Origin of the sequence: Streptomyces griseus subsp. griseus (genome assembly GCF_003610995.1) — a bacterium.
Classification (GTDB): domain Bacteria; phylum Actinomycetota; class Actinomycetes; order Streptomycetales; family Streptomycetaceae; genus Streptomyces.
This window is the reverse complement of sequence record NZ_CP032543.1, coordinates 7,046,420-7,161,115: the sequence shown is the minus strand read 5'-3', so window position 1 is coordinate 7,161,115 and position 114,696 is coordinate 7,046,420. Positions and strand designations below refer to the sequence as shown.

96 protein-coding genes and 9 pseudogenes (1 of these 105 running past the window's edge) are annotated in these 114,696 nt (G+C 73.0%); 60 read left to right on the top strand and 45 right to left on the bottom strand.

The genetic code is table 11. From position 1 onward, the window contains the following. The 14 genes and pseudogenes from D6270_RS32035 to D6270_RS31970 form a co-directional block, all read left to right on the top strand. Positions 1-307, top strand: partial view of a GntR family transcriptional regulator gene (locus D6270_RS32035; protein ID WP_109162227.1) — the 3' portion only. The gene continues 824 nt to the left of window position 1, outside the view; the window shows 307 of its 1,131 coding nt (coding positions 825-1,131); its start codon lies beyond the left edge, outside the window; it ends in the stop codon at positions 305-307. Between the two features lie 149 nt (positions 308-456). Beyond that, a complete protein-coding gene (locus D6270_RS32030; RefSeq protein ID WP_109162228.1) occupies positions 457-1,479 on the top strand; it encodes a Gfo/Idh/MocA family protein in 1,023 nt (340 codons plus the stop codon). Next, complete coding sequence (locus D6270_RS32025; RefSeq protein ID WP_109162229.1) at positions 1,476-2,252, top strand: sugar phosphate isomerase/epimerase family protein; 777 nt, start codon at positions 1,476-1,478, stop codon at positions 2,250-2,252. The genes D6270_RS32030 and D6270_RS32025 overlap by 4 nt, the downstream gene beginning before the upstream one ends. A gap of 184 nt (positions 2,253-2,436) precedes the next feature. Then, complete coding sequence (locus tag D6270_RS32020; RefSeq protein WP_109162230.1) at positions 2,437-3,747, top strand: ABC transporter substrate-binding protein; 1,311 nt, start codon at positions 2,437-2,439, stop codon at positions 3,745-3,747. Then, positions 3,744-4,718: a carbohydrate ABC transporter permease gene (locus D6270_RS32015; RefSeq protein WP_109162231.1), complete on the top strand. Its 975-nt coding sequence runs from the start codon at positions 3,744-3,746 to the stop codon at positions 4,716-4,718. The genes D6270_RS32020 and D6270_RS32015 overlap by 4 nt, the downstream gene beginning before the upstream one ends. Then, positions 4,715-5,641: a carbohydrate ABC transporter permease gene (locus D6270_RS32010; protein WP_109162232.1), complete on the top strand. Its 927-nt coding sequence runs from the start codon at positions 4,715-4,717 to the stop codon at positions 5,639-5,641. The genes D6270_RS32015 and D6270_RS32010 overlap by 4 nt, the downstream gene beginning before the upstream one ends. A gap of 138 nt (positions 5,642-5,779) precedes the next feature. Then, a complete protein-coding gene (yhfZ, locus tag D6270_RS32005; RefSeq protein WP_030809088.1) occupies positions 5,780-6,718 on the top strand; it encodes a GntR family transcriptional regulator YhfZ in 939 nt (312 codons plus the stop codon). A gap of 107 nt (positions 6,719-6,825) precedes the next feature. Then, positions 6,826-7,211, top strand: a pseudogene (locus D6270_RS32000) (PRD domain-containing protein). Positions 7,212-7,280: 69 nt separating this feature from the next. Continuing rightward, positions 7,281-7,637 carry a DUF2620 domain-containing protein gene (locus D6270_RS31995; RefSeq protein WP_109162234.1) on the top strand — a complete coding sequence of 119 codons (357 nt, stop codon included), beginning with the start codon at positions 7,281-7,283 and terminating at the stop codon, positions 7,635-7,637. Between the two features lie 41 nt (positions 7,638-7,678). After that, positions 7,679-9,013 carry a YhfT family protein gene (locus tag D6270_RS31990; RefSeq protein ID WP_109162235.1) on the top strand — a complete coding sequence of 445 codons (1,335 nt, stop codon included), beginning with the start codon at positions 7,679-7,681 and terminating at the stop codon, positions 9,011-9,013. A 36-nt stretch (positions 9,014-9,049) separates the two neighbouring features. Beyond that, positions 9,050-10,006: a phosphotriesterase family protein gene (locus D6270_RS31985; RefSeq protein WP_109162236.1), complete on the top strand. Its 957-nt coding sequence runs from the start codon at positions 9,050-9,052 to the stop codon at positions 10,004-10,006. A gap of 1 nt (position 10,007) precedes the next feature. After that, positions 10,008-11,126 carry an aminotransferase class V-fold PLP-dependent enzyme gene (locus tag D6270_RS31980; RefSeq protein WP_109162237.1) on the top strand — a complete coding sequence of 373 codons (1,119 nt, stop codon included), beginning with the start codon at positions 10,008-10,010 and terminating at the stop codon, positions 11,124-11,126. Between the two features lie 2 nt (positions 11,127-11,128). Further along, the gene (locus tag D6270_RS31975; protein ID WP_109162238.1) at positions 11,129-12,292 is read left to right on the top strand and encodes an alanine racemase; all 1,164 of its coding nucleotides are present in this window, start codon (positions 11,129-11,131) and stop codon (positions 12,290-12,292) included. Between the two features lie 10 nt (positions 12,293-12,302). Then, positions 12,303-13,555, top strand: a pseudogene (locus D6270_RS31970) (phosphopentomutase). A gap of 49 nt (positions 13,556-13,604) precedes the next feature. On the opposite strand, the gene D6270_RS33550 reads toward D6270_RS31970, so the two are convergent. From D6270_RS33550 to D6270_RS31955, 3 genes are all read right to left on the bottom strand, one after another. Then, a complete protein-coding gene (locus D6270_RS33550) occupies positions 13,605-13,964 on the bottom strand; it encodes a DUF4232 domain-containing protein (protein ID WP_264081552.1) in 360 nt (119 codons plus the stop codon). A 335-nt stretch (positions 13,965-14,299) separates the two neighbouring features. After that, on the bottom strand, positions 14,300-15,718 hold the full coding sequence (locus D6270_RS31960; RefSeq protein ID WP_109162241.1) for a hypothetical protein: 1,419 nt from the start codon (positions 15,716-15,718) through the stop codon (positions 14,300-14,302). 111 nt (positions 15,719-15,829) lie between these two features. Next, complete coding sequence (locus D6270_RS31955) at positions 15,830-16,873, bottom strand: LacI family DNA-binding transcriptional regulator (RefSeq protein WP_109162242.1); 1,044 nt, start codon at positions 16,871-16,873, stop codon at positions 15,830-15,832. Positions 16,874-17,103: 230 nt separating this feature from the next. Here D6270_RS31955 and D6270_RS31950 point away from each other — a divergent pair, with 230 nt between their 5' ends. The 11 genes from D6270_RS31950 to D6270_RS31900 all read left to right on the top strand — a co-directional run bounded on the left by D6270_RS31950 (position 17,104) and on the right by D6270_RS31900 (position 28,702). Beyond that, positions 17,104-18,249, top strand: a complete 1,146-nt coding sequence (locus tag D6270_RS31950) for a Gfo/Idh/MocA family protein (RefSeq protein WP_109162243.1) — start codon at positions 17,104-17,106, stop codon at positions 18,247-18,249. Beyond that, positions 18,246-19,169 (top strand): DUF6807 domain-containing protein, encoded by a 924-nt coding sequence (locus D6270_RS31945; RefSeq protein WP_109162244.1) that lies wholly within the window; start codon positions 18,246-18,248, stop codon positions 19,167-19,169. The genes D6270_RS31950 and D6270_RS31945 overlap by 4 nt, the downstream gene beginning before the upstream one ends. Next, positions 19,163-19,894, top strand: a complete 732-nt coding sequence (locus D6270_RS31940) for a cupin domain-containing protein (protein ID WP_391040378.1) — start codon at positions 19,163-19,165, stop codon at positions 19,892-19,894. Before D6270_RS31945 ends, D6270_RS31940 begins: the two co-directional genes overlap by 7 nt. Positions 19,895-20,000: 106 nt before the next feature. Further along, the gene (locus tag D6270_RS31935; protein ID WP_109162245.1) at positions 20,001-21,338 is read left to right on the top strand and encodes an ABC transporter substrate-binding protein; all 1,338 of its coding nucleotides are present in this window, start codon (positions 20,001-20,003) and stop codon (positions 21,336-21,338) included. Next, positions 21,335-22,309 carry a carbohydrate ABC transporter permease gene (locus tag D6270_RS31930; protein WP_109162246.1) on the top strand — a complete coding sequence of 325 codons (975 nt, stop codon included), beginning with the start codon at positions 21,335-21,337 and terminating at the stop codon, positions 22,307-22,309. Before D6270_RS31935 ends, D6270_RS31930 begins: the two co-directional genes overlap by 4 nt. Further along, positions 22,306-23,142 (top strand): carbohydrate ABC transporter permease, encoded by an 837-nt coding sequence (locus D6270_RS31925; RefSeq protein ID WP_109162247.1) that lies wholly within the window; start codon positions 22,306-22,308, stop codon positions 23,140-23,142. The genes D6270_RS31930 and D6270_RS31925 overlap by 4 nt, the downstream gene beginning before the upstream one ends. Before the next feature lie 5 nt (positions 23,143-23,147). Continuing rightward, positions 23,148-23,756 carry a hypothetical protein gene (locus D6270_RS31920; protein WP_225977011.1) on the top strand — a complete coding sequence of 203 codons (609 nt, stop codon included), beginning with the start codon at positions 23,148-23,150 and terminating at the stop codon, positions 23,754-23,756. A gap of 73 nt (positions 23,757-23,829) precedes the next feature. Then, positions 23,830-25,629: a glycoside hydrolase family 2 TIM barrel-domain containing protein gene (locus D6270_RS31915; RefSeq protein ID WP_109162249.1), complete on the top strand. Its 1,800-nt coding sequence runs from the start codon at positions 23,830-23,832 to the stop codon at positions 25,627-25,629. A gap of 159 nt (positions 25,630-25,788) precedes the next feature. Beyond that, a complete protein-coding gene (locus D6270_RS31910; protein WP_109162250.1) occupies positions 25,789-26,796 on the top strand; it encodes an ArsR/SmtB family transcription factor in 1,008 nt (335 codons plus the stop codon). A gap of 133 nt (positions 26,797-26,929) precedes the next feature. Beyond that, on the top strand, positions 26,930-27,643 hold the full coding sequence (locus D6270_RS31905) for a C39 family peptidase (RefSeq protein WP_109162251.1): 714 nt from the start codon (positions 26,930-26,932) through the stop codon (positions 27,641-27,643). A gap of 69 nt (positions 27,644-27,712) precedes the next feature. Next, a complete protein-coding gene (locus D6270_RS31900) occupies positions 27,713-28,702 on the top strand; it encodes an alpha/beta hydrolase (protein ID WP_204117176.1) in 990 nt (329 codons plus the stop codon). Positions 28,703-28,786: 84 nt separating this feature from the next. On the opposite strand, the gene D6270_RS31895 is transcribed toward D6270_RS31900, so the two are convergent. The 5 genes from D6270_RS31895 to D6270_RS31875 form a co-directional block, all read right to left on the bottom strand. After that, on the bottom strand, positions 28,787-29,929 hold the full coding sequence (locus D6270_RS31895; protein ID WP_109162253.1) for an acyl-CoA dehydrogenase family protein: 1,143 nt from the start codon (positions 29,927-29,929) through the stop codon (positions 28,787-28,789). Further along, entirely contained in the window at positions 29,926-31,116 is a 1,191-nt protein-coding gene (locus tag D6270_RS31890) for an acyl-CoA dehydrogenase family protein (protein ID WP_109162254.1), read from the bottom strand. The genes D6270_RS31895 and D6270_RS31890 overlap by 4 nt, the downstream gene beginning before the upstream one ends. Then, positions 31,113-32,090, bottom strand: coding sequence for an NADPH:quinone oxidoreductase family protein (locus D6270_RS31885; RefSeq protein ID WP_109162255.1), 978 nt, complete (start codon positions 32,088-32,090; stop codon positions 31,113-31,115). The genes D6270_RS31890 and D6270_RS31885 overlap by 4 nt, the downstream gene beginning before the upstream one ends. 141 nt (positions 32,091-32,231) lie before the next feature. Then, a complete protein-coding gene (locus tag D6270_RS31880) occupies positions 32,232-32,831 on the bottom strand; it encodes a helix-turn-helix domain-containing protein (RefSeq protein WP_109162256.1) in 600 nt (199 codons plus the stop codon). 69 nt (positions 32,832-32,900) lie between these two features. After that, entirely contained in the window at positions 32,901-33,635 is a 735-nt protein-coding gene (locus tag D6270_RS31875; RefSeq protein WP_109162257.1) for a PIG-L deacetylase family protein, read from the bottom strand. Between the two features lie 175 nt (positions 33,636-33,810). Between D6270_RS31875 and D6270_RS31870 the strand changes: the two genes are divergently transcribed. Next, entirely contained in the window at positions 33,811-34,383 is a 573-nt protein-coding gene (locus D6270_RS31870; RefSeq protein WP_109162258.1) for a rhodanese-like domain-containing protein, read from the top strand. 18 nt (positions 34,384-34,401) lie between these two features. Here D6270_RS31870 and D6270_RS31865 read toward each other — a convergent pair. Beyond that, positions 34,402-35,696, bottom strand: a pseudogene (locus tag D6270_RS31865) (alpha/beta fold hydrolase). Positions 35,697-35,823: 127 nt separating this feature from the next. Between D6270_RS31865 and D6270_RS31860 the strand changes: the two are divergent. Next, a complete protein-coding gene (locus D6270_RS31860; RefSeq protein WP_109162260.1) occupies positions 35,824-36,987 on the top strand; it encodes a betaine/proline/choline family ABC transporter ATP-binding protein in 1,164 nt (387 codons plus the stop codon). A gap of 49 nt (positions 36,988-37,036) precedes the next feature. Here the strand turns inward: D6270_RS31860 and D6270_RS32635 are convergent, their stop codons facing one another. Continuing rightward, the gene (locus tag D6270_RS32635; protein WP_158650562.1) at positions 37,037-37,240 is read right to left on the bottom strand and encodes a hypothetical protein; all 204 of its coding nucleotides are present in this window, start codon (positions 37,238-37,240) and stop codon (positions 37,037-37,039) included. A gap of 47 nt (positions 37,241-37,287) precedes the next feature. Here D6270_RS32635 and D6270_RS31855 point away from each other — a divergent pair. After that, positions 37,288-37,861 (top strand): annotated as a pseudogene (locus tag D6270_RS31855) (hemerythrin domain-containing protein); the annotation flags it as partial. A 4-nt stretch (positions 37,862-37,865) separates the two neighbouring features. Here D6270_RS31855 and D6270_RS31850 read toward each other — a convergent pair. The 8 genes from D6270_RS31850 to urtA form a co-directional block, all read right to left on the bottom strand. Further along, positions 37,866-38,816, bottom strand: a complete 951-nt coding sequence (locus tag D6270_RS31850; protein ID WP_109162261.1) for an ABC transporter substrate-binding protein — start codon at positions 38,814-38,816, stop codon at positions 37,866-37,868. Further along, complete coding sequence (locus D6270_RS31845) at positions 38,813-39,484, bottom strand: ABC transporter permease (RefSeq protein ID WP_109162262.1); 672 nt, start codon at positions 39,482-39,484, stop codon at positions 38,813-38,815. Before D6270_RS31845 ends, D6270_RS31850 begins: the two co-directional genes overlap by 4 nt. Continuing rightward, positions 39,481-40,164: an ABC transporter permease gene (locus D6270_RS31840; RefSeq protein ID WP_109162263.1), complete on the bottom strand. Its 684-nt coding sequence runs from the start codon at positions 40,162-40,164 to the stop codon at positions 39,481-39,483. The genes D6270_RS31845 and D6270_RS31840 overlap by 4 nt, the downstream gene beginning before the upstream one ends. A gap of 148 nt (positions 40,165-40,312) precedes the next feature. After that, a complete protein-coding gene (gene urtE / locus D6270_RS31835; RefSeq protein WP_109167189.1) occupies positions 40,313-41,011 on the bottom strand; it encodes an urea ABC transporter ATP-binding subunit UrtE in 699 nt (232 codons plus the stop codon). A gap of 5 nt (positions 41,012-41,016) precedes the next feature. Continuing rightward, a complete protein-coding gene (gene urtD, locus D6270_RS31830) occupies positions 41,017-41,802 on the bottom strand; it encodes an urea ABC transporter ATP-binding protein UrtD (RefSeq protein WP_109162264.1) in 786 nt (261 codons plus the stop codon). Beyond that, positions 41,799-42,944 carry an urea ABC transporter permease subunit UrtC gene (gene urtC, locus D6270_RS31825; protein ID WP_109162265.1) on the bottom strand — a complete coding sequence of 382 codons (1,146 nt, stop codon included), beginning with the start codon at positions 42,942-42,944 and terminating at the stop codon, positions 41,799-41,801. Before urtC ends, urtD begins: the two co-directional genes overlap by 4 nt. Continuing rightward, on the bottom strand, positions 42,941-43,825 hold the full coding sequence (gene urtB / locus D6270_RS31820) for an urea ABC transporter permease subunit UrtB (protein WP_109162266.1): 885 nt from the start codon (positions 43,823-43,825) through the stop codon (positions 42,941-42,943). Before urtB ends, urtC begins: the two co-directional genes overlap by 4 nt. Further along, positions 43,822-45,069, bottom strand: coding sequence for an urea ABC transporter substrate-binding protein (urtA, locus tag D6270_RS31815; RefSeq protein WP_109162267.1), 1,248 nt, complete (start codon positions 45,067-45,069; stop codon positions 43,822-43,824). The genes urtB and urtA overlap by 4 nt, the downstream gene beginning before the upstream one ends. Before the next feature lie 435 nt (positions 45,070-45,504). Here urtA and D6270_RS31810 point away from each other — a divergent pair, with 435 nt between their 5' ends. Further along, the gene (locus D6270_RS31810; protein WP_109162268.1) at positions 45,505-45,981 is read left to right on the top strand and encodes a MarR family winged helix-turn-helix transcriptional regulator; all 477 of its coding nucleotides are present in this window, start codon (positions 45,505-45,507) and stop codon (positions 45,979-45,981) included. On the opposite strand, the gene D6270_RS31805 is transcribed toward D6270_RS31810, so the two are convergent. Next, a complete protein-coding gene (locus D6270_RS31805) occupies positions 45,938-47,056 on the bottom strand; it encodes a substrate-binding domain-containing protein (protein ID WP_109162269.1) in 1,119 nt (372 codons plus the stop codon). The genes D6270_RS31810 and D6270_RS31805 overlap by 44 nt on opposite strands. A gap of 183 nt (positions 47,057-47,239) precedes the next feature. Here D6270_RS31805 and D6270_RS31800 point away from each other — a divergent pair, with 183 nt between their 5' ends. From D6270_RS31800 to D6270_RS31745, 12 genes and pseudogenes are all read left to right on the top strand, one after another. Beyond that, on the top strand, positions 47,240-47,605 hold the full coding sequence (locus D6270_RS31800; protein WP_109162270.1) for a VOC family protein: 366 nt from the start codon (positions 47,240-47,242) through the stop codon (positions 47,603-47,605). Positions 47,606-47,838: 233 nt separating this feature from the next. After that, positions 47,839-48,894: pseudogene (locus D6270_RS31795) on the top strand (hypothetical protein); the annotation flags it as partial. Between the two features lie 383 nt (positions 48,895-49,277). Further along, complete coding sequence (locus D6270_RS31790; protein ID WP_109162271.1) at positions 49,278-50,327, top strand: polyprenyl synthetase family protein; 1,050 nt, start codon at positions 49,278-49,280, stop codon at positions 50,325-50,327. Positions 50,328-50,749: 422 nt separating this feature from the next. Further along, complete coding sequence (locus D6270_RS31785) at positions 50,750-51,925, top strand: glycosyltransferase family 4 protein (RefSeq protein ID WP_391040390.1); 1,176 nt, start codon at positions 50,750-50,752, stop codon at positions 51,923-51,925. Then, positions 51,922-53,403 (top strand): sugar transferase, encoded by a 1,482-nt coding sequence (locus D6270_RS31780; RefSeq protein ID WP_109162272.1) that lies wholly within the window; start codon positions 51,922-51,924, stop codon positions 53,401-53,403. Before D6270_RS31785 ends, D6270_RS31780 begins: the two co-directional genes overlap by 4 nt. A 2-nt stretch (positions 53,404-53,405) precedes the next feature. Continuing rightward, complete coding sequence (locus D6270_RS31775) at positions 53,406-54,758, top strand: O-antigen ligase family protein (RefSeq protein ID WP_109162273.1); 1,353 nt, start codon at positions 53,406-53,408, stop codon at positions 54,756-54,758. Continuing rightward, entirely contained in the window at positions 54,755-56,608 is a 1,854-nt protein-coding gene (murJ, locus tag D6270_RS31770) for a murein biosynthesis integral membrane protein MurJ (protein ID WP_391040393.1), read from the top strand. The genes D6270_RS31775 and murJ overlap by 4 nt, the downstream gene beginning before the upstream one ends. Then, positions 56,598-57,410: a polysaccharide deacetylase family protein gene (locus D6270_RS31765; RefSeq protein ID WP_109162274.1), complete on the top strand. Its 813-nt coding sequence runs from the start codon at positions 56,598-56,600 to the stop codon at positions 57,408-57,410. The genes murJ and D6270_RS31765 overlap by 11 nt, the downstream gene beginning before the upstream one ends. Then, positions 57,407-58,543 (top strand): glycosyltransferase, encoded by a 1,137-nt coding sequence (locus D6270_RS31760; RefSeq protein ID WP_109162275.1) that lies wholly within the window; start codon positions 57,407-57,409, stop codon positions 58,541-58,543. Before D6270_RS31765 ends, D6270_RS31760 begins: the two co-directional genes overlap by 4 nt. Beyond that, complete coding sequence (locus tag D6270_RS31755; RefSeq protein WP_109162276.1) at positions 58,540-59,238, top strand: YveK family protein; 699 nt, start codon at positions 58,540-58,542, stop codon at positions 59,236-59,238. Before D6270_RS31760 ends, D6270_RS31755 begins: the two co-directional genes overlap by 4 nt. Then, complete coding sequence (locus D6270_RS31750) at positions 59,235-60,383, top strand: GNAT family N-acetyltransferase (RefSeq protein ID WP_109162277.1); 1,149 nt, start codon at positions 59,235-59,237, stop codon at positions 60,381-60,383. Before D6270_RS31755 ends, D6270_RS31750 begins: the two co-directional genes overlap by 4 nt. A gap of 139 nt (positions 60,384-60,522) precedes the next feature. Further along, complete coding sequence (locus D6270_RS31745; RefSeq protein WP_109162278.1) at positions 60,523-60,804, top strand: chaplin; 282 nt, start codon at positions 60,523-60,525, stop codon at positions 60,802-60,804. 71 nt (positions 60,805-60,875) lie between these two features. On the opposite strand, the gene D6270_RS31740 is transcribed toward D6270_RS31745, so the two are convergent. Both D6270_RS31740 and D6270_RS31735 read right to left on the bottom strand, forming a co-directional pair. Then, positions 60,876-61,739 carry a tyrosinase family protein gene (locus D6270_RS31740; protein ID WP_109162279.1) on the bottom strand — a complete coding sequence of 288 codons (864 nt, stop codon included), beginning with the start codon at positions 61,737-61,739 and terminating at the stop codon, positions 60,876-60,878. Positions 61,740-61,848: 109 nt separating this feature from the next. Further along, the gene (locus D6270_RS31735; RefSeq protein ID WP_109162280.1) at positions 61,849-62,316 is read right to left on the bottom strand and encodes a tyrosinase family oxidase copper chaperone; all 468 of its coding nucleotides are present in this window, start codon (positions 62,314-62,316) and stop codon (positions 61,849-61,851) included. Positions 62,317-62,531: 215 nt separating this feature from the next. Between D6270_RS31735 and D6270_RS31730 the strand changes: the two genes are divergently transcribed. From D6270_RS31730 to D6270_RS31720, 3 genes and pseudogenes are all read left to right on the top strand, one after another. Then, the gene (locus D6270_RS31730; protein WP_109162281.1) at positions 62,532-63,812 is read left to right on the top strand and encodes a cytochrome P450; all 1,281 of its coding nucleotides are present in this window, start codon (positions 62,532-62,534) and stop codon (positions 63,810-63,812) included. A 123-nt stretch (positions 63,813-63,935) separates the two neighbouring features. Next, on the top strand, positions 63,936-65,183 hold the full coding sequence (locus D6270_RS31725; RefSeq protein WP_109162282.1) for a glycoside hydrolase family 26 protein: 1,248 nt from the start codon (positions 63,936-63,938) through the stop codon (positions 65,181-65,183). A gap of 240 nt (positions 65,184-65,423) precedes the next feature. Next, positions 65,424-67,927: pseudogene (locus tag D6270_RS31720) on the top strand (SpoIIE family protein phosphatase). Here the strand turns inward: D6270_RS31720 and D6270_RS31715 are convergent. From D6270_RS31715 to D6270_RS31670, 11 genes and pseudogenes are all read right to left on the bottom strand, one after another. Then, positions 67,866-69,773 (bottom strand): ABC transporter ATP-binding protein, encoded by a 1,908-nt coding sequence (locus D6270_RS31715; RefSeq protein ID WP_225977094.1) that lies wholly within the window; start codon positions 69,771-69,773, stop codon positions 67,866-67,868. The pseudogene D6270_RS31720 and the gene D6270_RS31715 sit on opposite strands and share 62 nt — an antisense overlap. After that, positions 69,770-71,507: pseudogene (locus D6270_RS33875) on the bottom strand (ABC transporter ATP-binding protein/permease). The gene D6270_RS31715 and the pseudogene D6270_RS33875 overlap by 4 nt, the downstream one beginning before the upstream one ends. Next, a complete protein-coding gene (locus D6270_RS31705; protein WP_109162284.1) occupies positions 71,504-72,862 on the bottom strand; it encodes a nitroreductase family protein in 1,359 nt (452 codons plus the stop codon). Before D6270_RS31705 ends, D6270_RS33875 begins: the two are co-directional and overlap by 4 nt. Positions 72,863-72,876: 14 nt before the next feature. Further along, positions 72,877-74,244, bottom strand: coding sequence for a YcaO-like family protein (locus tag D6270_RS31700; RefSeq protein ID WP_204117024.1), 1,368 nt, complete (start codon positions 74,242-74,244; stop codon positions 72,877-72,879). Then, positions 74,241-75,764: a CocE/NonD family hydrolase gene (locus tag D6270_RS31695; RefSeq protein ID WP_109167194.1), complete on the bottom strand. Its 1,524-nt coding sequence runs from the start codon at positions 75,762-75,764 to the stop codon at positions 74,241-74,243. Before D6270_RS31695 ends, D6270_RS31700 begins: the two co-directional genes overlap by 4 nt. A gap of 62 nt (positions 75,765-75,826) precedes the next feature. Further along, positions 75,827-76,687 (bottom strand): hypothetical protein, encoded by an 861-nt coding sequence (locus D6270_RS31690; RefSeq protein WP_109162286.1) that lies wholly within the window; start codon positions 76,685-76,687, stop codon positions 75,827-75,829. Between the two features lie 127 nt (positions 76,688-76,814). Beyond that, complete coding sequence (gene amiA / locus D6270_RS33750; protein WP_015613003.1) at positions 76,815-76,949, bottom strand: streptamidine family RiPP; 135 nt, start codon at positions 76,947-76,949, stop codon at positions 76,815-76,817. Between the two features lie 67 nt (positions 76,950-77,016). Beyond that, the gene (locus tag D6270_RS31685) at positions 77,017-77,925 is read right to left on the bottom strand and encodes an ABC transporter ATP-binding protein (protein WP_225977010.1); all 909 of its coding nucleotides are present in this window, start codon (positions 77,923-77,925) and stop codon (positions 77,017-77,019) included. A gap of 17 nt (positions 77,926-77,942) precedes the next feature. Then, complete coding sequence (locus tag D6270_RS31680) at positions 77,943-79,001, bottom strand: FecCD family ABC transporter permease (protein ID WP_109162288.1); 1,059 nt, start codon at positions 78,999-79,001, stop codon at positions 77,943-77,945. Continuing rightward, complete coding sequence (locus D6270_RS31675) at positions 78,998-80,068, bottom strand: FecCD family ABC transporter permease (protein ID WP_225977009.1); 1,071 nt, start codon at positions 80,066-80,068, stop codon at positions 78,998-79,000. Before D6270_RS31675 ends, D6270_RS31680 begins: the two co-directional genes overlap by 4 nt. 71 nt (positions 80,069-80,139) lie before the next feature. Beyond that, a complete protein-coding gene (locus tag D6270_RS31670; protein WP_109162289.1) occupies positions 80,140-81,120 on the bottom strand; it encodes an ABC transporter substrate-binding protein in 981 nt (326 codons plus the stop codon). A 174-nt stretch (positions 81,121-81,294) separates the two neighbouring features. On the opposite strand from D6270_RS31670, the gene D6270_RS31665 reads away from it, so the two are divergent. Both D6270_RS31665 and rpmF read left to right on the top strand, forming a co-directional pair. Continuing rightward, positions 81,295-82,560: a hypothetical protein gene (locus D6270_RS31665; RefSeq protein WP_109162290.1), complete on the top strand. Its 1,266-nt coding sequence runs from the start codon at positions 81,295-81,297 to the stop codon at positions 82,558-82,560. Between the two features lie 120 nt (positions 82,561-82,680). Beyond that, entirely contained in the window at positions 82,681-82,851 is a 171-nt protein-coding gene (rpmF, locus tag D6270_RS31660) for a 50S ribosomal protein L32 (RefSeq protein ID WP_109162291.1), read from the top strand. Between the two features lie 83 nt (positions 82,852-82,934). On the opposite strand, the gene rpsN is transcribed toward rpmF, so the two are convergent. Then, positions 82,935-83,240 (bottom strand): 30S ribosomal protein S14, encoded by a 306-nt coding sequence (gene rpsN / locus D6270_RS31655; protein ID WP_109162292.1) that lies wholly within the window; start codon positions 83,238-83,240, stop codon positions 82,935-82,937. Beyond that, positions 83,240-83,476, bottom strand: coding sequence for a 50S ribosomal protein L28 (gene rpmB, locus D6270_RS31650; RefSeq protein WP_109162293.1), 237 nt, complete (start codon positions 83,474-83,476; stop codon positions 83,240-83,242). Before rpmB ends, rpsN begins: the two co-directional genes overlap by 1 nt. Before the next feature lie 69 nt (positions 83,477-83,545). On the opposite strand from rpmB, the gene rpmG reads away from it, so the two are divergent. The 5 genes from rpmG to D6270_RS31625 all read left to right on the top strand — a co-directional run bounded on the left by rpmG (position 83,546) and on the right by D6270_RS31625 (position 87,177). Continuing rightward, a complete protein-coding gene (gene rpmG / locus D6270_RS31645; protein WP_003964410.1) occupies positions 83,546-83,710 on the top strand; it encodes a 50S ribosomal protein L33 in 165 nt (54 codons plus the stop codon). 52 nt (positions 83,711-83,762) lie between these two features. Beyond that, positions 83,763-84,017 carry a type B 50S ribosomal protein L31 gene (locus tag D6270_RS31640; protein WP_109162294.1) on the top strand — a complete coding sequence of 85 codons (255 nt, stop codon included), beginning with the start codon at positions 83,763-83,765 and terminating at the stop codon, positions 84,015-84,017. Beyond that, entirely contained in the window at positions 84,014-85,171 is a 1,158-nt protein-coding gene (locus D6270_RS31635; RefSeq protein WP_109162295.1) for a CobW family GTP-binding protein, read from the top strand. Before D6270_RS31640 ends, D6270_RS31635 begins: the two co-directional genes overlap by 4 nt. A 47-nt stretch (positions 85,172-85,218) precedes the next feature. Beyond that, entirely contained in the window at positions 85,219-85,461 is a 243-nt protein-coding gene (gene rpsR, locus D6270_RS31630) for a 30S ribosomal protein S18 (protein ID WP_109162296.1), read from the top strand. Between the two features lie 78 nt (positions 85,462-85,539). Continuing rightward, positions 85,540-87,177, top strand: coding sequence for an MFS transporter (locus D6270_RS31625; protein WP_109162297.1), 1,638 nt, complete (start codon positions 85,540-85,542; stop codon positions 87,175-87,177). On the opposite strand, the gene D6270_RS31620 is transcribed toward D6270_RS31625, so the two are convergent. Next, positions 87,165-87,608, bottom strand: coding sequence for a subtilase-type protease inhibitor (locus D6270_RS31620; RefSeq protein ID WP_109162298.1), 444 nt, complete (start codon positions 87,606-87,608; stop codon positions 87,165-87,167). The two genes, D6270_RS31625 and D6270_RS31620, sit on opposite strands and share 13 nt — an antisense overlap. 403 nt (positions 87,609-88,011) lie before the next feature. Between D6270_RS31620 and D6270_RS31615 the strand changes: the two genes are divergently transcribed. Genes D6270_RS31615 through D6270_RS31605 form a run of 3 tightly spaced genes read left to right on the top strand, consistent with a single transcriptional unit; the run spans position 88,012 to position 92,056 of the window. Beyond that, on the top strand, positions 88,012-88,944 hold the full coding sequence (locus D6270_RS31615) for an ABC transporter ATP-binding protein (protein ID WP_204117025.1): 933 nt from the start codon (positions 88,012-88,014) through the stop codon (positions 88,942-88,944). Then, on the top strand, positions 88,941-89,915 hold the full coding sequence (locus D6270_RS31610) for an iron-siderophore ABC transporter substrate-binding protein (protein WP_109162300.1): 975 nt from the start codon (positions 88,941-88,943) through the stop codon (positions 89,913-89,915). Before D6270_RS31615 ends, D6270_RS31610 begins: the two co-directional genes overlap by 4 nt. Positions 89,916-89,917: 2 nt before the next feature. After that, positions 89,918-92,056, top strand: coding sequence for an iron ABC transporter permease (locus tag D6270_RS31605; RefSeq protein ID WP_109162301.1), 2,139 nt, complete (start codon positions 89,918-89,920; stop codon positions 92,054-92,056). Between the two features lie 54 nt (positions 92,057-92,110). Here the strand turns inward: D6270_RS31605 and D6270_RS31600 are convergent, their stop codons facing one another. Genes D6270_RS31600 through rhaI form a run of 4 tightly spaced genes read right to left on the bottom strand, consistent with a single transcriptional unit; the run spans position 92,111 to position 100,072 of the window. Beyond that, positions 92,111-95,314, bottom strand: a complete 3,204-nt coding sequence (locus D6270_RS31600) for an alpha-L-rhamnosidase (protein ID WP_109162302.1) — start codon at positions 95,312-95,314, stop codon at positions 92,111-92,113. Positions 95,315-95,360: 46 nt separating this feature from the next. Further along, positions 95,361-96,824, bottom strand: coding sequence for a rhamnulokinase (locus tag D6270_RS31595; RefSeq protein ID WP_109162303.1), 1,464 nt, complete (start codon positions 96,822-96,824; stop codon positions 95,361-95,363). Further along, positions 96,821-98,860, bottom strand: a complete 2,040-nt coding sequence (locus tag D6270_RS31590) for a bifunctional aldolase/short-chain dehydrogenase (protein ID WP_109162304.1) — start codon at positions 98,858-98,860, stop codon at positions 96,821-96,823. Before D6270_RS31590 ends, D6270_RS31595 begins: the two co-directional genes overlap by 4 nt. Positions 98,861-98,911: 51 nt before the next feature. Continuing rightward, on the bottom strand, positions 98,912-100,072 hold the full coding sequence (gene rhaI / locus D6270_RS31585) for an L-rhamnose isomerase (protein ID WP_109162305.1): 1,161 nt from the start codon (positions 100,070-100,072) through the stop codon (positions 98,912-98,914). A 294-nt stretch (positions 100,073-100,366) separates the two neighbouring features. Here rhaI and D6270_RS31580 point away from each other — a divergent pair, with 294 nt between their 5' ends. Genes D6270_RS31580 through D6270_RS31560 form a run of 5 tightly spaced genes read left to right on the top strand, consistent with a single transcriptional unit; the run spans position 100,367 to position 106,105 of the window. After that, complete coding sequence (locus tag D6270_RS31580) at positions 100,367-101,884, top strand: sugar ABC transporter ATP-binding protein (RefSeq protein ID WP_109162306.1); 1,518 nt, start codon at positions 100,367-100,369, stop codon at positions 101,882-101,884. Continuing rightward, complete coding sequence (locus tag D6270_RS31575; RefSeq protein WP_109162307.1) at positions 101,881-102,921, top strand: ABC transporter permease; 1,041 nt, start codon at positions 101,881-101,883, stop codon at positions 102,919-102,921. The genes D6270_RS31580 and D6270_RS31575 overlap by 4 nt, the downstream gene beginning before the upstream one ends. Beyond that, positions 102,914-103,912: an ABC transporter permease gene (locus tag D6270_RS31570; RefSeq protein WP_109162308.1), complete on the top strand. Its 999-nt coding sequence runs from the start codon at positions 102,914-102,916 to the stop codon at positions 103,910-103,912. Before D6270_RS31575 ends, D6270_RS31570 begins: the two co-directional genes overlap by 8 nt. Positions 103,913-103,944: 32 nt before the next feature. After that, entirely contained in the window at positions 103,945-105,027 is a 1,083-nt protein-coding gene (rhaS, locus tag D6270_RS31565) for a rhamnose ABC transporter substrate-binding protein (RefSeq protein WP_109162309.1), read from the top strand. Positions 105,028-105,079: 52 nt separating this feature from the next. Further along, positions 105,080-106,105: a LacI family DNA-binding transcriptional regulator gene (locus D6270_RS31560; protein ID WP_109162310.1), complete on the top strand. Its 1,026-nt coding sequence runs from the start codon at positions 105,080-105,082 to the stop codon at positions 106,103-106,105. Between the two features lie 4 nt (positions 106,106-106,109). Here D6270_RS31560 and D6270_RS31555 read toward each other — a convergent pair whose 3' ends face one another. The 6 genes and pseudogenes from D6270_RS31555 to D6270_RS31530 all read right to left on the bottom strand — a co-directional run bounded on the left by D6270_RS31555 (position 106,110) and on the right by D6270_RS31530 (position 112,884). Further along, positions 106,110-107,282, bottom strand: a complete 1,173-nt coding sequence (locus tag D6270_RS31555) for an MFS transporter (RefSeq protein ID WP_109162311.1) — start codon at positions 107,280-107,282, stop codon at positions 106,110-106,112. Between the two features lie 112 nt (positions 107,283-107,394). Beyond that, positions 107,395-107,574 (bottom strand): annotated as a pseudogene (locus D6270_RS34095) (DUF4440 domain-containing protein); the annotation flags it as partial. Positions 107,575-107,793: 219 nt separating this feature from the next. Further along, positions 107,794-109,410: an adenosine deaminase family protein gene (locus tag D6270_RS31545; RefSeq protein WP_109162313.1), complete on the bottom strand. Its 1,617-nt coding sequence runs from the start codon at positions 109,408-109,410 to the stop codon at positions 107,794-107,796. A gap of 112 nt (positions 109,411-109,522) precedes the next feature. Next, positions 109,523-109,879 (bottom strand): FAD-dependent oxidoreductase, encoded by a 357-nt coding sequence (locus tag D6270_RS31540; RefSeq protein WP_109162314.1) that lies wholly within the window; start codon positions 109,877-109,879, stop codon positions 109,523-109,525. 96 nt (positions 109,880-109,975) lie between these two features. After that, positions 109,976-111,073 (bottom strand): annotated as a pseudogene (locus D6270_RS31535) (NtaA/DmoA family FMN-dependent monooxygenase); the annotation flags it as partial. 158 nt (positions 111,074-111,231) lie between these two features. Continuing rightward, positions 111,232-112,884 (bottom strand): alpha/beta hydrolase, encoded by a 1,653-nt coding sequence (locus tag D6270_RS31530; protein ID WP_109162315.1) that lies wholly within the window; start codon positions 112,882-112,884, stop codon positions 111,232-111,234. A 1,165-nt stretch (positions 112,885-114,049) separates the two neighbouring features. On the opposite strand from D6270_RS31530, the gene D6270_RS31515 reads away from it, so the two are divergent. Beyond that, complete coding sequence (locus tag D6270_RS31515; RefSeq protein ID WP_382776223.1) at positions 114,050-114,451, top strand: winged helix-turn-helix domain-containing protein; 402 nt, start codon at positions 114,050-114,052, stop codon at positions 114,449-114,451. Positions 114,452-114,696 lie beyond the last annotated feature (245 nt).

Sequence of the window (114,696 nt, the reverse complement as noted above, 5' to 3'; positions counted from 1 at the left end):
GGACGCGGGCATCACCGCGGTGTTCTGCCACGGCGACCGGGACGCCGCCGCCCTGGTGGTGGCGGCACGGCGGCACGGCCTGTCCGTTCCGGGCGCGTTCGCGGTCGTCGCGTACGACGACGAGGTGGCGGAGGTCGGCGACCTGCCGCTGACCGCGGTCTCCCCGCCGAAGGAGGAGGTCGGGGCGCTCGCCGCCCAACTGCTCCTGAGCCGCATGGAATCCGGTCCTGGTGCCGTTTCCCATCAGGTCCGCATCCAGCCGCGGCTGGTCGTCCGTGCCTCCTGCGGCGCCGCACCGGACCGCTGACCCGCCGCGGTCGTCCGACGGGGCCGCGCCCACCGGCCCCGCACCTCGGCCCACGGCCACGCGCCGGACGAGTCGGCCCCTGCCCCGATCCACGACGGCCCGCCGCCGACACCCCCTCACTTCCGTATCCAGCGACCCCAGGAGAACACATGCCCCCCGAACCGCCCACCGGCCGGTTCCGTATCGGCGTACTCGGCGCGGGAGGCGTCGGCGCGGCCCATGTGCACGCCGCCGCCGGAGCCCAGGGCTACGAGATAGCCGCGATCTGCGACACGCACCGCCCCACGGCCCAGGCGCTCGCCGAGGCGGCGGCGGTCCCCGTCTACGGCGACCACCGGACCATGTTCGCCGAAGCCGCCCTGGACGCCGTGGTGATCGCGGCTCCGCACGCTCTGCACGCGCCGATGACCGTCGAGGCCGCGCGCGCCGGACTGCACGTGCTGGTGGAGAAGCCGATGGCCACCACCTCCGAGGACTGCGCGCTGATGGAGCGGGCGTGCGCGGAGGCCGGCACGCTGCTGGCGGTGGCCCATGTGATCCACTTCCACCCGGTGGTGCGCGAGGCCCGCTCGCTCATCGCCTCCGGCCGCTACGGCGAGCCGCTGCTCATCACCCACCGGCGCTCCTCGCACTACGAACCCGGTTCCCGGCCGCCCTGGTTCTTCGACCGGGCGGTGGCCGGCGGCGGGATCGTCCTCAACGTCGGCACCCACGGTCTCGACCGCATCCAGCTGTTCGCCGACTCCACCGTGCGCCGGGTCAGCGGCGTGGTGCGCGGCCGGCCCGGCCTGGAGGTGGAGACCGACGCCCTGGCCCTGGTCGAACTCGACAACGGCATCAACGCCAGCGTCGCGCTCACCAGCAGGGGCATGCCCTACTTCGACGAGACCGAGGTCGTCCTCGACGAGGCGACCCTCCGGATCTCCGCGACCGAGGGGTTGTTCGTCCTCCGCGACGGGCAGGCCACCTGCCTCCTCAAGGCCGAACCCGGCCATCAGCGGCAGGCTTTCAAGGACCAGCTGGACGGCTTCGTGGCGGCGGCGCGCGGAGGGTCCGGTGCGTATGTCGACGGCGCTTACGGCCGCAGCGTCGTCGCCGCCGCGCTCGCGGTGTACGCCTCCGCCGAGCTGGGGCAGCGGGTCGATGTGCCCGCGGCGCGGGTGGCTCCGTGAACCGGCGGGCGTTCAGCACCCTGGGCGCTCCCGGCGCGGACCTGGACGAGGTCGTACGCCTCGCCCGCACCGGCCGTTGCCAGGGTGTCGAACTACGGTGCGCGGTGGGCCAGTTGGTGTACCCGGACATGCCCGCCACGGAGGCCGGACGGCTCGGCGCCGCGCTGCGCCGGGCGGGACTGGCCGTACCGGTCCTCGCCTCGTACGTCCAGGTCGCAGCCGACGACAGCGGTGTCGTCGAGCGGCTGGCCCGGCACATCGATCTCGCGGCCAGGCTCGGCGCCGCCCAGGTGCGGGTCTTCGGCGGCGGCGCGGACCGGGCGGACGGGCGGCGGGAGCAGGCGGTGCGCCATCTGGCCCGGGCCGCGCCGCTCGCCGAGGCGGCCGGGGTCGGCCTGGCGCTGGAGACCCACGACACGTTCCTGACCGGTGCCGAGGTGGCCGCCGTTCTCGAAGCCGTCGGCTCGCCCCATGCCGGCGCGGTGTGGGACGCGGTCAATCCGTGGCGAGCCGGCGAAAGCCCGGAGCGCACCGCCGCGCTGCTGGGGCCCTGGCTCCGTCACGTACAGCTCAAGGACGTTGCCTCTCCCACGGATCTGCGCCCGGTGCCGCCCGGCCACGGCGTACTGCCGCTGCCCTCGGTCCTGGCACAGCTCGGGCGCCTCGGGTACGGAGGGTGGATCAGCCTGGAGTGGGAGCGCGCCTGGTACCCGGACGCGCCTCCGCTCGCCGACGCGCTGCCCGCGTTCCACCGCGTCCTCGACGCCGGCTGAGCCCGCCGCCGACTTCCTACGTCCACGCCTGGACGCCCCGTCACCCTCCGGGATCTCCGTACGACCGCGTACGAACGTCTCTCCTTCTTCCCGGTGCCCCTCCCCTTTCCTTGCTCTCCCCTGAAACGAGGCTCCCCCATGCGTCACCTCTGTCCCGCCATCACTCCCGTACCGGCTGCCTGCCATGGCTAGGCCGGGGATCAGCAGACGCCGGGCGCTGTCGGCCGGGCTGTGGACCGCCCTGGCGGGTGTCACCGCCACCGCGTGCGCCGACGGTGCGCCGGACGATGCCGACGGGCCGCTGACCCTCTGGTCGGCGCTGCGCGGCACGGACACCCTGGTCGCCGCCTGGAACGAACTGCACCCGGACGACCCCGTCGACTTCTCGCCGATGACCTCGGGGCTCGCCGGTGGCAACGCCAAGTTGTCGAACGCCGCACGCGCCGGGAACGCACCGGACATCGTCACGCTCGTCGACGCCGACCTGCCGTCCTTCGCCATCGACGGCGTCTGCGCGGACCTGACGGACTTCGTCACGCCCCGGCTGCGCGAGCGGCTCGGGCCGCAGGCGTGGACCAACGGGGTGCTGGGCGGACGGACGTACGGCATTCCGGTGGACCTCGGCCCGATGCTGTTCGCCTACCGCGAGGACATCCTGACCCGGCACCGTATGGAACCACCCACGACCTGGGAGGAGTTCGGGGATGCGGCCGGCCGGCTGAAGCGGGACGCCGGTGTCGACCTGACGACCTTCCACCCCAACGCGTACAACGTGCTGGCCGGACACACCATGCAGAGCGGCGGGCAGTGGTTCGCCATCGAGAACGACGCCTGGGTGCTCGACTTCCTCGGCGGGCCCACCCGGCGCGTCGCGGAGTTCTGGCAGGGCCTGGTCGACGAGAAGCTGCTCATGTTCGCGCCCGGCTCCAGCCAGCAGTGGCTGTCCGCCCTGGCCCGGGGGCAGGTCGCCTCGCACCTGGTCGGACCGTGGGGGCTCGCCGCTCTCGTGCGCTCCGTGCCCGGCACCTCCGGGCGCTGGCGGGTGGCCCCGCTCCCCCGCTGGGAGGGCGGTGAGGACGTGGTGGGGACGGACGGCGTCTCCGTGCACGCCATCACCGCGGGCAGCCGCAGGAAGCGCAGGGCGATGCGGTTCCTGGAGTGGATGACCACCTCGCCGGAGGCCATCACCGCCCGGCTCTCCGGCGGCAGGTCCAGCATCCTGCCCGCCGACGCGGGTCTGGTGGCGAACGCCTCCCGCGAGTTCGACACCGCGTTCTACGGCGGCCAGGACGTCTACCGGCTCGTCGCGGACCAGGCGCGGCTGCTGCGTACCGGCTGGACCTGGGGGCCGCGCATGCAGGCCACCGCGACCTCGCTGCACCAGGGGCTGGCCCGGCTGGAGTACGGCACCACCATCACCGAGGCGCTCCGCACCGCCCAGTCCGAGACGCTGCCGGACATGCGCAGCCTGGGCCTTTCCGTGAGGCAGGCATGACGACCACGACTCCCCCTTCCCCTTCACCTTCCCCGGTGACCACCACGTCCTCGCCACGGACACGCCGTCCGCAGCGGCTGGCCGTCGGTGCCCTGCTCGGACCGTTCGGCGTCCTGCTGTTCGGCGTCTTCGTCGTCCCGACGCTCTACGCGGTCTACCTGAGCTTCTTCTCGACCTCGCACAGCGGTCTGGGCTTCGGCACGGCACAGACCTCGTTCGCCGGTCTGCGCAACTACGCCGCCGTCCTCTCCGACCCCAGCTTCGTCCGGGGCGTAGGGGTCACCCTCGTGTACGCGCTGGTGTTCATCCCGCTGGTCCTGGTGGGAGCGCTGGCGCTGGCGCTGCTGTTCGACTCGGGGCTGATCCGGGCCCGGCAGCTCACCCAGACGCTGCTGTTCGTCCCGCACGCGGTGCCGGGCATCATCGCCACGGTCATCTGGCTCTACCTCTACACACCGGGCATCTCCCCCGTCCTGGACGCGCTCAAGGGTGTCGACATCACGATCGACTTCCTCGGCCTCTCCATGATCATTCCCTCGCTGGTCAACATCGCTCTGTGGAGCGGTCTCGGCTACACCGCGGTCATCTTCTTCGCCGCGTTGCGGGCCATCCCCCGCGAGCTGATCGAAGCCGCGGCCGTGGACGGTGCGGGACCGGTGCGCACGGCGCTAACCATCAAGGTGCCGCTGGTGCGCGCCACGCTCTCGACGGTGGCCATCTTCACGACCATCGGCGCGCTCCAGCTCTTCACCGAGCCGATGCTGCTGGCGAAGGCGACTCCGCTGATCAGCCCGCGCTACACGCCCAACATGTACATCTTCGACGCCGCGTTCACCCGCAACAACTACGGGCTGGCCTCGGCCGCTTCCGTGCTCCTGCTGATCGTCTGCTGCGCACTCTCCTTCGCCGTCACACGCGGCTCCACACGGCGGACGACACGAGTCACCTCATCGAGAAAGGCCCGCCCGTGAGTACGCCGGTCCGCACGATCCCTCCGGCGCCGCACGCGCCGGCCGCCCCTTCGCCCGACGCCCGCCCCGCCCCGCGCCCGGTGCGGAAGGGCCGCTGGTACGGCAGGACGGCGGCCAACCTCGTGGTCGGGCTGAGCGCGCTCTACGCGCTGCTGCCGCTGCTGTGGCTGCTCGCGGCCTCCACGGTGGACTCGGAGGCGCTGTTCGCCTCGGACTTCTTCTCCCTGTCGAACTTCGCGCTGTTCGACAACATCGAGGCGCTGCTGGCCCAGGACGACGGGGCGTATCTGCGCTGGTACGGCAACAGCCTGCTGTACGCCGTCGGCGGCGCGGCCGTCGGCGCGCTGATCAGCACGGCGGCGGGCTATGTCTTCGACAAGTTCGAGTTCGCCGGGAAGCGGGCGCTGTTCGCGCTGATCCTGGTCTCCGTGATGGTCCCCGCGACGGTCCTGGCGCTGCCGATGTATCTGCTGGCCTCCGATCTGGGGCTGGCCAACACCGTGTGGTCGGTGCTGATCCCGGTCCTGTTCAACCCCTTCGGCGTGTATCTGGCGCGGATGTTCTCCGCCTCGTACGTTCCCGGCGAGGTGCTGGAGGCGGCGCGGATGGACGGGGCGGGCGAGCTGCGCAGCTTCCTCTCCGTGGGGCTGCGGATGATCGCCCCGGGGTACGTCACGATCTTCCTCTTCCAGCTCACGGCGATCTGGAACAACTTCTTCCTGCCGCTGGTCATGCTCTCCGACGAGTCGCTCTACCCCCTGAGCCTGGGGCTCTACAGCTGGAACGCCGCCGCACCGATCAACCCGGACTACTACCCCCTGATGGTGATCGGTTCGCTGCTGGCGCTGCTGCCGCTGGTGATCGCGTTCCTGCTGCTCCAGCGGTACTGGCGGTCCGGTCTGACGGCGGGCAGCGTGAAGTAGCGGCGGTGCGCGACCGTCCCCCGGCGTCCGTGGCGCCCGGCCCGAAAGGGTGCGGGCGCCATGCCGTACGCAGGGAGGCCGGGCTCCCGGTTCCGCAGGGCCTTGTCAGTATCCAGAATCCTGTTTACTGTTCGAGGCGTGGACGACTTCGACTCCCGCTTCCTCACCCGCAACGGCCTGGCCGCCCGGCAGCTGGCCGTCCTGCTGCTCAACCACGAGCCGGACACCCGCCTGCCCCGCGTACGGGACTTCGCGGAGGAGCTGGGATGCGGCAACGGCACCGTCCAGGCCGCGCTCCAGCTGCTGGAGGAGTCGGGAGCGATCACCACCACCGCCCGGGGCCACCTGGGCACGTTCCTCGTCCGCTCGGACCGGGCGGTCCTGTGGCGGCTGTCCGGACTGGGCACGCTGCTCGCGGCGATGCCGCTGCCGTACTCCCGCCGCTACGAGGGGCTGGCCACCGGTCTGCGCGGAGCGTTCGAGCAGGCCGGGGCACCGTTCGCCGTCACCTTCATGCGCGGCGCCGGAGCCCGGACCGCGGCGCTGCTGGAGGGGAAGGTGGATCTGGTGGTGCTGTCGCGGTTCGCCGCCGACCAGCTGATCGCCGAGCACCCGGTGGAGCTGGTGGCCGACCTCGGTCCCGCCACCTACGTCGGCGCGCACGGGATGCTGGTGCGGCACGGCGTCGACCTGGAGACACCGGGTCTGCGGGTGGCGGTCGACCACACGTCGGAAGACCTGCGCATGCTGGTGGAGCGCGTGTTCGCCGGGCGGCGCGACATCGAGTGGCGTGAGGTCTCGTACATGCAACTGCACGACCTCTTCGCCCGCCACGAGGTGGACGCGACCGTGTGGAACCTGGACGAGGCCCGCGAGCGGCTGGGCATCGGGGTCGACGTCCTCCCCCTGGGGGACGAGGTCACCCGCGAGCTGGCCCTGCGGAACTCCAGCGCGGCGGTGATCGGCCGGAAGGACGGCGCGAAGGCGCTCGACGCGGTGCGCGAGGCGCTCGATCTTTCGGTGGTGACGCGGATGCAGAGTGAGGTGTTGCGGGGCGAACGCACGCCCTCGTACTGACCGGGAGGCCGGTACGGGGCCCAGGCCCGGTGAGCCCCCGAACCGGCGGGAGTGTCGCACGGCCTGAAAATACAGAATCCTGGTTATTGTTTATTAGGAGGATCACCATGGACGAAGCGCTCGCTCTACGGCTTCGCCTCTTCCGTGAGGGCGGCCAGGCCGCCCCGAGGTCATCGACTTCGTGGCCGCCGAGCTGACCGCGCTGGAGGACGAGGGAAGGACCGTCACCGAGGCCACGGCCGGCATGCTCACCAGCCATCTCACGATGGCGCTCGGCCGTCTCCTGCGCGGGGAGCCGATCGAGGAGTTCTCCACCGACGAGCAGGTCGCGGCCGAGCTGGCGGGCCATCCCGAGGCCGTCGCACGGGCCCGGGCGATCTCCGCGCGGGCCGAGCAGGCCCTGGGGCCCGCGCTCCCCGAGTCGGAGATCAACTTCCTCGGCCTGCATCTGGCCGCCCTGGCACAGAAGTCGTCCGCCGCTCCCGGCACCTGACCCGCCCGACCGCCCCCGCGCACCCTCGTACGCGGCAGTCCGCCGCACAGCACAGAGAGAAGGACAGCAATGACGAAGATCCTCACCGGCGGAGTCGGCAAGGTCGAGGTCACCCGGGCCATCGACGCGCTCGGGATCGACTCGCTCGATGTCGCCGCCTCCAGCGACATCGACGCCGCGATGAAGTTCCGGGCGGGCCAGGCCGACTACTACCTCGGCACCTGCCACACCGGTGCCGGCGCCTCCCTGGGCGTCCTCGTCGGCCTCATGGGCAGCGCCGTCTGCCACACCTTCGGCCGTGGCGTCCCGGACGCCGCGGAGATCGACGCCCTGCTCGCCGACGGCAAGAAGGTCTTCGGCTTCTCGATGGACCAGATCGACACCATCGCCCCCCTCATGGCCCGCGCCATCGCGGACCACGGCTGACCCGGCGCCGGATCGCCGTACCGGGCACCAAGGAGTGACTCGTGAGCACCACCCTCGCCGCAGGCAGCGGCTTCGACTTCACGCTCGCCCAGCAGCTGACCGTCATAGCCCTCTGTGCGCTGACCGCCTTCATCGCGCACATGGCCCTGGCCGTCTTCAACGATGGGGTCCGCCCCTTCCTGCTGGACTTCATCCAGGGGCGCACCACCCGCAGCGCGACGACCGCCGTGTCCTTCGGTCTCTCCGCCGGGTTCATCTTCGGCCTCGGTGCCCCGATGGCCCTCTCCACCGGGGTGCTGAACCCCTGGCTGCTCTTCCTCCCCACCGACATCCTCGGCCTGCTGTCACCGAAGAAGTGGCTCGCGCCGATCCTCGGCGGGGCCTGGGGCGCGGTGGTCGTCTTCGGTCTGAACGGCGCCAACAACATCGCGCACGACCTGCCGGTCGACTTCCTGACCGCGATGCAGCAGATGTCCACGCCGATCCTCTTCCTCTTCACGCTGTTCCCGGTCCTGGCCATCACCAAGCAGTTCGGCAGGCTGCGGGGCGCCGTGGCGGGCGTGGTCGAGGTGGCCCTGGTCGTCCTGACGATGAAGCTCTGGCCGAACATGTTCGCCGGGGCGCTGGCCATGGCCGTCGGCGTGCTCATGCTCATCGGCCTCGCGGTCGCCAAGGACCTCCGGCAGCGCCGGGCGGACCGGGCGGCCGGGGTGGTCGAGGAGGTCCCGGCGGACGATCCGATGGCGTCGCTCTTCAGCGCCAGCGCGGCCCGGCTGCGGCGCTACCTGCCACTGTTCATGGTGCTCGGCGCCGGGGTCTGCGTCCTCGCCCAGATGCATGTGTTCGGCGGCGGTGAGGCGACGAGCTTCCTGATCGCCAAGGGGCAGTACGCCGAGGCCGCCCAGGTCGACTTCTACCGGGTGTTCGGCTTCATCCCGCTGATCGCGACGACCGCGCTGGCCTCGGGTGCGTACGGCATCGCCGGTTTCACGCTGGTGTACCCGATCGGCTACCTGATGCCGAACCCGTTCCTGGCCGCCGTCGTGGGTGCGCTCGTCTTCGCCGTCGAGGTGCTGGCCCTCTCCTGGATCGGCAAGGTGCTCGGCAAGCTGCCCAGTGTGCGGGACTCCTCGGAGCATCTGCGCAGCGCCATCGGCGACACCCTCCAGCTGGCGATCCTCTTCGGTTCGCTGATGGCGGCGAACGCCATGGGCGGCGGGCTCGGCATCCTCATCGTCGGCGGGCTGTACCTGTTCAACGAGGCGATGGGGCGGCCCGTCGTGAAGATGGCGGCGGCCCCCGCGGCGGTCATCGTCGGTGGCGTCGTCCTCAACCTCCTTTACTGGCTCGACCTGTTCACCCCGGTCAAGGGCTGACCCGCCCACCGGCACGTACCGGAGAAGGAACCCGCCATGAACCACCCCCCGCCCCGCACCCTGCGCACCGTCACCGGAGAGCTCGCCGCCGACGCGGTACGCGGCCCCGTCCTCCCCCACGAGCACCTCGTCCTGGACCTCGACCGGCAGGGGGACGGGGCGGCCGTCCTGGACGCGGCACACCACGCGGCGGCCGTGACCGGCGAACTGAGCGGCCTGCGGCAGCGGTTCGGGCTCTCCCTGGTCGTCGAGCTGACCTGCCGGGGCATGGGCCGCGACGTCCGGGCGCTGGCCAGGATCTCCCGGGAGGCGGGCGTGCCCGTCGTCGCCGCGACCGGCTGGTACTACGAGCCTTTCCACACCCCGGAGATCGACACGGCCGACGTGGACCGGCTCGCCGCCGTCCTCGTACGGGAGATCGAGGACGGCATCGGCGCCACCGGCATCCGCCCCGGTGTCCTCGGCGAGATCGGCAGCCACGGCGACCTACCGTCGCCTGCCGAGGCCAAGGTGCTGCGGGCCGCCGGGCGGGCCGCGCTGGCCACCGGGCTGCCGTTGGCCACCCACGCCCAGCTGGGCCGGGGCGGTCTCGCCCAGCTGGATCTGCTCATGGCGGAGGGCCTGCCCGCCGAGCGGATCTGCGTCGGCCACCAGGATCTGCTGGACGATCCCGGGGTGCACCGGGAGCTGGCCGAGCGGGGCGCGTACGTCGCCTTCGACACGGTCGGCAAGGAGTCCTACCAGAGCGACGCGACCCGGTTGCGGCTGCTGTCGGCCCTGGTGGAGGCGGGCCACGGCGACCGGGCCCTGCTCAGCTGCGACATCTCGCGCCACGGCTATCTGCGCGGCGAGGGCGGCCAGGGCTACGGGCACCTCTTCGAGGACTTCCTGCCCGCTCTCCGGGCGGCGGGCGCGGACGACGAGCTCATCGACCTGCTGACCCGCCGCAACCCGCTGCGCTTCCTGACCGGCGCCGACGTGGAGGAGAACTGACGTGGAACCCCCTGTACTGCCCGAGACCTTCCCGCTGGCGACGGTCGGCCTGGAGGACGCGGTCGCCCGGCAGTTCCGGCTGCTGGAGGCCACCGCCGCGCACTTCGAGGGCGATCAGCTCTTCTCGGCCGACGCGGGGGTCGTCCCCGGGCTCGGCAGACCGCGCACCACGGCCCGGGTGGAGGCCGTGCTCGCGGACTTCTTCGGTGCCGAGGACGCCGCCTTCGTCCAGGGCGCGGGGACCGGCGCGATCCGGGCCGCGCTCACGGGGGCGGTCCGGCCGGGCGAGGAGCTGCTGATCCACCGGGCCCCGGTGTACCGCAGTACGGAGGTCACCCTGCGCGGTCTCGGCGTACGGACGGTGGAGGCCGACTTCAACGACCTGGAGGCGCTGCGGGAGGCACTGGCCTCGGGCCGGTTCCGGTGGGCCTACGTCCAGCACACCCGGCAGCGGCTGGGTGACTCCTACGACCCGGCCGAGGTGATCGCCGCCTGCCGGGCGGCCGGTGTGCGCACGGTGGTGGACGACAACTACGCCGTGCTGCGCACCCCGGCGGCCGGTGTCGAGATGGGCGCCGACGCGTCGTGCTTCTCCCTGTTCAAGCTGCACGGGCCCGAGGGGGTCGGCCTCGTCACCGGCGCCCGTGACCTGGTCGCCCGGGTCCGCGGCGACAACTACTCCGGTGGCGGGCAGGTGCAGGGCCATCAGGCGCTGGACGCCCTGCGCGCGCTCACCCATGTCCCCGTGGTGTGGGCCGTCCAATCCCGGGTGGGCGCCGAGGTCGCCGAACGGCTGGCGGCCGGGGAGGTGGAGGGTGTCGCGCAGGTGCGGATCGCCAACGCGCAGGACCGCTGCCTGCTGGTCCGGCTGGACCGGCCCGTCGCCACGCGGCTCCCGGCCGTGGCCGCGCGGTTCGGCGCCGCGCCCTACCCGGTCGGCTCCAACTCCCGCTATGAGATCGCTCCGCTCTTCTACCGGATGTCCAGCTCCACCCTGGACGACGCCCCGGAGCTGGCCGACCGGACCGTACGCGTCAATCCGATGCGGGCCGGCGCGGATCTCGTGATCGACATCCTGCGCCGCTCGCTCGCCGCCCTGAACGAACCGAAGGACCGCTGACCGTGTTTCTGGACACCGTGCTCCACCGCAACCCCGGGCTCGTCGACGCCGCCGCCGGCCTGCACGACCGGGGGGACATCCCGCCGGACACCTACGTCATGGACCTCGACGCCGTCGAGGAGAACGCGGCGCTGCTCGCCGGGGAGGCCGAACGCGTCGGTGTGGGGCTCTGGTTCGTCGTCAAGCAGCTGGGCCGCAACCCCGAACTCATCCGGGCCGTCGCCCGCCACATCCCCCGCGCCGCCGCCATCGACGTCGGCGAGGCCCGGACCCTGCGCAGCGCGGGGGCGCTCCTCGGCAACGTCGGCCACCTCAGCCAGATCCCTCGGCGCGCGCTGCCCGGGATACTGGCGCACCGCCCCGACCACGTCACGGTCTTCGACCTGGCCAACGCGCATGCTGTGGCGGACGCGGCCCGCGCGGCGGGGCGGAGGCAGGACGTCCTGATCCGGATCGAGGGCGCCGAAGGCACCGTCTACCCCGGTCAGGAGGGCGGCGTACCGCTGGAGCACCTGGACGCCTTCGCGGAGGCCGCCGAGGCCCTGGACTCCGTCCGGATCGCGGGTGTCACCGCCTTCCCGTGCGTCCTGTGCGACCCGGCCACGGGTCTGCCCACGGCCACCCCCACCTTCGACCTGCTGGTCAAGGGCCGCGAGGTGCTGGCCGCCCGAGGCCACCGCGACCTGGTGCTGAGCGCCCCCAGCGCCACATCGGCCGCCTCCCTCCCGCTGCTGGCCGAACGGGGGGCCACGCATGGCGAACCGGGCCATGCCCTCACCGGCACCACGCCGCTGCACGCCCTCGACCCGACGCAGCCCGAGAAGTCCGCCTACGTCTACGTCACGGAGGTCGCCCACACCCTCGACGACGGCCGCCCCGCGCTGTTCGGCGGCGGCTTCTACGCCCGTTCCCACATCCGCAGCGCCCTCCTCCCCCGGTCCGGCGCCCGCCTCGGCGTACAGGACGCGCCCGCCCGGAACATCGACTACTACCGGCTGCTCGACGCGCCCGCCGCAGGCACGGACGTCCGTGCCGGCGACACCGCGCTGCTCGCCTTCCGCACCCAGATCTTCGTCACCCGCTCGACCGTCGCCGTCGTCTCCGGCCTCTCCTCCGGCACCCCCCGGCTGAGCGGCCTCTACGACGCCCAGGGCCGAGCCCTGTAAGGAGCACCTCATGGCCAGGACCGTCATCGTCGTCATCGACGGATTCGGCATCGGCGCCATGCCCGACGCGGGCGCGCAGCGCCCGGGCGACCTCGCCGCCGACACCTGCGGGCATGTTCTCGACCACGCGCGCACCGCCCTGGGCCGCCCACTGCGGCTGCCGGTGCTGGGGGCGCTGGGCCTGGGCCTGGTCCACCCCCACCCGGACCTGGACCGGCGCACCCGGCTGCCGGTGGCGGCGGGCCGCGCCGCACTCGGCTACCCGGGCGCGGACACCTTCGCCGGGCACCAGACCATGATGGGGGCCGACTTCAGCCGGGTCTCCGTCGCCCGCCTGGCCGACCACCTGGACGAGGTCGCCGGTGCGCTCGCGGCGGCCGGGCACCGGACGGAGCGGCTGGACGGCCGGCCCCTGCTGCTGGTCGACGGGACGGTCCTCGTGCACGACAACCTGGAGGCCGATCCCGGGATCAACTGGAACGCCTCGGGCTCGCTGGAGGACCTTCCCTTCGAGGGGGACACCGGGATCCTCGCCATCGCCCGCACCGTACGCGCGGTCGCGCCGGTCGCCCGGGTGATCGCGGTCGGCGGACACGCGGACGGGCCGCTCCCCGGCTTCGTCCGGCCCGGCGAGGGCGGGACGGTCGGCCTGGACACCCCGGCCACCGGCTTCTACCGCAACGGCGGGCTGCGCGTCCGGCATCTGGGCGCCCCGCTGGACCACACCCGCCAGCTGCCCGAACTGGCGGCGGGCGCCGGGATCCCGGTCACCCTGGTCGGGAAGGCGGCCGACATCCTGGTGTGCGAGGCGGCGGCCCGCCGCCCGGCCGTCGCCACGTCGGAGGTCCTGGACCACACCCTGGAGGCCGTACGCGCCGACGGCGACGCCCTGGTCGTCGCGAACGTGCAGGAAACCGATCTGGCGGGCCACCAGCAGGACGCCACCCGGTACGCGCGGCTCCTGGAACAGGTCGACGCGGGGCTCGCCGGGCTCGTGGCACTGCTCGCCGCTTCCGGTGACCGGCTGATCGTCACCGGGGACCACGGCAACGACCCGACGATCGGCCACGCCCACCACACCCGGGAGTACGTGCCGGTGCTCATCCACCGTCCCGGCGAGGACGGCATCGAACTGCTGCCGGACGCGGACACGCTCGCCGATGTGGGCGCCACCGCCGCCCGGTCGCTGGGCCTGGCCCCGAACAGCTGGCGACCGGCACCCCGCTGCACACCGGCAGGCGGACACCCGTCCTGCGTCCGTAGCGGCGGGTGTGACGCGGGGGCCACGCCCGCCGGTGAAGGGGGCCCAGGCTCAGGGCGCCTCGGCGGCGAACGGCCCCACGGTGAAGGTGTCGCCGCAGACCTGGAGCGCGGCGGGGGCCTCGGCGCTCAGGGCCGCCGTGTTGTCCGGCGGATACACCTTGATCTTCGCGGGCTTCTTCCAGCAGTCGCCGTCGGTGACGTCCTTCCCCGGCGTCTTGACCACCGCGTGCACGGCCTTGCCCGGCGCGACCTCGAGGAGGCCGCCGCCGCTCCGGTCCTGGGAGCGCTCGGCCGGTTCGCCGATGGGTGCGCCGGAGGCGTCGGTGAGGGAGAGCCCGGCGTACCCCTTCAGCGTGCAGGGGCCCTCACCGGTGTTGGTCAGCGTCAGATCGAAGTACTTGCTGTTCATCTCCTGGCCGGAGGCCGAGATGGCCGCCTTCAGCATGTCGGTGGTGCAGTCGCCGCCCCTGCCCCGCGTCGCGGTCTCCTCGCCACCGGGGTCGGCGGTGCCGGAGCCGTCCGGCTGTTCCGTGGCGTCCGGGGCGGTGGAGGACGCGGCCTGCGGAGCGGTTCGCTCCGCCGAAGCCGGTTCCGTGGCCGTGCCCTCCTTCTCCGCCCCGCAGGCCGACAGGCTCAGCGCTCCCACAGCGGCCAGCGCGAGGAGAGCGGACGGACGGCGGACTTGGTACTTTCCCCATACACTCATACCTTCCGGCTGTCCGCTCCGGCCGCTGTCATGCACTTCTAGGCGAAACGCAGCCTGTTCTTCGTGGTGTTGCGCGCCACGAAGAGGGTGAGGAAGGCCTGCCCGGCCATGGCGCCGATGCGGTGTTCGCGGCCGTAGTAGGTGTTCTCGCCCGAGGCCCCGTAGGTGCGCCCGTCGGTGAAGCGGGCCATCAGGCTCAGCTGCTCCTCGTTGTGCAGCCGCTCCCAGGTGGCGGCGGCCGGATCGATACCGGTGTCCTGCCCTGTCAGGGAGACCAGCAGGTCGAAGTTGCCGAAGTAGAACGGGAAGTGCGTGCCCCAGTCGTTGCCCTCCGGGTAGTGGATCCGGCCGGAGCCCGGCTGGTAGATGGTCCTCACCGTGCCGTCCGGGGCGGTGAAGGGCTTGTCGACCAGGGCGGAGTAGACGCGGGTGATGTTGTGCAGCGCGGCGCGGGGCGCGCTGCGGTCGGCGAGGCCGTACACGAAGCCCTCGTAGAGGCTCTGGTCGAAGGCGACCATGTAGAGCGGGTGCAGGATGTTGTGGTTGTCGAGGGTGCCGTCGTCGGCGATGTTGGTGCCGCGCAGCCAGCTGGAGAGCCTGATGCCGTTGACGGTCGTGGTGCCGGTGAGGTCGGCGGGGCAGGCGGCGGCCGCCAGCAGCAGTTCGAGGTTGCGGCGCCTCCACGCGGCGGCGCGCGGGTGGCCGGGCATCATCACCTCGGCGAGGGAGAGGACGGCGGCGCTCCAGTTGTCCTCCTCCGCCTTGCTGTCCCCCGGGGTGACCACGGTGCCGTCGCGCCGCTTCTCGTACAGCTGGTGACCGCTCGTGCCGACCAGGAACAGGTCGTTGCCGGTGGTGAGCCGGTCCGCCTCCCAGGCGGTCATCGCGGCGATGTCACTCCGCGCCTTGTCGTCCAGCTCAGCCCAGAAGAGCCAGCCGGCGAGCGCCGTGTAGTACGCCCAGAGCGCCGTCTGCCAGCCGTTGCCCCAGCGGGTGGCCGGGGTGGTGTTGTTGGCCAGGTGGCGGGCGGCGAGCGTGCGGATGAGGTTGCGGGTGCGGATGGTGGCGTTGGCGGCGGAGAGCGTGGCCGGGTCGTAGACGCCGGTGACGAGGGCGGTGGTGGTGGCGACGGCGGCCATCGCGGGCAGCCGGATCGCGCGCTCGTCGGTGCCCTTGAGGTCGATGTAGCCGTCCGGGAGGTACGTGCGGTAGGTGGACGCGTACCACGGGCCTATGAGGTAGCGGGAGCTGCCGGCCAGGATCGTCCTGACGCGCCGCCCCGCCGCGTCCTGGGCGGGGTAGGAGCCGAGCCGCTTCCAGTCGACCGGTACGACGTCTCCCCCGGCGGCCGCGTCCCGGGCACGCGCGGTGGCGGGCAGCCCGAGTGCGGCAGAGGCGCCGAGGGCGAACGAGGTGGTGAGGATCGCGCGGCGGGTCGGGCGGTGCGGAGAGGTCATGCGGCGCTCCCGTGGGGTGAGATGCGGATGATGTTCCGTACTGGGCCGGTGTCGTACCGGGTCTGGCCCTACCCGGTACGCGGTGGATCGACGCGCGCCTCCCGCCTCTCCCTACGAGGGCAGCGGGCGCCGCACGCCGTCCGTGGACTCGCGCACCGCCAGCCGGTGCGGTGCCGTGCGGACCTCGTAGGGAATCGGGTCCTCGGAGCCGATGCGGGTGACCAGGCAGCTCACCGCCATCGCGGCGATGGACGCCTGGTCGGGCACGACGGAGGTGAGTGAGGGGGTGCTGTAGAGCCCTTCGGCCGAACCGTCGACCCCGGCCACCGCCACATCGCCCGGGATGTCCAGCCCTGCTTCGTACAGCGCTCGTTGGGCCCCGACGGCGAGCATGTCGCTGAAGCAGAAGACGGCGTCGGGGCGCACCCCGTCGGGCAGTCCGAGCAGGGTGCGCATCGCCGCCAGGCCGTTCGGGCGGTCGAACTCCCCCACCTGGGCCGCGAGTCGGGGGTCATACCTCAACCCCGCCTCATACAGGGCCTGCTGGAATCCCGTCAACCGCTGACGACTGGTCGCGGAACCCTGTTCGTCGACGCCGATGGCACCGATGCGGGTGCGGCCCAGCGAGGCCAGGTGCGCGGTGACCTCTCGCGCGGCGGCGACGTTGTCGATGAGCACGTGGTCGGCGACGACGTGCTCACCGCCGTAGCTCCGCTCACCGAGCAGGACGAGGGGGAACTCGTCGGCGACGGGGGCGAGATCGGCCGGGGAGACGCGCAGGGGCGAGAGGATCACGCCGTCCAGCAGTGAGGCGCCGACGCCGGTGGCCAGGCGCAGCTCCTCCCGGGCGTCGCCCCGCGTCTCCTCGATGAGGACGGTGAAGCCCCGGCCGGATGCCTCCCGGGCGACATGGTGGGCCAGCTCGGCGAAGTAGGGCGTCGTGAGGTCCGGGACGGCGAGCGCGATGAGGCCGCTGCGTCCGGTACGGAGCCGGCGGGCCGAGGCGTTGGGCCGGTAGCCGAGCTCCCCGACAGCCTCCATCACCCGGACGCGGGTGGCGTCGGAGACGCGGGGCGCATTGCGTACAACGTTGGACACGGTCTTGATCGAGACCCCCGCCCGCTCCGCCACATCTTTGAGCGTGACCGCCCCCATGAACCATCCCTCCCACCTCGTTTTCCTTGATTATGCACGGTACAAGGGCGGTTGTCCGCCCCCTGGACGGCGGGGAAGTCCTTGCCGCCCAAGGGTTGACCTCGGGGACACACGGAAGTTACAACGTTGGAACAACACGGTTCAGGCCACGCCGGACCGCTGGTCGGCGGACGGTTTCGCACCGCCGCCGTCACGTCTCCGCCCGTCTCCCGTCGCACGAGAGGGTCCCCATGTCTCCGCTCCGCTCGAACTCCCCGCTGCGCACCGCCGTGGTCGGCGCGGGGGGTATCGCGCGCACCAGCCATCTGCCCGCCCTGCGCACGCTCGCGGCCGAGGGGAGGGCCGAGGTGGTGGCCGTCGTCGATGTCGTCGAGGCGGCGGCACGCGCCCTCGCGGACGAGGAGTCGGTCCCCTACGCGTCCGCCGACCTCGGCTCGATGCTGGCCGACGTGCGGCCGGACCTCGTGGTGCTGTGCACGCCGCCCGCAGTCCACCGGGAGCAGACGGTGGCCGCGCTGGAGGCGGGCGCCTGGGTCTGGTGCGAGAAGCCGCCCTGCCCTTCACTCGCGGACTACGACGCGGTCCTGGCGGCGGAGAAGGGCGGCGGCCACGACCCGTACGCGTCCATCGTCTTCCAGCACCGCTTCGGTTCGGGGGCGCGGCACATCGGGGCGCTGCTGGCCGACGGCGCCTTCGGGCGCCCGCTGGTCGCGCACTGCCAGACCACCTGGTACCGCGACCGCGCCTACTACGCCGTGCCGTGGCGCGGCCGCTGGGCCACCGAGGGCGGCGGCCCGGCGATGGGGCACGGCATCCACCAGACCGATCTGCTGCTGGACCTGATGGGACCGTGGACCGAGGTACACGGGATGGCGGCGCGGCTGGTGCACGACGTGGAGACCGAGGACGTCTCGACGGCCCAGGTCCGCTTCGCCTCGGGAGCCGTCGCCACCCTGGTCAACAGCGTGCTGAGCCCGGACGAGGTGAGCCGTATCCGGATCGACTGCGAGCTGGCCACCATCGAGCTGACCCATCTGTACGGCTACCGCGACGCGGACTGGCGCATCACGCCGGCGCCCGGTGTCGCGGCGGAGACCTCGGCGGCCTGGCTGGACTTCGGCGAGGAGGTCCCCAGCTCCCACCTGGCCCAACTCCGCGTCCTGGTGGACGACATCGCCCAGGGCCGCCGCCACGCCACCAGCGGCGAGGGCGGCAGGCGGACGCTGGAGTTCATCACCGCGCTCTACCGGTCCGCGTTCACCGGCACCACCGTCCGGCCGGGCGACATCGGCCCCGGCGACCCCTACTACACCGCACTGCACGGCGGCGCCCCGGGCTGGGCCCCGGCGGGCGCCCAGGAGGAGGACCGCGCATGACGCTCTCGCTGACCCATACCCACGGTGACCGGATCACCGTCTCGCACGGGCCGCAGGAGGCGGAGCTGCTCTCCTACGTCTACCGGCCCGAGGCCGCCTGGGAGGCGCCCAAGCCCTACCTGCACCCGCTGCGGACCCTGTCGGGCGCGGCCGTCACCGACTACCGGCCCAACGACCACCGCTGGCACAAGGGCCTCCAGCTGACCGCCTCGCACCTGTCGGGACAGAACCTGTGGGGCGGCAACACCTATGTGCACGGGCAGGGTTACGTGGCCCTGCCGGAGCGGATCGGTTCGATGGCGCACACCGCCTTCGACGAGGTCTCCGTCCGCCCCGACCGCGCCGTCATCGCCGAACGGCTCACCTGGCACCCGTACGACGGGGAGCTGTGGGCCGACGAGGAGCGCCGCATCGAGGTGGCCGACGTGGACACCGGGTCGGGCAGCTGGTCGCTCACCTGGACCTCGTCCGTCACCAACCGGCGCGAGGAGCCGCTCAGCTTCGGCAGCCCCACCACGCACGGACGCCCCGCCGCCGGATACACCGGCCTCTTCTGGCGCGGGCCGCGCGCCTTCCGGGACGGCCGGATCTTCACCGCCGGGCAGGACGACGGCGATCTGATGGGCGTTCAGTCACCGTGGCTGGCCTACTCGGGTGAGCACGACGAGCGGGACGGCCACGCCACCCTCGTCTTCGAGCACGCGCCCGGCAACGACCACCTCGGGAAGAAGGGCACGCACCCGGCGCACTGGTTCGTGCGCAACGACCCCTTCGCCGCGGTCGCCCCCTCCTGGGCCTTCCACGAGGAGCTGGTCCTCTCCCCCGGCGACACCCTCACCCGCGCCTACCGCGTCCACATCGCCGACGGCGCTTGGGACCAGGAACGGGTGTCCGCACACCTGGAGGCACGGCCGTGGTGAACGCGACGACGTACGAGGGGTTCCCCGGGGCGGTCGGTGTGTCCCGGCTGAGCGTGTACGACTGGCCGACCGTGGACGGCCTGTCCGGCGGCGGCACCCCGCACCTCCACCTCACCTGCACCGAGGGGTACGTGGTCACCTCCGGCCGGGGCGCCGTGCAGACCCTGACCACCTCGGGTTACCGGGAGACGCCGCTGGAGCGCGGCACCGTGGCCTGGTTCACCCCCGGCACCATCCACCGCCTGGTGAACGCGGGCGGGCTGGAGATCACGGTCGTGATGCAGAACAGCGGTCTGCCCGAGGCCGGGGACGCGGTGCTCACCCTGCCGCCGGACCGGCTGGCCGACCCGGCGACGTACGCCGAAGCGGTCCGCATCCCCGCCGATCTCCCCGAGGCCGAGCAGGCCCGGATCGCCCGCGTCCGCCGGGACCTGGCGACCCGCCGCTTCCTTGAGTTGCGCGCGGCGGACGAGGCCGGCGACCCCGCTCCGCTGGCGGCGTTCCAGCGTGCGGCGGCCGCTCTGGTCCGGCCTCGGCTGGAGGACTGGCAGCGGCGCTGGGAGGAGGGGGCGCGGGCCGCCGCCGAGACGACGGCCGCGCAACTGGAAGCCCTGCGCGGCCACGACGAGCAGCACCTGACCCGGGCCCTGGTCGCCTCGACCGGCCCCACGGCACACGGCCGCTTCGGCATGTGCGGCCGGCTCGCCGTCTACCAGGGCATCTGACGCCCGCACGGTCCGCCGGGGCCGGCAGCCAACGCCCCGGCGCGCCCGCGACGTTCGGCATCCCGTCCCGTCCACCCCGTCCACACCGCCTCCCCTGGAGGGTTCCATGTCCGAGCCCCACGAGGGCCGACGCCGGCCGCCACGCCGACGGTCCGTCCTGGCCGCCGCCGGCGCCGGTCTCGGCACCGCCCTGGCGGGCTCGCTGTCCGCCTGTTCCGCCTCCGGCGACTCCGCCGGCTCAGGAGTGACCCTCACCTTCTCCTGGTGGGGCAACGAGGACCGCGCCGCCCGCACCACGCAGGCGGTCCGCCTCTTCGAGAAGGAGAACCCGCGCGTCAGGGTCCGCACCTCCAACGCCGACTTCGGCTCGTACATGCAGAAGCTGGCCACCCAGGCGGCGGGCGGCGGCATTCCCGACGTGGCCCAGCTGGACTACCGGCAGGTCTCCCAGTACGCGGGCGGCGGCGCCCTGTTGCGGCTGGGCGGTGCCGTCCGGGACGGCACCATCAGGACGGCCGAGATGGGTGCCGATTTCCTGCGGACCGGGACGTACGAGGACGAGCAGTACGCCGTGCCGATGGGGCGCGGCATCACCGGCTTCGCGTACGACACCCGTCTCTACCGCAAGGCCGGGGCCGCCGCGCCGGAGCCGGGCTGGACCTGGCAGGAGTGGGCGGAGGTGAGCCGGAAGATCGCGCGGCTGCGCGAGCGGTCGCCGGACGGGCGTCCGGTGGCGGGGGCCAACGACGGCGGGGTCAACGAGGACGTGTTCGAGGTGTGGCTGCGGAGCCGGGGCGGCCGGCTCTACGCGAGCCAGACCCGGCTCGGCTTCACCGAGGACGACCTCACCGAGTTCTGGACCCTCTGCGACGAGCTGCGCAAGGAGGGGGCCGCCGCACGGGCCGAGGACACCTCCCAGGCGACCAGCACCGAGACCTCGCCCATGGGCCGGGGACTGGCCGCCGCCGACTTCACCTGGGACGCGCCGTTCCCCGGCTACCCCGCGCTGCTGGGCGACCACGTCCACTTCGCCCCGGTCCCGACGACCGGAGGGAAGCAGGGCGCGTACTTCAAGCCCTCGATGCTCCTCGGTGTCGGCGCGCACACACCCCACCCGGGCGAGGCGGCGCGGCTGGTCGATTTCCTCCTCAACGACCCCCGGGCCGGGGACATCCTCGGCTTCTCCCGCTCCACCCCGCCCAACCGGACCGTCGCCGCGCGCGTGGCGAAGACGCTCAAGGGGGCGGAGCGGGACATCTATCGGTACGCGCGACGGATGGAGGAGTACGGCCTGGACGCGCCGCCGACCGCACCGCCGCGGGGCGACGTGGCGATCCAGACCGCTTTCAACCGCACGTACCAGCGCGTCATGTACGGCCTGGCCTCACCGCGCGAGGCCGCGCGGGAACTGATCGACGAAGCGAAGCGGGAGCTGCGGTCATGAGCACGGTGTCGACCGAGGCGCCCCCGGGCGCCGACCGTACGGACGGGCCCCGCCGGTCCCACGCTCCCAAGCGCCGCGGGCCGCGCCGGGACAAGCAGTGGCCCGCCTACGTCTTCCTCACGCCGTGGATGCTCGGCGCGGCGGTGCTGACGCTGGTGCCGATGGCCGTGTCGCTGTACCTGTCGTTCACCGACTACAACCTCTTCGAGGCGCCGAGCTGGGTGGGGCTGCGCAACTACCGGGAGATGCTGACGGAGGATCCGCGCTACTGGCGGTCGGTCGGCACGACCCTGCTGTACGTGGTGGTGGCCGTACCGCTCAAGCTGGTGCTCGCCCTGGGGGCGGCCCTGCTCCTCAAGAGCCTCGGCCGGGGCCGGTCCTTCTACCGCTCGGCGTTCTACGCGCCCTCGCTGCTCGGGGCGAGCATGACGGTGGCCCTGGTGTGGCGGGCGCTGTTCAACGACGGCGGTACGGTCCCCGACGTGCTCGGCGCGATCGGCATCAACACCGGGGGGTGGGTGGGCAACCCGGACCTGGCGGTCTTCGCCGTGGTGCTGCTCACGGTGTGGCAGTTCGGCGCACCCATGGTGATCTTCCTCGCCGGGCTCCAGCAGATCTCGCCCGACCTGTACGAGGCCGCGGCGCTGGACGGGGCGGGCCGTTGGCGGCAGTTCGTCTCCGTCACGGTGCCGATGCTCTCACCGGTGGTCTTCTTCAACCTGGTGCTGGAGATGATCCAGTCGTTCCAGGTGTTCACCCCGGCCTTCGCCATCAGCGGCGGCAGCGGCGGGCCCGCCGACTCGACGATGTTCTACACCCTCTACCTCTACGAACGCGGCTTCACCGCCTCGCACATGGGCTACGCGGCGGCGATGGCCTGGCTGCTGCTGATCGCCATCGGCGTGGTCACCCTGTTCCTGTTCAGGACGTCCCGGTCCTGGGTCTTCTACGCGGACGAGGAGGGACGATGAATCTCGCCGTCAAGCGGTGGGCGCCGCACACGCTCGCCCTCGTGGGCCTGCTCGTCCTGCTCTACCCGCTGGTGTGGCTGCTGGCCACCTCACTCAAGCCGGCCGACCAGGTGGTGACCAGCCTCGACCTGTGGCCGAGCCACCTGGAGTGGTCGAACTACACCACCGCGCTGGAGGGCGTCTCCGGGGTCACCGTGACCCGGCTGCTCGGCAACACCCTGCTGATCGCGGGCGGGGCGGTCCTCGGCAACGTGCTGTCCTGCTCGCTGGCCGCCTACGCCTTCGCGCGGCTGCGGTTCCGGATGAGCCGGGTGATGTTCGCCTTCATGGTGGCGACGCTGATGCTGCCGCACCACGTGGTGCTGATCCCGCAGTACATCATCTTCAACCAGCTCGGCCTGGTGGACAGTTACTGGCCCCTGATCCTGCCCAAGTTCCTGGCCACCGAGGCGTTCTTCGTCTTCCTCATCGTCCAGTTCATGCGCGGGCTGCCGCGTGAGCTGGAGGAGTCGGCGCGGATCGACGGCTGCGGCCCCTTCCGCACGTACTGGTCGATCACGCTGCCGCTGACCCGGCCCGCCCTGATCACCACGGCCATCTTCACGTTCATCTGGACGTGGAACGACTTCTTCACCCAGATGATCTACCTGTTCTCGCCGGAGAGCTTCACCATCACCCTGGCGCTGCGCAGCTTCGTCGACCAGTCGAGCACCTCCGCCTACGGGCCGATGTTCGCGATGTCGGTGATCTCCGTCCTGCCGATCGTGCTGTTCTTCTTCGTCTTCCAGCGCTATCTGGTGCAGGGCATGGCCACCACCGGGCTGAAGGGGTGAGCGCCGTGGAGCGCGCGACCGCGCTGCCGCCGACGGACCGCCGGGAGCCCGGTGAACTGTTCGGGGCCGGTTTCACCCTCTTCGCCGACATGCTGGTGCTCTCCCTGGCCACCACCGTCGCCTCGCTGCCGGTGGTCACCGCGCCCGCCGCCTTCGCCGCCGCGTCCGCCACCCTGCGGGACAGCGCGGTGGACGGGGCACCGGTCACCGCCCGGGGCTATCTGCGGCGGCTGCGGGCCCGGCTCACCGGACGCTTCCTGGCCGCCGGCCTCCTGCCGCCCCTGCTGCTGGTGGTCGTGCTGGTCGACGCGGCGCTGGTGCGCAGCGCGCTGCCGGGCGCGGCGCTGGTGGCGCCCGCGCTGGCGCTGACGGTGCTGGGCGCGGCCGTCGCGGGGCTGCGCGCCATCGCGCTGGACACCCGGCTGCCCCTGCGCACAGGGGTGCGCCGGTCACTGGCGGACCCCCGCGGCTCGGCCCTGCTGGCCTCGGCGGTGGGCCTGGCCGCCCTGCTCGCCTGGGCCATCCCGCTGCTGGTCCCGCTGCTCGCCGGGCCGCTCGCCCTCGCGGCCGCGGCGGTGGAGCACCGCCACGGCGGGGCACGTACGGCCGCGTGAGGCAACCAGCCCCTCTCCCCCTCCTCCCTCTTCCCCTCTCCCCCACCCGATCGACCGCACCGGAGTTCTCCGTATGCCTCTGACCCATCTGGACCTCGCGGGCCACCCGCGGCCGCAGCTCGTCCGGGAGGCCGACTGGCACGACCTGAGCGGCCCCTGGCGGTTCGCCTTCGACGACGCCGACCTCGGCCGGTCCGAACGCTGGATGGACCCGTCCGTGACGGCTCCGTACACCGATGTCGTGACCGTGCCCTATCCCCCGGAGTCGAAGGCCTCGGGGATCGCGGACAGCGGCCACCACCCGGTCCTCTGGTACCGCCGTACGCTCACGCTCTCCGCACCGGCCGACGGCCGCCGACTGCTTATGCACTTCGGCGCCGTCGACTACCGGGCCGAGGTCTGGCTGGACGGCCGCCTCGTGGGCCGCCACGAAGGCGGGCACACCGGCTTCAGCTGCGACCTCACCGACGCCGTGCGCCACGGCACGGAACAGGTGCTGGTGGTGCGGGCCGAGGACCAGCCACTCGACGCGGCCCAGCCGCGCGGCAAGCAGGACTGGCGGGAGCGGCCGCACGTCATCTGGTACCACCGCACCTCCGGAATCTGGCAGCCGGTCTGGCTGGAGGAGGTCCCCGACCAGCACCTGACGCAGCTGCACTGGACACCGGACGTGGCCCACGCCCGCGTGCGGTGCGCCCTGCGCCTGAGCCGCTGGCCCCGGCGGGCACTCAGGGCGGACGTCCGGCTGGTGCTCGGCGACCGGGTCCTGGCGGAGCAGCGGGTGCTGGCCGAGGACCAGGAGACGGTGTTCGACATCGCGGTCCCCGCCCTGCGCCACGCCCAGGATCTCGACGCGCTGCTGTGGAGCCCGGAGAGTCCGCGTCTGGTGGACGCGACGGTGGTGATCACGGACGCGGAGGACGGCCACGAGATCGACCGTGTCGCCTCCTATCTGGGGCTGCGGGACATCGGCTGGGAGGACGGGGGGTTCCAGCTCAACCACAAGCCGTGCTTCCTGCGGCTGGCGCTCCAGCAGGGCTACTGGCCCGACTCGCATCTGGCCGCCTCCGCCGACGAGTTGCGCCGGGACGCGGAGCTGGCGAAGGAGGCCGGGCTCAACGGCCTGCGGGTCCACCAGAAGCTGGAGGACCCGCGCTTCCTCTACTGGGCCGACCGGCTGGGTCTGATGCTGTGGGCGGAGATGCCGTCCGCCTTCGCGTTCGGCACGGTCACCATGGAGCGAGTGGTACGGGAGTGGACCGAGGCCATCTCACGGGACCTGAGCCACCCTTCCATCGTGGCCTGGGTTCCCGTCAACGAGTCCTGGTCCACGCCCAATCCGGCGCTCGTTCCGGAGCAGCGCCACTTCATCGACGCGCTCTACCACCTCACCAAGGCCCTGGACCCGTCGCGGCCCGCTGTCTCCAACGACGGCTGGGAGATCTCCGCGGCCGACATCTGGGGTGTCCACGACTACACCCAGCAGGCCTCGGTGCTGCGCGAGCGCTACGGCCACGCCTCCCTGTGCCAGGGCGAGTTCACCGATCCATGGCCCGGGGCGAAGCGGCTCCTGCTGCCCGGGGTGGAGCATCAGGGGCAGCCGGTGGTGCTCAGCGAGTTCGGCGGCACCACCTTCGAACCGGCGGAGGGCGAGGCGTGGTTCGGATACGACACCGTGGCCACCCGGGAGGAGTACGCGGAGCGACTCAGCTCCCTGGTGGAGGCAGCTGTCGACTCCGGGCTCGCCGGCTTCTGCTTCACCCAGTTCACCGACACCGAGCAGGAGACCAACGGCCTCTTCACCGCGGACCGGACGCCCAAGCTCCCGCCCGCCGAGCTGAGGGCCATCCTCACCCGGCCCCGGCGCGGCTGACGGCGGACGGTCCCGGGGGGAAGGGCGGAGCGAGGACGGCGGAGTGCAGCCGGGACCGCATATCCGGGCGGGGGCGCGGGTAGGCCCGCCGGAGGTGGCGGACCGCGCCGCCTTCGGCCGCCGTGCCGCACCCCGCCCCCGCCTGCCGACGGAGCGCCGATGCTGCGGATCCACTTCACGCCCGATGATCTGACCCGGGTGAGGGTGGCCCGGGGCCCGGACTTCCTGTGGGAGATCACCAACAGCATCCAGACCCTGCAACGCCACGACGGGGAGGGGGTGTTCGGTGCCTGGCGGCGGTGGGTGCGCCCCAGGCTGCCCGAAGACCGTCGGCTGCTCTCCCCGCTGCTGCCTCCGTACGGCTACTCCCCCGACTTCCTCACGCCCACCTGCGGCGACCGCACCACCCTCCGGGCGGCCGTGGACGCCCTGCTCGGAACACCGCGTCCCCGTCTGCGTACGGAGCTGACCCTGCTGGCGAGGTCGAGACGGCTGCCGGGCTGGACGCGCGCGCTCGCCGAAGGGGACGCGGGGACTCTGGCCCGGCTGGGCGACGCGCTCCACTCCTACCAGGCCCAGGTGCTCGTGCCGCACTGGCGCCGGGTCCGCGCGGACGTCGAGGCGGACCGGTCCCGTCGGCTGCGCAGCCTGATGGACGGCGGCACGGAGGGGCTGCTGACGAGCCTCGGGCCCGATGTCCGCTGGCGTCCGCCCGTCCTGGAGGTGGCCTGCCCGGTCGACCAGCACCTGCGCCTCGACGGGCGCGGGCTGGTGCTCCAGCCGTCGTTCTTCTGCTGGCCCGTTCCGACCACGCTGGCAGACGGGGCCCTGCCGCCGGTCCTGGTCCACCCGATCCACCACACGCCCGGCTGGGCGTCGTCCCGCGACGGTGGGGGTGGCCACGACAGCCTCGGGCACCTCGTCGGCCGGACCCGGGCGGAGCTGCTGCGGGCCACCCGTAACGGCTGCTCCACCGTGGAGGCGGCCCGGATGCTCCAGGTGACGCACCCGGCGGTCAGCCAGCACATGAACGTGCTGCGCGCGGCGGGCCTGGTCACCACGGTCCGCGACGCCGGGCGCGCCTTCCACCTCGCGACGGCGGAGGGCCTCGCCCTGCTGGCCACCGAGGACCGGGGCAGCGGGCCGGTGGGCGGGGACCTCGTGTAAGCCAGGGCTTACGTCCCTTGTGCCCGCCGCCGCCGGACCAGCACGCTGTCGGACGACGCCGCGTCAGCCCGGGCGGCCCCACCCCGCCCTCAGGCGCTTGTTTCCGCACGGCCCCCTCCCCACAGGAGCCCTCATGCGCAAGAGACTTGTCTCCGGCACGGTCACCGCCCTCACCCTCGGCGCGCTCCTCCTGCCGCCCGCCGCCCAGGCCGCACCGCCGCCCGCCGCCCCGGTCATGGACGTCCGGGCCCACGACACGCGCGCCGGTACGGCCGTCGCCTCCGGCTACGGCACGCCGGGCACCCGGTTGCGGGTGGAGGCCGGACACACCGGGAGCGCGCGCTGGCTGGAGATCGGCTACCAGGTCCAGGAGACCGGCTACTGGTGCGGCCCCGCCGCGACCCGTATCGCGCTCTCCGCCCGCACCGCCCCGCCGAGCCAGGGCGAACTGGCCGCGCAGCTGGGCACGACGGAGGCGGGCACCGATCACATCGGCCAGATCACCCGGGTGCTCAACGCCCGCCTGGGCGGCGGCTGGTACGAGACGAAGGAGATGCCCGACGACCCGCCGACCCAGGGGCAGCGGGACCTGTTGTGGGCCGACATCGTCTTCGACATCGACCGCAACTACCCGCTGGTCGCCAACATCGTCGCCCCGCCGGGCAACCAGCCGCCCGGCTACCCGCCCGGTCAGACGATCTACCACTACTTCACCGTCTTCGGCTACGACGCGGAGGACCGCACCGTCCTCATCGCGGACCCCGCGTCCTTCGGCGGCAACCAGATCTACTGGCTCTCCTTCGACCAGCTGGCTTCCCTGATCCCGCCGAAGGGCTACTCCGCCTGACTTCGCGGGGCGGGCACGGGGCCGCCCCGCGAGACCGATCACCCTGTTCCCCCTCTTCCGGAGGCCATGTTGAGCACCGACCACCCCACCCGCCGAGGAGTCATGAAGGCCGCCGCCGGACTGACCGCGATGACGGCCCTCGGCGCGGGAGGCGTCCTGGCGTCGGCCTCCGCCGCCCACGCCGTCGGCGACGGCTTCGGCCTGCGCGTCGTGGACCGGGGCGAGGCCGACGCCCGGATGCGCTACTACCGCTTCGCCACCTCAGCGATCGGCTGGAACCCCGGCGTCAACGTCCTCCTCCCGGACGGTTACCACACCTCGGGCCGCAGATATCCGGTCCTGTACCTCTTCCACGGCGGCGGTACCGGCCAGGACTTCATCACCTTCGACCGGATGGGCATCCGCGCCTGGACGGCGGGAAAGCCGCTCATCGTCGTGATGCCGGACGGGGGCGCCGCAGGCTGGTACTCCAATCCGGTGGGGTCCAACGTGGGCCCCCGCAACTGGGAGACCTTCCACATCGCGCAGCTGCTGCCCTGGATCGACGCCAACTTCCGTACGTACGCGGAGTACGACGGCCGGGCCGTCTCGGGGTTCTCGATGGGCGGCTTCGGCGCGCTGAAGTACGCGGCCAAGTACTACGGCCACTTCGCCTCGGTCAGCGCGCACTCGGGCCCGGCCAGCCTGCGCCGCGACGGCGGGCTGGTCACGCACTGGGCCAACCTCTCCTCGGCGGCGGTGGAGCTGGGCGGCGCCACGGTCTACGGCGCGCCCCTGTGGGACGAGGCCCGGGTCAGCGCCGACAACCCCGTGCAGCGCGTGGAGAGTTACCGCAACAAGCGAGTCTTCCTCGTCGCCGGGACCAGCCCCGACCCGGTGAACTGGTTCGACACCGTCAACGAGACGCAGGTCCTGGCCGGGCAGCGGGAGTTCCGTGGGCGTCTCGGTGCCGCGAACATCCCCCACGAGTGGCACGAGGTGCCGGGCGGGCACTTCGTGCGCCCGGACCTCTTCCGCCGCGACCTGGACGGGATCGTCGCCCGACTCCGCAAGGCCTGACCCGCCCGTCCTGGCGCCGGAAGGCCCGTCACGCGCCAAGCGGACCGGCCGTGCCTCCCCCGCGCGGGAGGCACGGCCGCTGCCCTACGGAGCCGGCAGCTCCGCCAGTTCGGCGACGGCCTCGCGGTGGCTGCCCGCCGAGCCGTAGGCGATGGAGTCCGCCTTGGCGCGCTTGAGGTAGAGGTGGGCCGGGTGCTCCCACGTCATCCCGATCCCGCCGTGGAGCTGGACGCACTCCTCGGCGGCGTGGACCGCGACGCCCGAGCAGTACGCCTGGGCCACCGCGACCGCGAGCGGCGCGTCGGGGCTGCCGGTGGCCAGCGCGTCGGCGGCGTTGCGGGCGGCGGCGCGGGCCGAGACGACCTCCAGCCAGAGCTGTGCCATGCGGTGCTTGAGCGACTGGAACGAGCCCACGGGCCGGTTGAACTGATGGCGTTCGCGGGTGTACCGCACGGTCTCGGCGAGGCACCACTCCGCGATCCCGAGCTGTTCGGAGGCGAGCAGTCCGGCCCCGGCGAGCAGACCACGGCGTACGGCGGTGGCGCTCGCGTCCGCGCCGGCGAGCAGGGTCCCGGTGGCACCGGACAGGGTGAGGGTGGCGAGGGGGCGGGTCAGGTCCAGCGGTACGAGGGGCTCCACCACCACCCCGGAGGCCGTCGCCTCGACCGCGTACAGCCCTTCGGCGGTCGGCACCAGCAGGACGTCGGCCACGGCCGCGTCGGCGACTCCCCGGACCGTGCCGTCGAGTGAGGTGAGGGCAGCCCGGGCACCGGCGGGCGGGGTGGCGAAGGGGACGGCGAGCACGGCCGTCCGCGCGCCGGAGGCCAGCTCGCCCAGGAGTGCGGCGGCCGGTCCACCGCCCCCGGCGAGTCCGAGCAGGGTCTCGGTGGCCACGACGGCGCTGGTCAGGTACGGGGCGGGGGCGACGCTGCGGCCCAGCTCCTCCAGGACCACGGCGGCCTCCCGGTGGGACGCGCCCTGGCCGCCGAGCTTCTCCGGTACGAGGAGTCCGGCGGCGCCGATGCCGGAGGCCAGCGCCTCCCAGAGCCGGGGGTCGTAGGGCGTGTCGGACTCGGTCGCCGCGATCACCGTCGGTGCGTCGGCCCGGTCGGCGAGGAGGGCGCGCACGGCGGAGCGCAGGTCCTCCTCGTCCTGGGAGTAGAGGAGGCCGGGGGTCGCGGACGGCTGTCCCGGGGTGGCGGCGGGGGGCTGGGTGGGCGCGGTCATCGGCTCAGGTCCTTCCAGGCGACGTCCTTGTCGTTGCGGGGTTCGGCGGGCAGCCCGAGGACGCGCTCGGCCACGATGTTCAGCAGGACCTCGCTGGTGCCGCCTTCGATGGAGTTGCCCTTGGAGCGGAGGTAGCGGTAGCCGGCGTCGCGGCCGGTGAAGTCGACCAGCTCCGGGCGGACCATCGTCCAGTCGCCGTACAACAGGCCCTCGTCACCGAGCAGTTCGACCTCCAGGCCACTGATCTGCTGGTTGAGGCGGGCGAAGGCGAGCTTCATACCCGAACCCTCGGGGCCGGGTTGTCCGGCGACGAGCTGCTGGCGCAGCCGCTCCCCGGTGAGCCGGGCGACCTCCGCCTCCACCCAGAGGGTGAGCAGGCGCTGGTGGGTGTCATGGGTCCGCAGATCGGGTCGGTCCCGCCAGGTCTGCGAGACCGGGCCGATCATGCCGCCCTCGCGCGGGATGCGGGAGCCGCCGATGGAGACGCGCTCGTTCATCAGCGTGGTCTGGGCGACCTTCCAGCCCTCGCCGACGGGGCCGAGCCGGTGGCTGTCGGGGATGCGTACGCCGGAGAGGAAGACCTCGTTGAACTCGGCCTCCCCGGTGATCTGGCGCAGCGGCCGGACGTCGACGCCCGGGTCGGTCATGTCGCAGATGAAGTAGCTGATGCCCCGGTGCTTGGGGAGGTCCGGGTCGGTGCGGGCGATGAGGATCGCCCAGCGGGCCACATGGGCGCTGGACGTCCAGACCTTCTGCCCGTCCACCACCCAGTCGTCGCCGTCGCGGACGGCCCTGGTGGCGAGCGCCGCGAGGTCGGAGCCCGCGCCGGGCTCGCTGAACAGCTGGCACCAGACCTCCTCGCCCACCCAGAGCGGGCGCAGGAAGCGCTGCTTCTGCTCGTCGGTGCCGAAGCCGAGGATGGTGGGCGCGGCCATGCCGAGGCCGATGCCGATGCGGCGCGGGTCGTTGTCCGGCGCGTCGGCGGCGGCGAGTTCGGTGTCGACGACCTGCTGGAGGGAGCGGGGTGCGTCGAGTCCGCCGAGCCCCTCCGGGTAGTGGACCCAGGCGAGGCCCGCGTCGAACCGGGCCTTGAGGAAGTCGGTGCGGTCGGTGGTGGCGGGCGGGTGCGCGGCGAGCAGTTCGCGGGTGCGGCGGCGGATCTCGGCGGCGTCGGCGGCGGGGCTCATCGGGCACCTCCGGGCACTCCTGCGGGCAGGACGACGATGCGGCCGGTGCTGGTGCCGTCGGCGACCCGCTGGACGGCCTCGGCGGCTCCGGCCATCCCGACACGCTCGCTGATCAGGGGTTTCACGGTCCCTTCGGCGGCCAGCTCGGTCAGCTGGTCGTGGCAGGCGCGGACGGCGGCCGGGTCCTTGGTGTTGTAGAGGCCCCAGTGCAGCCCGACGATCGCGTAGTTCTTCACCAGGGCGTGGTTGAGCGCCGGGGCGGGGATGTCGCCGCTGGCGAAGCCGACGACGAGGACGCGGCCCTCGAAGGCGACGCACTTGACGGACTTGGCGTACGCCTCGCCGCCGACCGGGTCGTAGACGACGTCCGCGCCGCGCCCACCGGTGGCTTCCTTCACGGCGGTGACGATGTCCTCGGCGCGCCGGTCGATGACCAGGTCGCAGCCGAGCTCACGGGCGACGGCCGCCTTGTCCGGTCCGCCGACGACGCCGATGACGGTGGCGCCCGCCGCCTTGCCGAGCTGGACGGCCGCACTGCCGACGCCGCCCGCCGCCGCGTGGACGAGGAGCGTCTCGCCCGGCTGGAGGTTCGCGCGGCGGTGCAGGCCGAACCAGCCGGTCTGGTAGCCGATGTGGAGTGCGGCCGCCTCGGCGTCGTCCAGCGCGTCGGGGGCGGGCAGCAGGGCCGCCTCGTCCGCGACGACGTACTCGGCGAAGCCGCCGTAGGGCAGGGCGGGGGTGGCGAGGACGCGCCGCCCGTCCTCCGTGGTGCCGCACACCTCGACGCCCGGGGTGAACGGGAGCGGCGGCCGCACCTGGTACTGGCCCCGGCAGAGCAGGGCGTCGGGGAAGTTGACGTTCGCCGCGGTGACCCGGACGAGCACCTGTCCGTCGCCGGGGGTGGGCCGGTCGGTCTCCTCCAGGCTCATCACCTCGCCCGGCTCGCCGTTCCGGTGCACTCGCCATGCCTGCATGAGGGGCCTCCACAACACTGTCGGCATCAACCGCTGCCGCTGTCGGCATTTCCACAGCTCACGTAACCACTGCTCCGGCGCATACTAAGCGGTCGCTTGCCCATCTGGGAACACCCCGGCAACTCAGGGGCAGCGGCCCCTTCAGCCCCGCTTCGGCTTGGCCCGCACATGCATCCGCTCGCCCTGCGGGCCGAAGAGGCTCAGGAACTCCACGGGCTTGTCCTCCGCCGGCCCGAACCAGTGCGGCAGCCGGGTGTCGAACTCGGCGGCCTCCCCCGGCTCCAGCACCAGATCGTGCTCGGCCAGCAGCAGCCGCAGCTTCCCGGAGAGCACGAACAGCCACTCGTATCCCTCGTGCGTGCGCTGCTCCGGCACCTCGCCGCTGTCCGCCTCCTGCACCATCTTGTACGCCTGGAGTCCGCCGGGCCGGGCGGTCAGCGGCAGCATCGTCCGGCCGTGCTGCATGATCGGCTTGGCCCGGACCCGGGGGTCCCCGACCTGCGGGGCGCCCACCAGGTCGTCGAGCGGGACCTCGTGGGCGCGGGCGATCGGGAGCAGCAGCTCCAGGCTGGGGCGGCGGCCGCCGGACTCCAGCCGGGAGAGGGTGGAGACGGAGATCCCGGTGGCGGCGGAGAGCGCGGAGAGGGTGACACCGCGGTCCTTGCGCAGGCGGCGCAGGCGGGGGCCGACCCCGGTGAGGACGGCGTCGAGTTCGGGGTCGTCCTGGTCGTGTTCCTTCATGCGCCCATTGCAGAATCGGCAAGCGGGATTGTCAATCCCGCGCCGCGCCCTGGTGCTGCCCCGGCGGTGTCAGTGGGCGAAGACCTCGAAGGTGACCGCCGGGCGCCCGCCGAACCGGTCGGCCTCGGCGCGCACCATTCCTTCCAGGAAGGTCCGGCAGTACGTCTCCGGCTCGTCCCGGGTCAGGGCCTCGATGTAGGTGCGGTGCGCGAGCAGGGATTCCACGGAACGTTCGAACCCCGCTGTCGCGTCCACCGCGTGCGTGGGCCGGTCGCTGCCCGCCACGGCGGTCCACCGCACCCCGTTCCACGGCTCCAGCCCCTCCTCCTTCAGCTCCGGGAAGATCCACCGGTTGCCCGCGTCGGCGACGGCGTCCAGGGTGGCCCGGCCGACCGCCCGGTGGTCGGGGGTGTTCCAGGCGGTGCCGCCCCAGGTGTCCCGGTGGTTGAGGGTGACGACGAGTTCGGGGCGGTGGCGGCGGATGGCGGCGGCGATGTCGCGGCGCAGCCCGGTGCCGTACTCGATCACCCCGTCACGGTGGTCCAGGAACTCCACCGTACGGACTCCGACGACGGCGGCGCTCGCCCGCTGCTCCCGCTCGCGCAGCGGGGCGCACTCCTCGGGCGGCAGGGTGTCGATCCCGGCCTCGCCCCGGCTGGCGAGCAGGTAGACGACCTCACGGCCGCCGTCGGTCCAGTCGGCAACGGCGGCGGCAGCGCCGTACTCCAGGTCGTCGGGGTGGGCGACCACCGCCAGGGCACGGCTCCAGTCGGTGGGCAGGGGTTCGAGTGGCTGTCGCGTCATATCCGCAGGCTACCGACGATCCCGCGGGGGAGCCGTGACCGGCGGGTATCCGGGTAGGCGAGGGGAATGCGGGCGGGCCGTACGGTGCTGGAAGCACGTACAGCCGCCGCTGGGGACACGTGTAGAGTCCCAGCCCTCCCGCCGCCCCGCCCCGGTCGCCGAAAGGAACCTGCCCGTGACCAGCCCCGCATCCCTCTCCCCCGCTCAGGCCGCAGCCCGTCTGGAGGAGTTCACCGTGATCGATGTGCGGGCTCCCGGCGAGTACGCCGCGGGCCATGTACCCGGCGCGCTGAACATCCCGCTGGACAAGCTGCCCGACACCCTGCCCGCCCTCAAGTCCGCCTCCGCCCGGGGGTCGCTGCTGGTGGTGTGCGCCTCCGGGGTCCGCTCCACCCGCGCCTGCGAGATCCTCGCGGGCGCCGACATCGAGGCCGCCACGCTGGCCGGCGGCACGTCAGCCTGGGAGGGTGACGGCCGCGGCCTGGACCGCCCCGAGGGCGCCCGCGCCGTCTGGCCCATGGAGCGCCAGGTGCGGCTCGCGGCCGGTTCGCTGGTGGTCACCGGTCTGGTGGCGGGCATCCGCTTCCCGGCCGCCCGCTGGCTCTCCGCCGGTATCGGCTCGGGCCTGGTCTTCTCGGCCGTCACCAACACCTGCGGCATGGCCTCGGCCCTGTCGAAGCTCCCGTACAACCGGGCCGCGCGCTCCACCACGGACCTGGACGCCACGCTGGAGGCGCTCCAGCGCTGACGTCCGCCGCGCCGCCGGTCAGGCCTCGCCCCTGACCAGCGCCAGCAGCCGGTCGAGGACGCGCGGTCCGCCGGCGCGAACCCCGTCGTGCTCGTACTCGTTGGTCACCCAGGTGCGGAGCCCCCGGATCGCGGCGGCCGTGCGCAGCGAGTGCTCGGTGTCCACGTACATGTCGTCGTGGTAGACGGCGGCGGCGACGGGCACCTCGTTGGCGGCGAGCCGCGCGGGGTCGTAGAGGACGGGCCAGTCGGTGCGCCGCGCGAGGAGTTCGGCGGTCTCGCGGAGCGGGCGCAGCGCCGGGTCGACGTCGAAGTGCCAGGGGTGGATGGTCTCCCCGGTGAAGAGGAGCGGCCCCTCGCCCGCCAGGGCCGCAGCGGAGTCGAACCGCGGGAACTCGGCGCGTACGCGGTCGGCGGCCCAGGCGGTGGGGCGCTCCCCCTGGGCGTAGATCGCCTCGTGGAGCAGGGCGTAGAGCGGGTGCCCGGCGAAGGAGGTGGCGGAGCGCAGTCCCTCCTGGAAGGTGTCGGAGAGTTCGGTGCCGTGGGGGGTGCGGACGAACGCGTTCTCCAGCAGGTAGTGGAGCTGGTGGCTGCCGCTTCCGGTACCGAGCAGGATGCCGAGCGACTGGAAGAGTTCGGGGGTCAGCCGGTGGCCGGCGCTCTCGGGGCGGTGTTCGGCCAGGTACGCGGCGATGGCCCGGGCCCGGTCGACGTCCTGCGGGTAGCGGGCGTAGTGCGCGGCGACCTTCCGTTCGACACGCGGGTACGCGGCCCGGTAGACGTCGTCCGCGTGGGCGTCCAGCGAGGGCAGCCCGCCGGTGATGAGGACCGCCGCGAGCCCTTCGGGCGCCGAGGAGAGATAGCGGACCGCGCAGAACCCGCCGAAGGACTGGCCGAGCACCGTCCAGGGGGCACCCCCGGTGACGTGCCGACGGATCAGCTCGCAGTCCCGGACGATGGCGTCGGAGCGGAAGTGCGCGAGGTGGTCGGCCTGTTCGCGCGGGCCACCGCGCAGGGGCAGGGTCTGCCGGCTGGCGGGGGTGGACAGGCCGGTGCCGCGCTGGTCGAGGAGGAGCACCCGGAACTCGCGCAGGGCCCGGCCGAGCCAGGCCTCCGTACCGGTGAACCGGCGGGCGCCGAAGCCCGGGCCGCCCTCCAGGTAGAGCAGCCAGGGCAGCTCCTCCCCGCGCGCCCGGCGGCCACGGCCTCGCGCCCGTACACCTCGATCTGCTCGCCGCCGGGGTCGCTGTGGTCGAGGGGGACGGTGAAACGCCGGTCGGTGAGGACGACGCCGGGCTGGCGGTAGCTGGTCACGGGGTGCTCCTGTGTCGGGGGTCGGGGCCAGTTCAGCACACGGTCCACCGGCATCGGCGCAGGGGCGGGTGACCCGGACAGTCCCGGCCCGTGTGCGCCGCGCCCGGGCTGCTCCTAGCGTGCAGACATGATCCGGTTCGAGCAGGTCGGCAAGGTCTACCCGGACGGAACGACGGCGGTCGACGGGCTCTCCTTCGAGGTGGCGGAGGGTGAGCTGGTGACGCTGGTCGGACCGTCGGGCTGCGGCAAGACGACCACGATGATGATGGTGAACCGGCTGATCGAGCCGACGTCGGGCCGGATCCTGGTGGGCGGCGAGGACATCGCCGGGATCGACCCGGTGAAGCTGCGCCGCCGGATCGGCTATGTGATCCAGCAGGTCGGCCTCTTCCCGCACCGCACGGTCCTGGACAACACCGCGACCGTCCCCGCGCTGGTCGGCTGGAAGCGTGGGCGGGCCCGGGAGCGGGCGGCGGAGCTGCTGGACCTGGTGGGCCTGGACCCGAAGACGTACGGCTCGCGCTATCCGTCGCAGCTCTCCGGCGGCCAGCGCCAGCGGGTCGGCGTGGCGCGGGCGCTGGCGGCGGATCCGCCGGTGCTGCTGATGGACGAGCCGTTCGGGGCGGTGGACCCGGTGGTGCGCGAGCGGCTGCAGAACGAGTTCCTGGCCCTCCAGGAACGGGTGCGCAAGACGGTCCTGATGGTCACGCACGACATCGAGGAAGCGGTGCGGATGGGTGACCGGATCGCGGTGTACGGGGAGGGGCGCATCGAACAGCTCGACACCCCGGCCGCCGTGCTCGGCACCCCGGCGACCCCGTATGTGGCCCAGTTCGTTGGCTCCGACCGGGGGTTGAAGCGGCTGTCGGTGACGGCGATCGAGGCGGAGGACCTGGAGGAGCCGCCGGTGGCCCGGCTGGACGAGCCGGCGGCGGTGGCGGCGGAGCGGCTGCGGGCGGCGGGGGCCCGGTGGGCCGTGGTGCTGAACGGGACGGGCGAGCTGCACGGCTGGGTGTCGGCGGTGGCTCTGCGGAGTGCCGGAGAGCGCGGGACGGTGGGCGCTCTGGCCCGCCGGATGGAGGCGTGGGTGCCGGTCGGGGCCCCGCTGAAGCAGGCGTTCAGCGAGATGCTCCAGCACGACGCGGGGTGGGTGGCGGTGCTGGACGGGGCCCGGTTCCTCGGGGTCCTGACGCCCGCGAAGCTCCATGAGGCGCTGCGCCGGTCGGTGGACGCGGACGCGCAGGGCGTGGGGCGTGAAGAGGTCGACTTCGACTCGGTGGCGGACGCGTGAGGGACACGCGGCCGGCCGGTCGCCCTCGGTGAACCCCTTGTGCGGAAGGTCAGTTGAACAGCGCGCGGGCGATCACGCCGAACACCCGCCCCACCGCCGCCAACGCACCGGCCTCCACCGCGGCCGCCACGACATCGGTACCGGTGTCGACCGCGTCGGCCCTGTGCCGCTTCGACCGGCACCGGCGGCACACTCCGCCCCGCAGCCGCCCCCGCTTCGTGCAGCGCAGGCACGCCTTACGCCAAATCCCCATGATGACAGGATCTCAGCCCGGGCCGCAGGGCCGGGAGGTCACCTGCCGCGCCGGTAGCTGCTGCCGTCCCGGGGGCGGACCAGCAGCCCGGCGACGACCAGATGGCGGCGGTCGTGGTCCTGCGGCTCCCCGACCCACGGGAACCGGCCCCCACGATCACCTCGCCGGCCGGCCAGCTCACCGATGTGCACACCTGGCTGCGCCGCCAACTGGCCCAGGCCCACGCGGAGACGGGGGCACACTTCGCCGCCCGCGCCGCCCACCGGGGTGCGGGCGCACCGCCCCCGCCCGGTCTCGGCCTCCAGATCCGGCAACGCTGCCTGGCGTTCTGCCAGGCGCTGGAGTTCCACCACACGAGCGAGGACGGCCCGGTGTTCCCGGTGACGGAGGGGTACCACCCGCACCACCGGCACCTCTTCGACCGGCTCCGGGACGAGCACCGGTCCATCGCGGCCGTGCAGTCGGCGCTCGCGGCACTCCTGGCCGGCATCTCCATCGCCCAGCCGGACCGCTTCCACGCCGAACTGATGCGTATGACGCAGCGGTTGACTTCCCACTTCGACTACGAGGAGGCCGATCCTGCCGCTGCCGGCGGATGTGCCATGGCCGCCGCGCCCTTGAGGGCTCACCCCTTCGGGATGAGCCTCTTCGACTCCAGGTAGGTGCGTGCGACGTCCTCGGGGAGCCTGCGCCAGCTGTCGACCTGTTCGTTCATGGACGCCAGGTCGGCCGTGGTCAGGACGGTGTTGAGCCGGCCGAGGGCGTCCCGTACGCCTGCGCTGCCCGCACGGGCGCGGTTGACGACGGGGACCACGTAGTCGGCGTTCTGGAGCTTCCTGTCGTCCGCCAGCAGGACCAGTCCGAACTGGTCGAGGGTGGCGTCGGTGGTGGTGGTCAGCACCATCTGGTCCTGACCGTTCTGGACGGCCTGTTTCGCCTGGGTGGTGCCGACGCCCTTCGGGTCGACGGCGACGATGTCGATGCCGTACGTCCTCTTCAGCCCGGGTGCGCAGTAGGGCCGCTGCACGCATTCGTCGCCCGCCGCGAGGCGGACCGGGAGCTTCGCCCGGCCGAGGTCGCTGAGGGTCTTCAGGCCGTGCTCCTTCGCGTAGGAGGCGGCGACCGCGAAGGCGTTCTGGTCGACGGCCCGGCCGGGGTCCAGCACCATGAGCCCGCGCGGGGCGGCGAGCGCGCGCAGCGCCTTCATGGTGGCGGCGAGGTCGGGCGATCCGACGGGGGCCGCGTCGGCGCCGTTGGCCTTGGCGTTCAGCCAGTCGGCGAAGGTCGCCGCGTACTCCGGGACGACGTCGATCTGACCGCTCTCCAGGGCGGGTTCGTAGATCTCCCGATTGGTGACGGAGATGATGTCGGCGGAGTATCCGGCGCGCTCCAGGAGCAGGGCGTACATCTGGGCCAGCAGGTCGCTCTCGGTGAATCCGGCCGAGCCGATGGTCAGTTCCTTGCTGTCGCCGGGTGGCGCGGTCACCTCGCCCTGGTTCTCCAGGCTGGGGCCGGTGGTGCAGGCGGTGACGGCGAGCAGCACCAGCGCGGCGAGGGTCCGGCGGGCCCGGTTCATGCGGCCTCCCTCCCCCGGCCGGGCGCGATCCGCTGCCCCGCCTCGAAGAGGCTCTCGACGAGGAGGGCGAAGACCGCCACCAGGATCGCCCCGGCGACCACCTGCGGGGTGGAGGCGAGGTTGAACCCGGCGGTGATGATCCGGCCCAGCCCGCCGCCTCCGGCCAGGGCGGCGAGGGTGGCGGTGGCGACCAGCTGCACGGCGGCGATCCGCACCCCGGTGAGGATCAGCGGGAGGGCCAGCGGCAGCTCCACGCTCCACAGCAGCTGGCGGCCGGTCATGCCCATCCCCCGGGCGGCCCGCACCACGTCCCGGTCCACCTCGCGCATCCCGACGTACGCGTTGGTGAGCAGCGGAGGCACGGCGAACAGGACGAGCGCGATGATCGTCGACCACTGGCCGTACGTGCCCACGGGGGTGAGCAGCAGCAGGACGAGCACGGCGAAGGTGGGGACCGCCCGGCCGATGTTGGAGATGTTGACGGCGAGCGCGCCGCCCTTGCCGAGGTGACCGAGGACCAGGGCGACGGGCAGCGCGATCAGGCAGCTGATCAGCAGGCAGACGACGGTGAGGTAGAGGTGTTCGCCGAGCCGGTTCCCGATGCCGTCGGGGCCGGACCAGTGGGTGGCGGTGGTGAGCCAGGACCAGGTGTCGGAGAGCGTCTTCATGACTCGTTCCCCCGCCGCGTCCAGGGGGTGAGCAGCCGCTGCGCTCCGAGGAGGAGCAGGTCGGCGGCGACGGCGATGACGACGCAGAGCACGGAGGCGGTCAGGACCTGGGCCTTGAAGTAGGTGTTCATCCCGGAGTAGATGAGGTTGCCGAGGCCGCCGTAGCCGACGATCGCGCCCACGGTGACGAGCGAGACGGCGGAGACGGTGGCGATCCGCAGTCCGGCCATCGCGGCGGGCAGGGCGAGCGGCAGCTCCACCGCGAGCAGCAGGCGCAGCGGCCCGTACCCCATGCCGCGTGCGGCCTGCCGGGTCTCCTCGGGGACGGCCCGGAGCCCGGCGAGGATGTTGCGGACGAGCAGGGTCAGCGAGTAGAGGACGAGGCCGGTGACGACCAGCGCGGCGGAGAGCCCGTACACCGGCAGCAGCAGCGAGAACATCGCCAGCGACGGGATCGTGTAGAGGATCGTCGTCAGACCCAGCACGGGACCGGCCGCCCACCGCCAGCGGCGGGCCGCGAGGGCCAGCGGAACGGCGAGGGCGAGCCCGATGAGCACGGCGAGCACGGTCAGCTGCAGATGCTGGAGGGCAGCGTCCCAGAGGATCTCCCGGCGGCTGGAGAGGTAGGCGCCGCAGATCCACTCGTTGCGCGCGAGGCAGTCGTCCGGGGGTGCCGTCACCCGCCCATTCCAGCGCGGGCGAGGGACCGCCGCCCGTGTTGTTCGTCCGTCCGGGGGTGTTCGGGCCTCTGCTCAGCGCTCCCGCGGCCTCGGGGAGGTCCCGCCGCCCTCGCCCTGGGCGGCCGCGGCGAACGCCCCGGCCGGCCCCTCACACGCTCAGCGCCTCCCGGACCGTCCGCTCCGCACCGGCTCCCCCATCCCCCGACGATGTGACGCGGCCCGCCTCCAGGACGTAGTAGCGGTCCGCTGCCCGCATGGCGAAGCCGACGTGCTGTTCGACCAGGAGGACGCGGAGACCGCCGCGCGCGGCCAGGGAGAGGATCGTGGTCTCGATCTCGGCGACGACGGAGGGCTGGATGCCCTCGGTCGGTTCGTCGAGGAGGAGGAGCCGGGGACGGGTGACGAGGGCGCGGGCGATGGCGAGTTGCTGGCGCTGGCCGCCGGAGAGGAGACCGGCCCGGCGGTGGGCGAGTTCGCGGAGTACGGGGAAGAGGTCGAGGGCCTCGGCGATGGCGTCGCGGCCGCCGCCGCGCGGGGAGCCGTCGGCGACGAGCCGGAGGTTCTCGGCGGTGGTCAGGTGGGGGAAGGACTGCTGGCCCTGGGGGACGTACGCCATTCCGCGGGCGACCCGCTGGTGGGGGGCCAGACGGGTGATGTCCTCGCCGTCGAGGTGCACGCTCCCGCGAGCCGGCCTGATGAGGCCCATGGCGGTGCGCAGGAGGGTGCTCTTGCCGGCGCCGTTGTGCCCGAGGACGGCGGCGACGCCGTCGCTCGGCACCTCTACGGTCACGCCGTGCAGGACGGTCGTGCGGTCGTAGCCGGCGTGGACGTCGTTGATCTCCAGCACGGCGGTCACACCTCTTCGCTGACGGGTACGGGGGCGGTCGGCGACGGCTCGGGTTCGGAGGCGCGGCCGAGGTAGACCTCCTGGACCTTGCCATCGGCCTGGACCTCGGCGACCGTCCCCTCGCTGAGCACCTTGCCCGCGTGCAGGACGCTGACGCTGCGGGCGAAGGAGCGCATGAAGTCCATGTCGTGCTCGATGACGACGACGGTGCGGTCGTCGCTGATCCGCCGGAGCAGCGCGCCGGTGGACTCGCGCTCGTCGTGGCTCATCCCGGCGACGGGCTCGTCGAGGAGCAGGAGCTTCACGTCCTGGACGAGGAGCATGCCGATCTCCAGGCTCTGCTTCTGGCCGTGGGCCAGCGCCCCGGCGGGGCGGTGGCGGAGCGCGGTCAGGCCGGTGGTCTCCAGCGCCCTCCCCACCGCATCGGGGACGTGTTTCCGCCGCCGGAGCAGGGTCAGCGCGCTGCGCCCGGCCCCCGCGGCGATGTCGAGGTTCTGCTCCACGGTCAGCTGCTCGAAGACGGTCGCCGTCTGGAAGGTGCGGCCGATGCCCCGGCGGACGATGCGGTGCACGGGCTCGCCGATGATCTCCTCACCGCCGAAGCGGATCGATCCGGTGGCCCGGACCAGGCCGGTGACCGCGTCGACCAGGGTCGTCTTGCCCGCGCCGTTCGGCCCGATCAGGAAGCGCAGGTCCCCCGGGCTGATGTCCAGGTCGACGCCGTCGACAGCGCTGACGCCCCCGTCGAACGTCACCCGCAGGTCGCGGACGGTCAGTCCCTCGCCGCTCATGTGGTCACTCCCTTCGTCGTCGTGACGCGGTCGGCGGTCCGCCGTCGGCGCAGCACCGTTCGCAGCGAGGCCAGCCCGCCGGGCAGGAAGCCGACGGCGACGACGAACAGCAGGCCCTGGAGGTACGTCCACCCGGCCGGCCACGCGTCGGAGAGCGTGCTCTGCGCCCAGGCCACCGCGATCGCCCCGAGGACCGCGCCCACCAGCGACGCCCGTCCGCCGACGGCCGCGCCGATGACGAAGCCGATGGACGGCACGACCCCGATCAGCGCCGGGGAGATGATCCCCACCGCCGGCACGAAGAGCGCCCCCGCCAGACCCGCCATGCCGGCCGGGACGACGTACGCCACGAGCTTGACATCGGCCGGGTTGTAGCCGAGGAAGCGCACCCGTTCCTCGGAGTCCCGTACGGCGATCAGGAGTTCGCCGTAACGGCTGACGAACAGCTGCCGGGCGCCGGCCATCAGGAGCAGTAGGGCGACCGCGATGATGACGTACACCATCCGCTGGTTGACCGGGTCGTTCAGGTCGTAGCCGAGGAAGCCCTGGAAGTCGGTGAGGCCGTTGGTGCCGCCCGTGGTGGCCTGCTGACCGACCAGCCAGATCGCCAGGGCGGCCGCCAGCGCCTGGCTGAGGATGGCGAAGTACGCGCCCTTCACCCGGCGGCGGAAGACGAGCACGCCGAGCAGCGCGGCGACGGCCATCGGCAGCAGCACCGTCATGGCCAGCGCGAACGCCGGATGGGCGAACGGCTGCCACCACCAGGGCAGCCCGCCCTCGGTGCCGTACAGCAGCATGAAGTCCGGCAGGGTCTCGCCGGTCGCCGCCGCGTCGGCGAGTTTGAGGTGCATGGCCATGGCGTAGCCGCCGAGGCCGAAGAACACGCCCTGCCCGAGCACCAGCAGCCCGCCCCGGCCCCAGGCGAGGCTGACGCCGACCGCGACGATCCCGTAGCAGAGGTACTTGGCCAGCAGCCCGAGCCGGAAGTCCGACAGGACCAGCGGGGCGACGCCCACCAGCAGCACCGCGCCGAGCAGGAACGCGGCGGGGGTCCGGAAGCGGGTGAGGAACGGTCGGTCCGGCGGTCCGGCCGGGGCTCCGGCGGCCGGGGCGGTCGTCGGAGGTGTGCTCGTCGTCGTCATACCAGGCTCCTGGTGCGCACGGTGTACAGGCCCTGCGGCCGCCACTGGAGGAAGGCGACGATCCCCACCAGGACCACCACCTTCGCCACGCTCACGGTCGTGGAGTATTCGAGGACCGACTGGAGCAGGCCGAGCGCGAACGCGGTGATGACCGCCCCCCTGAGCCGTCCGATGCCGCCGACGACCACGACCAGGAAGGCGTCCACGATGTAGTTGGTCCCGGTCGTCGGACCGATCGGGCCGATCAGCGTCAGCGCGACGCCCGCCATCCCCGCCAGCCCCGAGCCGATGAAGAACGTCGTCCGGTCCACCCGCCCGGTCGCGATCCCGGACACCTCCGCGAGGTCCCGGTTCTGCACCACCGCCCTGATCCGGCGGCCCAGCGGCGTGGTCCGCAGCGTCGCCGCCAGACCGAGCACGCACAGCAGCGCGAACCCGAGGATGGACAGCCGGCTGTTCGCCAGCGTCACCCCCGCGATGGACACGCTCCCGGTCAGCAGGTCGGGCGCGGTGGTCTGCACGTTCGGCGCGGCGAAGATGTCCCGCGCCAGCTGCTGGAGCATCAGTGAGACACCCCAGGTCACCAGCAGCGTGTCCAGCGGCCGCGTGTACAGCCGCCGGATGAGCAGCCACTCCAGGAGTGCGCCCATCGACCCGGCGACGAGAAAGGCGACCGGCAGGGCGAGGAGGAGCGAGATACCGGCGTCGTCGATCGGCTTCTGGAGGACGTACGTCGTGTAGGCGCCGGCCATGATGAACTCGCCGTGCGCCATGTTGATGACGCCCATCTGCCCGAAGGTGAGGGTCAGCCCGAGGGCGATGAGGAGGAGGACGGCGCCGATGCTGACGCCGGTGAAGGACTGGTTGAGGATGACCGTCACAGGTCCGCCGCCCAGTCGTAGCCCTTCAGGTACGGGTCCGGCTTGATGGGGCCGCCCGAGTTCCAGACCTCCTCGATGAGCCCGTCGGCGGTGACCTTGCCGATGCGGGCGGTCTTGTGGACGTGCTGCGTCGCACCGTCGACCGTCACCTTGCCCTCCGGCGCGTCGAACTCGATCCCGTCGGAGGCCGCCTTCACCTTCTCGGCGTCGAACGACCCCGCCTTCTCGGCCATCGCCTTCCAGAGATGGACGGAGATGTACGCCGCCTCCATCGGGTCGCTGGTGGGCTTGTTCTTCCCGTACGCCGCCTGATACGCCGCGACGAACTTCCCGTTGGCCGCGCCGGGCGTGGTCTGGTAGTAGTTCCAGGCCGTCAACTGCCCTTCCAGGTACTGCGTTCCGATGCTCTTGACCTCCTCCTCCGCGATGGAGACGGAGAGCACGGGCAGTCTCTCCGCAGTCAGCCCGGCGGACTTGTACTCCTTGAAGAAGGCCACATTGCTGTCGCCGTTCAGGGTGTTGAAGACCGCGTCGGCCCCCGCGCTCTTGACCTTGTTGACGATGGTCGCGAACTCCGTGGAGCCCAGCGGCGCGTAGTCCTCGCCGACCACCTCCATGCCGTTGGCCTTCGCGTACGTCTTGATGATCTTGTTGGCGGTGCGCGGGAAGACGTAGTCGCTGCCGACGAGGTAGAGCTTGGTGAGGCCCTGCTTCTTGAGGTAGTCGAGGGCGGGCACGATCTGCTGGTTGGTGGTGGCGCCCGAGTAGAAGATGTACGGGGACTGCTCCAGCCCCTCGTACTGCACGGGGTAGAACAGCAGCGACCTGTTCCGCTCGAAGACCGGCTTGACCGCCTTGCGGCTGGCCGAGGTCCAGCAGCCGAAGGTCGCGACGACCTTCGAGTCCGTGATGAGCGCCTGCGCCTTCTCGGCGAAGGTCGGCCAGTCGGAGGCCCCGTCCTGGCTGACCGGCTGGAGCTTCTTGCCGAGGACGCCGCCGGCGGCGTTGATCTCCTTCACCGCGAGGAGCAGCGCGTTGTGGACGGTGACCTCGCTGATCGCCATCGTGCCGGAGAGCGAGTTCAGCAGGCCGACCTTGACGGTGTCGCCGGAGGTGTCGGCCTTGGCGCCGGCGGCCTTCGAGGGGTCGCCGCCGGTCTTCGCGCCGCAGGCGCTGAGTGCGGCGCCGGCGCCGAGAGCGGAGATGCCGGTCAGGAGACCGCGCCTGGTGATGAGCCCGGACATGTCACATACCTCCTTGCCCCTGGGGCGGTGCGAGCGGATTCCTCTGGGCGAGGAAGGGGAGGGAACCGAGGGAAGGGCGGGGAACGGATCGGCACCCACGGTGCTCGGTGCGGCCGTTTCGACAGCACGGATCCCAGCCGTTCCGGGGTGGCCGCCGGGCTGGTCGCTGAAGTGGTCCACAGCCTGCGGCGGAACTGTTTCCGGTGCGTTGCGCCGCAGTTGAGGAACAGTTTCCGACGGAAGTAATCGCGGCCGGTCTCCAGATGAGCCGATGTCACCCCGATCCGGCGGTGGGCGACTTACCGGACGGGGTATTCATTACTTCCACCGGAAAGGATCAGACTCGGCGAATTCCCGCCGGAGGCGCGGTGATCGGCTGTAGGCTCCGACGCGCCCCCGCCGTGGGGCCGTGCGGACGCGAGCCCGAGGAGTGCGATGGCGAGGCAGCCCCAGCAACTGCTCCACCTGCTGACCCGGGCCGAGCGCTTGGCGGCCCGGCGCGCGCAGTCCGTACTCGACGCGTACGGCTGCTCGGTCGACGCGTGGCGGGTCCTCGAACTGCTCTCCGGCGACGAGGGCCGGACGATGACGGCCCTCGCCGAGGACGCCGCCCTGCCCGCACCGACCCTCACCAAGATCGTCGACCAACTCGTGGATCAGAACCTGGTGTTCCGCCGCGTCGACCCCACCGACCGCCGCCGGGTCCTCGCCCAGCTCACCCCCCGGGGCCTGCGGCGGCGCCGGCAGCTCTCCAGCGCGGTGCGGGCTGAGTGGGGGGTGTCGTCGCCGGGGCTCACGGAGGACGAGGAGGATCAGCTGCTGCCCCTGCTCGGACGGCTGTCCGACGGCCTGGCGGGCGGCGATGGCGTCACAGCGCATCCCTCGGCGAGGGAAGTTGGGCGAGCACGGTGAAATCGACACCGTCGGCCTCCGCCAGGTAGATGCGCTGGCGCACATGCCGCCCGTCCAGGCCGAGCAGGCCGCGCGGCCCCTCGTACCGGACCTGCCCGGCGGCCGCGCCGATGGCGGACACATCCAGGGTGCGGGCACGTTCGATGAGCGCCGCGAGCAGCATCACGCCCTCGTAGCAGGACTCGCCGAGGCTGCCGGGGACCGGAGCGTCCGGGCCGAAGCGGGCGGCGTAACGGCCGTGGAAGTCCATGCTGTTCCCGTCCGCGAGCGAGGCGAAGAACCCGGCGGTGCTGTAGAGGCCGGCGGTCGCCTCGGGGCCGCTGCCCAGGAGCATGCTCTCGTCCATCAGCGTGCTCAGCCGCAGACAGCGGACGTCCAGCCCGGCCGCGGCGAACGCCCGGTTGAACCGGACCGCGTCGCTGCCCACGAGCAGCATCAGCACGGCGTCGGCGTCCGCCCGTTCGATACGCCGCAGGACACCGGCGAAGTCGTCCGTCCCCAGCGGCAGATACGCCTCGCCGCACACCCGCCCCCGCGCCTCCCGCGCATACCGGCGCGCCGCGCGGGCGGAGTTCCGCGGCCAGACGTAGTCGTTTCCCACGACGAACCAGCGGCGTACGTCCCGCGTCCGGGCGAGCATCCGCATCGCCGGGAGCAGTTGCCAGGCCGGGGTCTCGCTCGTCATGAAGACGCCCTCGGTCCGCTCGCCGCCCTCGTACAGCGCGGTGTAGACGTACGGCACCCGGTGCGCCACCCTCGGCGCCACCGCCTGCCGCACCGAGCTGATGTGCCAGCCGGTGACCCCCTGCACCGCCCCGGCCGCCACCAGCCCCTCGACCTCCGCCGCGACCCTCGACGGCGCCGCCCCGCCGTCCACCTCCAGGAGCCGCAGCTCCCGCCCCAGCACCCCGCCCGCCGCGTTGACCTCCTCCACGGCCAGCCGCGCACACGCCTCGCACCCCGGCCCGAAGATCCCGGCGGGTCCCTGCATCGGATACACCAGCGCCACGTTCAGCACGGACGCGTCCACCGTGACCCACTCGGGGCTGCGGAGGTGCGTCGGAGGCCGTGACATGCCCCCATGATTGCCCCACCACCTGCCCCGGCCCGGCCGAGCGCCACGATCGAGACCGATTCGTAGACGTACCCGGGATGCCTGACGGCGGCGCTGCGTGGGCGGGGTCGTCGCCGTACGGTGGAAGGGGCGTGCGTGCGCGTTCCGGCGTGCGCGGCCCCGTAGGGACGGCAGGTGCCCGCGATGGCCGGCGAGATCTCCTTCTTCGAGCTCGGGGTGGACGATCCCGAGAAGGCGCGGACGTTCTACGGTGCGCTCTTCGGCTGGAACTTCGAGGCGGGCCCCTCCGGCGAGGGCGGCTACGCGATCGGGACCCCCAGCGGACAGGGAGGCGTCCACGGCGGTGACCCCGGGGGCGGCCCGTACCTCTTCTTCCGGGTCGACGACATGGCCACGGCGGTGGCGCAGGTGCGCGAGCTGGGCGGCAGCGTGGAGGGCACCGACCTCGGCGAGGACGACGAGTCGGCCGCCCGGTTCGGCCGGTTCCGGCTCTGCCGCGACGACCAGGGCTCCCCCTTCGGCCTGCACGAGCCGCCTCGCGTCGGCTGACGGCCGAGGGTTCCGCCCGGGGGGAGGTGCTGGAGAACGTCCTGCCAGGTTCGAGCAACCCCAGGCGCCCCGGTGCCGTCTTGATCACTGACAGAACGGTTCGCCGCCCGGGAACGGGTGGCGCCCGCCCCCACCTGAACCGGGCTCGGACAACCGGCCAACTATGCACCCTATGTATACACGTGGCGCATAGTGGACACCGGACCGGCCCGGGCACCGCGCGGAAGGCTCCCATGCAGACCAAGGCAATGGCGCCCGAGTACCAGGGCGCTCTCACCAAGATGTCGGTGAACGCTTCCCTCACCGACGTACTGGCCGAGGGAGTACGGCATCTGAAACAGGCCGAGCTCTCCGGCTCCCAGGAGGAGGTGGCCCGGACCGGGCTCGCCGTGGCCGAGGCGCACCGCCGGCTGGGGCAGGTCGAGGAGGCGGACCGGGCGTGGAAGGCCAGTTACCGGGCGGCGCGCTCCGCCGGGGCCACCGGGGCGATGGCCTGGGCGCTGTGGAGCGGGGGGACGCTGGCGCGTCAACGGGGTTCGCTGCGGCTCGCGTTCCGGCTGCTGGGGCTCGCCGCCGAGCTGGGCAAGCGCGGCGGGGACGTGGTGGCGCGCGGCTACTCACTGGCCGGGCTGGCCGAGACCGGACGCATCCAGGGTGACTACGAGACGGTCGCCACCCTGCATGAGCAACTGCTCGCCGAGGCCCGCGCGCGGGGCGAGGCGCGCCACACGGTGTGGGCTCTGGAGGGTATAGCGCAGATCCACCGCAACACCGGGCAACTCGGCTCGGCCCTGGAGATGTTCGAGGAGGCGGCCGTCCTCGCGGGCGACGCCGACGACCGGCGGGGCCGGGCCTGGGCCCTGCGCGGCATCGCTGACATCGTCTCCCTCCGCGACGGAGAGACGGAACGCGCGCTCGGGCTGCTCGCCGAGGCCGAGGTCACCTGCCGGGAGATGAAGCTCTCCAGCGCGCTCGCGTACAACCACAAGATGCGCGCCAACGTGCTCTTCCGCGCCGGGCGGTACGGGGAGGCCCGCGAGGTCTACGAGCAGGCGCTCGGGGAGTTCCGCGCGATGACCGAGCCCCGGGGCGAGGCGCTGGCGGCCCTGGGCCTGGTCAAGGCGCGCGCCCGCCTCGGCCGGGACCGCGCGGCGACGGCCGCCGACTTGGACGAGCTGCGGGGCAGGCTGAGCCGGATCGGTCTGCTCAACGCCCGCGAGATGGTGGAGAAGGCGTACGCGGAACTGGGCGTGGAACCGGTCGCGGAGCCCGAGGAGGACGGCGGACGCGACCAGGGCCCGGCCCGGAGCCCGAAGCCCGCAGCCGCACGCGCGCGAACTGCGGGACCTGCCGCGGAGCCGGCCGCTGCAAACGGACGGACGGCCGGTCCTGGCGCGGAGCCCACCCCCGCGCACGCACCGACGGCCGGACCTGGCGCGGAGCCCACCCCCGCGCACGCACCGACGGCCGGACCTGGCGCGGAGCCCACCCCCGCGCACGCACCGACGGCCGGACCTGGCGCGGAGCCCACTCCCGGGCACGAACGGACTGCCAAATCCGCCATGGACCCCACCCCCGCGCACGAACGGCCTGCTGAATCCGGTGCGGAACCCGTCCCCGCGCCCCGGCACGACACCGCACCCGCCGCCCCGCACGAGGGGACCCGGGTCCGATGACGCTGTCCCCGACCCGTCAGGCACCCGCGCCGCAGATACTCGACCGGTGCCGTGACCTCGTCCGGCCCGCGCTGGTGGAGTCCGTGCGCCGGCTCCACCCCTGGCACGCCGAAACGGCCGCCTTCTCGCTCGGCTGGAGCGGGGTCGACGGCGAGCCCCTGCCCGGTTCGGAGGGCAAGGGGGTCCGCCAGGCGCTCGCGGTGCTCGGCGCGGAGGCCGCCGGGGGCAGCGGCCTGGACGGGGTGACCGGCGCGGTCGCCGTCGAACTCGTGCACACCTTCTCCCTCATCCACGACGACATCATGGACGGCGACGAGACCCGGCGCCGCCGCCCGGCCGTTTGGAAGGCGTACGGCACCGGACCGGCGGTCCTGGCGGGGGACGCCCTGTTCGCCCTATCCGTCCGGACCCTGGCCGATGTCCCCGGACCCACCGGTACAGCGGCCGTTAGTCGGCTGTCGGGGACACTGGGCGACCTGGTGCACGGTCAGGCGCAAGACCTGCTCTTCGAGTCGAGGCCGTGGACGGGGCCCGAGGCGGTCCTGCCGCACGAGTACCGGGCGATGGCGACGCACAAGACGGGGTCGCTGCTCGGCTGCGCCGCCGCCCTCGGTGCCGTACTGGCCGGGGCTCCGGCGCCCACGGCCGACGCGCTGGACCGGGCGGGGCGGCATCTGGGCGTGGCGTTCCAGGCGGTGGACGACCTGCTGGGGATCTGGGGCGATCCGCAGATCACGGGGAAGCCGGTCCACAGCGATCTGCGGCGGCTCAAGAAGACCCTCCCGGTCCTCGCGGCCCTCGCCTCCGAGCATCCGGCGGCCCGGCGGCTGGAGAAGCTGCTCACCGGGGCCGGGCCTCTCGACGAGGCGGGGCTGCGCCGGGCGGCGGAGCTGGTCGACGAGGCCGGCGGGCGCCGGGCCACCGTCACCGAGGCGCGGGAGCACCTGCGGGCCGCCCGCGCCTGCCTGGACGGGGTGGAGCTGCACGAGGAGGCGCGCGGGGACCTGCTCACCCTGATCCCCTTCCTCGTCGACCGCACCGGGTGACCCGGGGCCGGCGGCCTCCGGGGAGGCCGCCGGCCCGCAAGGGCACCCGAGCGGAGCCCTTTGCCGACAATAGAACTGCGTGACAGTCAGCAGAACCGCGTGAGTGGTCCGCCCGATGGAGCCGCCACCCATTGCGGCAACCGGCCGCCCCCGAGATGCGGCGAACGGAGTGACATCCGACCGGAGGAATTCCGTCGGCGGGCGCCCGCAATTGTGCTGCGGCCTCTCCCCGGCCACCCTTCCGCCGCCGCATTCCGAGGCCTTCGCAACGACACAGGACGGCCGCCCGGACCACCTGATCAGCGGCATCGTGCCGGTAATCCTCACGTGGTCGTATGAGCGAGTCACGCGCACGATTTCGCCACATGTCTGCCAAAGTGCACTTCGGCTTTACTCACCGGAATGAGCGAAGAGAGCCGTACGTGCTGCACATGCGTCGTGCCGAAGAAAGACAATTGACGGTCCTTCATTTGGTTCAGCCCGTGGACGGCGGAGTGGCCCGGGTCGTCACCGATCTCGTCAGGGCCCAGGCCGGCGCCGGGCTGCGGCCCGTGGTGGCCTGTCCGCCCGGAAGCCCGCTGGCCGTCGGGGCCGCCGCCGCGGGGGCCCAGGTCGAGGGCTGGTCCGCCACCCGGGACCCGGGCCCCCGGCTGGCCGGTGAGATCGCCGCCGCACGGCGGATCGTCCGCAACTGCCGTCCGCACGTGGTGCACGCGCACAGCGCCAAAGCCGGTCTCGCGGGCCGGATCGCCGTACGGGGCAAGGTACCCACGGTCTTCCAGCCGCACGCCTGGTCCTTCGAGGCAGTGGGCGGCCGTACCGCCGAACTGGCCCTGGGCTGGGAGCGGTTCGGGGCACGCTGGGCCGATCACATCCTCTGCGTCAGCGAGTCCGAGCGGCGCACCGGCCAGGAGGCGGGGATCGCGGCCCGCTGGTCGGTGATCCACAACGGCATCGACCTCGACCGCTTCCGCCCCGGCGGACAGGCCGACCGGACCGCCGCCCGGACCTCGCTGCCCTCACTGGACGGGGTGGATCCGCAGGCCCCCCTCGTCGTCTGCGTCGGCCGCCTGACCCGCCAGAAGGGCCAGGACGTCCTCCTCGACGCCTGGCGGCGGCTGCGGGTGCCGGGCGCGCGCCTGGTCCTGGTCGGCGACGGGCCCGACCGCGCCCGCCTGGAGGGCGCGGCCCCGGCGGATGTCCTGTTCACCGGGGCGAGCGCCGACGTGCGGCCCTGGATCCACGCGGCCGACGTCGTCGTCCTGCCATCCCGCTGGGAAGGCATGGCGCTGGCCCCGCTGGAGGCCATGGCCTGCGGGCGGGCCGTGGTGATGAGCGATGTGAGCGGTGCGCGGGAGAGCGTGCCGCCGGGCGACGAGGACCACCTCGTCGTACCGCCCGAGGACCCCGCCGCGCTCGCCGCCTCGCTCACCGCACTGCTCACCGATCCCGAGCTGCGCGAGGCGGTGTCCCACCGCGCCCGGCGCCATGCCCGGGCGGCGTTCGACGTCCGACGGACCGCGGGGGCGGTTGCCGGTCTCTACCAGGAAATTGTCTCCCTGTCCGGCCCCACGATGAGGAAGCGCACCGAGCGATGACGATGGAGAGTGCGCCGGTCCCCGGCGCCGGCCAGGCAACAGCCGTACAGGCTCACACGGTTCATCCGCCGCGAAGAAGCGACGGTGGTACGCGGGAGCTCGGCGGTGGGCGCAGCGGCGCCCGGGTGGCGCCCGCCGCGCAGCTGCTGGGCGCCGACGCGGCGGCGCTGGCGGGCACGTTCGCCCTGTGCACCCCGGCCGGCTGGCCCTGGCCCGTGGTCGCCGCCCAGGCGGTGGCGCAGGTGGCGCTGCACGCGTACCGGGGGCTCTACCGGCTCGGCCTCTCCCCCTCGGTCCTCTCCGAAGTCCCCGCGCTCCTCGGCCTGGCCCTGCTCCAGTGGTACGTGACCATGGAGGTCGTCGATGCCTGGGCCCCGGCCCACGCATTCGGCTGGGCGGTGCTGGCGTACGCGGCGGTGGCGCAGACCGTGCTCTGCGCCGCCGGGCGGGCTGTGGTGCACCGGCTCCGGCACCGGGCGGCCGTCCGCAACCCGCTGTCGACGCTGGTCGTGGGCCACGGCCCGGTCGCCCGCCAGGTGACGGCCGCGCTCCAGGACCACCCGGAGTACGGGCTGCGCCCCGTGGGCCGGGTCGCCGCGTCCGCCACCACGGACGAGGAGCCCACGGCACGGCCGGACGGGGTGAAGCTGCCGGTCCTGGTCACCCCGCAGGAGGTGGGACGGGCCGTCGTGCAGAACAGCGTGCGGCACGCGGTGTTCACCGCCCCGCCCGGGACCACACCCGACGGCGCCGCCCTGTTCGCCCTGCTCACCGGGCACGGCTGCCGGGTCTGGCTGGTCAGCGGCGACGCAGCGGTCGCCACCCCTCCCGCCGGGGCCCGCCCGGACCATCTGTGGGGGTTCGCCGCCCACCCGCTCCAGGACGGCACACACCGGCCGGTGAGCCATGCGGCGAAGCGGGCGATGGACGCCCTGCTGGCGGGGATCGGCCTGGTGCTGGTGGCGCCGCTGATGGCCGGCTGCGCGCTGGCGGTGCGGCTCTCGGACGGCCCCGGTGTCATCTTCCGGCAGGAGCGGGTGGGCCTGCACGGGCGCCCGTTCGTCCTGCTGAAGTTCCGTACGCTGCGGCCCGCCGACGCCCAGGAGTCGGCGACCCGGTGGAACGTGGCCTCCGACGGGCGGATGAGCCGCGTCGGCCGGCTGCTGCGCCGCACCTCGCTGGACGAGCTGCCGCAGCTGTGGAACGTCCTGCGCGGCGATATGAGCCTGGTCGGCCCCCGGCCCGAACGCCCCTTCTTCGTCGCCCAGTTCAGCCGCACCCACCCCGGCTACCAGGACCGGCACCGGATGCCGGTGGGCATCACGGGGCTGGCGCAGGTGAACGGGTTGCGCGGTGACACCTCGATCGAGGAGCGGGCCCGGTTCGACAACCGGTACATCGAGACCTGGTCCCTGTGGCAGGACGCGTGCGTGCTGGCGCGGACCGCGGGCTCCTTCTTCCGGCTCGGGGGCAGCTGACGATGGCCGCCACCCTGACCGCACCGGCGCCCCTGGCCCCGGCCCGTGCCGTTCCGCGTCCGAACCGGGGCGGGTGGCGGAGCCGGTGGCCGCTGCTCCCGCTGATCGCGACCGTCCTGCTGCCCGCTCTGCCGTACGCCGTCGGGGGCGGCGTGGGACCGGCCGACATCGCCTCCGGCATCGCGGTGCTGGTCTGCGTGGGACGGCTGCTGTACCTCCGGCAGCGCCCGCTCGGCGGGGCCGCCGCCCTGGTGCTGGGGCTGCCTGCCGTGGGCTTCGCGGTGGCGACGGTGACGGCCGCCGACCCGGCCGCCGCACTGCCGGGCCTGGTCCGCTACCTCCAGGTCTTCGTGCTCGTCCCGGCCGCCGTCTGCCTGCTGCTCAAGGACGCCCAGGAGTTCCGGATCGTGGCCGGCGCACTGGTGGTCCTCGCCCTCGTCCAGGGTGTCGTGGGCATCGACCAGTACGCCACCGGGACCGGCGCCTCGTACATGGGCGAGGAGGTCCGGGCGGTCGGCACGTTCGGGCCCAGCGACATCATGGGGATGGCCACGGTCGTCGCCTACGGACTGCTCGCGGCGGCCGCGTTCGCGCTGCGGACCCCGCGTGACGCTCCGGCCTGGCTCCGCCCCGCGGCCGCTGTCGTCGCCGTCGGGCTGACCGTGCCGCTCGCCCTCTCCTTCAGCCGGGGGGTGTGGATCGCCACGGCGGTCGCCCTCCTGGTCGCCCTGGCCCTGACGGGCCGTCGGCAGGCGCTGACCTCGCTGGCGGTCCTCGGGGCCACCGGGGTGGTCCTGGTCGGCGGGTTCGGCATCGGCTCGGAGATGATCGCCGAGCGGGCCGCCAGCGTGACCCAGGTGACCCGGGCCCCCGACCGGTCGGTCAACGACCGCTACACGATGTGGAGCGCGGCGGGCTCCATGTGGCGCGAGCGGCCCGTGGCCGGGGTCGGGCTCAAGGGCTTCCCCGCCCACCGCGACGCCCACGCCTCGATCGGCCTCTCCTCCGGCAGCGACACGGCGGGGGCGGGCCAGGAGTTCCGCAGGCAGGCCCTGCTCTCCCCCCACAACATGTATCTGCTCGTCCTCGGCGAGCAGGGCCTCATCGGTCTGACGGCGGTCGCCGGCAGCTGGGCGGCGATCCTCGTCGGCGCGGTACGCCGGCTGGTCCGGGCCCGCTCGCGGGGCCACACGGCCGTGGACTGCGGGCTGGTGGCGGTCGCCCTGATGACCTGGCAGAGCGTCAACTTCCTGTACTCCGACATCGGCGGCCCCACGACCGTGCTGGGCGGCGTCGTCCTGGGACTCGCCGCCTGGTGGGCGCTGGCCGAGCCGGAGAAGGCGGGCACCGCGTGAGCGACACCGGTACGGGAACGGAGGCGGAGGCCCGCTCCCGGGAGGGCCTCTCCACGAAAGCCCGCTCGCAGGAGGGCCCGGCCCCGGAAGCGCTGTCCCGCGAGGCGCCTCCCGGCGATGCCTCCGCGCGCGAGCACGCCGCCGCTCCCCTGCTCCCGGGTCCCGGCCAGCCCCCCGGCTCCGGCCCCACAGGAACCACTGCGGCCGAGGCCGCGCCGGAGCCCGCCAGCGGCGGCGAGGCTCCCGGACTCGGGGCGTTCCTCGCCCGCGCGGCGGCGGCCACGGCGGTGCTCACCGTGGTCGGCGCCGTACTCGGCCTCGTACGGGACCAGGCCATCGCCCGCTACTTCGGCGCGAGCGACGCCAGCGACGCGTTCCTGATCGCCTGGACCGTGCCGGAGATGGCGGCCACGCTGCTGATCGAGGACGGGATGGCGCTCCTCCTCGTCCCCGCCTTCAGCCTCGCCCTCACCCGCCGCGCGGACGCCGAGGCCGCGAAGGGCGGCGAGTCCGCCGGGGAGGCCGACGCCGCCGGGGAGCCCGGTCCCGACCCCGTACGCGAACTGGTGGCGGCCACCCTCCCCCGGCTCTGCGTCCTGCTCATGGCCGGTGCGGCGCTGCTGATGGCGGGCGCCCCCTGGGTCGTCGGAATCCTCGCCCCCGGACTGGCCGACCCGGGCCTCGCGGTGGACTGCACCCGGCTGACCGCCGTCACCGTGCTCACCTTCGGCATCACCGGCTACTTCAGCGCCGCCCTGCGCGCCCACCGCAGCTTCCTGCCGCCCGCCGGGGTCTACGTCGCGTACAACCTCGGCATCATCGGCATGACGCTGGCGCTGCACTCGGTGTGGGGCGTACGGGCGGCGGCGGCGGGCGTCGCCGTCGGCAGCCTGTTGATGATCCTCACCCAACTCCCCACCTTCCTGCGGCTGCTGCCCCTGGCACGCCCCCGCCTGAGGCGGCCCGGGAAGCGTGCCCGGCGCACCGCTCCCCTGCTGGGCGTGACCGTCCTGGCCCCGGTCGTGCTGTTCGTGGTGAGCCGTCAGTCGCAGGTGCTGGTGGAGCGGTTCCTGGCCTCCACGCTCCCGGCGGGCGCCATCTCGCACCTCAACTACGCGCAGAAGGTCGCGCAGATGCCGATGGTGCTCTCGCTGATGATCTGCACGGTGACGTTCCCCGTCGTCGCGCGGGCGATGGCCGACGGGGACCACGAGAAGGCCCGGCAGCGGGTGGAGCGGGATCTCGCGCTGGCGGGCATGGTCGTGCTGCTCGGCACGGCGGTCGTGCTCGGTTACGCGCCCCAGATCATCGATCTGCTCTTCCAGCGCGGCGCGTTCGACACCGCCGACACCGAGGCCACCGCCCAGGTGATGCGGGTCTACGCGGCGGGGCTGCTCGGCCACTGTCTCGTCGGCGCGCTGAGCCGGCCGTTCTTCTCGTCCGGGCGGCCCACCTGGTTCCCGGCGTTCGCCATGGGCACCGGGCTCCTCGTCACGATGGGCGCCGGGTACGCGCTCACGTACCGCTTCGGCGTCGACGGCATCGCCACGGCCAACGCCATCGGGATCAGCACGACCGCGCTGCTCCTGCTGATGGGGCTGGGCACCCGGGTGGTCCCGATCCGGGCCCGGGCGGTCGCCCTGTCCCTGGGCCGGCTCGCGGGCGCCGCGCTGGTGGCCGGGGCGGCGGGCTGGGCGGCGGCGCCGCTGCTCCCCGAAGCGGTCCTGAGCCTGGCCGCGGGGTGTGTCCTCGTCCCCGTCGTCTTCTTCCTGACCGGGCTGGCCCTGCGCTCGCCCGAGGTCGTCTCCCTGCTGGCACTCATCCGACGGAGGTTTACAGATGGCCGCTGACCCCTCGGCACCTCGCGCCGACGCTCCCTCGTCCCGGCTCCGCCCGCACACCCGCCGTCAGCCCTGGATCCTCACGTACCACTCGGTCACCGACGCCGGCGACGACCCGTACGGCATCACCGTCGCCCCCCGGCGGCTCGGCGAGCAGCTGGCGTGGCTGCGCGGCAGAGGGCTGCGCGGGGTGGGGGTGTCGGAGCTGATGCGGGCGCACGCGGCGGGGAGGCGGGATCTGGTCGGGCTGACCTTCGACGACGGGTACCGGGACTTCCTCCAGGAGGCGCTGCCGGTGCTGCGCGTCCACGGCTGCACCGCGACGGTGTTCGTGCTGCCGGGGCGGCCGGGGGGTGTGAACGAGTGGGACCCGCTGGGTCCGCGCAAGCCGCTGCTCACCCACGACGAGATCCGCCGGGTCGCCGAGGCGGGGATGGAGGTCGGCTCGCACGGTCTGCTGCACCAGGACCTCACCACGCTGGCGGACGAGGAGCTGCGCCACGAGACGGTCCGCAGCCGGGAGTTGATCGGTGAGCTGACCGGGGCGCTGCCGGAGGGCTTCTGCTATCCGTACGGGACACTGGACCGGCGGGTGGCGGAAGCCGTGCGCCGGGCCGGGTACGGGTACGGCTGTGCGCTCGCCCCCGGCCCGCTGATCAGCCGGTTCGCCCTCCCCCGCACCCACATCAGCCAGGCGGACCGGGGCGTACGGCTCTGGGCGAAGGACCTGCGGCACGGGCTGCGCCACGGAGCGGTCCCCGGCGGGGGCTCGCGTACGGCCTCCCCGGTGCGGGCGGGCGGCCCCCGGTGAGGGCGCTGCACGTCATCACCGGGCTCGGGGTCGGCGGCGCCGAGCAGCAGTTGCGGCTGCTGCTGCGCCATCTGCCGGTGGAGTGCGACGTGGTGACGCTCACCAACCCGGGCCCGGTGGCGGACGGCCTGCGGGCCGACGGGGTGCGCGTCATCCACCTGGGGATGCGCGGCAACCGGGACCTCTCGGCCGTGGGGCGGCTGACCCGGCTGATCCGCGACGGCCGCTACGACCTGGTCCACACACACCTCTACCGGGCCTGTGTGTACGGGAGGATCGCGGCGCGCCTCGCGGGTGTGCGGGCGGCCGTGGCGACCGAACACTCCCTGGGGCGCGCCGAGATCGAGGGCCGCCCGCTGACCCGGGGCATCCGCGCCCTCTACCTCTCCACGGAGCGGCTGGGCGCGGCCACCGTCGCGGTCTCCTCCACCGTCGCCGGGCGGCTGCGGGACTGGGGGGTGCCCGCCGAGCGGATCCGGCTGGTGCCCAACGGCATCGACGCGGACCGCTACCGCTTCGACCCGGACCGGCGGCTCGCCGTGCGGGCGGCGCTGGGGATTCCCGACGACGCGTTCGTGGTCGGCGGGGTGGGCCGGCTGGTGCCCGGCAAACGGTTCGACGTGCTGGTCCGGGCGGTCGCCGCACTGCCGGAGGCCCGGCTGCTGCTGGCCGGCGACGGGCCGGAGGGCGGTCCGCTCAGGACCCTGGCGGCCGAACTGGGGGCGGCGGACCGGATCCGGCTCCTCGGGGAGTGCGGGGCGGGCGGAGGCGGCCCGGTGCCCGGGGTCCCGGCCCTGCTGAGCGCCGTCGACACCTTCGTATCGACATCCCGTGAGGAGTCGTTCGGGCTGGCCGCCGTGGAGGCGCTCGCGGCCGGGCTGCCCGTGCTGCACGACGCCTGCCCGGCCATCGACGACCTGTCCGCCGCCCACGCCCCGGGCGCCACCCGGATCGCCGGCAGCCCCGACGAGCTGACCGCCGTGCTGCGGCAGCGGATACAGGCCCGCCCGGACCGCCGCCCGCCACCACGGGCCGTCGGCCACTACGACATCCGGCGCAGCAGCGAGCGCCTGATGGACGTGTACGCGTACGCCCTCGACACCGCCCCACCGAACCGGAGAGCCCTTTCATGACCGAGTCTCCCGAGCAGCAGCGACCCGCCGTCCTGCGGGAGCGGCTGCGCACCGCCCCCGCCCAGCTGCGCACCGCCCTCACCCGGCTGCCCCACTGGTGGCCCCTGCCCGTCTGCGTGCTGCTGGGCACCGCGTCCGGGCTGTCGTACGGGCTGCTCGCCTCGCCCCAGTACGAGGCCACCAGCTACGCCATGGCGGTCGCCGAGGAGGAGACGGCCCCCGGGGCGGCGCTCGGCTACGCCCAGTCCTACGGGCGCCTCGTCACCAGCGACGCGACGCTCTCCTACGCCCAGGGCGCGGCCGGTGAGCCGATGCGTGCCCTGCGCTCCCAGGTCCGCTCGGAGACCTCCCCCGACTCGCCGATGATCGCGGTGACGGGCACGTCGGACAGCGCGGACAAGGCGGCCGACATCGCCAACGCGGTGATCGAGGCCGTCATCGTGAGCAGCGGCCATGTCTCCAAGGACACCGGGGTGAAGCTGATCAAGTTCACCCACGCGATGAAGCCCGACCAGCCGGTCTCGCCGTCGGTGCCGCTGGGCACCGCAGTGGGGGCGGCCGCGGGCGGTCTGCTGGGCGGCCTCGTGCTGCTCGTACGGCCCCGGCGCGCGGGCTGGAGCGTCTCCGCCCAGGTGCCCGGGCCGACCGCCGCCGAGGACCACGCGGCCACCGACGACCGGGAGCTCGTGCGATGACGGCCGACCGGGCGGGCAGCCTCACCGTGACGCTCTGCCGGGACTTCCGGGAGTTCGGCGCGCTCGCCGGGGAGTGGGACGCGCTGCACCGCCGCTGCGCCACCGCCACCCCGTTCCAGAGCCATGCGTGGCTCCACTCCTGGTGGATCTCCTACGGCCAGGAGGGGAGGCTGCGGGTCCTGCTGGTGCGCCGTTCGGGGCGGCTGATCGGGGCGGCGCCGCTGATGCTGGTGCACCGTCCGATGCCGCTGCTGGTGCCGATGGGCGGGGCCATCTCCGACTTCTTCGACATCCTGCTGGACGAGGAGGAGGCCGGGTACGCGGTCGGCGCACTCCAGAGAGGTCTGGACCGGGCCGCCCGGCACACCGTGGTCGATCTGCGGGAGGTCCGGCCGGACGCGTCGGCGCAGCTGCTGTTCGGCCGGTGGCCGGGCGCGCGGAGCCGGCTCACGGACTCGACCTGCATGGAGCTGCCCGCCGAGCCGCTGGGCGACCTGGTGGCGCGGCTCACCGGCTCGCGGGGCCAGCGGCTGCGGGCCAAGCTGCGCAGGGTCGAGGCCCTCGGTGTGGAGGCGCGGACGGTCCCGCGGGACCAGGTGCCCGCGGCGATCGGCACCCTGCTGCGGCTCCATGAGCTCCAGTGGCGTGACCGGGGGGTCAACCCGGAGCACCTGCGGGCCCGGTTCTCCGACCACCTGGTCCGGTCGGTGGGGCGGATGGTGGGGAACGGCACGGCCGCCGTCACCGAGTTCCGTATCGGTGGCGAGGTCGTGGCGGCCAACCTCTCGCTCCAGTCCGGGCAGCTGACGGGCGGCTATCTGTACGGGGCCGACCCAGGGCTGCGGGAGCGGAAGGTCGATGTGTCGACCATGCTGCTGCGCGAGGTGGCCCAGCAGGCTTCGGACACCGGCCGGGAGGTGCTGAGCCTGCTGCGCGGCGCCGAGCAGTACAAGAACCACTGGCAGCCGGTCACGGTGGTCAACCAGCGGCTGCTGCTGGCCCGCCCGGGTCTGGAGCCGCTGCTGCGGCTGCGGGAGTCGCAGGTGGCGGTACGGGAACGGGCCGTGGAGACCGTGAAGGCGCGGTTCCCCGCCGCGCGGGACTGGCACGAGCGGCTTACCACGCTTCCGGTCATCGGGCGGTGAGGCGGGCGGCGACAGGCCGTAGGACAACACCCGCGATGTCGCCTGGCCTTTGATCCGTTACCGCCGGGCCTCTTACGCGTTGTCAGGGCATGCGGGCCTCGTGCTCCGCTGCAACCCCCCTTCCTTACAAGGAGTTCTGATGTCGCGTATTACGAAGGTCGCCGCCGTCATGGCGGGCACCGGTGCCCTCATCGCCGGCGGCGCCGGCATGGCCTCCGCGGACGCCGGTGCCCAGGGTGCGGCCATCGGGTCCCCCGGTGTCGCCTCCGGCAACGTCCTCCAGGTCCCGGTCCACGTGCCGGTCAACGTCTGCGGCAACACCATCAACGTCGTCGGCCTGCTGAACCCGGCCTTCGGCAACACCTGCGTCAACGCTGACGGTGGCCACGACGACGGCGGCGACTACGGCTACGGCCGCTGATCTCCCCGTAACACGGCGACGGCCGGCCTCCTCCTTCCCGGAGGGGCCGGCCGTTTCGCTGTGGTGCGCGCTCAGGCGTAGCGGTAGACCTTGCTGTGGTCGAGGAGCTTCCTGGGGGTGACGTTCCACGGGGGCATCGGGTCGTCGAGGCCGAAGACGTAGTCGCGGTCCCGGCCGGGTGAGGCGGGTTTGCGGCCCGGCAGGTAGGCGGCCTTGGGGTGCGCCTTCCGCCAGCGGTCCCAGAGCAGGTCGATGAAGGAGTGGTGGAGCCAGAAGACGGGGTCCTCGGGGGAGGCGGCTCCGGCCATCGGGCCGCCGACCCACTGGTGGACCTGGTTGTGGTTGCCGACCGGGCGCACCCGGTGGATGCCCCAGCCCTCGATGCGGTTGCGGAACCCCTCGGTGCTGATGCTGTTCCAGGGCTCGGTGTCGTAGACCGGGTCCTTCAGCGCCCGCGCCACGTCCTCGGCGGTGGGGAGGGAGACCGGGTTCCTGCCGGGCCTGCCGAAGTTGCGGGTGAGCCAGTTCTGGTCGGTGACCCCGCGGCCCACGCTCCAGTTGCCCGCGTCGAAGGCGAACGGGCCGGTGGTGACACGCCGGTCCCCGGGCCTGCCGTTGCCGCCGAGGAAGTCCTCCGCCCAGAGCGAGGAGGTGGTGGAACGGTCCTGGGTCCAGTCCCAGTAGGGGACGCTGACGCCGGGGTCGACGGCCTGGAGGGCCTTCTCGAACTCCAGCAGGTAGCGGCGGTGCCAGGGGAAGAACGACGACGTCATATGGGCGGGACGCGGCCGGTTCTCGGTGTCCATGACGTAGTACTCGCGGTGCATGACGACGAAGTCGTCGTAGCGGCCCGAGCGCTTGAGCTTCAGGATCGCGTCGACGAGGCGCCGCTTCTCGGTGCGCGTGAGGTCGCGCTGGTTCTTGCGGGTGTACACCGGTTCCGGTCCTCCTGGTTGACATGCGGTGCGACATTCACGTGCCGTACGACGGTCAGGTGCGCTGCGACGGTCACGTGCCGTGCGGCCTCCACCTGCGGTGCGACGGTCACGTGTGGTGCGAGGCGGAGAGCGCGAGCCGCGCGGTGCCGAGCTCGTCCACGGCGGCGCGGGCCGTCTCGCGGAGCGTGGGGAACGACTCGTAGTGCGTGACATCGCTCAGGTACGTGCCGTCCGCGCGCCGCATGACGTGCAGCGGGCGGCCGTCGATGCGGATCTCGGTGACCGGCTCCCCCTGGCCGGTCCCGCCCGCCTCGCCGGCCGGGACCAGGACGGTCACCGACCCGCGGATCTCCCGGCCCCGGTACATCTCGGCGAACTCCTCCGCCCCGGCGGCGGTGTGGCCCGGCCCCTTCGCGGGTGCGGGCGCACTGCCCGGTCCGTCGTCGTACAGCGGCAGGAGGACCGCGGCGGTGCCCGCGGCCACGGCCGCGGTGAAGGCGGTACGCAGGACGATCCGGCGCGACGGACCGCGTGCTCCACGCGGTGCGCCGCCCGGATCCGTGGTTCGGCTCATGGGTGACTGCCTCTCGTTCGGCTCGTTCGAGGTGCTGTTGCTGGCGATGGTGGCAACGAGCCGGAGGGGAAACGGTTCTTGTGGGCGCGGCGTGCCCCGCGTTCCGTCAAACGCGTGACCTTGCGCGGCCATCCGCGCCGGGGGCCCGCGTCGCGAAGGGCGGGGCGCGCACCGGACCGGACGATGACCTCGCGAACTCGTGGAGGTGGATGGACATGACCGTGCCGAATCAGCTGTCCGGTGATCGTGCGGCCCACTGCGACCTGGCCGACCCGGTCTTCTGGCAACTGCCGCGCCCGGAGCGGCTCGCCGCCTTCGCCCGGCTGCGGGAACGGGACGCACCCGTGCTGTTCACGCCCCGGCCGGGCACCGCCCGTACCTCCGGAAAGCCCTTCTACGCGCTGGTGCGCCACGCGGACGTGCTGACCGCGAGCCGCACCCCGAAGGTCTTCGCGAGCGCCCCGGGGGTCACCACCCCGGAGCCGGCCGGCTGGGCGAAGGCGCTGTTCGGGAACTCGATGGTCAACATGGACGGGCCCGAGCACGCGGCGCTGCGCCGCATCATCTCCCGGCGCTTCACCCCCCGGCTGCTCGCCGCCACCGAGGAGAACATCGACCGGCTGGCCGCCCGGCTGGTGGACGAGATGATCGCCGAGCGTCCCGGCGACTTCATGCCGTCGGCGGCCTCACGGCTGCCGCTGGAGGTGATCTGCGACCTGATGGGTATCCCCGCCGAGCACCGGCCGCGGATCGCCGGGCAGATCGACCACGCCTCCGAGCATGTGGGGGTCGCGCGCCGGGGCCGGGCCAGGCTGCGGATCCCCGGGCGCGGGATCGCGTCGCTGGCGATGATGCAGTGCGTCATGGCGCGGCTGGCGCACGAGCGCCGCCGCCACCCGCAGGACGATCTCGTCTCGGCCCTGGTGCGCGCGGACATCGACGGCGCAGGGCTCTCCTCGCGGGATCTCGGCGCCTTCTTCTCGCTGTTGCTGGTGGCCGGGGTCGAGACCACCCGCAACGCGATCGCGCACGGGCTGTCCCTGCTGGACCGCCATCCGGAGCAGCTGGAACTCCTGCGGTCGGACTTCGGCCGGTACATCGGGGGTGCCGTCGAGGAAATCGTCCGCCATTCGACGCCGATCATCCAGTTCCGCAGGACCGTCGTTTCGGAATTCGAGCTGGGCGGCCGGACTTTCCTCCCGGGGGAGAAAGTCGCACTGCTCTACGCGTCCGCCAATCGCGATGAAACAGTTTTCACCCGTCCGGATCTCTTCGACATCACCCGGTCGCCGAATCCGCACCTGGGTTACGGGGGCGGCGGCCCGCACCACTGCCTCGGCGCCCATCTGGCCAGGCTGGAGATGACGGCCCTGTTCCGGGAGCTGCTCACCCGACGGCCCGTCATCCGGCAGACGGGCGAACCGAAGCTGGTCGATTCGAATTTCGACAACCGCGTCGGTTCGCTGCCGTTCACCTTCGGCCCGGCCGTCACCTGATCGGCCCGTTCGCAACGCCGAATGCGATAAATGGACCACTCTATTAGCGTGCGGTGCAGGATGATGAAACTCTCTCCCCATCGGGCCGAAGCGGCCGGAATTTCCCTGTAGCCAGGAGGAGTCATGCCGGCCAAGCGCCGACTCATCACCACATGCATCGCCGCGGCCGTTCTCAGTCTCCTGGCGGGCGGCGGCATCGCGGGCCAGCTGCCGCCGGGCACCGATTCCGTGGACAGCGCGGCCCCCGGGCCGCAGGGCAGCAGGGGCGCCGGTTCCACGGCCCACGGCGCCTATCTGGACTACGGGCCTGCCGGGGTACGCAGGATGGCCGACCTGTCCCGCTGGCTCGGCGGCGCGGAGCTGCGGGTGGGGCACACCTACCTGCCGGGCGACCTGTGGGTGAACATCGAGGGGACGCCCGACTTCCTGGACTCCTGGGCCGACTGGCGCAAGGCGGACAAGGACCGGATGTTCGTCCTCAACGTGCCCATGCTGGAGCGGAACGAGGCGCGCGTCCCGGACGCGCAGGTCCGCCGGCTGCTGCGGGCGGGGGCGGTGGGCGACTACGACCAGCACTTCACCAGGCTGGCGGAGCGCCTGGTCTCGCTGGGGGTGCCGGACACGGTGATCGTGCTCGGCTGGGAGATGAACGGCACCACGTACACCCATCGCTGCGGTCCCGATCCGGCGTCCTGGAAGGCGTACTGGCAGCGGATCGTGACGGCGATGCGCGCGGTGCCGGGCCAGGAGTTCCGCTTCGACTTCACGCCCAGCCGGGGACGGGACGCGGTGCCGTGGACCGAGTGCTACCCGGGCGACGACGTCGTCGACATCATCGGCATGGACTCCTACGACCAGCCGCCGGGCCAGTCGTTCGACGACCAGATCAACGACCCGTACGGCCTCCAGAAGCATGTCGACTTCGCGGCGGAGCGCGGCAAGCCGATCTCGTTCCCGGAGTGGGGGCTCTTCCGTAACGGCGACAACCCGGAGTACATGCGGCGGATGCTGGACTGGATCGACCGGCACCAGCCGCTGTACCAGACGATCACGGACTACTGCCCGCACGGGGTGTGGCAGTGCAAGAGCAATCCGCGCTCCTCGAAGGTGTTCCGGACGAAGCTCGCCGAGATGGCCGCGCCGGTGAAGCCCACCCCGAGCGCGCCGCCCACCACGGCCCCGACCCCTTCCCCCACGCCGCCCCCGGCTCCGACCGTCCCGCCGGCCGTGGAGCCCTCGCCCACGCCGTCGGTGCAGCCCACGCCCACGGCACCCGAACCGCCGGTCACCCGCAGGTGGTGCGTCACCGTGCCGTTCGGGGACTGGCTGGGGCAGTGGCTCAAGGAACGCAAGATCTGCGTCCGGTACTGACCCGCGCATGGAAACGGCTCCGGCCCTCCTCGGGGGAGCCGGAGCCGTCCACCCACACGGGTCCAGCGCGGGGGCAGGTGGGCAAGCAACCGCTTGCCACTCCCCCAACGGGCACACGGCCCGCCGCGTCACGCCGCCGAACGGGCGAAAGCCCGTGCGGGAGCGCCGGCGGGAAGGCGGGCCGGTGCGCACTCGGGGGTGACGCGCGACCATGGAAACCTAGAGATGGTGGTGAGGTGCATGGCATCCGCCGACGATGACCCCCCGGCGGGGCCCGGCCCGCTGCCCGACGCGGATCCGCGGGGCCCCGTGCGGCTGAGCGACGACGCGGTGGCGGTGATCGCCGGGGACGGCACGGTGATCGGCTGGACCCGTGGGGCGGAGGCCCTGCTCGGGTACCCGGCCGCCGAGGTGGTCGGCCGTTCGGCCGCCCTGCTGCTGGCGGAGGCCCCGGACCCCGGCGTACGGCCGCTGTCGCCGCCCGGGGCCGGGGCGGGGCGGGATGGAGCGGGCTGATCGCCCTGCGTGGCCGGGACGACCGGCGGATCGATGTGGACGTACGGGTCTCCGCGTCGTTCCTGGTCGCCGGGCGCGAGGGCTTCCTGGTCTCCGGGCGGGAGCGCGCCCCGCAGTGGACGGTGGACGGATCGGTGCTGGAGGGGTTCCTGACCCGGTCGCCGGTCGGCATGGCGGTGCTGGATCCGGAGCTGCGCTACATCTGGCTCAACGACACCCTGGAGCGGTTCGGCGGGGTCCCCCGGGACCAGCGCCTGGGGCAGCGGCCCGCGGAAGTGCTGCCCGGGCTGCTGGCCGCGCCCCTCGAGAGGCTGATGCGGCAGGTCCTGGCGACCGGCGTACCGGTCACGGACTACGAGTACCTGGGCTGGAGCTGGTCCGACCCGAACCGCCGGCGGGCCTATTCGAGCTCGTTCTTCCCGCTGGCGGACGCCGAGGAGAACCGGATCGGCATCGGCTACATGGTCCAGGACGTGACCGACCGGTGGAACGCGCGCAGACTGCTGGCGCTGGTGAACGAGGCGGGGGCCAGTATCGGCTCCACCCTGGACGTACAGCGCACGGCCCAGGAGCTGGCCGATTTCGCGGTGCCCCGGTTCGCCGACTTCGTCTTCGTCGACCTGCTGGAGACACCGCTGGAGCTGGGCAGGCCCGGTGCGTCTCCGGCTCCCACCGGGCCGGGTGACTCGGCCGCGATGCGCCGTATGGGGATGAGTTCGGTACGCGAGGGGTGCCCCGAGGCGGTGGTGGGGATCGGTGAGAGCGTCGACTTCGTGCCGCCCGCGCGCGATCTCCACTTCCTGGCCACCGGCTCCCCCTACCTGTTGCCGCTGCTCGACGCGGACGCTCACACGTGGGCCGTGGACCAGCCGGTGCGGGCCTCCCGGATCCGGGAGTTCGGGCTGCACTCGCTGATCTCCGTGCCGATGCGGGCCCGGGACACCGTTCTCGGGGTCGCCACGTTCCTCCGGTCGCAGAACCCGGTCCCGTTCGACGAGGACGATGTGGCCCCGGCCCGGGAGCTGGTGGCCCGGGCGGCGGTCTGTGTGGACAACGCCCGCCGCTACACCCGGGAGCACACGGCGGCGCTGGTGCTCCAGGAGAGCCTGCTGCCGCACACCCTGCGCGGCGGGACGGCGCTGGACGTGGCCTCCTCCTACCTTCCGGCGGACGCGAAGGACGGGGTCGGGGGCGACTGGTTCGATGTGATCCCGCTGTCCGGGGCCCGGGTCGGCCTGGTCATCGGGGACGTGGTCGGCCACGGGATCAGCGCGGCGGCGACCATGGGACGGCTGCGGACCGCCGTGCAGACGCTCGCCGACATGGACCTCGCCCCGGACGAACTGCTGGCCCGCCTGGACGATCTCGTCATGCGGCTGAGCGAGGAGGAGCCGACGGGCGGGCAGGCCGACCGGGGCGGCACGACGGTGCTGGGCGCCACCTGCCTGTACGCCGTCTACGATCCGGCGACCCGCTGCTGCACGATGGCGCGGGCCGGGCATCCGCCGCCGGTGGTCGTCACCCCGCAGGGCGAGGTCAGCTTCCCCGACCTGCCCTCCGGCCCCCCGCTCGGCCTGGGTGGACTCCCCTTCGAAGCCATGGAGGTGGAGCTGATCGAGGGGAGCCTGCTCGGCCTGTACACCGACGGCCTCGTCGAGGGCACCGACAAGGACACCGAGGCGGGGATGGTCCGGCTGGGCCGGGCGGTCTCGCGGGAGGGGCTGCCGCTGGACGAGCTGTGCTCCTCGGTGGTCAAGGAGCTGCTGCCCGTACCGCAGCCGGACGACATCGCCCTCCTGCTCGCCCGCACCCACGCCCTCAGCCCCGACCGGCTGGCCTCGTGGGACGTGCCCCTGGACCCGGCGGCCGTCGGCGCGACCCGGAACAAGGTGGCCCGCCAGCTGGAGGAGTGGGGTCTGGACGAGCTGACGATGACCACGGAGCTGATCGTCAGCGAGCTGGTGACGAACGCGATCCGGTACGCCTCCGGTCCGGTACGGCTGCGGCTGCTGCGCCAGTCCGTGCTGACCTGCGAGGTGTCCGACGCCAGCAGCACCACCCCACGGCTGCGGCACGCCCGTACGACGGACGAGGGCGGGCGCGGTCTGTTCCTCATCGCCCAGCTCGCCCGGCGGTGGGGCACCCGCTACACGCACCAGGGGAAGATCATCTGGGCGGAGCAGAATCTGCCGTCGCCGCTGCCTCCCGGTTCTCCCCCGCCCGGCTGAACAGCCGGGTCAGCGCGCCTCCGGTCCGGATCAGTCCGTCCCAGGTGCCCTCCTCGACGATGCGGCCCCCGTCGAGGACGGCGATGCGGTCGGCCCGGCGGACGGTGGCGGGCCGGTGGGCGATGATCAGGGTCGTACGGGTACGGGCCCGGGAGTCCGCCGCGAGCGCCCGCGCCAGCTCCTCGTCGCCCCGGTGGTCGAGATGGGCCGTCGTCTCGTCGAGGACGAGGACCCGGGGCCGGCCGAGGAGCCCCCGGGCCAGGGCCACCCGGGCGCGCTGACCGCCGGAGAGGGCCGCGCCGCGTTCGCCGACCGGGGTGTCCAGTCCCTGGGGCAGGGCGTCGACGACCGAGGCCAGGCCGCAGACACGTACGACAGCGGCCAGCTCCTGATCGGTGGCGTCGGGAGCACCGAGGCGGAGGTTCTCGGCGAGGGTGCCATGGAAGAGCGGAGCCTCCTGGCCCACCACGCACACGGCGGCGCGCAGGCCGTCCTCGGTGAGATCCCGCAGGTCGACGGGGTGGGTCCGGCCCTCCGGGAGCAGCTCCACCGCCCCGTCCCGCGGGTCCCAGTAGCGGGCCAGGAGATGGGCGCAACTGGTCTTCCCGGCCCCCGAGGCGCCGACCAGGGCCACCGTCTCCCCCGGCCGTACGGTGAGGTCGAGGCCGTCCAGAACGGGGCCGGAGCCGTAGCCGAACCGGACCCCGCGCAGCCGCAGTCCCAGCGGACCCGGCGGGACAGGAAGCGGGGAAGCGGGGGCGGGGGCCCCGGCCGGGGCGTGCACGGCCGCCCGGACCCGGGCGGCGGCGGCGCGCAGGCTGCCCGCCCGGCCCAGTGCGGCCGCCGATTCGGCCACCGGGGCCAGGGCGCCGAGGGCCAGGGCCATGGCGGCCGGGGCCCAGGCCCCGTCGAGACGCCCGCCGCCCGTCGCATGGGCGGCAGCGGCGACCACCCCGATGACAGCCGCGACGACGAGCAGATCACGGACCGCGCCGGCCCCCGTCTCCCAGGACTGCTCGGCCCGCTGGGCCCGGGCGAGCCGCCGGCCGCCGGAGCGCAGCCGGGCCCGGGTGCGGCCCAGGGCGCCCGCCATCAGCAGCTCCCGGAGGCCGTCGACGCTCTCCACGCTCTCCGCGGAGAGATCGGCCAGCGCGGCCCGGGTCCTGGCCCCGCGCTCGGCCCGGCCGCGCGCCTCCAGCAGGGGCGACCAGAGCAGAAGCAGGGCGGCGGGCACGACGGCGAGCAGCAGCCAGGGCCCGAGGACGCCCAGCAGGGTGGCGGCCACCGCGAAGACGAGCCCGGAGGCGAGGAGTTGGGCGATGGCGTGGGCGTAGAAGAACTCCAGCGCCTCCACATCGCCGAGCGCGGTCGCCGCGAGGTCACCGCTGCGCCGCCCCGCGATCCGCGCGGGGGCGGAACGGGCGAGCCCGTCGAAGACCCGGACGCGCAGCTCGGCGAGGACGCGGTAGGCGAGGTCGTGCGAGAGGTCCATCTCCCGCCAGGTGGCGAGCGCCCGGAGGAGGACGAGCCCGATGAGGACGGCCACGGTGGTGGGTGATGGGGGCCGGTGTCCGATGACGGCTGTGCCGACCGTGTGGGCGGCGAGGGTGACCAGGGCGACGAGGGCCGCTTGGTCGACGAGGGCGGCGAGACAGGTACGCAGGACGGTGGCGCGATGGGCTCCGAGGACGGGGAGGAGTGAGCGCAGGGCGCCGGAGCCCTGGGGGTGGCGGGGGGCACGGGTCCGGTCAGCGGCACGGTCGGACGAGGTCGTACGGGCGCCGGTGGGGCTGGGGTCGGATGCGGGCGTACAGGCCCCGGAAGGGCTCGGGTCGGGCGGGGTCATGCGGCGTGTTCCTCCTGGGCGGTGCGGCCCGCGGCGACGAGCGAGGCGTACACGCCGCCGTCCGCCAGCAGTCCGCTGTGGTCGCCGGACGCCTCGACCCGGCCGCCGTCGAGGACGACGATGTGGTCGGCGTGGCGTACGGCGTCGAGTCGGTGGGCGACGACGAGACAGGTCCGGCCCCGGCTCGCCGCGAGCAACTCCCGTACGATCCGGGCCTCGCCGCGCTCGTCCACCGCGCTGGTGGCCTCGTCCAGGATCAGGACCGGTGTGTCGGCCAGCAGGGCGCGGGCGAGGGCGAGGCGTTGGCGCTGGCCGCCGGAGAGCGTGGCGCCGCGTTCGCCGACGAGGGTGTCGTACCCCTGGGGGAAGGCGGTGATCTCCTGGTCGATGCCCGCCGCCCGGGCGGCGCCGCGCAGCTGTTGGTCGGTGGCGGCGGGGCGGGCGACGCGCAGGTTCTCGGCGATCGTGGCGTGGAAGAGGTACGTCTCCTGCGAGACGACGGCGATCCCCCGCCGCAGCGAGGCGAGGGTGTACGCGGCGGTCTCGGTCCCGCCGATCGTGACGCGCCCGCTGTCGGGGTCGCGCTGGCGCAGCAGCAGGCTCAGCAGGGTGGACTTTCCGGCACCCGAGGGCCCGACGATCGCCGTCGTGCGCCCGGCGGGTGCGGTGAAGGTGATGCCGTCGAGGGCGGGACGGCCCGCCCCGGGGTGGGTGAAGTGGACGTCCTCGAAGCGGATGGGGGCGCGGTGTCCCAGCGGGCGAGCGCCCTCCCCGGTCCGCGACGGCGGGGTCGGCGGTGCGCAGGGCGGCGATCCCGTCGGCGGCCGAGACCCCGAGGTAGCCCGCGTGCCACTCGCGGGAGAGGTCGCGGATGGGGCGGAAGCACTCGGAGGCGAGCATGAGCAGGAGGTACGTCCCGGTGGCGGCGGTGCGTCCGGTGGCCGCCGAGGAGCACGCCACCAGGACGGCGGCCGCGGTGCCGCCCTGCACGGCGAGGTCGGTGAGGCCGGTGTCGGCGAGCGAGACCCGCAGTTTGGCGACGGTCGCCCGGTGGAGCGCCGCCGACCGCTTCTCCAGCTTCTCCCGTACGCGGCCCACGGCACCGGCCGCGCGCAGGGTGGCCATGCCCTGCAACGCCTCCAGGTAGTCGGCGGCGAGGGCCTCGTAGGAGTCCCAGTGGTCCTTGCCCCGCCGGGCGAGCAGCCGGTCCCATCCACGCGGCCCCAAGAGCGCGAGCAGCAGGGCGAGCCCCAGGGCGAGGGCGGCGTACGGCTCTATGAGCGCTACGGCGACGAGCAGGAGCGGCGGGACGGCGGCGGTGATCAGCGCCTGCGGGAGGTAGCGGGAGACGTACGCGTCCACTCCTTCGACGCCGTCCACGAGCGTGGCGCGTACGGCTCCGGCCCGCGCGCCGGTGATCGCGGTGGGCCCGAGTTCGCCGAGGCGGGCCAGCAGGGTGTCGCGGAGCCGGATCCGGACGGCGGCTCCCGCCGTGACGGCGGTCAGCCGCTGGGCGCGGCCCAGCACGGCGCGGACAAGGACGACGGCGAGCACGGAGAGGAGGAGCGGCGCCAGGCCGGACGTGTCTCCCTGGGCGATCCGCGAGAGGACGACGGCGAGCAGTACGGCCTGGGCGAGGTGGGTGAGGGTGACGGCGGCGAGGAGCGCGGTGGCCCGGCCGAGGGGACGGCGGGCAGACCGGGCGGCGCGCAGGAGTTCGGGGTGGAGCATCATGGGCGTTCTTCCTTGCCCGACGGGGGCGGTGGGGCGGATGGTGCGGGATCGGCCGGCCCGGCGAGGGCCAGGCCGTGGACGATCCAGTCGTGTCCGGGGGCGTCGGCGAGCGCGGCACCGAGGTCGGCCTGTTGCCAGGAGCCGATGGGGCGCGAGCGGAGGCCGAGCGCGGTCGCGTGGGCCTGGGCGACCCCGGCGGCGTAACCGGCGGCGAGGTGGCTGCCGCGGATCAGGGCGGGCGAGGCGTCGGCGGGGCAGCCGTGGGCAACCAGCACCGCGCCCGCCGTGCCGATCCACCGCTGGCCCGCCGCCCAGCGGGCGAGGGTGGGGCGGGCGTCACCGAAGGCGAGGACCCCGGCGGTGGTGAGGAGCGCCGGAGCCTCGCCGCCGATCGCCGCGGCCCAGGCGGGTCCGTCCGGCCGGGCCTCCTCGGCGGTGGTCAGGATCCGGGCGAGCGGGTCCGGGGCGGGCGGGTGCGCCAGGTCGGAAGTGGGCGCGCTCCTTCGCGTACGGAGGGTGTCGTTTGTCAGCGGGGCGGGTCGGCGTCGGGCGGGGTGCCAGGTGGGAGCGGGGTGGGTGGGGGCCGCTGTCAGGTGTTCCAGCACTTGCCGGGTGTGCGCGAGTTCAGCAGATGGCGCGGACGCGGCATCGGGTTGCGGCGTCGGGGCGGTGGCGTGGGGCAGGGCAGCCCAGGCGGCCGACGGGCCAGTTGCGGGGACCGGCTGGTGAGCTGTGGACAACCACATGGCCAGGATCGGGAGTTCGGGCTCCGTTCCGGGCCACCGCTCGCTCCACTCAGCCGGTCCGGGCAGCCCCGCCGCCGCGGAGAGCTGGGCGCCGTCCGCGTCGAGGCAGACCCGTGCGCCGTGCGGTGCGGCGGCGAGCGCCAGGGCGGCTGCGGCGTGGCCCGCGTCCAGCAGGAGCAGCGGCCAGGCGCGGTGCCCGTAGTGCGCGACGGTACGGGCCGCCGTGACGGTGAGGACGACGACCGCCCCCGGGGGTGCGTCGGCGGGGGCCGGGCCGCGCGGATGGGCGCGGTGGGTGCGCGGGTCGTAGGCATACCGCCCGGGCGGCAGCGTGCAGCCGGGGCCGACGAGCAGGTGCGCCCGTACGGGATGGAGCGCGCCCGCCGAGGCGACGGGCCGCAGCCGACCCGTCGTCGACCCGTCGGGGGCGGCGAGCGACAGCCGCAGGAATCGATCCAGGTCCACCCCTCCACCGGCCCCCGCCAAAGAGAGCGCCGGGCCGCCCCACGGGAACACACGCTCCGGCAGGTACGGCACGGTGGGCGGCACACGGAGTGACCTGGCGTCGGCCAGGGCTCGGCGCAGGAGGCCGGGAGGAGCCTGGGTCATGGGAACGCGCTCCATCACATGTGGGGTGGCGGTGCGAGGGTGAAGTCCGCCGGGCCAGTGGGGACGTCGGTCCGCCAGCCCCGGGCGAGCGCGGCCTCGGCGAGGCGCGCGCAGCCGAAGTAGCCGAAGGCCGCGGGAGCGTTGGGGACCAGACCGGAGACCAGGACACGGGCGACGCGCAGTGCGGTCTCGGCGATGTCCTCGGTCGTGAGGTCCACGGTGATCACGCGGTGGCCGCCGGCGCGGAGGGCCGCGTCCAGGCCGGAGCGGCTGCCGGGAGCGACCTCGGTGACGGGGACGGTGCCCCAGACGGGTTCGGTGAAGCGGCGGGCCAGCGGGGCCATCCGGTCGTCCAGCCAGACCTGGACATGGGCGCCGAGGTCCCGTACGGCGGCGAACTGCGGTCCGCAGTCGTCGAGATAGCGCCGGTCGGACCGGTGGTCCAGGTAGAGGCCCCGGGCGAAGAGACCGGCCTCCACCGAACGGTGGACCCAGCCGTCGGCGTCCACCGCCCCTTGCGTGAACACCCAGGTGTGCACCGCCTCCAGCACCGCTTTGCGGGCCGCCTCCGCCGGGTCGTACCGGCAGGCGAAGCCGGCGGCGTGGATCCCGCGCCGGGGGTCGTGGACCAGGGCGGCCATGCAAGGGGCGAACTCGGAGGGCATCTCCACGATGTGGACGTCCAGTTCGGCGCCCGCCATGTCCTCGGTGAGGCCCGGCACGCTCGCCGGGTCGATGCCCCGGGTGGGCCCGTCCAGGTGCCACCACAGCTCCAGGGCGTCGCGCTCCACGACTTCGAGCAGCCCTCGCTCAACGGCGTCGTCGAGGCCTTGGCCGGTGGCTATGCCCGCGTAGTTGAGGTGGTGGGTTCGAGGCAGTGAACGCAGCTCGCCCTGGCGCCAGTTGAGGTGGGTGAGCGCTACGGGGGCCCAGCAGGGTCGGCCGTTCTCGGTGGCCCGTGTCCACAGTGCCGGTGTGTCGGGGGTGAGTTGGGCGTACGGGAATCCTGGGCGCTCGTGCTGCCATGAGGCGTACGAGGGCACCGCCCCGGGTCCGTACAGCCGCAGTCCCTCCGCCTCCAGCTCGGCGGCCGTGGCCCTGCGCGGTGCGTCGGGGTGACCGGGCGGCGGGACGCGGTTGCCGCAGTACCGTTCCACGGCCTCGGCGACGGCGGCGATCCAGGCGCCCTCGGGGTCCCCGAAGGTGGTGCCGAGCGAGACCCGGTCGGCGGGCCAGGCGCCGAGGCGGCGGGCGTCGGCGACCTCGGCGGTCATCGCGGTGTAGCGGGGCGGCGCGCCTTCCGGGTGTTGGACGGGCTCCACACCCCGGATCACCCCGCAGACGGGGTCGACCAGGGCTTCGATGGGCAGGGTGCTGGTCAACGGCATATCTCCGGTACGGGCTCGACGTAACGACGCCGGGCGACGACGGTCAGGTGCAGGGCGCTGCCCCGGGCCGTGACGGCTCTGCGGGACGGGGCGAGGCGGGTGGCGGTCACCGGGTTCTCGCCGGTGTGCGGGTTGCGGGCGTGGGCCGGGAAGTGGTGTCCGGCGATCTCCGTGCGGAGCCTCGTCCCGGCGGGCAGCCGGCGGCCCAGGGTGCCGAGGGGCACGGTGATCTCCACGGTCTCCCCGGGCGGGTCGGTGCGCCGGACGATCCCGAACGCGAGCGGCTCCGCACGGCCGGCCGGGTCGAGGGCGGTGACGCGTACGGCCCAGTCGGCGGCGGGAGTGTCGGCGGTGGCGTGGAGCCGGGCGGTGGCGGGCCCGAGGAGGTCGAGGGGGCGGGGCAGGGGCGGGGAGAGGAGGAGGCAGCGATCGGCGGGGGTGGCGTCGGCGGGTACGGACAGGTCGTCGGAGCGGACCGGGCGGGCCGGGTCGGCGGTGAACTCGGCACCGTGCAGAAGACGTAGGCCGGATGGAGCGTCGAAGGGCCAGGTGGTGGTGCGCGTCGAGGAGTCCGTCGGTCCCTGCGCGTCACCTCCCCGTACGCCGTGCCAACGGCCGCTGCCACCGAGGGTGATGACCCCGCGCCGCTCGGGTTCCAGCCGTCCGGCGAGTGCGGCGCGGGCCCACCGTACGTACAGCGCACCGAGGTTGACACGGTCGGCTGCGATCTCGGTCCGGTCGGCGGTGAGGCGGTGGCCCCAGGGCCCGAGCAGCAGGCGGGCGGGGCCGCCCCAGCCGGACCACAGCGCCATGGTGTCCTCGGCGAAGGGATCGCGGGTGCCGCCCACGGCGAGAAGCGGGAGCGGGGAGGCGGAGCCCCGCAGCACGGTCCGGCCACGGGGGCAGGCGCCCCAGAGCTCGGGCCAGGAGGGCAGGGCGCGGCCCAGGCGGTCGGGCAGCCGGGTGAGCGGGAGGTGCTCCAGCAGGCGGGGGTCCTCGGCCAGGGCGCGGGTCAGCGCGCCGGGGGCCGAGTCGGGGCGGTCGCCGTGCGCGGCCCACCAGCCGGCGCGGGCCCAGAGCCGTTCGGGCCCCCCGGGTTCGCGGGCGGTCTCGGCGAGGCCGAGGGCGGGGACGGCGGCGATGACGGCGTCCGGCCGGCCGTCGCCGGGCGGGCCGAGCGCGGCGGCGAGGGCGCAGTGGGCGGCGTAGGAGGCGCCTGCGGCGACGACCGGGCCGCCGCCGCTCCACGCCTGCTCGCGTACCCAGGCCATGGTCGCGGCACCGTCGCCCTCCTCGTGCTCCCGGTAGGGGTGCCACGGTCCCGGCGAGCCGTGCCGGCCGCGTACGTCCTGGGCGAGGGCCGCGAACCCGTGGGCCGCCCAGCCGCGCAGCTCGGCACGGTGGGCGGCGCGGCCGTAGGGGGTGCGGATCACGACGGCGGGGTGGGGACCCGGCGTGTCCGGGAGGTGGAGATCGGTGGCGAGAGGGGTGCCGTCGGGGGCGGGGATGTACACGGTTGAGGTGTTCGGGCGGCCGTCCTCGCGGTGGGCCGTGCCCACGCCGCCGCCCACGGCGTTCACGCGTTCACCCGCGCGGCAGGTGACCTTCGTGCCGTGGCGGCCGGCAGCGGGGCGACCTCCGGGACCGGGAGCGCGGGGTGCTCGGTCACCGTCAGATCGCGCAGATCGACCCGGCGCAGTCGGCGGCGGGCGGGGAGGGTGGCCCCTCGGGGCGGTTCGCCGTTCGCCCAGGCGATCAGGTCGGCGGTGAGCAGTGCGGCGATCAGGGCGGCGGACGCCTGGGTGGGATGGGGTCCGGTGTCGGGGGTGCGGTGGCCGGCCCAGTAGGCGGCGAGTTCGCGGTGGGCGGCGGTCGCCGCGAGTCTGCGCAGGCGGACATGGGCGGCGGTGACATCGCCGGGGGCCGAGGCGAGGGGTTCGATCCAGGCGTGGGCGCCTTCGCGATGGCAGCGGAGCCAGGCGGTGTGCCCGGCGGGCAGCCGGTCGGCCGCGTCCCACAGCCCTTCCGGTACGGGTGAGTCGAGACACCAGACCACGGCGGTGTCCCGCTCCCCCGCGAGTGCGGCCACGCCGTCGGCGGTGGCGGGACGGACCTCGGCCCCTTCCGCCGCGGCGAAGCGGGACAGCGGCCCGGTGAGTACGGGGTCACCCAGGAGATGGACGGTCCGGCCGGTGAGCGGAGGGCGGCGGGGTTCGGTCACCGCGTGCCCGGCCTCCTCGAACGCCGTTACCAGGTCGTCGAGTTCGGCTGACTCCACAGGCGCCCCCTCTCCCGGTGCCAGTCGGCCGACCAGCTCTTCGGTGCCGACGCGTCCGGTGTCGATGCGGAGGAACTCCCCGTCGGAGGTGCGGAGCACGGGCCGGCCACCGGGGACGGTGACGATCCCGGCGCCGGGGGCGAGTCGACTGCGGTTCACGGGGAGCCTCCGATGGGCGTCGTACGGGAATGAGCGTGCGGTGCGAACGGGACGGGCCCGTCCGGGGTTTCGCCCGGACGGGCCCGCCACGCGAGGAACGGGAGCCTGCCTCAGCGGCAGGTTCCGCTTACTTCTCGTCCGCGGTGTCGGCCTCGACGGCGTCGTCGAAGGGGTTCTCGACGAGGGCGTTCGAGTGGGTGGCGGAGAGGTGGGCGAGCTGGCCCTGGTCCGCGATCGGGCTGAACACCTTGTTGTGCTCCATGAGTTGAAGCCTCCATTCGGATCGGTTGGTGATGGTTGCGACGCTGTTCTCTGCCGCACCACAGACACTAATGAATATGATTTTCATTCCGCAATAGCTGGAGCGGATCGAGAGGGTGATCTGGGTAACAGACGGGCCAGCCGCCCTCGGCATCGGTCCCCACCCGCCCCTGAACTCCCAGCACTTCGGCCAGCAGCCGCTCCGTGACCACCTCTCCGGGCGGGCCGTCGGCGGCGATGCGCCCCTCGCGCAGCGCGACGATCCGGTCCGCGAACCGCGCCGCGTGGTTGAGGTCGTGCAGCACCATCACCACCGTGAGCCGCCGCTCACCGCGCAGCCGTACGACCGTCTGGAGCACCTCCAGTTGGTGCCGCAGATCCAGATACGTGGTGGGCTCGTCCAGGAAGAGGACCGGGGCATCCTGCGCCAGCGCCATGGCCAGCCGCACCCGCTGCCGTTCACCGCCCGACAGCGCGTCCACCGGCCGGTCCGCCCAGCCGGTGACGCCGACATCGGCCAAGGCCCGGGCCGTCACCTCGTCGTCGCCGTCCCGCAGCATGCCGAGCGGCCCCCGGGCGGCGTAACGGCCCTGGCGGACCAACTGCCGTACCGTCAGCGCCGGTACGGCCGGGGCCGACTGGTGGAGCAGGGCCACGCGGCGGGCGGCGGCCCGTCTGGGCAGGTGCGCCGCGTCGTCCCCTTCGAGCAGGACCCGGCCACCGCTCGGAGTGAGCAGGCCGGCGGCGAGCTTGAGGAAGGTGCTCTTGCCGCAGCCGTTCAGGCCGATGAGGGCCACGAGTTCGCCCGCTCCGATGCCCAGGTCGATCCCGCGCAGCACCTCACGCCCCGGATAGCCGAAGCTCAGCCGTTCCGCCCGGACCACGTCCGGTGCTCGCGCCGCGTCGTTCCTCCCGTCCGCTGCCTCCGCCACGCCCCTGCCCCCGTCCGTCGTGACATCTCTCGTACGTGCTGCCATCTCCGGCCTCCTCCCCGTCATCGTTCGTCCGTCCGTCGCCGCGCCACGACCAGCAGCAGCCCGGCCCCGACGAAGGTGGTCAGCGCGCCGACCGGCAGGGTGAGCCGGTCCGCGTCGAGGGCCACCACCAGGAGCCGGGAGAGCAGTTGGGCCGCCGCGTCCGCCCCGCACACCACCACCGCACCGAGCAGCGCGGCCCCGGGAAGGGCGATGCGCAGGTCGGCCCCGAAGACGGCCAGCGCCAGATGCGGCACCAGCAGGCCCACGAAGCCGAGCGCCCCCACGGCGGAGACCGCTCCCGCCGTCAGCGCCACGGCGCACACGAGTGCGGCGGCGCGGCCGCGCCCCGGGTTCAGCCCGGCGGCAGAGGCCTGTTCGTCGCCGCAGCGCAGCAGGGTCAGCGGCGCGGAGAGCAGCCACGCGGCGGCACCCCACACCAGCGCCCACGGCCAGAGCAGGTGCCAGTGCTGCCAGACACGGCCCTCGGTGGAGCCGATCAACCACTGGACCACGCTGCCGAGTTCACCCGGGGCAACCAGGAGGACGACGGCGGTGAGTCCGGCGAGGACCGCCGACACCAGGACCCCGTACACGGCGGTCTGCTCGGGGTCGCCCTTCTCCCGTCCCGCGAGCAGCCACAGCAGCCCCGCGCCCGCGAACCCGCCGAGGCAGGCCGCCACGACGACGGCCGTCGGGGAGCCCCAGCCGGCCAGGCCGAGACCGGTGGCGGCGACCGCGCCGAGGACCGCGCCGGGGGTGACCCCGGTGACCTCGGGCCCGGCCAGCGGATTGCGCAGGGCCGACTGGAGGACGAGCCCGGCGACACCCAGGCTCGCCCCGGCGACCAGCGCCACCAGCAGCCGCGGAAGCCGGAGTTGGAGAACGATGTGCTCGGCCATCGGGTCGCCGCCCCCGCCGAGGAGTACGGCCCGTACCCCCTCGCCGGTGACGCCCCGCCCCGCGAACAGGTCCGCGCAGGCGGCGGCGCAGACGAGCACCGCCAAGGCTCCCATCCGGACGCCGGGCGAGCGCCACACCGGCCGGGGTGGCGCGGGCGCCGCTTCCATGACGCTCATCGCTCCGCCTTCCGCAGGAGAGGTGACGACTCGACCGGCCCGCTCCGAACCGGCAGGACAGGCCCGATGGGCCCCCGGACCTTCGCCGCCCGCCGCCCCCGCTTCAGCAGCACCACCCCGACCGGCACCCCGACCAGGGCCGTCCACGCCCCGACGGGCGTCTCGACCGGTGCGAGTGCCAGCCGTGCGGGCTGGTCCGCGCAGAGCACCACGACCGCCCCGCACAGCGCGGACCGGACGAGCCAGCCCGCCGCCCCGCCGTCCGGCCGCAGCCGTCGGGCCAGGTGGGGCGCGAGGAAGCCGACCCAGGCGACCGGGCCGCAGACCGCCACGACGGGGGCGATCAGGACGACGGCGATGCCCAGCGCGGCGACCCGGGCACGTTCGACGCGTACCCCGAGCGCACGGGCGTCGTCGTCGCCGAGCCGCAGCACGCCGAGCACCGGCACACAGAGCACGAGCGCGGGCACCGCCACGGCCAGCCAGGGCAGCAGCCCGGTGACGTCGTCCCAGGTGCGGGCGGACAGACTGCCCAGCAGATAGCGGTAGATGAGCTGGAGGTCCAGTTGGTCGGCCATCACCATCAGCACCAGCAGCCCGGCCTGGAGCGCGGCGGCGACGGCGGCCCCCGTCAGCAGCACGGAGGACGGGCTGCGCCCGAACCCGGCGGCCACCAGCGTGAGCAGCCCGCCGAACGCGGCCCCGGCCAGGGCCAGGAAGGGCTGGAGGCCGAGCGGTACGGAGAGGGCGAGCACCAGCGGCGCCGCCACCCCCAGCGCGGCGCCGGAGGAGACGCCGAGCATCTCCGGGACGGCGAGCGGATTGCGTAGCGCCTCCTGGAGGACGAGGCCCGCGGCGCCCAGGCAGGCACCGGCGACCAGCGCCAACACCATGCGGGGCAGTCGTAGTTCGGTGACGACGAGCCCCGCGAGGCCGTCGGAGCCCAGCGTGGTGAGGAGCTGTCCGGGCGGGACGTGGGGCGTACCGAGGCTGAGCGCGCACACCCCGCTCACCACAGCCGCGACCGTCAGGCAGACGGCGGCCACGGGCAGCCGCCCGGGCCGCATGGGGCCGCCCCTCACCGCACCGCGTCCCCCCGTGGTGTCCCCTGTGCGGCCGGGTGCTCCGGTGCCGGCCCTCACCGCAGTGCGGCCGTCGCCTCGTCGAGGACGATGCCCAGGGACCGGGTGCCGCGCCCCTTGGCCCAGACCTCGGAATCGACCTCGATGACCTTGCCGTTCCTCACCGCCGGGATCCGCGACCAGAGCGGGTTCTTGGCGAGCTTGTCGGAGAGCTTGCCGTCCGGGGCGCCGAAGGAGAGCGTCTCCACGAACAGCACGTCGACATCCCGGGCAAGGATCTCCTCCAGGCTGTAGGAGCCGTCAACTCCCCTGCTCTTCCAGGGGTAGTGGGAGATCTTCGGGAAGAGCCCGGCCGCCACATCGGTCTCCGGGGTGGCCACGCCGAAGTTCTCGTCGCTGCCGAAGATGATCAGCGCGGTCTTGTCGCTCCTCGCTTCCTCCGCCTCGGCCAGCCGGGTGCGGAACGCCCTCTCGGCCTTCTCCCCCTCTGCCGTACGGCCGGTGAGCGCGGCGAGGTCCCGCAGGTAGCCGACGCTGTCCTTCCAGGAGCCGGGCTGTACCGGCCAGAAGGTGGTGGCGCCCTTCAGGGCGGGGGCGAGCTTGCCGTGGGTGTCCTCCAGGCCGATCACGAGGTCGGGGCGGTGGGAGAGTATCGCCTCGACCTCGGGGCTCAGGAAGCCGCCGGGCACGACGGGGACCTTCGCCGCCTTCTCCCTGCCCAGGAACTCGGGGTGCGCCAGCACCGCGGAGTTGGTGGCGGCCGGGCTCATGCCCAGCTCCACGAGGATGTCGTCACAGAGGGCCACCAGGCAGACGATCTTCTGCGGCGGCTCCTCCAGGGAGACCGTGACGCCCTTGGCGTCGGTGATCCGGGTGGTGGCCTTGATGGGCCGCACCTCGGTACTCGTACGGGGTCCGGCCCCGGCCGCCGGTTCGGCGGTCCCGGACTCGCCGCCCGTCGTGCCGCAGCCGGCCAGCAGCCCTCCCAGTACGGCGATCGCGGCCCAGCGGCGGACTCTCAGTGCGGTGCGTGGCATCAGCTGTCTCTCAGATTCTGTACGGCCCCGGGGAGAAGGCAGGTGCGACGGCGGGGCCCCGGGAGCCATCCCCACCACAGACCGGAACCTTACACATGATTATCATTTCCAATAAAGCGGGCCAAGACCTCCCGCCGCGACGGCCGACCCATCAACCCACCCCAGGAGACCGCCATGCCCCACGTCCCCCACCTGCCACCCCGCCTCCTGGTCGCCGACCAGGTCGCCGGTCGCATCAGCCTGTTGGACCTCCCCGACGGTGACGAGCGGGCGGCACTGCACCACCGGCACCTCGCCGAGCACGCGGGGTTCCTCGCGCTCCCCGACGACCTGGTCGCCTGCGTGGACGACCGGGCGGGCGAACTGCTGGTCCTCGATCCGTACGGCCCCGACACCGGCCACCCCCTGGTCCGGCGCCGGATACCGGTCGCGGTGCCCGCCGAACATCTGGCGGGGGCACCCGGTGGCCGGCACCTCGCGGTGACCACCGGCCTCGGACGTAACGAGGAGGCCTGGACCGGACTGCTGACCGCCGTCGACCTCGACGCACCGGACGGCGCCGTCGCCGTACGCGTGCGGGGGCGGATCGGCGAGCCGGGGGTGACGGTCCTCGGCGGGCCGTCGCCGCTCGTGGTGCTGCGCCACCGCGAGCCGGGCGAACTCCTGGTCCACCGGCACCGCGACCTGATGGCCGCACCCCCGTCGTGCCCGCCGGTGGAGCCCGTCCAGCGCATCGGGCTGCCGGACGCCGACGGACACGGGGATGCCCACGACCCGGCCACCGGGCAGGTGTTCGCCGCGGCGGGCTCGGGTGTGCACCGCGTCCGGAACGACGGGCCGGGGCTCACACCGGAGCCACCTCTGCCATGGGCCGCCGACGGACGTACGGGAGGCCGGGGCTACTACCTGCGACTCGACCCCGTACGGCGCACCCTCTGGTCCTGCGTACGCGGCGGGCCCACCGCGCCCGGGCAGTGGCCGGAGTGGACCAACGACGCCTGGTGGCACGGCCTGGACTCGGGCACCACGGGGAGGCTGGAGCTGGGGCCCGGGCTGGTGTTCCGGCTCGCCGTGACCGCCCGGCACATCGCGTACTCCCGCGTCCACCCCGACGGGGACGAGCTGATCCTGCTCGCCGCGCCCGCCACCCCGGGCACCCGGCCGCACATCACCGCCCGCCTCCCGCTGCCCGCCATGTCCGGCGCGCCCCGGCGCGGCGGCACCCCCTGGGACGGTGTCCAGCGGCGGGCGATCGCCGCCTCGCCCGGCGCCGGGCTGGTCGCGGTCAGCCGGGGCGGCCATGGCGAGGTGCACGTCTTCGACGCCGACCGCGCCGAGCCGGTCACCACCCTCACCCTCCCCACCCCACTCGACGACGGCGGCCACCTCGCGCTGATCACCCCCGGCGACGGCGCGCACGCCGACCCCGTGGGGAGGTGACCGACCCCCCCCGGATCACAACTTGGAAACGACTTCCATTTCCATATACGGTCGACGTCATCGGCCCACCCCCAGCCGCCATCCGCACGGACGGCGGCCCGCACACCCCAGGAGAGATCCATGGCAGTTCCGAAGCGGAAGATGTCCCGGAGCAACACCCGCCACCGGCGGGCCCAGTGGAAGGCCACCGCGCCGCAGCTCGTTCCGGTGACGATCGAGGGCACCGTGCACCAGGTGCCGCAGCGGCTGGTGAAGGCGTACGAGCGCGGCCTGATCCGGCCGGAGGGCTGAGCCCGGAGGACAGGACGAGGGGCGGGTGGTGACGCGGCACGATCGCCGCGCCACCACCCGCCCCTCACGCACTCAGGCCCGCGTCACCAGGAGGACTTGGTCACTCCGGGCAGGAATCCGGCGTGCGCCTGTTCGCGCATCCGGACCCGGGAGAGGCCGAAGGTGCGCAGGTACCCCCGGGGCCTGCCGTCTACGCTGTCCCGATTGCGGACCCGCGTGGCGCTGGCGTCGCGCGGCTGACGCCTCAACTCCGCCACTGCCGCGTCACGTTCGGCCGCCGGAGTGCCCGGGCGACGGACGATCTCCTTCAGTTCGGCCCGGCGGGCCGCGTACCGCTGGACGATCGCCTTGCGCTTCTCGTTCTGCGCGATCTTGCTCTTCTTGGCCATCAGACCTTCCCTCCCCGGGCGCGGATGCGCGCGACGGCGGCCTCGATGCCGATCGCGTCGATCGTCTTGATCGCGCGGGCACTGAGCGTCAGCCGTACATGACGGCCCTCACCGGGGAGCCAGTACCGCTTGCGCTGGACATTCGGGTCGAACCGGCGTGACGTACGGCGGTGCGAGTGGGAGATGGCGTTGCCGAATCCCGGCTTGGAGCCGGTCAGTTGGCAGTGGGCGGACACGGAAGTTACCTGCCTCTCATCGATGCATCCATTATTGAAAATGGAAACCATTGCCATATAGTAGCGCCCATGGCTCGCAACGAAGTACGCCCGGTCATCAAGCTCCGCTCCACGGCGGGGACCGGCTACACCTACGTCACCCGCAAGAACCGCAGGAACGACCCGGACCGCATGGTGCTGCGCAAGTACGACCCGGTCGCCCGTCGCCATGTCGACTTCCGCGAGGAGCGCTGAGGTCACCCCGGCCCGCCTCGCAGCAAACCCCCCGACCCGCTAGGACCCCCTCATGAAGCCCGGAATCCACCCCGCCTACGGCCCCGTCGTCTTCCGTGACAAGGCCGCCGACTTCGCCTTCCTCACCCGCTCCACGCTCACCAGCGACAAGACCGTCGAGTGGGAGGACGGCCGCACCTACCCGGTCGTCGATGTGGAGATCTCCTCCGCGAGCCACCCCTTCTACACCGGCACCGCTCGCGTCCTGGACACCGCCGGCCGCGTGGAGCGCTTCGAGCGCCGGTACGGGCGCGGTGAGGCACGGTGACGGAGGAACAGCGGCGGAAGCTGCCCGTCGTCATCGTCTGCGGGCTGCACTCCGAGGTGCGGCGCGAAGTGGTGGAAGCACTGCTCACCCAGGTGCCGCACAGCGTCGCGCTCCACCACGACCTGGCCACGGCGACCGACGGGACCGTACGCCGCACCCTGCGGGACGCCGCCGGGGAGCTGTCGGCCGGGGAGACGCCGCTGGTCAACGACTGCGCGTGCTGCGCGCTGCGGGAGGACCTGATCCCCGAACTGCAACGGCTGGCGGACAGCGGGCTGGCCCGGCTGGCCGTCCTGGAGCTCTGGGACTCCGTGGAGCCGAAGTCGATGGCCGAAGTCATCGCGGTGCACGGGGCCGACAGCTTCGAGGTGACCAATGTGATCACCGCGGTCGATCCCACCCTCGTCCTGCCGTGCCTCACCAACGGCGACGACCTGGCGGAGGCCGGTCTCGCGGCGGCCCCCGCCGACCAGCGGACCATCGGGGACACCTGGGCCCGGCAGGTGGAGTACGCCCCCGTCCTCGCCGTGGCCGACAGCCCGGCCGCCGACGACGAGGACCGGGCGCTGATCCGTCAGCTGAACCCGATGGCGCGTCAGGTCACTTCGGAGGCAACTGAGTTGGCGCGTCTCGCGGTCGCCGGTTTCGATGTGGAGGCGGCTGCCGCAGGTCAGCATCCGGCCTGTGCGCTGCTGCCGCAGGAGGCGGAGGAGGCCGGGGTCTCCACGCTCGTCTGGCGGTGCCACCGCCCTTTCCACCCCGAGCGGCTCTATCAGGCGCTGGAAGACCTGTGCTGTGCGGCGGCCCGCAGCCGGGGCCGGTTCTGGCTCGCGGACCGGCCCGACACCCTCCTCTCCTGGGACGCGGCGGGCGGCGCCCTCTGCGTGGAGAACACCGGCCCCTGGCTCGCCTCCCTCCCCGATGCCGCCTGGGCCCTGGTGCCGCCCTACCGGCGGGCCGCCGCCGCGCTGGACTGGCACCCCGAGCACGGCGACCGCTGCCAGCACCTGGTCTTCGTCTCCCCCGGTCTCGACCGTGACGGGCTGACCGGGCTGCTGGAGTCGTGCCTGCTCAGCGACGAGGAGTACCGGGCGGGGCGGGAGGCGTGGAAGAGCCTCCCCGCCGCGTTCGACGCACTCCTCGACCCGGTGTGAACCGGCAGGCCACCCCGTACCCCCGACCACCCGCACAAGGAGCCCCGATGGCACGCACGCAGGACCCCCGTAAGCCCGTCAAGGCCCGTCCCAACCCGCTCGACGCGGCGAAGATCACGTACATCGACTACAAGGACACCGACCTGCTGCGGCGGTTCATCTCCGACCGCGGGAAGATCCGCAGCCGCAGGGTGAGCCGGGTGAGCGCCCAGCAGCAGCGGCAGCTCGCCACGGCCATCAAGAACGCCCGCGAGATGGCACTGCTGCCGTACTCAGGTTCGGGCAAGTAGCCCGCCGTCGCCCCTGTCACGGCAGGGGCGACGGGCGCTCGGGATGCAGCACCGTGGCAGGCCGAGCACCATGAACGTATGGGCACAGACACCTCCCAGGGGGACGGCCCGGAGTCGGCGTCGTCAGGCTCGGCGGCCACGGGTCGCCGGGCCGGATCCCCGAATCAGAGCCTCGCTCTCGCGGCCATGCTGTTCGCCGTGTCGATGACGTTCATCGACCAGACGATCGTCGCCATCGCAGCACCGGACATCATTCACGAACTGGGCCTCACCTCAACGCAGATGCAGTGGGTGGTCAATGCCTATCTGCTCACCCTGGCCGCGTTCTTCGCGCTGGGCGGGCGGCTGTCCGACATCTACGGGCACCGCCGCGTGATGCTGATCGGCACCCTGGTGTTCGTCATCTCCTCCGCGATGTGCGGTGCCGTGCCGGCCGGGGACTTCGCGCAGGCCTGGCTGATCGGGTTCCGTGCCGTGCAGGGCATCGGCGCGGCCCTGATGTTCCCGGCCGCGCTGGCCGTGGTCATCGCCGTGTTCCCGGTGGAGCGGCGGGGGCGGGCGCTGGCGCTGTTCTTCGGGCTCTCCGGGGCTCTCACGGCCGTCGGCCCGCTGCTCGGCGGCTGGCTCACCGCGTGGACGTGGCGTGCGATCTTCTGGGTCAACGTGCCCGTCGCCGTCATCGCCATCGTGCTGACGCTGCTGGCACGCATCCCGGACCGGTCGCGGCGCGAGCCGTTGGATCTTCCCGGTGCCGCGCTCGTCGCGGTCGGGATGGGACTGACGGTGCTGGGCCTGCAACAGGCGTCGACCTGGGGCTGGAGCTCCGTCGTCACGTGGGCGTGCATCGTGGTCGGGCTGCTGGTGCTGGGGTTCTTCTGCCGGTTCGAACTGCGGGTGCGGTTCCCGCTCATCAAGCTCCAGGTGTTCCGCGACCGGGCGTTCCGGATCGACAACGCGGTGCTGTTCTTCTCGATGATGGCGTTCGTGCCGGTCTTCTTCTTCGCCTCCGTGTACGCGCAGGTCTCGTTGAGCGCCTCGCCGAACCAGGCGGCGCTCTACCTGCTGTACTTCTTCATCGGCTTCGGCCTCGCCTCCCAGTGGGGCGGCCGCATCCTGGACAAGCGCGGTGCCCGCCCGGCGCTGAAGCTGGGCACCGCGCTCGGTGCGGTCGGATTCTTCCTGTGGGCCCAGAAGTTGACGACGCTCTCCATGCACGACCAGTGGCTCTACGCGGCCATGGCCGGCGCCGGGATCGGGCTGCTGCTGGCGCCGGCCTCCACGGACGCGGTGAACCGGGCGATCGGCGCTTCGTACGGTGAGGTCACCGGGATCACCCAGACCGTGCGGAACTTCGCGGCCAGCATCGGACTCGCCGTGTTCGGCACGGTGTTGACGCATCGGACGATCACCAATGTGGAAGGCACGCTGGTCGGCAAGGGCGTGCCGGAAGGTGCGGCTGGCGATGCCGCTCAGTCGGTCGCACAGGCGGTGACCGGCCAGGCCGATACCCGCGGCCCTTCCGGGACGGGGCCGGTGGCCGATGCGGTGAAGGACTCGATGCAGGCGATCCGGATGGACTTCGCCCAGGCCAACCAGTGGGTGTTCTACGGGATGGCGATCGTGCTGGCCATCGCGTTCCTGTTCGCACTGCGTCACCCGGGGACCCGGGTGACGCAGGATTCCCCCAAGAGTGCCGAACAGGCTCAGAACGAGTAGACGGCGCTGTCGTTCATGCTGCCGGCCAGTTCGCAGGCGTTGCCGTACGTCGTCGAGAACATCACGCGCTTGCCGTGCCAGACACCGTGGGCGGTGATGACGACCGGGTCCCACTGCCGGGTACACATGCGGTCCGGCGAGGTCTTGGCCAGCGCGGTGAACTGACCCCCCACCGAATCGAGTTCGGCGCACGCGGCCTTCGGGTCCGGGTGGGTCCCCCGGGCGCTAGGGGCGCAGGTGAGCGTGACCGCCCGCTGGACCGTCGCGGTGAGCGGGTCCTCGCCCTGGGCCACGGTGAGGACGAGGGCGGAGGGCGCGTAGAGGCTCTGCGCCCTCGCCGGTGCCGCGTGGGCGGAGGTGGCGGCGACACCGCCGAGGACCAGGGCGCTCGCGGCGACTGTTGCGAAGATAGCGTGACGGTTGTGTCGCATGAGTGAAAACTCCTCGCTCGGGTGCTGATTGCGGTCAGGAGTCTTGCGTATGCGGAAAGTAGGCGCACATCGACGGCCCGCTTCCAGCCGCAGACGTTCGTTCGAGCCGACCGGATGGTCGTTCGGGCAGCTCACATGGGCCGCGAGGTTCGTCCAGCATATGGACAGCCGTCGACGGTTCAACGGAAAACTACCGCCTGACCTGCAATGACTCCGAAGCGACCGGAAACCTCCACGAGCCGCTTCGACTGGAAAGCAACGCCATCCGGGGCGGCTCCGGACCCCTGCGACGCCACCCGCCGGAGCACGTGAGCGACCGGCGGCACCCCTTCGCGACCCCCGGAACTGAGACTTCCGCATACCGGGTGAACCGCCGAATTAAGGTTAGGCTACCCTCACCGACGTGATCGCTCCTGCCCACGCCCGTGAAGACAGCCCACCGCTCCGGCGTACCGCGCCCGACCCCTCCTCGGGTCCCGACAGCCACATAGGCCCCTCCGGCCACGTCGGCCTGGACGCCCGTGACATGACCGTCGCCTACGACCGGGCCGACGTCGTCCACGGGGCAGATCTGCGGCTGCCGCGCGGCCGGGTCACCGCCCTCATCGGGCCGAACGGCAGCGGGAAGTCCACCCTGCTCCGGGCCGTCGCCCGGCTCCACAGGGCCCGTACCGGCACGGTGACCGTCTCCGCCCCGGGCGACGACGAGCCGGTCGACGCCCTGGCCCTGTCACGTAACGACTTCGCCCGACGCATCACCCTGCTCGCCCAGAGCCGCAACGCACCTGCGGGGCTCAGCGTGCGGGACGTGGTCGGATTCGGCCGCCACCCCTACCGGGGACGGCTGCGCGGGAGCGACCCCGAAGGCGCCCGGACCATCGACCACGCGCTCGCCGTCACCCATCTCACCGACTTCGCCGAGCGCGGTGTCGAGAGCCTCTCCGGCGGCCAGTTGCAGCGCGTCTGGTTCGCCTGCTGTCTCGCGCAGGACACCGACGTGCTGCTGCTGGACGAGCCGACGACCTACCTCGACCTGCGCTACCAGGTGGAGATCCTCGATCTCGTCCGCGACCTCGCCGACACCCACGGCGTGACCGTCGGGGTGGTCCTGCACGACCTGGACCAGGCCGCCGCCGTCGCCGACCAGGTCGTCCTGCTCTCGTCGGGGCGCATCGCCGCCTCCGGCACCCCCGCCGAGGTCTACGAATCCGAGCGGCTCACCCAGACCTACGGCATCCGGATCGACGTCGAACCGGACCCCTCCACCGGCATCCCGCGCACCCGCGCGGTGGGCCGCCACCACCTCCGTACCGAAAGGCCCCGAACCTCCTCATGAAGAACCAGCACCTGGTCTGGCCCGCCCTCGCCGCCACGGCCGCCCTCTCCCTCGCCGGCTGCGGCACCACCGAGGCGCCGAAGAAGGAGTCCGCCAAGGAGACCTCGGTGACCGTCACCGACTCCCGCGGCAAGAAGGTCACCCTCGACGGTCCGGCCAAGCGGGTCGTCGGCACCGAGTGGAACGTCGTCGAGACGCTCGTGACGCTCGGCGTGCAGCCGGTCGGCGTCGCCGACGTCAAGGGCTACACGGCGTACGACAAGTCCGCGCCGCTCACCGGCGACGTCAAGGACATAGGCACCCGCGGCGAGCCCAGCGTCGCCACCGTGGCCGGTCTGAAGCCCGACCTCATCGTCGCCACCACCGACCTCTCCGACTCGGCCGTCGCGCAGCTGTCCAAGGCCGCACCGGTCGTCGTGGTGCGCTCGGCCGACGCGAGCCGGCAGATCGACCAGATGGTCGACAACGTCAACCTCATCGCGGAGGCCACCGGCACCGAGGAGAAGGCGGAGAGCGAGATCGCCTCCTTCCGCAAGGCGGTCGAGGACGGCAGGAAGAAGCTCGCGGCGGCCGGTCTCGCCGGCAAGGAAGTGGCTTTCGCCGACGGCTGGCAGGAGGGCAACCAGGTCTCGGTGCGCCCGTACGTCAAGGGCTCGCTGATCTCCGACGTCAACACCGAACTCGGCCTGGCCGACCCGTGGAAGCTCAAGGGCGACAAGGCCTACGGTCTCGCGGCCACCGATGTCGAGGGGCTGACGAAGATCGGCGACGCGCGGTTCACGTACATCGCCAACGACTCCGACGGCGGTGACCCGTTCGCCGGCGGGCTCAAGGACAACGCGGTGTGGAAGTCGCTGCCGTTCGTGAAGAGCGGCCAGGCCCACCGGCTGCCCGACGGCATCTGGATGTTCGGCGGGACCGCGGCCATGCGCGCGTACATCGACGCCGTCGTCGGCGCGCTGACCTCCTGACGATGAGCACCCGCACCGCTCCCGCACCGCCCGCCGCCGTCGACACGGTGGCGGGCGCGGCCGGCCCGGCCGAGGCACCCTCCCCCGCCGCGCCCGGCCGCCGCGGCCGCCTGCTCCTCCTCGCGCTCGCCGCGCTCCTGGCCCTCTGCGCCCTCGCTGTCGTCCACCTGAGCCAGGGCACGGCCGCCGTCGACCTGCACACCCTCTGGCAGTTGCTCACCGGTCCGGCCTCGGACCGGACCGCCGACGAGCAGAGCGCCGCCGTCGTCCTGGACTCCCGGCTGCCCCGGCTCGCGGCGGGGCTCCTCGTCGGCTGCGCGCTCGGCGCGGCGGGCGCGGCGCTCCAGTCGGTGTCGCGCAACATGCTGGCCTCGCCCGACACGCTCGCCGTCAACGCGGGGGCGTACCTCGCGGTCGTCGCCGTCGCCGCGTTCGGCATCTCGCTGCCCGCGCTCCCGGCGGGCGGTACGGCGTTCCTGGGCGGACTCCTCGCGGCGGGGGTCGTCCTCGGCCTGTCGCGGGCCGGGGCCGGTCCGATCCGGCTGGTGCTGGCGGGCTCCGCGCTCACCCTCGCGCTCTCCGGGCTGAGCGGGATGCTCCTGCTGCTGCGCTCCCAGCAGACGACCGGTCTCTTCGCCTGGGGCAACGGCTCGCTCGCGCAGATCGGGATGCAGTCCATCGACCGGCTCGCGCCCGTGGCGCTCGTGGCGTTCGCCGGGCTGCTGCTGATGGGCCGCCGGCTGGACATCCTCGCCCTGGGCGACGACGGTGCGGCGGTCGTCGGCGTGAGTCCCCGGCTGACCCGCTCCATCGCCGTGGTCCTCGCCGTGCTCCTCGCGGCGGTCGCCGTGACCGTGGCGGGGCCGATCGGCTTCGTCGGGCTGTGCGCGCCGGCCGTGGTCCGCCTGCTCAGTGCCTGGGTCCCGGTCCTGGTCCGCCACCGCGCGTTCATCCCGGCGTCGGCGCTCGCGGGTGTGCTCGTGGTGCTCGGCGCGGATGTGCTGCTGCGTGCGGTGTTCGGCGGGCAGGCGGGGGCCGAGGTGCCGACCGGGATCGTCACGACCTGCTTCGGCGCGCTCGTTCTGGTCTTCCTGGCCTACCGGTCGCGGGACATGGGCACGGACGGCGGGGCGACGGCGTTCGCCCGGCTGCGCAGCCGGCGGGCGTTCGTCGTCACGCTGGTGGTGACGGTCGTGGCGCTGCTCGGTGCGGTGGTGGCGGCGACGCTCCTCGGTGACGCCACGCTGCTTCTGGGCGATGTGGTCAACTGGCTCGCCGGACGGGCGGGGCAGTTCACGACGTACGTTCTCGACACGCGCGTCCCCCGGGTCGCCGCCGCTCTCCTGGCCGGAGCGGCGCTGGCGGCGGCCGGTGCCGTCGTCCAGGCGGTGTCGCGCAACCCCCTCGCGGAGCCGGGTGTCCTCGGCGTGGTCAGCGGGGCGGGGGTCGGGGCCGTCGCCGTCCTCACCGTCGTACCGCTGGCGAGCTTCTGGCTGATCGGGGGTTCCGCACTGGCGGGTGCGGCGGCGGCCGCCGCGCTGGTCTTCGGTCTGGCCGCACGCCGTGGGCTGGAGCAGAACCGGCTGGTGCTGATCGGTATCGGGGTCCAGGCGGGCGGCGGCGCGTTCGTGAGCCTGCTGATCGTGCTGACGGACCCGTACAACGCGACGAAGGCGCTGGCCTGGCTGGGCGGTTCGACCTACGGGCGTACGTTCCCGGAGCTGATCCCGGTGCTGGTGGCGCTCGTCGTCGCGCTGCCGGTCCTGGCCGTGATGCGCCGCGACCTCGACCTCATCGGGCTGGACGGCGACACGCCCCGACTGCTGGGCATCCGCCTGGGCACCACCCGGCTGGGGCTGCTGTCCATCGCCGTGGTGCTGACCGCCGGGGCCGTGGCGGCGGTCGGCGTGATCGGTTTCGTCGGGCTCGTCGCCCCGCACGCGGCCCGGGCCCTGGTGGGCCGGCGGCATGCGCGGGTGCTCCCGGTGAGTGCGCTGCTCGGCGCGCTGCTGGTGGTCGTCTCGGACACGGTCGGCCGCACGGTCATCGCCCCGGCGCAGATCCCGGTGGGCCTGCTCACGGCGGTCATCGGCGCGCCGTACTTCATCTGGCTGCTCTGGCGGTCGCGCGGCGAAGGGTGAGACCGGGCCCGGCGGCGTACGGAACGCACCGGGCCCGGCGGCGTCCTCGCGAGGTCAGGCCGTGAAGCGGTGGTCCCCGGAGCCGACCGCGAAGACGGCGCAGCCGTCCTCCATGCGCAGATGCCGGGCCCCGCTGTGCGTGACCTCCCCGGCGCCCGCGGCCGGGACCCACACCTCGGCGGTGGTGTTCACGGGCAGGCTCACCGCCAGACGGAACCGGCCGCGCTCCACCGTCCACTCGGTGACGACGGTGCCGTACCGGGTCTGGAAGGCGCCCCGCGCCCGGGTGACCCCACCGCCCGGCCGGGGCCTCACGGTGACCTTGCGGAAGCCGGGGGCGGCGGGGGCGATCCCGGCGATATGGGCGTACATCCACTCCCCCACCGAGCCGTACGCGTAGTGGTTGAAGGAGTTCATCCCGGCGTCCTGGAAGCTGCCGTCCGGCCGGATGGAGTCCCAGCGCTCCCACATCGTCGTGGCGCCCCGGTCGATCTGGTAGCCCCAGCTGGGGAAGGTGCGCTGGAGCAGCAGCCGGTAGGCCACATCGGTGTGCCCGGTCTCCGTGAGCACGGGCAGCAGGCGCGGGGTGCCGAGGAAGCCCGTGGACAGGTGCCAGTCCTTCGCCTCGATGAGGGCGACGAGCCGGTCGGCGGCCGTCGTCCGTTCCTGTTCGCTCAGCAGGTCCATGGAGAGGGCCAGGACGTACGCCGTCTGGGTGTCGCCCTTCACCCGGCCGCCGCCGGTGACGTAGGCGGCGCGGAAGGCGTCCCGGATCTCGCCGAACAGGGCGGTGTACGGGGCGGGGTCCTTGCCCAGCACGTCGGCGATGCGGGCGACGAGGTCGGCGCTGTGGGCGTAGTAGGCGGTGGCGATGACATCCTTGGGGGTGTCGTCCTGGATGTTGAGCCAGTCGCCGTAACCGGTGGCGGGCCGCAGCCGCCCGGTGCTGTGGGCGTCGAGATACTCCAGCCACCTGAGCATCGAGGGCCAGGCCCGCTCCAGTACGCGGGTGTCCCCGTACGCCTGGTGGAGCGCCCACGGCACGGTGACTCCGGCGTCGCCCCAGCCGGCCGATCCCGCGCCGAGACCGCCGACCTGCGGGGCGACATCGGTGAAGGCGCCGTCGGGGGTCTGGTCGTCCTGGAGGTCCCGGAGCCACTTGGAGAGGAAGCGCCCCGACTCCATCACATAGGCGGCGGTGGGCGCGAAGACGTTGATGTCGCCGGTCCAGCCGAGGCGTTCGTCGCGGGCGGGGGTGTCGGTGGGGACGGAGAGGAAGTTGCCGCGCTGGCCCCACGTGATGTTGCTGTGCAGCTGGTTGAGCAGGGGGACGTTCGTCTCGAACTCCATGGTGAAGGGTGCGTCGGTGTGGATGACGCGCCCGACGACGGCGTCGCGGGGCGGCCGTCCCGGATAGCCGGTCACCTCGACGTACCGGAAGCCGTGAAAGGTGAAGCGCGGCTCAAAGGTCTCCCGGCCGCCGCCCTTGAGGGTGTAGTGGTCGGTCGCGGCGGCGGAGCGGAGGTTGGCGGTGTAGATCGTGCCATCGGGGTTCAGGACCTCGGCGTGGCGCAGGCGTACGGTGGTTCCGGCGCGGCCGGAGACACGGAGCCGGACGGCCCCGACCATGTTCTGTCCGAGGTCGAAGACGTGGACGCCGGGCTTCGGTTCGGTGACCGCGCGGGCCTTGATCTCGGAGACGACGCGGGAGGGCGCGTCGACGGCCGCGACCAGCTCGGCGGTGACCGCCTTCTCCGGTTCCTCGGCCCGCGCCCACGCCCGGTCGTCGAATCCGGCGCGCAGCCAGCCGTCCGTCTCCAGGCGGGCGTCGTGGTCCTCCCCGGTGAGGAGGTCGGCCAGGGTGATGGGCCCGGTGGCGGCCCGCCAGTCCGTCCCGGAGAGCACCCGCTCGGTCGATCCGTCCCGGTAGGTGACCTCCAACTGGCCGATGAAGGACGGGCGTTCGCCGTACTGGTGCGGGCCGAACATGCCGACGTTGCCCGCGTACCAGCCCGCCGCGAGCTCCACCCCGAGGGCGTTGGCACCCGGCTTCAGCAGCGCGGTGACGTCGTAACTCTGGTACTGGATACGCTTGTCGTAGTCGGTCCAGCCGGGCGCGAGCACGTCCGTGCCGACCTTCTTGCCGTTGAGGTGCGCCTCGTACACGCCGAGCGCCGTGGAGTACAGGCGGGCCCGGGCGACCGGGGTGCTCCGCAGCCGGAACTCGTGGCGCAGCTGTGCCACGGGGGCGTGCACGACGGAGACCTTGCCCCAGGGGCCGCCGCCCCACGGCGCGAGGACCTTCGCGGCGGGCCAGGAGCCGTCGTCGTACGCCAACGCCCTCCAGTCGCCCGCCGGTTCCTCGTCCACCGCCTTCCAGCCCTCCCCGGTGGCGATGGCGCGTACGCCGTCGGCGGTGGTCAGCTCCAGGAGTCCGAGGAGTCCGGCCGGGCCCTCCACCCCGTTGGTCGCGGAGACCGCGAGGACATGGCGGCCGGGGCCCAACTCCTGTGTCACATCGATGAGTGAGGGGCGGCGCCAGGCGTCGGCGGCGTGGTCGGCGGCGGCCGAGGCGATCTCGGTGCCGTCCAGGTGGGCGGTGTAGCCGTCGTCGGCGGTGAGCACCAGCCGGGCCCGGGTCACGCCTTCCGGGACGTCGAAGGCACCGCGGAACCAGCGCGTCGCGGCGGGGGCGCTGCCGGCCGGATCGCCCTCGGGGAACCAGATCCAGGAGGCCTCGTCGAGTGCGGGCGCGCCGACGAGGGCGGCCGGGGCGCCGACCCAGCGGGCCGACCAGTCCGACGAGGCCGTGAGGCCGGTCTCCCACCAGGTGGGCGCGGACCAGGCGGACACCTTGCCCTGACCGTCCCAGACCCGGACGGACCAGTAGTAGCGGGTACGGGAGCGCAGCGCGGGCCCGCCGTAGGTCACGTGGACCGACTGCCCGGAGACGACCTTGCCGCTGTCCCACACGTCGGGCTTCTCCAGCGCCCGCTCGCTGAGGGCGACGCGTACCTGGTAGGCGCTCTGCGTCCGGCCGGTGCCGGTGGCCGCCAGCGGCCAGCTGAGCCGGGGGCGGTCGGGGCCGAGGCCCAGGGGCTGCCGTACGTACTCGGCCGTGGGGCGGCCCACCCGGAGCGCCTTGCCGCCCGGAGCGGCGTTCGTCGCCGGGGCGGCGGCGGCCGGCATGGCTCCGGCGATGAGGGACGTTCCCACGGCGGTGGCGGTGGTGCTGAGCAGTCGTCGTCTGCTGATCACGGTCGGCTCCTTCGGGGTGCGGGGTGAGGGGGTCGGGCTGATCGGTTCAGGAGGGGCCGGACCACCTCCCCGTCCGCCGCGCCGCCGCGTCCCACACGGCCAGGTCGCCGGACGGCTCGTACCGGGTCAAGGGCTGTGTGGCGGCGACGAGTTCACGTAGCGCCGCGCCGCCACCGACCACGCCGTGGGCGCGCGCCTGCACCAGTACGTTGCCGAGCGCGGCCGCCTCGGCGGGACCCGCCACGACCGGCAGACCGCAGGCGTCGGCGGTGAGTTGGCAGAGCAGCTCGTTGCGCGCCCCGCCGCCGACCACATGCACGACGTCGACCGGGCGGTCCGCCAGGTGCTGCGCCTCGTGGATCGCGCGCCGGTGGGCGAGGGCGAGGGAGTCGAGGATGCAGCGGGTGGTCTCGGCGCGGGTCCCGGGAGCCGGCTGCCCCGAGGCCCGGCAGGCGGTGGCGATACGTTCGGGCATGGCGCCCGGGGCGAGGAAGGCCGGGTCGGCGGCGTCGACGACGGACCGCAGCGCCGGCAGCCGGGCGGCTTCGGCCAGCAGGGGGGCGATGTCGCTCTGGCCCCAGGTGCGCATGCACTCCTGGAGGAGCCACATGCCCATGATGTTGCGCAGGAAGCGGATGGTGCCGTCCACGCCCAGCTCGTTGGTGAAGTTCGCCGCGCGGCCCGCCTCGGTGGTGACGGGGGCGTCCAGTTCGAGCCCGGCCAGGGACCAGGTGCCGGTGCAGAGGTAGGCGAACCGCTCCCCGGGTCGGGTGGGGACGGCGGCCACGGCGGACGCGGTGTCGTGCGAGGCCACCGTCGTGACCGGCACCGGGCCGCGCAGTCCGGTCGCCTCCAGGATGCGCGGGAGCAGCACCCCGGCGGGGTCGCCGGGGTGGCGCAGCGGGGGGAAGAGGTCCAGGTCGACGGAGAGCCGGGCGGCCGGGCCCCGGGCCCAGTCGCGGGTGCGGGGGTCGATGAGCTGCGTGGTGGAGGCGTTGGTGAGCTCGGTGCCCTGCTCACCGGTCAGCCAGTACGTGATCAGGTCGGGGATCAGCAGAAGCCGCCGCGCCAAGGCCAGTTGGGGGGTGCTCCGAGCGGCGACGAGCTGGTAGAGGGTGTTGAACGGGGCGTGCTGGATGCCCGTCGCCCGGTAGAGCTCGTCGGGCGGGACGGTGGCCCACACCTTCGCGGCCACGCCGTCCGTCCGGTGGTCCCGGTAGTGGACGGGGTTGGCGAGCAGGGCGCCGTCCGCGTCGAGGAGCCCGTAGTCCACGGCCCAGCTGTCGACGCCGAGGGAGTCCACCTGACCGGCGGCCCGGAGGCCGTCGAGGACGCCCCCGTACAGCGCCAGGATGTCCCAGCGCAGCCCCTCCGGCAGCTGGACCGGCCGGTTGGGGAAGCGGTGGGCCTCGGTGAGGTGCAGGGTGTCCGGGCCGACGCGGCCGACCATGACGCGTCCGTTGGAGGCGCCGAGGTCGACCGCGGCGAACGTCTTCGTACGCTCGCTCATCGCAGGAAGGCTCCCGCGACCCCCGCGTCGACGGGGATGTGGAGGCCGGTGGTGTGCGTCAGGTCGCCACCGGTGAGGGCGAGGACGGCGTTCGCGACATGCTCGGGGAGGACTTCCCGCTTGAGGAGGGTGCGCTGGGCGTAGAACTCGCCGAGCTTCTCCTCCTCGATCCCGTACGTCGCCGCTCGCTGGGCCCCCCAGCCGCCGGCGAAGATGCCGGACCCTCGGACGACCCCGTCCGGGTTGACGCCGTTGACCCGGATGCCGTGTTCACCCAACTCGGCTGCCAAGAGACGCACCTGGTGAGCCTGGTCGGCCTTGGCGGCGGAGTAGGCGACGTTGTCGGGACCGGCGAAGACGGCGTTCTTGGAGGCGATGTAGACGATGTCGCCGCCGAGCTTCTGGGCCCTCATCATCCGGGCCGCCTCCCGGGAGACCAGGAAGGAGCCGCGGGCCATGATGTCGTGCTGGAGGTCCCAGTCCCGGACCGTGGTCTCCAGCAGGGGCCTGGAGATGGAGATCCCCGCGTTGTTCACGACGAGGTCGACACCGCCGAAGGCGAGGGCCGCCGCCTTGAACGCGTCCACCACCTGCGCCTCGCTGGTGACGTCGACGGTGACGGCGACCGCCCGGTCGGAGCCGCCGAGCTCGTCGGCAACGGCCGCCGCGCGCTCCGCGTCCAGGTCCGCGACCACCACGCAGGCGCCCTCCGCGACGAGGCGGTGGGCGATCGCCCGGCCGATGCCGCTGCCCGCGCCCGTCACGAGCGCGATCCGGGTCGCGAGCGGCTTCGCCTTCGGCAGGCGCCGGAGCTTGGCCTCCTCCAACTCCCAGTATTCGATACGGAACTTCTCGGCCTCCTCGATCGGCGCATAGGCCGAGACGGCTTCGGCGCCGCGCATCACGTTGATCGCGTTGAGGTAGAACTCCCCTGCCGCCCGCGCCGTCTGCTTGTCCTTGCCGAAGCTGAACATGCCGACACCGGGGACGAGGACGACCGCTGGATCGGCACCCCGCATCGGAGGCGAGCCGGGGTCCGCGTGGCGCGCGTAGTAGGCGGCGTACTCCGCCCGGTAGTCGGCATGCAGCCGGCCCAGTCGCTCCACCACTTCCGCCAGTCCGGCGGTCGGTGGCAGGTCGAGCACCAGCGGCCTGACCTTCGTACGGAGGAAGTGGTCCGGGCAGGAGGTGCCCAGCGCCGCCAGCCTCGGGTGCTCGGCGCGGGCGAGGAAGTCGAGGACCGCCGGGGAGTCGTCGAAGTGGCCGGTCTGGGGGCGGTCCCGCGAGGCGAGGGCGCGGATGTGCGGGGCCAGGGCGGCGGCCCGCTCACGGCGCTCGGCGTCGGGCAGCGCCCCGTACCCCTCGATCGGCGGCCCGAACGGCTCGGCCTTCCCGTGCTCGGCGAGGAACGCCTCGGCGGTGCGGATGATGTGGAGCGCGTTGGCCTCGCACTCCTCGGAGGTCCCGCCCCAGGCCGTGATGCCGTGGCCGCCGAGGACGCAGCCGATCGCCTGCGGGTTGGCCTCCTTCACCGCGGCTATGTCCAGGCCGAGTTGGAAGCCGGGACGGCGCCACGGGACCCAGACGACGGTGTCGCCGAAACAGTCGGCGGTCAGCTTCTCGCCGTCGGCGGCGCAGGCGAGCGCGATGCCGGAGTCGGGGTGGAGGTGGTCGACGTGCGGGGCGTCCACCAGGCCGTGCATGGCGGTGTCGATGGAGGGGGCCGCGCCACCCTTGCCGTGCAGGCAGTAGTCGAACGCGGCGACCATCTCGTCCTCGCGCTCCACACCCGGGTAGACGTCGCGGAGCGCGCGCAGCCGGTCGAGGCGGAGGACGGCGAGGCCCTCGGCGGTGAGTGTGCCGAGGTCGCCGCCGGAGCCCTTGACCCAGAGCAGTTCGACATCGCGGCCGGTCACCGGGTCGGGTGCGGAGCCCTTGGCGGAGGCGTTGCCGCCGGCGTAGTTGGTGTTGCGGGGGTCGGCGCCGAGGCGGTGGGAGCGGGCGAGGAGGGCTTGGGCCTGGCGGTGGAGTGCCATGGTGTCCTTCGCGGTGGAGGAGGCGGTTTCGGGGGTTCAGGGGTTACGGGGTCACGCGCCCCAGCCCGCCTGCTGTCCGCCGACCCGTTCGGCCGCGGTCCTCTCCGCCCAGCCCGAGCGGCGGTAGGCGCCCATCGGGTCCCCGTCCAGCCCCTGCTCCTCACGGACCTCGGCGAGGAGCGGCCGTACGTCGGTGTTGTACGCGTCCATCAGCGCGGCGTTGGCCTCCAGCACATCGCCCGCCCGCTGGGCGGCGGCCAGGGCCTCCCGGTCGACGAGCAGCGCCTTCGCCGTGGCCTCCTGGACGTTCATCACCGAGCGGATGATCGCGGGGATCTTCGCCTCGATGTTGTGGCACTGGTCCAGCATGAACGCCACGTCGGCGGTGAGCCCGCCGCCGCGGACGACCTCGTACATGATCCGGAAGAGCTGGAAGGGGTCGGCCGCGCCCACCATGAGGTCGTCGTCGGCGTAGAAGCGCGAGTTGAAGTCGAAGCCGCCGAGCTTCCGTTCCCGCAGCAGGGTGGCGACGATGAACTCGATGTTGGTGCCGGGTGCGTGGTGGCCGGTGTCGACGACGACCTGGGCGCGCGGGCCGAGCCGGAGGCAGTGGGCGTAGGCCGTCCCCCAGTCGGGGACATCGGTGGCGTAGAAGGCGGGCTCGAAGAACTTGTACTCCAGCAGCATGCGTTGGTCCTCGCCGAGCCGCTCGTACACCGTGGCGAGGGCCTCGGCCAGCCGGTCCTGCCGTGCGTGGATGTCGTCCTGGCCCGGGTAGTTGGTGCCGTCGGCGAACCAGAGCTTGAGGTCCCGGGAGCCCGTCGCGTCCATGATGTCGACGCAGGCGAGGAGGTGGTCGACCGCCTTGCGGCGTACGGCGGGGTCCGGGTGGCAGACGCTGCCGAGCCTGAAGTCGTCGTCCTGGAAGGTGTTGGAGTTGATGGCGCCGAGCGTCAGGCCCCGGTCCTGGGCATACGCGGCGAGCGCCGCGTAGTCGTCGACGGTGTCCCAGGGGATGTGCAGCGCCACGGTCGGCGCGGCGCCGGTGAACTCGTGCACCTTGGCGGCGTCGTCGAGTTTCTCCCGGGGGGTGCGGGGCACGCCGGGCTGGGTGAAGACCTTGAAGCGGGTCCCCGCATTCCCGTACGCCCATGAGGCCGTCTCCACGGCCTGGGAGGTGAGGGCGGCCTTCACTGCGGCGAGGTCGGTCACTGCGGCGCTCCTGTGACTTCGGGGATGAACGAGTGACTTCGGGTGCGCACACGACAGATGCGAACACGAATGGATCTGAAACGATTCACGTCGTGAAACTAGGAGTGCGCCAAAGACCTGTCAACCCTTTGAGCACCATGCCGACCAAGGTAGTTGGGCCGAGGGAAGCGCGGTGCGAGATTTTCCCGCCGCCCCCATTGACGCGACCTGCGTCACGTGTCTAACGTCCCGGCAACTCATTTGAAACCTTTCACGATGGTGTGAGGCCCCCCTCCGCATCGTTGAGGAGCCCCCATGACCCACCGGTCCGCCAAGGATCCGGCCCCCGTGCTGGCCCTGCGGGACATCTCCAAGTCCTTCGGCGCCGTGCGTGCCCTGCGGGAGGTGTCCCTCGACCTGTTCCCGGGCGAGGTGCACGCCCTCGCCGGCGAGAACGGCGCGGGCAAGTCGACCCTGATCAAGACGCTCGCCGGGGTGCACCGGCCCGATGCGGGTCTGGTCCTGCTGGACGGTGAGCCCACCGTGTTCCACGGGCCGGCCGATGCCCGGGACGCCGGTATCGCCGTCATCTACCAGGAGCCCACGCTCTTCCCCGACCTGTCGATCGCCGAGAACATCTTCATGGGCAGGCAGCCGCGCCGCGCGCTCGGCCGCATCGACCACCGGGCCACCCGCACCGCCACGGCCGCGCTGATGCGGCGGCTCGGCGTCGCGCTCGACCCCGACCGCCCGGCGCGCGGCCTGTCCATCGCGGACCAGCAGATCGTCGAGATCGCCAAGGCGCTCTCCTTCGACGCCCGTGTCCTGATCATGGATGAGCCGACGGCGGCGCTGACCGGCAGCGAGGTGGCCCGCCTCTTCGGCGTGGTCCGCACCCTGCGCGAGCAGGGGGCGGCCGTGCTGTTCATCTCGCACCGGCTGGAGGAAATCTTCCGGATCTGCGAGCGGGTGACCACCTTGCGGGACGGCGCCCTGATCTCCAGTGAGCCGCTGGAGGGCATGACCGAGGAGGATCTCGTCCGCCGGATGGTCGGCCGGGACCTGGCGGAGCTGTACCCGAAGCAGGAGGTGGCGGCGGGTCCGGTCGCGCTGAGCGTACGGCGGCTGACCCGGGAGGGCGTCTTCACCGATGTCTCCTTCGACGTCCGGTGCGGCGAGATCGTCGGCCTGGCGGGGCTCGTGGGGGCCGGGCGCACCGAGGTGGCCCGGGCGGTCTTCGGCGTCGACCGGTGGGACGCGGGTGAGGTGGAGGTCGCGGGGCGGGCGCTGACCAACGGCGCCCCGTCCACCGCCATGGCCGCCGGGCTCGCCCTCGTACCGGAGGACCGCAGGGCACAGGGGCTGGTGATGGGCATGTCCGTCGAACGGAACATCGGGCTGACGGGGCTGCGCACCACCGTGAAGGCCGGTCTGATGGACCGGGGCGCCGAGCGCAGCCGCTCCCTCGACTGGGCGGTGAGGCTCCAGGTGAAGTACGCGCGGATCGCCGACACCGTCGGCACGCTGTCGGGCGGCAACCAGCAGAAGGTGGTGCTCGCCAAGTGGCTGGCCACCGGTCCTTCCGTGCTGATCGTCGACGAGCCCACGCGCGGCATCGACGTCGGGACGAAGGCCGAAGTGCACCGGCTGCTCAGCCAGTTGGCGGCCGACGGGGTGGCCGTGCTGATGATCTCCTCCGACCTGCCCGAGATCCTCGGCATGGCCGACCGGGTCCTCGTCATGCACGAGGGCCGCCTCACCGCCGAACTCCCCCGCTCCGAAGCCACCGAGGAGACGGTGATGGCGGCGGCCACCGGGAGGGCCGCCGCATGACGGTGACCGCACCCGGCCAGGCGCCCGCCGCCGCGATACCCGAATCCGCCTCCACCCGGCTCGTCGACCGCGTCTTCAAGATGCGCGAACTCGCCATCCTGCTGGTCTTCCTGGTGATGATCGCCGTCACCCAGCTGGGCAACAGCGAATTCCTCTCCGAGCAGGGCATCAAGGACCTGCTCCTCAACGCGACCATCCTGGTGCTGGTCGCCACCGGCCAGTCGCTCGTCGTCATCGCGAAGAACGTCGACCTGTCGGTGGGCTCGACGCTCGGCATCAGCGCCTTCGCCGCCGGTACGTATCTCCAGGGCGGCGGCCACCCGGTGGTGGCCGTGGCCCTGGCCGTGCTTCTCGGGGTCGGCTTCGGCCTGCTGAACGGGCTCCTGGTCAGCCTGGGCCAGGTCCCCGCGCTCGTCGTCACGCTGGGCACGCTCTACGTCATCCGGGGCATCGACTCCATCTGGGTCGGTTCCCGGCAGATCACGGCGGCCGATCTCCCGGGCGGGTTCGTCGACTTCGGCTCCGGCGGCCTCTCCGCCGTGCCGTGGCTCGCCCTGATCGCGCTGACGGTGCTGATGGCGACGGCGTACTACCTCAAACACTTCGGCAGCGGGCGGGAGTTGTACGCGCTGGGCTCCAACCCGGAAGCGGCCCGGCTGGCCGGCATCCCGGTCCGCAGGCGGATCCTCCTCGCGTACACGTTCTGCGGGGCGCTGGCCGGTCTCGCCGGTGCGCTGTACCTCGCGCGGTTCGGCAACGTCGACTCCGGTACGGGCTCCGGGTACGAACTCACCGTCGTCAGCGCGGTCGTGGTCGGCGGCGTGGTCTTCACCGGGGGTTCCGGCAGCGTGTACGGGGCCGCGCTCGGCGCGCTCCTGCTGACCTCGGTCAACAGCGTGCTGCCCGCGCTCGGTGTCAGCTCCGTCTGGGTGCTGGCGATCAACGGCCTCCTGCTCATCCTCGCCATCGCGGTCGACCGGATCGTGGCCCTGCGCGTGGCGACCGCCCTGAAGAAGAGGAACGCCCGCCATGGCTGACTCCGCACTCATGCGCGCCGTCCGCTGGGACACCGTCGTCGGCGCCCTCCTCATCGTCGTGCTGCTGCTCTCCTTCGGCTTCGTCGACGGCTTCGGCAACGCGCTCAACCTGTCGTTCCTGATCGGCAACACGCTGCCGATCGCACTGATCGCCCTGCCGATGACGCTGCTCGTGGTCTCCGGGGAGATCGACCTGTCGGTCGCCTCCACGGCCGGCCTGTCGGGCGCGGTGATGGGCGCGCTGTGGAACCAGGGGCTGCCGATCGAGGCGATCATCCCGGTCTGTCTGCTGCTCGGCGTGGTCTGCGGTCTGGTCAACGGGCTGCTCGTCACCCGGCTCGGGCTGCCCTCGCTCGCCGTCACCATCGGCACACTGGCCGCCTACCGGGGCATCGCGCAGATCGTCCTGGGCTCCGACGCCGTCACCGACTTCCCCACCCCCTATCTGGACTTCGCCGCCGGACGGATCGGGGACACCTTCGTCCCGTACGCCCTCCTGCCCTTCCTGGTGCTCCTCGCCATCGCCGTACTCGCCCTGCACGCGACGCCGTTCGGCCGGTCCCTCTTCGCGACCGGCGCCAACGAGGAGGCTGCCAGGTTCGCCGGGGTGCGGGTCAGGCGGCAGAAGCTGATCCTGTTCACGGTGACCGGGCTGATGGCCTCGCTCACCGGGGTGTTCTGGGCGCTGCACTACGCCAGCGCCCGATTCGACAACGCGACGGGCCTCGAACTCTCCGTCGTGGCGGCCGTGTTGCTCGGCGGCATCGACTTCGACGGTGGCAAGGGCACGCTCGGCGGGGCGATCGCCGGTGTGTTCCTGCTCGGCGCGGCGCAGAACGTGATGAGCCTGCTGAACGTCTCCGCTCAGTCGCAGATCGTCGTCACCGGCGTGCTGCTCGTCGTCTCCGTGCTCGGCCCCCGGGTCGCACGGCAGCTCTCCGCCGCGAAGGCCGGGCGGCGAGCCGCGTCCGCGCCGACCCCGGCACCGTGACCCTTCCCCCTCCTCCGTAAAGGACCCTTGCCATGCGTAGGTCAACGCTCCGCCGCACCGGTGCGGCCGTCGCCGCCGTCACCTCCCTCGCCCTGGCCGTCACGGCCTGCGGCGGCACCACCAAGAACGATGTGAAGAAGGAGAACGGCGCCGCCGCCCCGGCCGGTGAGGCCGACCCGAACGCGCCCACCAAGAAGGGGCTGACCGTGGGCTTCCTGCCCAAGCAGGTCAACAACCCCTACTTCACCACCGCCGACAAGGGCGGCCGGAAGGCCGTCGAGGCTCTGGGCTCCGCCTTCAAGGAGGTCGGCCCGACCAGCGCCACCGACACCGCGGGGCAGGTCTCCTACGTCAACACCCTGACCCAGCAGCAGGTCGACGCCATCGCCGTCTCCGCCCAGGACCCGGGCGCCCTGTGCACCGCGCTCAAGCAGGCCATGAAGAACGGCGTCAAGGTCGTCACGTACGACTCCGACACCACGCCCGGCTGCCGCGACGTGTTCATCTCGCAGGCGGGGGCGGAGGACCTGGGCCGCACCCAGATCCAACTGCTCGCCGAACAGATCGGGTTCAAGGGCGAGATCGCGATCCTGTCCGCCGCGCAGACCGCGACGAACCAGAACCTCTGGATCGACTACATGAAGGACGAGTTGAAGGACCCGAAGTACAAGGACGTCAAGCTGGTCAAGGTCGCGTACGGCAACGACGACGCCCAGCAGTCGTTCCAGCAGACGCAGGGCCTGCTCCAGGAGTACCCGAAGCTCGCCGGGATCGTCTCGCCGACCACGGTGGGGATCAAGGCGGCGGCCCAGTACCTCTCCGGCTCGAAGTACAAGGGCAAGGTGAAGCTCTCGGGGCTCGGCACCCCCAACGACCTCCGCAAGTACGTCAAGAACGGCACGGTGGAGGCGTTCGAGCTGTGGGACCCGGCCAAGCTCGGCGCCCTTGCAGGCCACGCGTCGATCGCGCTGGCCTCGGGGCAGATCAGCGGCGCGGAGGGCCAGACCTTCGAGGCCGGCGAGCTGGGCACGTACACGATCGGTAAGGACGGTGTGGTGAGTCTGGGCAAGCCGACGGTCTTCGACCAGGGCAACATCGACGACTTCGACTTCTGATGGGCGCGGGTAGGCTGAGAGCACCCCTAGCCCTTGTGGAGGACTCCGTCTGATGGCCCAGTCGGTGGGTATCAAGGACGTGGCCCGGGTCGCCGGAGTATCGGTGGGCACGGTCTCGAACGTCATCAACCGCCCGGACACGGTCGGCCCCGACACCCGGGCCCGGGTCCTGTCGGCGATCGACCGGCTCGGCTACGTCCGCAGCGAATCGGCGCGGCAGCTGCGGGCGGGGCGCAGCCGGATCATGGGGCTGCTCGTCCTCGACATGGGCAACCCGTTCTTCGTTGACGTGGCGCGCGGTGCCGAGCGGGCCGCGCGGGAGGCGGGGCTCGGCGTCATGGTCTGCAACAGCGCGCAGAGCCCCGGCGAGGAGGCCGAATACCTGTCGCTCTTCGCCGAGCAGCGGGTGCGCGGGGTGCTGCTCACGCCCGCCGACGCCACCGGGCGCAACATCGACGCCTTCCGGCGCCACGGCATCCCGTTCGTCCTCGTCGACCGGGTCGCCGAGGGGACGACGGAGTGCTCGGTGTCGGTGGACGACGTGGCGGGCGGCGCGCTCGCGGTACGGCATCTGGTGGAGGCCGGGCACCGCTCCATCGCCTACGTCAGCGGGCCGCCCGGTTTCAACCAGGTCCGGGACCGCCGTACGGGGGCGCTCACCGCGCTGGCCGAGGCGGGCCTGGGCCCGGAGGCCCTGCGGGAGCTGCCGACGGAGCGCCTCGATGTGGCGGCGGGGCGGGACGCGGGGGCGCGGCTGCTGGGGCTCGCCGACCGGCCCACCGCCGTCTTCTGCGCCAACGATCTGCTCGCGCTGGGGGTGCTGCAGTCCCTGTTCGGGGCGGGGGTCTCCGTCCCCGGCGATCTGGCTCTGGTGGGGTACGACGACATCGAGTTCGCGGCGGCCGCCGCCGTACCGCTCACTTCCGTACGGCAGCCCGCGGCGGCGATGGGGGCGCTGGCGGCCGGGCTGCTGCTGGAGGAGACCGGCGCCGGAGGGGATCCCGCGGCGCACGAGCACCGGCGGGTGGTGCTCCAGCCGGAGCTGGTGGTGCGGCGCTCCAGCCTCTCCGCGCGCTGAGCCGTCAGCCTCGGACGGCAGGTCTCCGGGCCAGGTGCAGGCCAACGCCGAGCGCCAGGGCGAGCACACAGCCGGCGAAGGTCAGCCCGGCGTTCCTGAGCCCGATCCAGAGGGTCAGGGCGCCCACACCCACCACCGGCAGCGAGATGCCCAGGTAGGCGACGACGAAGAACGCGGACACCGTCGCGGCCCGGTGCTCGGCCGGTGCCGCTCCACTGATCGCCGTCACCGCGCCCCGGAACGCCAGCCCCTGCCCCAGACCCCCGCAGAGCGCCCCGGCGACGAGCAGAGGGAGCGAGGCGAGCAGCAGCGAGGCCGCCACCAGCACGAGCCCGGCGACCAGGACGAAACACCCGCCCGGCAGCGCCCGCCGCTCCCCCACACGTCCCATCAGCGCCTGCCCGGCCGTCGAAGCGAGGAAGACGGAGAAGACGACGAGACCGGCGAGGGCGAGGTTGTGCACGTCGAGTGTCTCGGCCATGAACGCCGGGGCGACGGCGGTGAAGAGGCCCAGCAAGGAGAACCCGGCGAAGGCGGCCAGCGCGGAGGGGGCGAAGACGCCGCGCACCTGGGGCGGGACCGTGAGCCCTTGCGGGTGCGGCCGGAAGCGGCGTACGGGGGAGGTGACGGTCTCGGGCAGGAGCCAGGTCAGCACGGTCGCCACGGTGATCAGCGCCAGGTGAACGACGAAGGGGAGCGTCAGGGGCCGGGGGGCGTACTCGGCGAGCAGCCCCGCCAGCAGCGGGCCGCACCCGAGGCCGCCCATGTTGGCGGCGGTCGCGGCGAGACCTGCTCTCGCCGCCCGCCCCGGTGGTGCGAGCTCCATCACCGTGACCGTCGCCGCGCCGCTGAGCAGCCCGGCGGCGAACCCCGACAGCAGGCGGCCCGCGAAGAGCGCGGGGAGCCCGCCCTCGAAGAGGAAACAGAGGGCACTGGCCGCCGAGAAGCCCAGGGCGGCCAGCAGGACGGGTCGCCGGCCCGTCTCGTCGGAGACGTTCCCGGCGAGGAGGAGAGTGGCGATGACACCGAGGGCGTAGACGGCGAAGACGACCGTCACCATCAGCTCGGAGAAGCCGAGCTCCTGCCGGTAGAGCCCGTAGAGCGGGGTCGGCAGGGTGGTGCCGGCCATACCGATGGCGAAGACGGCGGCGGCCGCCGGGTAGCCGAGCCGGCTCATGAACCCTCGGGCGGGGCGGCGGGGGTGATGGGGTCAGCACGCACCGCCGGTGGCCGCCGCGCCGTACGAGGACGTCCGTGGTCTCTTCGTCGGCGTCGAGGCGGTCGCCGCCGTGGTGGGCGGTGTCCGTGCTGCGCGCGGTGACGGAGGCGGTATCGCCGTGGCCGCGGCTCCCCGGCGGGGTGACGGCCCGCATCGCCGAGTGGGTCGGATCGCCGGAGGTGACGCGAGCCAGGAACGTGGCGCGATCGGTGATGCCGGACTCGGGGACGATGCCCCACCCGTGCGCCATGAGGGCGGCGATCCGGTCGGCGTCGTTCGCGACGATCGCCGCGGCCCGACCGTCCACGGCCGAGGCGAGGAGCGCGTACGTCACGGTGTCTTCGGGGCTGTCCGGGAGCGGCCCGGGACAGTCTTGGCTGTCGGCCATTTCTCGAGCGTAGCCGTGGGGGCGGGGGCCGCAGTCCATGATCCGCGATCCCCGCCCCCGTACCTCAGCGGCGACGGTGCGTCAGCGCGATCCGCCGTACCGCCGTTCGAATCCGGCGAACGCCGCCTCCTGGCGCCACTGGGCCGCGGCCTTCGGGTCGCCCTCCAGGTGGCGGACACAGTCCGGGGCGGGCGGGACGACGCCCGGCCGGGCTCCGGAGCAGGCGCGCACCGGGCGGTAGCCGGAACGGGCGGAACCGGTGGCCCACAGGCCGTCGCCTTCGAGGAACGCGTACTCCAGCGAGGCGCGGGCCAGGTCCTTCAGCTCGGGGTAGCTCAGGCCGTAGGTCTCCCGGGCGTACCGGTACTCGTGGCTGATGTCGATGCGCGAGACACCGGGGTCGTCGGTGGCCAGGACCACGGGGACGCCGTAGTGGCGGTAGGCGTTGAACGGGTGGTCGTCACCCGCCACGCCCAGGATCTGCTTGTTGCTGCTGAACGGCACCTCGACGGCGACATCGCGCCGGGCCATCGTCCGGGCGAGGCCGCGCCAGTCGTCCTCGTGGACCAGGTCGACGCCGTGGCCGACGCGTTCGGCTCCGGCCACGAGCACGGCCTCGCGGATGTGGAAGGTCAGGTCCTCGGGCTTGACGAGGCCGGGGGTCAGCTCACCGGCGTGCAGGGTGATGCGGACGTCCGGGTACTGGGTGCGCAGGTACTGGAGCATCCGCATCTGGAGGCTGTAGTTGCGCAGCGCGCTCTCGCCGTCCTCCGGCTGGACGAGGTTGACCGCGACGAAGCGCGGGTCGCGCTCGGCGAGCCGCAGGCCGACGGCCATCTGGGTGAACACGCGCTCGTTGGAACTGCCCCGGGAGACCTGGGAGATCCACCGTACGGGGAGCCGGCAGCCCGGGTCGGGGCGGCGGGTGTCGCAGTGCGCGGCCTCCCGGAACTGGGCGTCGGAGGCGTCGGCCTCGCGGACGGCCTCGGTGACGACCTTGTCCAGCTTTCCGCCGGCGACCAGCTTCCGGTGGAAGGAGGCGAGGTCGGCGTCGTAGCCGACGGACTCGGCGAGCTTGCGCGCGCTGTCGGAGGCGGGGGTGACCAGGGTCTCCAGATAGAACTGGTTCTGCTCCACCACGGTGTTGGCGACATTGGCGAGCAGCTTCCCGCGATCGCGCGTCGCCTCGCCGAACTTGCCGAACGTGTCGAAGAAGTGGTCGTGACCGGACTGATCGGCGGGGAAGTCCTGCATCGACCACGCGCGGACGACGCGCTGCCGGAACGCGGCGTCCGTACGGGCGTCGGCGGCCGGTCGCGTGCCCGGTCCGCAGGGCGGACGTACGGCGGTGTCCGTGGCGTCGATGCAGAGCCCGTTCTCGCCCGCCAGCTGGATCAGGTACTCGGTGGTGACCGCGCCCGACAGGTGGTTGTGGAGGTCGCCGCCCTTGGGCAGCGCGGCGAAGAAGCCCTTCAGCCGTTCCGGGTCGCTCCTCAGGGCGTCGAGGTGGGCGGCGGTCCGGCGCTCGGCCTGGGTGGTGGCACGGTGTCGAGGCTGGACGGCCGAGGTGGTGGCCGGGTCCGGCGCGGGTGCGGCGGCGGCCGGGACCGTGGGGAGCAGGGTGAGGAGGGCGAGGGCGCCGATCCCGGCCGGGAACAGGGAGTTGGGACGGTGTGCCGTCCGAATCGAGTTGATCACCGCCGAATGATCGCGTCGCCGGACCCGCTTCCCCGCCCGAACCGCATGGATCAGGAGCAAGATCCACTCGATCGAGTGGGGAAGCGGTGACTTCCCTGCGGTACCGGGCCGTTCAGGCGCTGGGGGCCAGCACCGCCGTACGCTCCTGGAGTGCCGTACGTTCCCGGAGTACAGCGGAGAACCGGTCCGTGATCTCGCCCAGGGCCTCGGCCGTGGGCGCCGCGAGAGCGACCGTGCCGTCGACGCGGACGGTGATGTCCTGATCCAGGGTGAACCAGCCCGGTACGACATGGGCGGCGCCCATCGAGGTCAGCACCGGGCGCAACGCGTAGTCGATGGCGAGGACATGGGCGGTGCTGCCGCCGGTGGCGAGGGTCGCGGTGCGGGCGCGGTCGACGACGGCGATCCGGATACCCCGGGCGGTGAGTTCGGTCGCGGCGGCGAGGCCGACCGGGCCCGCGCCGACGATGAGGACGTCGGCGGTGGCCGGGGGGGCGGCCGACGGGGAAGCGGACGGTGTGGACGTCGCGGCCGCCCGTCGCGGGGAGTCGGGGCATGGCGGGCCTCAGCCGCCCGCGAGTTCGCGCTCGCGGGTGTGGCGGTTGGCGGGGATCGGCAGGCCGAGGTTGCCGCGCAGGGTCTCGGCCTCCTACTCGGTGCGGAACAGCCCGCGCTTCTGGAGCAGCGGCACGACACCGTCGAAGAGGTTCAGATCGTCGTTGTTGCGGAAGGCGAGGTTGATGCCGTCGAGCGTGCCCGCGTCGTACCACTTCTCGATGGTGTCGGCGACGGTGTCGGGCGCCCCGGTGAACGGCGACTGCCGGAACGCGTTGGCCTACTGAATCACTTGACGCAGGGTCAGCTGCTGCTCCGGGGCGCGTTCGATGATCCTCGCGGCTCCGGTGCGGCCGTCCTTCTCGGCGAGGTGGGCGACGTCGGGGAAGGGCACGTCCAGGTCGTGGACGCTGAAGTCGTAGGCGCCGAAGGACCGGCCGAGCAGCGCGGGGTTGCGCTCGAAGTCGTTGTCCTCCTCGAATATCTCCCGCTCGCGGCGGCGGGCCACCTCGTCGATGGAGCCGACGACGGCGCCGCCATGGATGAAGACCTTGATGTGGTCGGGGTCGCGGCCGTGGGCGGCGGTGCGCTTCTTGATGTCGGCGTAATACTCCTGTGCCTGCTCCAGCGTGACGCCGGGTGCGTAGATGCCCTCGGCCACCCGGGCGGCGAGGTCGCGGCCCTCGGCGGAGACCCCGGCCTGGAAGATGACCGGCTGCCCCTGCGGCGAGGGGGAGATGTTGAGCGGTCCGGCGACCTTGAAGTGCTCGCCCACGTGGTCGAGGGCGTGCAGCCGGCCGGGGTCGAGGAAGAGGCCGCTGTCCACGTCGGCGGGGAAGGCGTCGTCCTCGTAGAAGTCCCACAGGCCCCGGGCGACCCGGACGAACTCCAGGGCCCGGCCGTAGCGGGTGGCGTAGTCGAGGTGTTCGTCGCGGCCGAAGTTCTTCGAGGTGCCGGTGTCGAAGCTGGTCACCACGTTCCAGCCGGCGCGGCCGCCGCTGATGAGGTCGAGTGAGGCGAGGCGGCGGGCGAGGTTGAACGGTGAGTTGTACGTCGAACTCGCCGTGGCGACGAGGCCGATGTGGCGGGTGTGGGTGGCGACCGTCGACACCGTGGGGATGCGGGGCAAGATGGATTCTGCGGGACATGGCCGGTCCTGTCTGAGCCGACGGCGTACGACGGGGCGGGACCTCGCCGGGAGGTCCCGCCCCGCTTCTACAGGCCGTACGACCCGGGGTCAGACGGCCCCGGTCCCCGCCGCCGGACTCAGAACCGGTCCGGAGCGCGCTCCGGGAGCGGAGATCCGGGGAGCTGGTCCCGCTTCTGGTTCTGTCGCGCGTCCGCGTTCGAGCCGGCGGTCGCCCGGCAGAACACGTCCTTGGCCGGGAGCTTCCCGGTGAGCAGGTAGCCGGTGACCGCGCCGTCGGTGCACGCGTTGCCGCTCGGGTAGACGCCGTGGCCCTCGCCGCCGAGGACGGTGACCATCTTCGAGCGCTTCAGGACCTTGTGCAGGGCCTGGGCGCTGGGCAGTGGGGTCTGGGAGTCCCATTCGTTCTGGACGATCAGGGAGCCGGCCTTGTTGTTCACCTTCGTCGCAGGTTCCACCGACCTGTTCCAGAACGCACAGGGCTTGATGCTGGACGCGAAGTCGCCGAAGAGCGGGTAGCGGCCCTTGTCCGCGATGGCGTCCTTCCGGTAGCGCTCGGGGTTTCGCGGCCAGGCGGCCGAGTTGTCGCCGCAGACCACGGCCCAGAAGCTCGCCGTCATGTTGTCCGCCGGCGGCTCCGCGGCCTTGCGCGCCACCCCTGTCCCGGTTGCGCCGGTGAACGCCGTGAGCTTCCGCGCGGCGGCAGGCTGACCGTCAGCTGCCTTCTTCAGCTCCACGAACGCCTCGGTCGCGGTCAGCGGGCTGAAGACCGCTCCCCGCATACCGCTGCGGATGTCGTCACCGGTGACGAGGAGCCCGTCCAGATCGACCGGCTTCCGGTCGGCCCGCGCGACCAGCTCCCAGAAGGTGCGGTCGACCTTCTTCGGGGTGTCACCGAGGCCGTACGTCCCCGAACGCGCGGCGGCCCACGCGGTCCACCGGTCGAACGCGGGCTCGGCGCCCCACGCCCACCACTGGACCATGCCCCGCCAGGCGAGCGCCGGATCGACCGCGCTGTCGAGGACGAACCGGTCGGCCCGGCCCGGGAAGAGCTGGGTGTAGACGGCGCCCAGGTAGGTGCCGTACGAGTACCCGAGGTACGAGATCTTCTTCTCGCCGAGGACCGCCCGGAGCACGTCCAGATCGCGGGCGGTGTTGCGCGTGGTGATGTGCGGGAGCGTGGCGCCCGCCTTCGCCCGGCACTTGTCCGCCACCTTGCGGGCCCAGGCGACGTCCTTGGCGTAGGTCTCCTTCTTGTACGGCCGCAGCCAGTCCTCCTCCTCCGGCGTCAGGCCGCAGGTGACCGGGCTGCTGTCGCCCACTCCGCGCGGGTCGAAGCCGATGAGGTCGTACTTCCGCAGGGTGGACTTCGGCAGCTCCTCACGCAACGCCAGGGGCATATAGGTGCCTGAGCCTCCGGGGCCGCCGGGGTTGGAGAGCAGCACGCCGTGGCGCTTGCCGGGCTCGGCGGTCCTGATCCGGGATATCGCCAGGTCGATCCGCTTGCCGCCGGGGACCCGGTAGTCCAGCGGGACCTTGATCGTGGCGCACTGGAAGTCCGCCGGGGTGCCGGGGCCGCACCGCTTCCACGTCGGCTTCTGCTTCGTGTACGGGTCCAGCGCGCCGCCCTTGGCCGCGGGCGAGGCGGCGGACGAGGAGGCGACCGATGGGGCGGCGGCCGGGGCGGCGTTGGCCGTGGAGGTGCCGAGCGCGGGAGCCAGCGTGGCCGTGAGACTCACGGCCAACAGCGGCGCGAGACGTCGTCTGCGCACGTATTCGATCCTTCCGGTCGCATGTGTCGGACAGGAAGGACCCTTCAGGAAGACGCCGCGTCTGTGGATCCGTCGGCAAGCCGCACTTGTCTCCCCCCTGGGAATGACGCAACCACCGGCCGTGATACCCGAGTTGTAGGGACCGTTCCTGGTCCCGCCGGTCAGGGGCGACCCGGGCGGCAGAACGGTCCGGGCCCGTCGGACTTCTCAGCGTCTCCGCTCATGACCGGTGTCTCTTCGCTCCCTCCCGTGGCGTCGGCCTCAAGCCCGGCGCAGGGACAGACCCAGCCGCTCGCCGAGTTCCACGGCCCCGATGCCGTAGGTCCCCAGCGCGTTGACTCCGTGCGGCCCGGTGAGCAGGAGAGCGTGCGCCGAGTAGACGCGGGTGACACAGGCCGCACCGGTGAGGGGGTAGCTGCAGCTAGGGCGTTTCCTGTGAATCGTCCTCACCGGTCCTTGTACAGCCTGGATACGGTGGCTGCGTGACGACGATCCTGCGGCACCCCCGCCCTGGATTCACGTGGGATTGGTGGGCGGTGGACGCTCACGGTTCTCTCGCGCACTTCAGCGATGGTCCTGCCACGGAGCACCTGCTGGCGCATGTGGATCGTGTCGATGCCGCTGCTGCGTGGGCGGAAGGGATCCGGGGTCAGCAACAGGTCGGCAGGACGCCCGGGAGTCGACAACATGGCCGCCATCAACCTCGTCCGCGGCATGGAAGCTTCATCAAGGAGTGCGAGCACCCTGAAGGCCGATGGCCGAAGTGCCCGCACGATTACAAGATCCGCTACCGCAGCGCGGCCGGACGGCAGGCCGAGGAAGCCACCTTCTCTTCCCCCAGGAGAAGGCGAAGGCCCGCCTCGCCGAGGTCTACCAGGCCCGGAAGAACAGCCCACAGAACCAGCACAGAGCCGAGCGCATCCAGAAGTACGGCCCGATACGGTTCGAGCAGTACGCCACCGGGTGGAAGGCCAGCCGGCGCGACCTCAGCCCCAGCTCTCGGCGACACTCGACTCGCCACTGAACTTGATCGGGTGATGTCGGGCTGTTCGCCGGACAGCGTGAAGGTGGCCTCAGTGGTCCTCGTTCGGTGAGATATTCGCAGGGCGGCGGCCTGACCGACGTCGAGAGAGATGCGCGGGAGCGGGTCCGGCGCCAGGCCGTGATGCGCTTCGAGGCTGGCGGGGAGAACCGGGAGATCGCTGCCATGCTGCGGGTCTCGGAACGGTCGGTGGAGCGTTGGCGTCGCCAGTGGCGCGAGGGCGGCCACGCCGGAGTGGCTTCCATGGGGTCACCCGGTCGACCCCGACCATCTGACGCGCAGATGGCGGGGGTGGAGAGGGAGTTGGAGCGCGGTCCGCTGGCCCAGGGGTGGGCTGACCAGCGGTGGACGCCGGCCCGCGTGAAGACGGCGATCGGTCGGCTGTTCATCGTCTCGTACACCGTGGAGGGAACGTGGCGACTGCTGCGGCGCTATGGCTGGTCCTGGCAGCAGCCGCGCGGCGTGCGATCGAGCGTGACGACGACGCGGTGGAGTTGTGGAAACGAGAGGTGTGGCCGCGGGTAAGGGCACCGCGGCGGCGAACAGCGGTTGGGTGGTCTTCGAGGACGAGGCCGGTCAGTCGATGACGCCGCCGCCTGCCAGGACCTGGGGCCGCAGGGGCAGCACCCCGACTCGTCCGCGTGCGCGGGCGGGGATCGGGCCGAGTGACCATGGCGGGAATGACCTGCTACAAGCCGGTTGGCGGTCCCGTTTGTTCTACGCGATCCGTGAGTAACGGGGCCGCGAGAACGAACCGAGGGGCTTCGGCT

What these genes read in the sequence shown, in the direction of transcription:
- D6270_RS31575 (WP_109162307.1), top strand. Translation starts at nt 101,881, where the DNA reads ATGACGGTGACCGCACCCGGCCAGGCGCCCGCCGCCGCGATACCCGAA.
- D6270_RS31780 (WP_109162272.1), top strand. Translation starts at nt 51,922, where the DNA reads ATGACGATGGAGAGTGCGCCGGTCCCCGGCGCCGGCCAGGCAACAGCC.
- D6270_RS31580 (WP_109162306.1), top strand. Translation starts at nt 100,367, where the DNA reads ATGACCCACCGGTCCGCCAAGGATCCGGCCCCCGTGCTGGCCCTGCGG.
- D6270_RS31875 (WP_109162257.1), bottom strand. Translation starts at nt 33,635, where the DNA reads ATGACGCGACAGCCACTCGAACCCCTGCCCACCGACTGGAGCCGTGCC.
- D6270_RS31750 (WP_109162277.1), top strand. Translation starts at nt 59,235, where the DNA reads ATGACGGCCGACCGGGCGGGCAGCCTCACCGTGACGCTCTGCCGGGAC.
- D6270_RS31960 (WP_109162241.1), bottom strand. Translation starts at nt 15,718, where the DNA reads ATGACCTCTCCGCACCGCCCGACCCGCCGCGCGATCCTCACCACCTCG.
- D6270_RS31860 (WP_109162260.1), top strand. Translation starts at nt 35,824, where the DNA reads ATGATCCGGTTCGAGCAGGTCGGCAAGGTCTACCCGGACGGAACGACG.
- D6270_RS31670 (WP_109162289.1), bottom strand. Translation starts at nt 81,120, where the DNA reads ATGCCACGCACCGCACTGAGAGTCCGCCGCTGGGCCGCGATCGCCGTA.
- D6270_RS31590 (WP_109162304.1), bottom strand. Translation starts at nt 98,860, where the DNA reads ATGGCACTCCACCGCCAGGCCCAAGCCCTCCTCGCCCGCTCCCACCGC.
- D6270_RS31945 (WP_109162244.1), top strand. Translation starts at nt 18,246, where the DNA reads ATGACGCTCTCGCTGACCCATACCCACGGTGACCGGATCACCGTCTCG.
- urtC (WP_109162265.1), bottom strand. Translation starts at nt 42,944, where the DNA reads ATGACGACGACGAGCACACCTCCGACGACCGCCCCGGCCGCCGGAGCC.
- rpsR (WP_109162296.1), top strand. Translation starts at nt 85,219, where the DNA reads ATGGCACGCACGCAGGACCCCCGTAAGCCCGTCAAGGCCCGTCCCAAC.
- D6270_RS32635 (WP_158650562.1), bottom strand. Translation starts at nt 37,240, where the DNA reads ATGGGGATTTGGCGTAAGGCGTGCCTGCGCTGCACGAAGCGGGGGCGG.
- D6270_RS31955 (WP_109162242.1), bottom strand. Translation starts at nt 16,873, where the DNA reads ATGGGGGCGGTCACGCTCAAAGATGTGGCGGAGCGGGCGGGGGTCTCG.
- D6270_RS32030 (WP_109162228.1), top strand. Translation starts at nt 457, where the DNA reads ATGCCCCCCGAACCGCCCACCGGCCGGTTCCGTATCGGCGTACTCGGC.
- D6270_RS31755 (WP_109162276.1), top strand. Translation starts at nt 58,540, where the DNA reads ATGACCGAGTCTCCCGAGCAGCAGCGACCCGCCGTCCTGCGGGAGCGG.
- D6270_RS31725 (WP_109162282.1), top strand. Translation starts at nt 63,936, where the DNA reads ATGCCGGCCAAGCGCCGACTCATCACCACATGCATCGCCGCGGCCGTT.
- D6270_RS31885 (WP_109162255.1), bottom strand. Translation starts at nt 32,090, where the DNA reads ATGCAGGCATGGCGAGTGCACCGGAACGGCGAGCCGGGCGAGGTGATG.
- D6270_RS31555 (WP_109162311.1), bottom strand. Translation starts at nt 107,282, where the DNA reads ATGAGCCGGCTCGGCTACCCGGCGGCCGCCGCCGTCTTCGCCATCGGT.
- urtA (WP_109162267.1), bottom strand. Translation starts at nt 45,069, where the DNA reads ATGTCCGGGCTCATCACCAGGCGCGGTCTCCTGACCGGCATCTCCGCT.
- D6270_RS32020 (WP_109162230.1), top strand. Translation starts at nt 2,437, where the DNA reads ATGGCTAGGCCGGGGATCAGCAGACGCCGGGCGCTGTCGGCCGGGCTG.
- D6270_RS31775 (WP_109162273.1), top strand. Translation starts at nt 53,406, where the DNA reads ATGGCCGCCACCCTGACCGCACCGGCGCCCCTGGCCCCGGCCCGTGCC.
- D6270_RS31730 (WP_109162281.1), top strand. Translation starts at nt 62,532, where the DNA reads ATGACCGTGCCGAATCAGCTGTCCGGTGATCGTGCGGCCCACTGCGAC.
- D6270_RS31705 (WP_109162284.1), bottom strand. Translation starts at nt 72,862, where the DNA reads ATGACCCAGGCTCCTCCCGGCCTCCTGCGCCGAGCCCTGGCCGACGCC.
- D6270_RS31735 (WP_109162280.1), bottom strand. Translation starts at nt 62,316, where the DNA reads ATGAGCCGAACCACGGATCCGGGCGGCGCACCGCGTGGAGCACGCGGT.
- D6270_RS31805 (WP_109162269.1), bottom strand. Translation starts at nt 47,056, where the DNA reads ATGTCACGGCCTCCGACGCACCTCCGCAGCCCCGAGTGGGTCACGGTG.
- D6270_RS31925 (WP_109162247.1), top strand. Translation starts at nt 22,306, where the DNA reads ATGAATCTCGCCGTCAAGCGGTGGGCGCCGCACACGCTCGCCCTCGTG.
- D6270_RS31595 (WP_109162303.1), bottom strand. Translation starts at nt 96,824, where the DNA reads ATGAGCGAGCGTACGAAGACGTTCGCCGCGGTCGACCTCGGCGCCTCC.
- D6270_RS31995 (WP_109162234.1), top strand. Translation starts at nt 7,281, where the DNA reads ATGACGAAGATCCTCACCGGCGGAGTCGGCAAGGTCGAGGTCACCCGG.
- amiA (WP_015613003.1), bottom strand. Translation starts at nt 76,949, where the DNA reads ATGGAGCACAACAAGGTGTTCAGCCCGATCGCGGACCAGGGCCAGCTC.
- D6270_RS31515 (WP_382776223.1), top strand. Translation starts at nt 114,050, where the DNA reads ATGCGCTTCGAGGCTGGCGGGGAGAACCGGGAGATCGCTGCCATGCTG.
- D6270_RS31930 (WP_109162246.1), top strand. Translation starts at nt 21,335, where the DNA reads ATGAGCACGGTGTCGACCGAGGCGCCCCCGGGCGCCGACCGTACGGAC.
- D6270_RS31985 (WP_109162236.1), top strand. Translation starts at nt 9,050, where the DNA reads ATGAACCACCCCCCGCCCCGCACCCTGCGCACCGTCACCGGAGAGCTC.
- D6270_RS32015 (WP_109162231.1), top strand. Translation starts at nt 3,744, where the DNA reads ATGACGACCACGACTCCCCCTTCCCCTTCACCTTCCCCGGTGACCACC.
- D6270_RS31810 (WP_109162268.1), top strand. Translation starts at nt 45,505, where the DNA reads ATGGCGAGGCAGCCCCAGCAACTGCTCCACCTGCTGACCCGGGCCGAG.
- rpmF (WP_109162291.1), top strand. Translation starts at nt 82,681, where the DNA reads ATGGCAGTTCCGAAGCGGAAGATGTCCCGGAGCAACACCCGCCACCGG.
- D6270_RS31935 (WP_109162245.1), top strand. Translation starts at nt 20,001, where the DNA reads ATGTCCGAGCCCCACGAGGGCCGACGCCGGCCGCCACGCCGACGGTCC.
- D6270_RS31570 (WP_109162308.1), top strand. Translation starts at nt 102,914, where the DNA reads ATGGCTGACTCCGCACTCATGCGCGCCGTCCGCTGGGACACCGTCGTC.
- D6270_RS31675 (WP_225977009.1), bottom strand. Translation starts at nt 80,068, where the DNA reads ATGCGGCCCGGGCGGCTGCCCGTGGCCGCCGTCTGCCTGACGGTCGCG.
- D6270_RS31605 (WP_109162301.1), top strand. Translation starts at nt 89,918, where the DNA reads ATGAGCACCCGCACCGCTCCCGCACCGCCCGCCGCCGTCGACACGGTG.
- D6270_RS31850 (WP_109162261.1), bottom strand. Translation starts at nt 38,816, where the DNA reads ATGAACCGGGCCCGCCGGACCCTCGCCGCGCTGGTGCTGCTCGCCGTC.
- D6270_RS31745 (WP_109162278.1), top strand. Translation starts at nt 60,523, where the DNA reads ATGTCGCGTATTACGAAGGTCGCCGCCGTCATGGCGGGCACCGGTGCC.
- D6270_RS31765 (WP_109162274.1), top strand. Translation starts at nt 56,598, where the DNA reads ATGGCCGCTGACCCCTCGGCACCTCGCGCCGACGCTCCCTCGTCCCGG.
- D6270_RS31625 (WP_109162297.1), top strand. Translation starts at nt 85,540, where the DNA reads ATGGGCACAGACACCTCCCAGGGGGACGGCCCGGAGTCGGCGTCGTCA.
- D6270_RS31790 (WP_109162271.1), top strand. Translation starts at nt 49,278, where the DNA reads ATGACGCTGTCCCCGACCCGTCAGGCACCCGCGCCGCAGATACTCGAC.
- D6270_RS31910 (WP_109162250.1), top strand. Translation starts at nt 25,789, where the DNA reads ATGCTGCGGATCCACTTCACGCCCGATGATCTGACCCGGGTGAGGGTG.
- D6270_RS33550 (WP_264081552.1), bottom strand. Translation starts at nt 13,964, where the DNA reads ATGAACAGCAAGTACTTCGATCTGACGCTGACCAACACCGGTGAGGGC.
- D6270_RS31685 (WP_225977010.1), bottom strand. Translation starts at nt 77,925, where the DNA reads ATGGCAGCACGTACGAGAGATGTCACGACGGACGGGGGCAGGGGCGTG.
- D6270_RS31610 (WP_109162300.1), top strand. Translation starts at nt 88,941, where the DNA reads ATGAAGAACCAGCACCTGGTCTGGCCCGCCCTCGCCGCCACGGCCGCC.
- D6270_RS31895 (WP_109162253.1), bottom strand. Translation starts at nt 29,929, where the DNA reads ATGACCGCGCCCACCCAGCCCCCCGCCGCCACCCCGGGACAGCCGTCC.
- D6270_RS31640 (WP_109162294.1), top strand. Translation starts at nt 83,763, where the DNA reads ATGAAGCCCGGAATCCACCCCGCCTACGGCCCCGTCGTCTTCCGTGAC.
- D6270_RS31560 (WP_109162310.1), top strand. Translation starts at nt 105,080, where the DNA reads ATGGCCCAGTCGGTGGGTATCAAGGACGTGGCCCGGGTCGCCGGAGTA.
- urtD (WP_109162264.1), bottom strand. Translation starts at nt 41,802, where the DNA reads ATGAGCGGCGAGGGACTGACCGTCCGCGACCTGCGGGTGACGTTCGAC.
- D6270_RS31890 (WP_109162254.1), bottom strand. Translation starts at nt 31,116, where the DNA reads ATGAGCCCCGCCGCCGACGCCGCCGAGATCCGCCGCCGCACCCGCGAA.
- D6270_RS31800 (WP_109162270.1), top strand. Translation starts at nt 47,240, where the DNA reads ATGGCCGGCGAGATCTCCTTCTTCGAGCTCGGGGTGGACGATCCCGAG.
- D6270_RS31665 (WP_109162290.1), top strand. Translation starts at nt 81,295, where the DNA reads ATGCCCCACGTCCCCCACCTGCCACCCCGCCTCCTGGTCGCCGACCAG.
- rpsN (WP_109162292.1), bottom strand. Translation starts at nt 83,240, where the DNA reads ATGGCCAAGAAGAGCAAGATCGCGCAGAACGAGAAGCGCAAGGCGATC.
- D6270_RS31905 (WP_109162251.1), top strand. Translation starts at nt 26,930, where the DNA reads ATGCGCAAGAGACTTGTCTCCGGCACGGTCACCGCCCTCACCCTCGGC.
- D6270_RS31915 (WP_109162249.1), top strand. Translation starts at nt 23,830, where the DNA reads ATGCCTCTGACCCATCTGGACCTCGCGGGCCACCCGCGGCCGCAGCTC.
- D6270_RS31715 (WP_225977094.1), bottom strand. Translation starts at nt 69,773, where the DNA reads ATGACCCCGCCCGACCCGAGCCCTTCCGGGGCCTGTACGCCCGCATCC.
- D6270_RS31845 (WP_109162262.1), bottom strand. Translation starts at nt 39,484, where the DNA reads ATGAAGACGCTCTCCGACACCTGGTCCTGGCTCACCACCGCCACCCAC.
- D6270_RS31950 (WP_109162243.1), top strand. Translation starts at nt 17,104, where the DNA reads ATGTCTCCGCTCCGCTCGAACTCCCCGCTGCGCACCGCCGTGGTCGGC.
- rpmG (WP_003964410.1), top strand. Translation starts at nt 83,546, where the DNA reads ATGGCTCGCAACGAAGTACGCCCGGTCATCAAGCTCCGCTCCACGGCG.
- rhaS (WP_109162309.1), top strand. Translation starts at nt 103,945, where the DNA reads ATGCGTAGGTCAACGCTCCGCCGCACCGGTGCGGCCGTCGCCGCCGTC.
- D6270_RS31620 (WP_109162298.1), bottom strand. Translation starts at nt 87,608, where the DNA reads ATGCGACACAACCGTCACGCTATCTTCGCAACAGTCGCCGCGAGCGCC.
- D6270_RS31680 (WP_109162288.1), bottom strand. Translation starts at nt 79,001, where the DNA reads ATGAGCGTCATGGAAGCGGCGCCCGCGCCACCCCGGCCGGTGTGGCGC.
- D6270_RS31880 (WP_109162256.1), bottom strand. Translation starts at nt 32,831, where the DNA reads ATGAAGGAACACGACCAGGACGACCCCGAACTCGACGCCGTCCTCACC.